Here is a 115,343-nt window from a genome sequence, read left to right as displayed (position 1 = left end):
AGCCATCGTCTTTCCGACAGTACCGAAAGGAACAGGACGTGTCCGCAATATGCCTACCGCGGCACATACGAAGGAAATGCTGGACGATGCTCTGGCAATCTACGAAAAAGTGGGCCGTGAATTAGGCGTAATAAACTAAATTTTTTAGGTGCCAGTCACTAATGCGATTCTTGATTTTAAGAATCGAATTGGTGTTTGGCACCTTTTTTGGGCCTTTTACATACACATAAAGTGAAATAATCAATGGAAGGATGACGTCTTTTTGAGCGCTATAATTACACACTTTTTCGGGCAATCGTTAACCGGTCAGGGAATCAAGAATGTTTACAAAGAAATCATGAACGAAGCGAAATCCATTTATTTATTGGAAGGCGCACAGGGCTTTAAGGTTTCGGAAAAGCTGCTGGAATTGGGAGATTTTTATAGCAAGAAAGGAATAGACGTTGAGTATTACCATGACCCATTTTTCGAAAAGTCGATACAGGCGCTGTTCATTAAGAAACCACACGACATTCTCATCCTCGAAGCAACCAATCTTTCATTAGATCCACTTGAAAATATACAAGTCATTTCTCTGGATGGATGCATGGATCACCAGAAAATCCTCGAACAACAAAAAAACCTTGAGTATTTAAAAACTAGAAAAGAAGAGTATTATCAACAATGCTTTCAGTCTTTATCAAACGCCTTAAAACTTCACGATGAGTGGGAAGTCGAAACGCGCCGTTATATGGACTGGGCTGGGCTTGATGCGAAAATCGATGAACTGATTGGGACGGTATTGGGCAATGAGAACATCAAAAAAAGCGGGGAACATACGCATCGCTTGCTTGGAACATTAACGCCGGCCGGGGCGCGCGATTACGTTCAAAGCATAACGCAAAATCTTGAAAAACGCCTCTTTATTAAAGGATACCCGGGAACCGGCAAGTCTTCCATGATGAAGAAACTGGCAGAAGTGGCGCTTGAGCGTGGATTTGACGTACAAACGATCTGGTGCGGCCTAGACTCCAAATCGGTGGATATGGTCATATTGCCGGAATTAAAATGGTGTATTTTTGACAGTACGGAGCCGCATGAGTATTTTCCGGAACGAGCGGGGGATGAGATTTTCGATATGGCCAGTCTTTGTCACCCAACAGCGGTGGAGGAGGCAAATATTCAAGCAATCGTATCAAACTATCGTGCCACAATGAAGGAAGCCGTTATGAATGCCAATTTATATGCCGAATCGGAAAGAATGGCAAGACAGTTGCTCGATGAAGCAACTAACGGTGAAAAGCTGGATGAAATGACTGCGGGCTTATTCCTGGATTCTGTTTGAGGCTTTTGAAAAAATAGGTACCAGGCACACACACAATTTAGAATTGTTTGTGTGTCTGGTATATTTTTATTTCAAATAAAAATATATGAAAATACAAGTAAAAACAGATGATTTTTATTCTAGTGTAGTTTTAAGGAATTTTCTAAAATTTATTTTAGACGTTCCTTTTACAAGCTTAACATAGTAAATAAAGAATATTTAAATACATAAAAGAAAGTTAGAGCATCAAGAGTTTTTTGAAAGGGGTTTCTAAAACAGGGTAAAACCTATCGTTTACTGAAGGAGGGGATTTCTAACCAAGTCTAATATTGATTCGATAATGAAAAGGTAAAGACGGATTTAAAGATAGGATATTGAAAATCTAAATTACCTAATTGGGAGGGATTTATTTGAATCAAGTACAAGCTATTCAATCGATTGAAAAAAGAACGGTTAAGAAAACAATGAGAAGGATTTTACCTTTTATTTTACTTTTGTATGTCGTCGCTTTCCTGGATCGGGTCAATATTGGGTATGCGGCTTTGAAAATGAATGCAGACTTGTCTCTAACAGCTGAAGTGTTTGGGTTGTTGTCAGGGTTGTTTTTTATCAGTTATTTTCTTTTTGAAGTGCCAAGCAACCTCATTCTCCATAAAGTCGGAGCAAAGTTGTGGATTTCGCGGATTATGGTCACATGGGGCATTATTGTTGTCTTAACTGGCTTTGCCCAGTCTGCTACCCATTTATATATCTTGCGTTTTTTGCTGGGGGCAGCTGAAGCTGGTTTTCTTCCAGGGATTATTCTTTACCTAACATATTGGTTTAGAGCGCGTGAAAGAGGGAAAGCAACGGCACTGTTTTTTGTAGCGTTGCCGTTAAGTGCGTTGATTGGTGCACCCCTTTCTACTTGGATTATTGAGAATATTTCTTGGAATGGCTTAGCTGGATGGCGATGGATGTTTATATTGGAAGGAATCCCGGCTGTGCTTTTAGGGGTTGTTGTTTTATTTTATCTGACTAATAAACCCGAACAGGCAAAATGGTTAACGGATGAGGAAAAATCATGGCTTGAAGGAGAGCTGGAAAAGGAAAGGCAGTTAAGTGCAAAATTAAATAAAACTTCCCATCTTGGGATGTTAAAAGATTCAAAGGTTTGGAAACTATCTTTATTTAACATTGCGGGATTTGTTGCTGTTAATGCACTGTCCTATTGGATGCCGACGATTATTAAATCGTTATCTTCTTCTTCAACCACGATTATGGAGATCGGTTGGCTAGCGATGATTCCATCCATTATTGCTGTTCCATCTATACTCTTTGCCGGCTGGAATGCAGATCGAACAAATACTCATAAATTGCATCTTGGTGTGAGTGTTTCGATTGCATTGGTTGGAATTGTTGGTTGTGCTCTCGTCTCAAGCGCCCCCATGATGGTACTGATGCTTTCCATTACGTCGGCTGGATTGTATAGTATATCGGGCACTTTTTATGCGTTTTTAACTTTCTTCTTTTCAGAATCAACAGCTCCCGCCGGAATTGCGCTTGTCAGCACACTTTCTTCACTCGGTGGTTTCTTGGGGCCCATGATTTTGGGGGTTCTTAATTTAACGCAAGGAATGTTTTTGATTGCTGGTTTCCTGCTTATTAGTTTAATCACACTCTTTACGTTAAAATTAACGCCTAATAATCAAAATGGGGTTGTAGAAGAAATAGCGGAAGTTGTGAATTAAGATTATTAGGCAGTGATGGCTTATTTTATATAAGTATACGGGTACATTTGGATTTATGGGGTCTTAGATTCCGATTTTCAGATATGTTTTTGAATTTATTGTACAGGACACACCATTAAAAGGATTCCCTCAAAGTTTCGAGGGAATCCTTTTATTCATTCCTTGGTTGCATAAACCGCGTTCTCTTCGAATAAGCCTAATTTTTCGATCCGATGCATGGCTTCTTTTAATCGTTCCTCACTAACCAACAGGCCCACGCGGACATATCCCTCGCCGTGTTCCCCGAAACCATTTCCTGCCGCAACCGCAACATGCGACTTTTCCAATAACAAGTCTGCAAAACTTTCGCTTGTATAACCATCCGGCACCTTTAGCCAGGCAAAGAAAGAACCTTTTGGCGCTTTAATCTTCCAGCCGATTCGATGTGCTTCTTCCACCAACACATTTCGTCTGCTTTCATAAATGGCGCGCTGTTCCTCGACGCAATCCTGGTCGCCGTTTAAAGCAGCAGCTGCTGCAACTTGAATGGCAGGGAAGATGCTGCAAAATAGATGGTCCTGAAGCAGGTTGATTGCACGAATAATCTTTGCATTTCCTACCGCAAAGCCAACACGCCATCCGGCCATATTGTAGGTTTTCGATAAGGTATAAAATTCAACACCCACCTCTTTTGCTCCCTCTGCTTGCAGGAAGCTTACAGGGCGTTTGCCGTCAAACCCTAAGGCACCATATGCGAAATCGTGGACCACCGCAATATTATGTTGGTTGGCAAATGCGACGGTTTTTTCGAAAAACTCCAAATTGGCGGTAGCTCCTGTCGGGTTATTTGGATAATTTAAGTACATTAATTTTGCGCGTTTTTTTACCTCTTCCGTCAAAGCGCCATAATCCGGCAAAAAGTCATTTTCTTCTGTTAATGGAAAAGTGTCATACTGCACATCCCCCAGTACGGCACCAGAAAGGTAATCAGGGTAGCCTGGGTCTGGAAGAATCATAAAATCTCCGGGGTTCAAAATTGCCATGGGCAGCTCCACCAAGCCAATTTTCGCCCCGCCAAGAATAGCCACTTCCGTTTCGGGGTCAATGTCCACATTATATTCGCGTTTATAAAAATGGGCCGCTGCTTCTTTTAGCTCTTGAATACCCTGGAAAGGCGAGTATTTGTGAGTCTGTGGATCTTCCGAAGCTTGCTGCAAAGCTTTGATAATATGGGGAGGCGTCGGGCGGTCTGGGTTTCCTTGCCCCAGGTTAATGACATCATGTCCCTGGGCAATGGCTGCATTCACTTTTTGTACAAGCGCCGCAAAAAACTGAGTAGGCAGTTGTTGAAGTTTATTCGAGAATTCCATCTGTATCCCTCTTTTTCTTTAAAGTACGAACTCTAGTATTCAGAATATATTTGCAATTCGAAGTTTCAAAATAATAGTATAATATTTAGGGAACGTCTGCAATATGAATGCAATGAAGCAGGAAAGCGAAGAAGGCGAGCAACAATGGGAGAAACTTCGTCTTATTAAAGAAGTGGCCGATGAAGTTTGGGGTTAAGGCAGGCAGCAAGATTGAATAAGCAATAATTCCATAAGGGCAGGAAAGGGGAGAATATCGAATTCTCTCTTTTTTGCTTTATGCAATACATATTTTTAGTATGGAAGGTATCTGGATTCTTGCCTTTGTTTTTGTTATCGTTTAATTAAGAAGAATGCATGCACTTTAAAACATAGGGGGTTTTAGCAATGAAAATCGGAATGATTCAGATGAACGTTGGATTTGGGAAGGTAGACGAAAATTACGAACGAGCGGAAAGTTTGATTCGTGAAGCAGCAAGTAAAGGGGCGGAAATCGCGGTTTTGCCGGAGATGTGGAATACGGGATTCGCCCTTGAAAAACTGGGGGAATTGGCAGATCCAGAAGGGTCTCGTACACAAGCCTTTCTGCAAAACTTATCCACTGAACTGGGCATACATATTGTCGGAGGTTCTGTCGCTACCGAAAAAGACGGGAAATTTTATAACACGATGTATGTGTACAACAAGGAAGGACAGCAGGTTAGCGAGTATAGCAAAGCTCACCTATTCAGATTAATGGATGAGCATAAATATTTGGAATCGGGCAATGAAATGAATCGTTTCACGCTCGGTGAAGTAGAGGCCGCTGGGGTTATTTGCTATGAGATACGTTTTCCTGAATGGCTTCGCGCGCATGCATTGGCAGGGGCAAACGTCCTGTTTGTCTCGGCTCAGTGGCCAACACCACGCATCGATCACTGGAAAACATTGCTGCAAGCCCGTGCAATTGAAAATCAATGCTTTATCATTGCGGTGAACCGCATTTCGCGAAAAGTTGAAAACTTCAATGGCCAGTCCATGGTAATCGAACCGTGGGGTGAAGTGCTTTGGACAGGTGCCGAAGATGAAGAGCTTGCGATTGTTGACGTGGACTTTTCGAAAGTGGAAGAAGTGCGCGGCCGAATTCCGGTATATGACGACCGTCGCCCGGAATTGTATTCGGGAGTCGTAGAAGAATAAAATCAAATCAAATTAATTCCAAACATATGAACAGTGTTGGGGCAAGGCCTTTCTGGAGGCTTGCGCTAATAAAGTTCGTATGTTTTTTTATTTGTCTAAAAGGCTTGATTGTTTACCATTGCACAGAAAAGGAATAAGAGGATTACCCTTGGAGTACGGGGAATAAAAGAATCTCATCATTAGAATGTGCAAGGCAGGAGGGATACAATTGGAATTATATTTGGGTGTGGCCCTTAAATTTATAGTTGCCTTAATAGGCATCATAATCGTCATTCGAATCATCGGCCAAAAAGAGCTGGCGCAAACGACGCCGGTTGACTTGGTGTTTATGCTGATTTTAGCGGATATTGTGGGTGGAATGATTCATGAAAAGGATTTTAAAATTACGCATATTATCTTTATCATCATTATTTGGGGACTTTGTATGTGGGGTTCCGAAAAACTGACGCGAAAAAATGCGTTTGAGCGCTGGATCGATGGGAAGCCGGAAATTATCATAAAAAACGGCACCGTGAACACCAGGCTGATGGAAAAAGAAAATTTATCGAAACAAGAGCTGGAAACACAGTTAAGGAAGCAGGGCGTTTTTAATGTGAAGGAGGTAAGACTCGGTATCCTTGAGATTGACGGAACCATTTCAGCCAAGTTATACAAGGACACGGACAATCAGGAGAAATAAAAAGGTGTGTGCATGTTGGTAGTTTAAAACAAATTTACAAAATCTTAAACTAAAATCCTGCAACAAATTCAATATTTCACATACAATAAATTCGACTCTCTGGGGCTGCTTGGCTTTGGGGAGTTTTTGCTTTCTTTATCTAATGTTAATTTAAAAGTGAATATACATAGGTTATAAATGAAAGAACGTTTATAATATAGATAAACTTTGGCGGGGAGGATTGAGAATGATGAAAGAAGCGTTAATCATCGTAGATATGAGCAACGACTTTGTTGCGGATGAAGGAAGTTTAACGGCCGGAAAGCCAGCGCAGGAAGTGGTGCCTTATATTATTGAACAAGCGAATGCATTTTTGAATAATGATCAAATCGTTGTGGTGGCCATGGATGCGCATGAAGAGAATGATGCGCACTTTGAATTGTGGCCTTCACATAATGTTGTTGGAACCAAGGGTCAGGAGCTTTACGGAGATTTGTTTACGTGGTTCGGGGAACATGAGTCCAATCCGAATGTCTTCTATCAACCCAAAACCAATTATAATGCTTTCTTTAAAACAGGGTTGGCTGAAAAGTTAAAAGCCTTGGAAGTTGAAAAAGTGCATGTTGTCGGTGCTTGTACAGATATTTGTGATTTTTTAACGATTGCCGGGGCAGATGCCGAAGGATTTAAAACGGCTATCCATAAACGCGGGGTGGCAACTTTCACGGATTTGGGGGATACGTTCATCAATCATATGAAAACGTGTTTCTTTACGGAAATTATTGATTAATTATTAGATATTTTATTTTCGCTTCGCTGCTCTTACAGTAGTGGAGCTTTTTATTTTGCGTGCTATCTTTGTCATTTTTTCTCTCATCCAATCGCTTGATTTCTTCCCATTGTCAAATTTCCAGACAATCCCTCTTGCCGTCTCAGCTGTCTCATTTTAAAATGAATAAAAGAACAAATGTTCGCATATAATAATCATGCAAATGAGGTGTTGAAAATGCATGGCAATGCTCTGTTGACAACTGAATACCGGGATGCAGACGCTTTTAAGATGTACGAACAAGCACCGAATCATTCGATTATTTGTATTGATATGAGATGTTTTTATGCGAGCTGCATGGCAATGCTTGAAAACCTCGATCCGATGGAAGTTCCGATTGCCGTAGTGGGAAACTTTGAGCAAAAGGGAAGCGTGGTGCTTGCTGCATCCCCGCCAATGAAAAGGCGATTCGGCATTAAAACGGGATCCCGGCTTTATGAAATTCCAAAACATCCCGACATTCGTTTATTTGAACCGAAAATGGAGTTTTTCGTAAAAATATCGATGGAAATTACGAAATTAATCAATCAATTTGTTCCAAAGGAAGCAATCCATGTGTACAGCATCGATGAAAGCTTTGTGGACTTGACAGGGACCGAAAAGCTCTGGGGATCTCCGGAAGAAACAGCAAAAGTAATACAGCAAAGCATTTATCGCCAATTTCAAATACCAAGTGCGGTGGGCATGGGGCCGAATATGCTGATGGCCAAACTGGCGCTTGATTTGGAAGCGAAAAAGAAAAATTTTGCCAAGTGGACATATGAAGATGTTCCAACAAAACTATGGTCTGTTTCGCCTCTTTCCGAGATGTGGGGAATTGGGCGAAGAACTGAACGCTCCTTAAACAATATGGGCATTTTTTCAGTGGGCGACTTGGCGCAAAGCGATTTAAAAACATTGGAAGACCGTTTCGGGATTATGGGCAACCAGCTTTACTATCATGCGTGGGGAATTGATTTGTCGCCGCTTGGGGCACCGCTTGCACAAGGGCAGATCAGTTTTGGCAAAGGCCAAATGTTAATGCGTGATTATCGCAATCGTGATGAAATCCTGACCGTCATTCTTGAAATGTGCGAAGATGTGGCAAGAAGAGCCAGGGAGGCGGGGCAAGTCGGAAGGACCATTACACTGGGTGCCAGCTATAGCAAAGACGCGTTTGGCGGCGGATTTAACCGTGCCCGGACAATTGATGAACCAACAAACGATACCATGAAAATATTTAAAGTGTGCAAAGAATTACTGGATGAATATTATGCCGAAAGACCGGTAAGGCAAATCACGCTCAGCATTTCAAAATTGGAATCGGAACGCTCCATGCAGCTGAGTTTGTTTGACCATAGGAAGTGGAAAAAACGAAAGCTTGGCGCAACGATGGATTATTTGCGTGCTAAACATGGCACGACAGCCGTTTTGCGTGCCGTCTCCTATACGGAAGCAGGGACAGCGGTGGCACGTGCCCAGCTTCTCGGCGGACATAAGATGTGAGGTTTGGCCAAACGTGTTGGGAAGAGGTGATAAGAGTGATTCGAGACCGCGGGAATATAAAATGGAACGCTATGATGCTGCCTGAGCATGTCAAATACCTTCGGGAATGGCACGAAAACGATCAGTATGTTGAAAAGCCTGAACTCGATGAATGGGCGCTCCAAGAATTAAGCGAACAATTGCAAAAAGCCTTTGAGAATGGGTTGGAGGTGGAATTAAAGATTTGGGAAGCCAAGCATATTTTTAAGGCCACGGGAATAATCGCCAAACTTGATATCAAAAATAGCGCACTTTATTTGGAAGATGGGCGTAAATTTCCCTTTCCATTCATCGTCGGCGTTACTCGGTATGAGTGAGTTTAAAAGGTATAAATGAAGAGTATAAAATGCAATAGATTTGTAATAATCTGTTGAAAAGCTATGTATTACCGAGATTTTCGCTGTAATATTAACAAGAATTTAGAGAAAAGAATTGAAAGAATGTTTAATCCAATACCTCCTGGGAATATAACGAATAAGCTTATCCCAATAAGCAATAAAATTTTTAGGAGGAATTTAAAATGGCTAACAAACGTAACAATCAGAACAATAATGAGAAAATGACTGTTCAAGAAGCGGGACGCTTAGGTGGAGAAGCTACCTCCAAAAATCATGATCGTGAATTCTACGAAGAAATCGGTCGTAAGGGCGGGGAAACTACTTCAGAAAATCATGGCAAAGAATTCTATCAAGAAATCGGCCGCAAAGGCGGAGAAACTACTGCAGATACTCACGGCAAAGAATTCTATCAAGAAATTGGCCGTAAAGGCGGAGAAACTACTGCAGATAACCATGGTGAAGAGTTCTATGAAGAAATCGGCCGTAAAGGCGGAGAAGCACGAAGCAATAACAACGACAATGACAATAACAACAACAATAACAACAACCGTAAAATGAGCCGCGAGGAAGCTGGCAGAAAAGGCGGCGAAGCCAGCAGTCGCAGCCGTAAAAAAAATAATAAGTAATTTATTTATAAACTAAAAGTTGAACGATTTCCAGTATTTCGTTTCACCTCACAGGAAAAGGGATATTCGGAGCTAGATTATAGCTTCGAATATCCCTTTTTTACTATATTCTCTTTTCTTCTATAATAATATTTTTATATATCACCTAAAATTTTATTAAATAAATGAAAAAAATGGTAACAAGCTTGCTTGAAACTCCTTTTGAAATGAGATATAGTATTCTCGTTTGATGTTAATTTAGCAACGAGATTTTTGGCATCCAAAGAAAAAGGGGAAATGAGAAACTGATGCACAATCACTATACAGAGGATTACCTTTATCAATTGATTTCTTCTACAATTCAAAAAGTCGGGTTGAACAATGAATTGATAATGGAAGAGTCAGGAATCAATATGAGTTATAACTTTATTACCGACAAAGTGGGATTTGATGCAAAGCGGTTAGTGGAAGCGTGGAAAGAAATAGAAGCGGCCATCCCGTTTGAAAAATATGTGCAGGCATTAACAATGCATGAATTGGGCCATGCAATCGATCGTGAGGCTCTGGAGCAATCGTTAGATCGGACGCTGGAAATTATGGAAATGAAAAACGACCATTCCGATATCGAGCTTTATACGAACGAGCATCTTTTGGCCGTTATTATTGAAGAGCATGAGATGAATATTGTATTTGAGGAAACCGCTTGGCGAAATGCGAAAATTCTAAACGCCAAAGCTGGGTTAGTGGATGAAGTAACGTTTGAAATTATAAAAAATCATAGTTTGGCTACATATCAAAGTATCTATACAGAAGATTTAGCGATTTACAATCAAGTAAAAGAAAGAACCGTGCAACCCGTATAATTTGCCAAACTATGAACCCCAAAACGCTGGGGAAATGAAAAGGAAGAAATTCTACTTACTCAACTTTCACTTTTTGAATACCCCTCTTTTATAAGGCTAAACACTATTTAATAAATAAATTAAAATAATTTTCGTAAAGCACTTTAATTGTCGGAGCAAGCTGACAGTTAAAGTGCTTTTGCCATTTATAATCGGGTATATAAAAACAACATTTAAAACGTCGCATATGCTAGAAAGAGCCGGAATGCATAGGGGTATAATTTTGGTATTGTCTTTTAAGAAAAAACGAAGTATAATGAAAAACACTTAAAACGCTGTCTTATCAATGTTCTTATGTATTTTTGGAGAGGACATTTGTTTGCGCAGATAATATTTGGAAAAGGGGCCTTTTAACATCAAGGGAGGGGACGAATATGAAAAAAATAATAGTCACAGGTGCTTTAGGCCAAATTGGTTCAGAGCTTATTGTGAAATTGCGAAATTTATATGGTGAGGACAACGTATTGGCGACAGATATCCGCAAGCCGGAAGAAACTTGTGGGCCATTTGAGCTGTTGGATGTGACAGATGGAAAGAAAATGTTTGAACTTTCCAAGCAGTTTGAGGCGGATACAATGATTCACATGGCGGCACTACTTTCGGCAACTGCGGAGAAAAACCCCCAATTTGCATGGAATTTGAATATGGGTGGGTTAATGAACGCACTCGAAGTAGCCCGCGAATTAAATTTGCAATTTTTCACGCCAAGTTCGATTGGCGCTTTTGGGCCATCTACACCGAAGGACAATACGCCACAGGATACGCTGCAGCGGCCAACCACGATGTATGGTGTGAACAAAGTAGCCGGAGAGCTTTTATGCGACTATTATTTTACGCGTTTTGGCGTGGATACGCGCGGTGTTCGATTCCCGGGCTTAATTTCATATGTAACGCCTCCCGGTGGCGGAACAACGGATTATGCAGTGGAAATTTATTATAAAGCAGTGGAACAAGGCCGTTATACTTCCTATATTGCGGAAGGTACGTATATGGATATGATGTATATGCCCGATGCGCTGCAAGCCATCGTTGATTTAATGGAAGCGGATAGTGCGAAACTGAAACATCGTAATGCTTTCAACATTTCGGCGATGAGCTTTGAGCCTTCCCAGATTGCGGCAGCCATTCAAAAGCATATACCAAGCTTTAAAATAGACTATAAAGTCGATCCAACTCGCCAAGCCATTGCAGACAGCTGGCCTAACGCCATCGACTCTTCGGCAGCCGTGGAAGAATGGGGCTTTAAAGCAGCGTACGATTTAGACAAAATGACAATGGATATGTTGGAGAAATTAAAAAGAAAATTAAGCAAGGTTTCGTAAAAGCGATAAGAGAGTAGCCCGAAAAACAGGCGAACAGAACAGAAAGCGGTTAAAAGCTTCTTTGAAGTGAGTTGTGGGAAAAGATGTAGAATAGGGAGCGTCTAAACGCCTGTTTGAAGTGGATTTGGATAAAACGGTCGAATAGGGAGCTTCTAAACGCCGGTTTGAAATGGATTTTGGGTAAAACGGTCGAATAGGGAGCGTCTAAACGCCGATTTGAAATAGATTTGGTAAAAATGGTTGAATAAAAGGTTTCTAAAGCTGTTTATGAAGGCATTCCGAATCAAAACACTCGATTGGCAAACAGCTAAAGCAATGTTTTAGGCAAACGGGAAGCGAAGCACTCGATTAGAAGGCATCTAAAGTGGAGTTTCTAGAAAGTGTCAATCAGAACACTCGATTAGCGGCCTTCTAAAGCAATGTTTCCAGCGAGCCCGAATCAAAACGCTCGATTAGAAAGCATCTAAGTCGGTGTTTCCAGCAAATCCAAAGCGCAACACTCCATTAGCAAAGTTCTAAAACCAAGTTTCCAAACAACTCCAACAATAACCGCAAGTAAAAAGCACAAAATCCCAAACCAATGGGGGATTTTGTGCTTTTTTAAAAGGAAGCGCATGAATTCGCTTCACTCAATTCACTTATCAAACAACCGCTGTTTTTGCAGCAGCTACTAACTCCTCAATCGTTGTCCAGTCTTCATTCACTAGGCTATCCACGATTTTGCTTCCGACGATTACGCCGCTGCAAAATGCGCCAAAGTTTTTGACTTGGTCAGGAGTAGAGATGCCGAATCCCGCTAAAACAGGCGTGTCCGTATAGGATTGAATTTTCTTGAAATGTTCCTCAAGCTCATTTGCAAAGCTTGAGCGTGCACCGGTAATGCCGTTCACCGTAACCGCATAAATAAATCCTTCACTTGCTTTTGTCAAACGCTCCATCCGTTCCGGTGTACTTGTCAGGGAAACAAGTTGGACAAGGTCAATGCCTGCATCGGAAAGAGTAGGGTGAATAATTTCGCGCTCCTCTAAAGGCATGTCAGGGACAATCACGCCGCGAATGCCCGCTGCTTTTGCCTCAGCGGAAAATGATTCGACTCCGTAAGCCAAGATCGGATTAAGATAGGTCATGGCAACAAGCGGAACAGTAATTTCATCTGCAAAACTATTTAAAGTTTCGACGACTTTTCGCAAAGTTGTGCCATTTGCAAGTGCGCGCTCGCCAGCTCTTTCAATCGTTGGGCCGTCCGCAACGGGATCGGTGAAAGGAATGCCCACTTCAATTGCCGTCACGCCAAGTTGCTGAAGCTTTAAAATGGTCGGCTTTAATTTTTCCAATCCGCCATCTCCGGCCATAATATATGGGATAAACGCTTTATCGCCTTGAGATGTCACGGATAAAATCGCATCTTTCAATAAACTCATGCCAGGTCACCTCCAAGTGCTTCCGAAATGGTATGGACATCTTTATCACCGCGGCCGGATAAACAAATCACGATGATTTCATCCGGCGTCATTGTTTTGGCAAGCTTTGAAGCATAAGAAATGGCGTGGGCACTTTCCAGAGCGGGAAGAATTCCTTCCGTACGGCAAAGCAGTTTTACGCCTTCAATTGCTTCTTCGTCTGTAGCACTAACATACGTTGCGCGACCGATATCGTGAAGGTAGCTATGCTCAGGGCCAACTCCCGGGTAGTCAAGGCCGGCTGAAATCGAATGCGCTTCTTGAACGAAGCCGTTTTCATCTTGTAAAAGATGCATATACGCACCGTGAAGGACGCCGGTTTGCCCGCCGTTTATAGCAGCGGCATGCTTGCCGGTTTCGATTCCTTTGCCGGCAGCCTCAACACCGTACAATGCTACCTCCTTGTCTTCTACAAAAGGATAGAACATGCCGATTGAGTTGCTGCCTCCACCAATACAAGCAACGACTGCGTCGGGAAGTCGTTGTTCTGCTTCTAAAATTTGAGCTTTTGTTTCATCGCCAATGATGCGCTGGAAATCGCGAACAATCGTAGGGAATGGGTGAGGACCCATCGCAGAACCCAGAATATAATGCGTATCATCGACATTTGTCACCCAATGGCGCAATGCCTCGTTCACGGCATCTTTTAATGTAGCAGAGCCTTTATCGACAGCGACCACTTTTGTACCAAGAAGCTCCATGCGGAAAACGTTCAATGCTTGACGTTTTACATCTTCCGCACCCATGTAAACGATGCATTCTAGGTCCAAAAGGGCACAAGCTGTTGCTGTAGCGACACCATGCTGGCCAGCTCCCGTTTCCGCAACGATTCTCTTTTTGCCCATCCGTTTTGCAAGAAGGGCCTGGCCTAGGGCATTATTAATTTTATGGGCGCCTGTATGGTTTAGGTCTTCGCGTTTTAAATAAATTTTCGCACCGCCGAACTCTTTTGTTAAACGTTCCGCAAAATAAAGCGGCGTTTCGCGGCCTACATAGTTTTTAAGATAATAGCGAAGTTCATCTTGAAAGGAAGAATCCTCATTTAATTGATCATAAGCTTCATCCAGTTCTTGCAGTGCTGTCATTAATGTCTCCGGCACAAATTGACCGCCAAAACGGCCAAAACGTCCTTTTACTTCGTTCGTCATCCTTTTTCACTCCTCAAACCGCCTTCTCGCATAAAGGGGTCAATGTCTTATTTCAACGTTTTCTGCAGATGTTGCGGCATGTATAAATTGTCTAATCAACTCGCTATTCTTGCTGCCGTCCTTTTCCACGCCACTGGATACATCCACTCCATAGGGCTCCACTTGAGCTATGGCCTGGGCGACATTTCCGCTATTCAATCCACCAGCCAAGATGACTCTGCTTTTGGAGATGGAAAGCTGCTCCAATAACGACCAATCAAAAGCATGGCCGCTGCCGCCCGCGAATTGCGTGCCGGGTGCATCAAACAGGTAATAATCCACATCATAATGGCTGGCTTTTTCCACATCCTCATAGCTTCGAATTGAAAAAGCTTTGATGGAAGGGAAGCCTAATTGTTTAATAAACGCCGCTTCTTCATTGCCGTGATATTGAACATAATCAAGGCCAACTGTCTCGACCGCCTCTTGAACTTCCTGAGCTGTTGGATTAACGAAAACACCCACTTTTTTAACATGGGAGGGGACTAATTTGGCAAGCTCACTTGCGCGTTCGATGGAAATTTGCCTTTTACTCGGTGCGAACATGAACCCAAGCCAAGCAGCTCCGGCCTCCACAGCTGCTTGCACATGTTGTTCTTCTTTTAGTCCGCAGATTTTGACTTTTGCCATACTAATTCACTTCCTTTAAAAGGGAAGATAGAGGAACTTGCAAGGCTGGAAGCGCCGTTTCCACGTTTCCGCTTCGCATTAAAGATTCTCCGACCAAGATGCCGCTTGCACCGGCATTTGCCACACGCAGGGCATCTTCCCGGTTCCAAATCCCGCTTTCACTAATAAAGGCAATATCTTCGTAAGCCGTGATTTTGGCTGCTAATCTTTCGGTTTGCGCAAGATCCAAGTTGAAAGTTTTTAAATCACGGTTATTCACGCCGATAATTTTGGGGTGAATGGCAAGGGCACGGTCCAATTCTTCTTCGTTATGCACTTCGACCAGAACATCCAATCCCAAAACGCTTGCATACGTGTAAAAGGCTTTTAGCTTTTCATCGGAAAGGGCAGCGACAATTAAAAGAATGACGGACGCACCTGCTGCTTTGGCATAATCAATTTGTACTTCATGAATTATAAAATCTTTATTTAAAATCGGAATATCGACTGTATTTGCAATATCCGCCAAATCCTGAAATGACCCTTTAAAATATTTATCTTCTGTTAAAACCGAAATGCAGGCAGCCCCGGCAGCTTCGTATTTCCGCGCTTGCTCAATCGGATTGGCGCCTTCATTGATAAGCCCTTTTGAAGGCGAAGCACGTTTCATTTCCGAAATAACCTGCAGTGAATCCGCTTTTCGCAGCACCTCGTAAAGAGAAGGACGGGATTTTTGGATGACTTTAAATTTCGGTTCATTTTTTAAAAGAGTAGGAATCAAAGTTTCTTTATAATCTAAGATCGTTTGCAAAATCGTCATTGTAGTGTGCGCTCCTTTAATATGTCTTGACTGTACTGAATCACAGCCTCTAGTTTTGCTAATGCTTTTCCTGACAAAATACTCTCCCTTGCCAAGTCTACACCTTCTTGAATAGACTCTACTTTCCCATAAGCAAACAGGGCTAAACTGCTGTTTAATAAAACCGCATCAAAATAGGCACTGTGTTTTCCGTTTAACAAGTCTCTTAAAATAACGGCATTTTCATCTGGATTTCCACCGCGCAATGCTGTAATAGGGGCAGGGGTTAAACCTAGAGTTTGCATATCAACCGTAAAAGAATGAATATCGCCATTTTCAAGCAGGGCAAGCGTATTCTCCTGATCCAGGGAAGCTTCATCCATGCCCTGTGTCCCTGAAACGACAACAGCCCGTTTACGACCTAAAATATGAAGGACCTCTGCATAATCACGAACAAAATCAGGTCGATTAATGCCAACAAGCTGCGTTGTTAAATTTGCCGGGTTTGTTAATGGACCGACCATATTAAAGATCGTTGGTTTTCCGATCGAGCGGCGCACTTCACCGATACGTTTCAATTTAGGGTGAACATTCGGTGCATACAGGAAAGTAATGCCTTCCTGATTGAACAACTCGATTGAATCGGAAATCGTGAAATTCGTATGAATGCCAAGTGCTTGCAATACATCCGAGCTGCCGGAAGCGCTCGAAATTTTGCGATTTCCATGTTTTACAACCGATACGCCGTTTGCAGCCAACACAAAGGCGGATGTGGTGCTGATGTTGAAGGTTTTCAAACCATCCCCGCCAGTGCCGCAGTTATCAAGGTAATTGCCCTCTGGCAGATCCAGCGGCAATGCATAAGATTTCATCACCGTGGCAAGGGCTGCAACTTCTTCGGCCGTTTCACCTTTAAGTTTTAATGCGATTAAAAAATCAGCTATTTCATCTTTGGGTGTCTCGTCATTAAACATTAATTCCGATGCTTGAAGCATTTGTTCATAAGTCAGATTTTCGTTTTTACTAACACGATTTGCAAAAGTTTGAATTGGCATTTTTTATCCTCCTGAAATTTGTTATTAGCAGGTTAGATTAACTTCGTTTGAAGAAGTATTCTATGGAAGGAGGCAATAAAAAAATCCCCTACAAAAGGAAAATCCCTTTGTAGAGGACGATTAATACCGCGTTGCCACCTCTGTTGAAGTAATGCATACTTCCACCTTGGCGTGTTTCACTTGAGGGTGAAAACACTTCCTTGTAACGTAGGAAAAACGTCAACCAACTCACGCCAGTTGCTCTCATAAGGCCCATTCACGGTCAAGAAGCACTAGTTTCCACCAACCACTAGCTCTCTTAAGCGACTAAAACCGCTACTCTTCTTATTCATCAATTTGTCTCAGCTATACTCATCTAAACTCTGCTTTGCTCAAACGGTGGTCGCGCTCCCGCAACCTGCTACCGTATCCGAACAATTAGTTAAGTAGAATTATAGACGTAATTTTTAATCTTGTCAATGAATTCAGAAAAATTAAAAGAGAGGAGAGACTGCAATCAATGTTTCTACCTATTTTATATAAAAAAACCGAGAAGCATTAAAAAGCTCTCGGTTTGAAAAGATTAGATTAGATCTTTGAAATTTAATCGCTTATTCAACAGTTGCATAATCGGTATCCCAACTGCCAATACAACAAATTCACCAACAGCGCATGTCAGCCACGTCCATAAAAATGGAAGTTCCAATGCCAGGTTCAATTCAAACGCGATGATGAACATAGTAAACGTGAATAAAAAAGTATTGATGATTAAGCGCAGCCAAATGTTTTTCACGAATTTGCAAATCATAATAAAGATTGCAAGCGTGATGATGGAATGGCCGACGCCAAACACAAGATCATAAGGACCAAGCGGCGAGTAAAGGTTGGCAATAAATACCCCAATTACGATTCCCAGCATATAGCGAGGATTGAATGCAACCAGATGATTAAACATCTCGGAAACGCGGAATTGAATTTGCGTGAATCCAAATGGTGCAACTAACATTGTTACAGCTATATAAAGAGCAGCAATAATCGCCGTTGTTGCCATAAATTTTACTTTCATATATACATAACTCCTTAGTTTTTTTTCGTGGGAGGGTTTCGAACCACGGTAAATGAACACAGAAAATTATATTATTATAAATTGCTAGTCATGTCAAATTTCTATTAAAAGAGAAAAGGGAATAAATACTTACCTTTTATGCAGCAGAAATATATGTCGAAAAGTGTTCACAATTAAGTTGAAATATCAATATAATTAAATTTCTCTAAAAAGCCTTTACTTTAGCGGTTTAAAGCGACAAATTACTTTCCTGAAGTTTATAATTTATTTTTGACGATTTCTGAACATTCCAAATGTTGTTGACTATCAAGAAAGCGCCGTGTAATATAATCGACAAACTCAAATTTTTCGAATAGTAAAAATAGATTAGTAGAATTCATAATTTGAGTCTTGGTAGCAGAGAGAACAATAGGGGGAAAAACAATGAAAAACAGTACTAAGAAACTTCCATTCTTGCTGTTGGGAATGAGCTTGTTATTAGCTGCTTGCGGCGGTGGAGAAACATCCACAGATCAAACAGAAGATAAAGGTTCGGATGCAGCACAGGAAGGAACAACTTTTAAAGTAGGAATCACGCAAATCGTTGAGCATCCATCATTGGATGCGGCAACAGATGGATTTAAAACAGCATTAACGGATGCTGGTTTGGAAGTGGAATTTGTTGAAGAAAATGCACAGAATGATCAAAGCATGAATACAACAATCGCACAAAACTTGGTGAATGAAGGCGTCGATTTGATTTTTGCCAATTCAACTCCATCCGCCCAAGCAGTAAAAGGAGCAACATCGGATATTCCAATTATTTTCACTTCTGTAACAGATGCAGTAGGAGCGGAGTTGATTGATTCCATGGAAGCGCCAGGCGGCAATGTGACGGGAACAGTTGACTTGCACCCGGATACTATCGCCAACACGGTGAAATTTTTAAAAGATGAATTAGGTGCGAAAAAAGTTGGTACCGTATATAACACGGGCGAGCAAAACTCTGTTGCCCAAGTGCAGCAAGTAAAGAAATTGGCGGAAGAAGCCGGTCTTGAGTTAGTGGAAGCGGCAGTTTCTACGTCGGCGGAAGTAAAACAGGCAACAGAATCATTGGTTGGCCAAGTGGATTCTTTATATATTATTACGGATAATACGGTTGTATCGGCATTAGAATCTGTAATTGAAGTAGCAAATGCCAACGAACTTCCATTAATGGTAGGAGAGTTGGATTCTGTTAAACGCGGCGGATTGGGCGCTTACGGTTTTGAGTATTATGATATCGGTTATGAAGCTGGCCAAATGGCAGTGAAAATCCTGAAGGGAGAAGGAACACCTTCCGAAATCCCAGCTGCTTACCCGGCAAACTTAAAATTGTTGATCAATAAAGGCGCTGCCGACACTCTAGGTCTTGAGATTAAAGAGTCTTGGAACGCAGAAGTTCACGAATAAATTAGAAGTGATTTAGGAGATGATTCATCATGTTTGCAGCATTGTTCGGTTCGGTTGAGCAAGGAATCATCTATGCAATTATGGCGCTCGGAGTGTATTTGACATTCCGAGTGTTGGATTTTCCGGATTTAACGGTTGATGGAAGCTTTGTAACGGGGGCAGCCACTGCAGCGACGATGATTGCAATGGGCTACCATCCGATACTGGCTACAATGATGGCAATTGTTGCTGGATTTATTGCAGGATGTATGACGGGGCTTTTACACACAAAAGGGAAAATAAATCCACTATTATCGGGGATTTTAATGATGATTGCATTATATTCCATCAATCTTCGCATTATGGGGTTATCTGCAGAAAATGCAATTGTAAAACCAAATATTCCACTGATGAATACTGAAACGATTTTTTCACAGTTTCAAAGTTTCTGGAGCAATTTAGGTGTTGATGATGCGCTGACGAATTTTATTAAAAATACGTTGGGCTTTCAAACCGCTCCACAAACTTGGGGTACCATATTAGTAGTGTTAATCATTACACTCATCATCAAGATTATTGCAGATTGGTTCTTAAAAACGGAAGTGGGCCTTGCAATTCGTGCAACAGGCGACAATAAACGAATGATCCGTAGCTTCTCGGCAAATACGGATGGCTTAATTGTATTAGGGTTGGGTCTTTCAAATGCATTGGTTGCATTTTCTGGAGCTTTAATCGCTCAATATTCGAAATTTGCCGATGCCAATATGGGGATTGGAATGATTGTCATTGGTCTTGCCTCGGTTATTATCGGGGAAGCAATCTTTGGTACAAAAACGATTTTCCGTACAACATTGGCAGTGATTGCAGGGGCAATCATTTATCGTATTATCTATGCAATCGCACTGCGCATTGACTGGCTTGACACATCGGATATGAAGTTGATCACAGCAGTCATCGTTATTTTGGCATTGGTTATTCCACAAATGGTCGACAAACGGCGTGAGAAAAAACGCAAGGAAAAGAGACGTTTGGAACGTCTTGACCAACATCGAGAATTAACGCAAGGAGGGAATCACCTTGCTTAAATTAGAGGGCATTAATAAAATTTTCAATGAAGGTACGCCGGATGAGAAGATTGCGTTGGATAATATCAATCTCCATTTGGCACCCGGCGATTTTGTAACAGTCATCGGAAGTAACGGTGCAGGGAAATCAACGATGATGAATATGATTTCCGGTGCACTGACACCTGATTTCGGCGCTGTTACAATAGAAGGCAAAGAGGTAACAAAACTTGCCGAATACAAACGGTCCCATTTCATTGGCCGTGTTTTCCAGGATCCAATGGCCGGAACTGCACCATCCATGACGATTGAGGAGAATTTGGCCATTGCATATTCCCGCAATGCAAAGCGCGGTTTGCGCAAGGGGGTAAGCAGAGGACGACGCGATTTCTTCCGATCTTCATTGGAGAAATTGGGGCTAGGATTGGAAAACCGCTTCAATGCGAAAGTGGGCATGCTTTCAGGTGGGGAGCGTCAAGCGCTGTCGTTATTGATGGCAACCTTCACAAAACCAGCCATTCTCCTGTTGGATGAACACACAGCTGCTCTTGACCCATCTCGGGCAGAGCTGATCACTAGGTTAACAAAGCAGCTGGTAGAAGAGGGCAACTTAACGACGCTGATGGTCACACACAACATGCAGCAAGCCATTGACCTGGGCAATCGCTTGATCATGATGGATAAAGGGCAAATCATTTTATCGATTGATGAAACGAAAAAACCAACGTTAACCATCCCGGATTTAATGTCAGAGTTCGAAAAAATCCGCGGCGAAAAAATGAACAGCGACCGGGCGTTGCTGGGGTAAAATAAATCTTTGGAGAAGAAACTCGATTGAAAAGTCGGGTTTCTTCTTTTTTTGTGTATGAAAAGTGGAATTTGGCACGGTCGGATTATTTGGTGAATTTGCACCATGAGAGGGAAGGAGGGATAGAGTGGATGGAAATTCTTAAAAGGCGGAAGTCTGGTAAATTACTTAGTCTGGAAGCCTTGATGCGCAGATTACCTGAAAGTGACCGAGAATACGACTATTATAAGGAAATGTATTTTTCCCAGAAGAAAGGCTACGAAGGTGAAAGGTATACCAATCAATTATGGAAAGAAATAGAGATGCCATCGCCTCATTTTTTATTCCACAGCCTCGAACCGATCAACCAGGCCGGAAACTCACACCAAATCGACACACTTCTGTTAACACCCCATTTTATTTGGCTGCTTGAAATAAAAAACATTGGCGGCCGCATCGATATTGATGAATCGAAGCATCAAATGATTCGTACAAAACAGGAAGGCACAATAGAGTCCTTTCGAAATCCGGTCAACCAAATAAAAAGACACGCCCATTTTGTTAATGGCTTAATGCGAGAAATAGGAATATCCATACCAATCGAATATGCAATCGTGATTGTTAGTGATTCAACAATTATTGGATCTGTTCCAAGAGAAGTTTCTATTTTCCATGCAAGCGGTTTGCATGCTGAGGTGAGTAGATTGCTTGGCAAATACAAAGAAAAGCAAATTACTGCGCTGCAATTAAATTATGTAATGAAGGATTTAATGAAGAGGCACTCTCCAAAAAGTTGGAAGCCCAAAATAGACTTCAGTAAATTACGGAGGGGTGTGCTGTGTGAAAAATGCGAGTACAAAAGTGTAATGGTATTTGAACATGGAAGATTTATATGTCCAAAGTGTTCTTTTAAGAGTAATGAAGCGCACCTGCAAGCATTGTTGGATTATCGATACTTGTGTAACGAGTGGATTACGAATAGAGAGTTGAGGGATTATTTGAACATTGACTCAAGAATGCAGTAGTGCGGTTATTAAAGGGATTAAATTGGGAATACCAAGGCAATTATCGAAATAGAAAATATAGGATACCAGATTACATGTAGAAGAGATAGCAAACCTATGAAGAAAAGGAGAAAGCACATAAAGCAGTGGAAACCGCACGTAAATGTGAGCAATTCGCACGTAAGAAAGGCGAACGGACATAAAGTGGTGGAAACTGCACGAAAGGAGTAGAAAAGCGCACGTAAATGTGAGCAATTCGCACGTAAGAAAGGTCAACGCACATAAAGAGGTGGAAATCGCACGAAAGAAGGACAAAAACGCACGTAAATGTGAGCAATTCGCACGTAAGAAAGGCAAACGCACATAAAGCGGTGGAAACCGCAAGAAAGGAGTAGATAAGCGCACGTAAAGGTGAGCAATTCGCACGTAAGAAAGGTCAACGCACATAAAGAGGTGGAAATCGCACGAAAGAAGGACAAAAACGCACGTAAAGGTGAGCAATTCGCACGTAAGAAAGGCGAACGCCCATAAAGTGGTGGAAACCGCACGAAAGGAGTAGAAAAACGCACGTAAAGCTGAGAAACTCGCACGGAAATTCACAAAACAAACAAAAAAAGCACCCGAAACCAATTCGGGTGCTCACCACTACTAAACCAACAAACCGAACAGTTGGCTGTCTTTATTGACTTCGGTGAATTCGAAGCCGTTGACTTGCATGCGATCGATGAGGCCTTGATAGTCCTCTGGGTGGCTGACTTCGATGCCGACCAGGGCAGGGCCGCTTTCTTTGTTGTTTTTCTTTGTATATTCAAACGTTGTGATATCATCGTTTGGACCGAGCACTACCGTTAAGAATTGGCGTAATGCCCCAGCGCGTTGAGGGAAGTCTACGATGAAGTAGTAAAGCAATCCTTCAAACAATAACGACTTTTCTCGAATTTCCTGCATTCGGCTAATATCATTGTTTCCGCCGGTAATTACCGTTACAACCGATTTCCCCTTGATTTCATCGGCATAATAATCCAATGCTGAAACAGGAAGAGCACCGGATGGTTCAGCGACGATGGCATGTTTATTGTATAAGTCTAAAATCGTTGTACTTGCTTTTCCTTCAGGTACAACCACGATATCGTCTAAATACTTTCGGCAGATTTCATAAGTTTGTTGGCCAACGCATTGAACAGCAGTGCCATCACAGAATTTATCGATTTTCTTTAGAGGTATCGGACTGCCATGATCAAATGCCGCCTTCATGCTAGCTGCGCCAGTTGGTTCAACGCCAATTACCTTGGTGTTAGGAGAAATGTTTTTGATGTATGACGAAATACCGGCCATTAAACCGCCGCCGCCAATTCCGCCGAATATGTAGTCAAGAGGCTCTTCAATATCGTTAAGAACTTCGACTGCCACCGTACCTTGCCCAGCGATCACATCCAGATCATCAAACGGATGAATGAAAATCATATTATGCTCTTCGCAATAATCTTGTGCTGCGGCAGCTGAGTTATCGAACGTATCGCCTTCCAAAATAATCTCAACATTATTGCGGCCAAACATGCGGACTTGGTCGATTTTTTGCTTAGGCGTTGTTAAAGGCATGAAAATACGGCCTTTAATGTTCAAGTGTGCACAAGCAAATGCCACACCTTGCGCATGGTTTCCGGCACTGGCGCAAACTACGCCGCTTTTGCGGGCTTCTGCTTCAATTTTTTTGATTTTATAGTAGGCACCGCGTAGCTTGAATGAGCGCACGTGCTGCAGATCTTCACGTTTAATGTAAATATTGGCGCCGTACTTTTCCGATAAATATTCATTTTTTTGAAGTGGAGTATGTAAAACGACATCTTTTAGGTGATGATGAGCGATTAATACGTTTTCCACTGCAATACTTTTTGAATTAGCAACTTCCATCGTTTTATAAACCTCCAATTTTAGAAAAACAAGATTAATCGCCGTTAATGACGAAAATCGATGTCTTTTCTTTTGCGATAAAAACTGATACCAGTCTCCCCGCAAATTAAATCATGTCTCATTTTAACACAAATAACGATGCTTTTTACGAATTATTTTTGAATTCAAAAAATTATCACTCTAAGGAGAAAAAAAAGGACCGGCGACAGCCAGTCCTGAAAAAATTTAAAATAGTAGATGGGCGATTCCGGCAACAATCGGAATCGAAATAAGTGTACGAATCAAGAAGATGGTAAACAAATTCCAGATGTTCAGCGGCAGTTTTGTTCCCAAGATCAATCCGCCAACTTCCGACATGTAAATTAACTGAGTAACCGAAACGGTTGCAATGAAGAAACGCGTCATTTCGGACTCAATCCCAGCGCCTAGAATAGATGGCAGTAGCATATCGGCAAAACCAACAATCATCGTTTGAGCTGCTTCATCGGCAAATGGGATTTGCAACGCGGCCAAAATCGGCTCAAATGGCATTCCCAAAATTTTAAAGAAGCTCGTATACTCGGCAAGGATTAAAGCGATTGTCCCGAATGCCATAATTATTGGGGTAATGGCAAACCACATTTCCAATACATTTTTGAAACCAAATCCTAGTACCTTGCCCAAGTTTTTATTTTCATCCGCTTTGGTTAGTGCATTATTTAAGCCGAATGAGAAGGCATTTAATCCTTCAGGAACTTCTTCGTTTCCTTCCTTTGGAGTGGAGCCGTCAAAATTTGTATCAGGCTTGCCGCGCAATGGGTAAATGCGTGGCATGATGAAGGCCAAAATTAAGGAAACTACAATGACGGAACCATAAAATTGCAAGAAATAGTTGTTTAAGTTGACTGTATCGAGTACAACAAAGCAGAAAGTAATGGATACAACGGAGAAAGTGGTAGCAATTGCAGCTGCTTCTCGGGCCGTGTAATTGCCTTCCTCGTATTGCTTGCTTGTCAATAAAACCCCAATTGTTCCATCTCCGACAAAAGAAGCTAAACAATCGATTGCGGAACGTCCGGGAATTTTAAATAATGGACGCATAATTTTTACCATCATTGAACCAAAGAATTCAAGAAGACCGAAATCGGTTAATAACGGCAGAAATAAACCGGCAAAGAAGAATAATGAGAACATCATCGTTACCAGACCGCCGTCTGGAGTAATTAACAAACCAGCAGTATTATCGCTTGTAAACATTTCCGGTCCGATTTGGAATAAGTACATTGTCGCAAAAATTACAGCCAAAATACGCATAACGGTCCAGAACCAATTAACACGGAATAACGAATCAATCAAGGTTCTTTCTTTTTTCTCAGGAATGAATTGCATAATCACTGCACCAACAGCAGCAATAATGAAGACAATATAGGCAAACCAGTGAATAAAACCTGTTACATTCGCGGAAAGTGTATTAGCCAAAATGGCAATCGGTACTTTCAAGCCTTCTTCCGTGTTCACTGGCGTAATGAATAAGAAAATGCCAATTAAGGAAAGAAAGATAAAAAGAAACCATGTATATGAAGTGAATTTTTTTGTCATGTTGTTTCCCTCTTCTAATATGATATTTGAATATTTATACACTATAAAGGGAGTATATGCATATGTAAATATGTTGTCTTAAAGTTCCGCAATTCTGAAATCAAGCGGTGAATGAAAAATGAATAATGAGGGAATAAAAGGGTTTATTAATTTTAATATGTACGTAATTCGCATAAAAGTCGATGCATAATTATTAAATAAAATGAATGGAAAAGGGGGAGGTAATATCTACCTTCCCCTAAAGTGTGAACATTAATCTTCAATTTGATACAAATAAAACCGTTCATAATGCAGCCAACTATCGCTCATCGGCTGCCCTTCATCCACACGTTTCGAATTTTCTTCAATCATCCATGCCGTTTGGGATGCGTGGGCTTGCAATGCTTTCACTTTATCGAGTTTTACGCTGCTAACATCGATTTCAATCTGGGGTTCTCCGATTTCCGCTACCGTGTTATTCGCAAAACCGACAGCGTAAACAGCAGGGCGCACACTTTTTTCCATGCGGCGTACGGCCTCGATCACGGCGCGGCCAGTAGCCTCATGATCCGGATGAACGGCATACCCTGGATAGAATGTAATAACGAGGGAAGGGTTTAATTCCGAGATTAAATCTCCCACCAATTTCACCATTTTTTCATCATCTTCAAATTCCACTGTTTTATCGCGCAGGCCCATCATGCGCAAATCTTCAATTCCCATAGCTGCACAGGCATCAATTAATTCTTGGCGGCGAATTTGGGGCAAAGATTCACGAGTGGCGAACGGAGGATTTCCAAGATTACGACCCATTTCTCCCAATGTCAGGCAAGCATATGTAACAGGGACGCCCATGTTGCGGTAAAGTCGGATGGTTCCTGCAGAAGAAAAAGCTTCGTCGTCTGGATGAGGAAAGACAACTAAAATATGACGCTGTGGTTGTAAAGTCATTCTCAACACTCCTTAGTAAGAAAATGGTGTTTCACTAATTTGCAGTGCAACAGCAAGTTTCCCTGTAAAGTCTAATCCAGCCATTAACAAACGGCCTTTTTCATCCAACTCAAAATGAGTAATTCCTTGTGCGTACACCCAACCGTGATTCATTTTCAGTCCAACGCGATGTGGGAGATCATCAATGATTTTCGCCAATTCAAAGCGGATTTTGGCATTTCGAATAAAAGCTCCGGCATTAAACATATTCTCATCAAAATGTGTGGCATAAGCACCATTGGTTGTTTCTAGATGAATATAGACGTCTTTGTTCACAAAAGAATTAAGCAACTCTTGGAGCTCGTCAATTTTTACTTCTTTCATCTTAATTCTCCTTTCGCATTCATCTTCTTACTAATTATAGTAAAAGTAGCAACTGAAAGAAAGCGCTTAGCACTCGTTAATTTCTGAAAATTGGGAATCATTGCAGAGCAAAAGAAAAATACCTGGCGCATGTGCCAGGTATTTGGATAATTAAACTTCAGTTACGGTTACTTCCGGGGCACCAAGGCGAGGTTTTGCGCCGTGGTAGACTGGGCCGACATATTGGTTCAGCTTCCAGCCGTGTTGGATGCCGGCAGCAACAAATTCTTTTGCCTCTACAACGGCATCTTTCACTGATAAGCCATTCGCCAAGTTTGCTGTAACACTTGCTGCAAATGTACAGCCGGCACCGTGGTTGTATGTTGTTTCTACTTTTGGTGTTTCAAGCAAGTAGAAATGTTCGCCATCATAGAAAAGATCGACCGCTTTATCAGTAGCCAGCGCGCGTCCACCTTTAATCACGACATTTTTAGCGCCAAGCGCCTTAATTTTTTCGGCAGCTGCTTTCATTTCTTCAATTGTTTTTGGCGTGCCGGTTCCAGCCAATTGACCTGCTTCAAACAGGTTCGGTGTTGTCACAAGTGCGTTTGGCAATAAATATTGAATCATTGCATCAACCGTACCTGGGTTGAGCACTTCATCTTCGCCTTTACATACCATAACAGGGTCGATTACCACTTTTTCGACATCGGATGCTGCAATTGCTTCACCGGTAGTCTGGATTACTTCTTCAGTTGAAAGCATACCTGTTTTTAACGCATCAATTCCAGTTGAGAAAGCAGTTTTTAATTGAGCTTGCAAAACATCGATTGGCAATGTGTGAACACCATGGCTCCAGTTATTGTCAGGATCCATTGTTGCGATTACCGTAACGGCTGCCATACCGTATGTATCATGTTCTTCGAATGCTTTTAAATCCGCTTCCAAGCCTGCGCCGCCTGAAGCATCAGAACCTGCAATGGTTAACGTTTTTTTCAATGCCATTTTACTTATCTCCTTTATTGCTGTAATAAGTTTAATAGTATAAAGTATAATATAAATCTGACTTTATAAGAATGGCCAGTTTCCATGCGTATTATAAGGTCAGTGTTTTGTGAATCATTGATGGGGGAAGGTTCATAATGAGAATCTTGCCTATTTGGTGAATCAATAAAAAAATCATCTCTTGAAACGAATCCCATAATAACTTAGTTTAAAAAGTGAGGTGCAAAACAATGGCAAAAGTATTTGATAATGATTGGCAAGAAGTGCTGCAAGATGAATTCGAAAAACCATACTACATAAAGCTGAAGCAATATGTTGCCGAGCAATACAAGATATCCACAGTATATCCACCAAAAGAAGAAGTCATGAGTGCGTTTTATTCTGTTCCATATCAGGAAGTGAAGGTTGTCATTCTTGGGCAAGACCCCTATCACGGACCAGGGCAAGCCCATGGTATGAGCTTCTCCGTAAAAAAGGGGGTTCCACATCCACCAAGTTTGAGAAATATATTAAAAGAATTGCAAAATGACCTAGGATGTCCCATTCCGAAAGATGGCTACTTAATGAAATGGGCAAAACAGGGTGTATTCTTATTAAATACAGTGTTGACGGTACGAAAAGGTGAAGCCAATTCCCACAAAGGGAAAGGTTGGGAAAAGTTTACGGATGCCGTGATCGAAAAATTGGCTGAACGCCAAGAGCCAATCATTTTCGTTTTATGGGGCAAACCTGCTCAAACGAAACAAACGATTATAGAAAAGGCAGGGGGACACCATGTTATTCTTCAAGCCCCACACCCCAGCCCTTTAAGCGCGCACAGAGGTTTTTTCGGAAGCCAACCATTCTCCAAAATAAATCACCAACTGATCGAGTGGGGGAATGAGCCCATCAATTGGTGTCTGGAGGAAAGGTAAATGGTCTCAAACCTTTTCACCATTTTTGAAATCTGGTAAATTGAATAGAAAGAGGGGAAGCATAGATGACGGTAAATTGCTTTAAGTGCCAATATTTTCATGTAACATGGGATCAGCGCAATCCTCGTGGATGCAAGGCTTATAACTTTAAAACAAAGCAGCTTCCTTCCTTGGTCGTCAAACAATCGTCGGGTCTTGATTGTATGCAGTTTATGCCCAAAAAAACATTGGAGGATCGGTAGAACATGATTTCTTACCAAACATTATTGCAAGAAATTGAGCAGCTTGCAGCAAGTACGAAAAATAGTAAGGATGACCAAAAAATCCGTGAACAATTAAGCGCCATACGTGCACTGTGCAATGTAGGCTTAACCGATGAAACAAAAAATCCAGCTTCACCACGTATTAGTGCAGCTGCCGTCCGGCCAGCTCAAACGATGCAGCCAATCCAATACGCACAACCTCAACAGATTATCCAAAGTACAAGTTCTTTAAATGAACAAAAGCTTGATGAGAAGGATGCAAATGGGGAATCCCTATTCGATTTTTAGATCCGTTCCACATACGTGTTGAACTGGTCAAAAACGTCATACATAAGAAAGAGGTTTAATGATGAAAGGTTCAATTATTTCAGCGGCAATTCACGGCTTTTTAGCTGTAGCCCTCGGTGCGTTTGGTGCACATGCTTTGAAAGAAATTCTTGATGACTATAGTACAGGTATTTGGGATACAGCTGTACAATATCAAATGTTCCACGCTGCAGCATTATTGGGTATTGGAATCTTGCGGAGCCCAAATCTTGCAGGTTCAGCAAAACAACTGAAAATTGCTGCGGTTTGCATGAATTTAGGGATTTTATTCTTTGCAGGAAGCTTATATATCCTGGCTCTTTCGGGAGTGACAATATTGGGAGCCATCACACCAATCGGCGGTGTATTTTTCTTGGCGGGGTGGATTTTGTTGATCGTCGGAATTGCCAAACATAAAAACTAATTCCAGCACAAATAGCGTACCAAATCGCATTGATTTGGTACGCTTATTTTTTGATGCAGCATCACAATAGACGGTTTAACTAATCTATCGTTCCATGGCGATGGTTTACGAGTTATACAGCATTGTTGTCGGCTTCGTTTTCCAAAGTTGCATTTTCCACTGAGTCATCTGTTGGTGTGTTGTCTGCTGCTGGTTCTGCTTCGTTAGGCAATGCAATTTATGTTTTGCTTCCTGCATTGTTATCTCATGATAGGGATTATATGGAAAGTTAGGTTAGAGATATGGAATTTTTAATAAAAATAATAAAAAATCCACTTCATTTGATTTTGAAGTGGATTCTACATTATTGTGGCCCGCGCATAATCGGTTTTTTTAGTTATCTCGGAAGCGAATTTAAATAAGTTAATGCTTCGTCAAATTCTGCATAGTCAAAGTAAATCATAGGGAATAAGAAGCGGTGATCTGTAGCTTCTTCACGGATAATGGCGTGATCTCTTCCGGCTTCTTCAACAAAGCCGCGAACTATTACGGTATTGCTTTGAATATTCGCTCCTGTTGCTTGGGGAACCGTGAAGTAAAAATCAGCAATTTTTCCTCGATTTAATCTTAGAATATTTTCGATATAGGACTCTTCCCGGAAAGTGGGGGCAGTTAAATTTCGAATAGTGGCGCCGCCGCCTCTATCCCCACCGCCGCTAAACGTAGGAGGCATAGTTGGCTGGCCTGTTTGCCCCATTTGCCCCATTTGTCCAGATGGGTTCGTATACTGTCCGCCTTGATATTGCCCTGATGGATACTGTCCGCCTTGATATTGCCCTGATGGATACTGTCCCGTCTGATATTGTGGTTGCCCCATTTGTCCCCAATTCCAATACGTCAAAAAAACATCCTTTCTCTCATGTTAGATTTTAAATTCAAGGCAATTGACCGTTATTCGGCTTTGCCCATTGCCTACTTCCAACAACTCCCGCGACCTATAGCTTCAACGCGTTATCCGGGCGAGTAAGGCAACTCTGGCTGCATTGCTAGGATGACAGCGATAATGGCGTACCTCCTCATTACACTTTATGCCTGTATGATGATTTCAGAATTAAAAACATCAAAAATGATGAGGAATTTTGGAGTGCTAGATGTTGGAAGTTTTACATAACAATGAATGCAAATATAAGTTGATTTGTTACTGATTAAAAAGCGGAAAAGGGGAAATAATTTTTACATTACAAGACTAGGAGTGGGTGCAATGCAAATTGGAATTTGGGTATCCATTATCATCAGCGCGATTGTTTCGTTTGTTATTGCGTCTTTTTACGGGCAGCCTTTGCATTGGTATTTGTTTGTGTTGATGGTGGTTGTGGGGTTTTTTATTCAAATTGTGATCCTCATTTTGAAAGTAAAAGAAGAAAAAAACGAGACATAAAATCGAACAAGGTCGATTCAGTCTCGTTTTTTTTAGTTTATTCTTTAACTGCCAAGAAAGCGGCTAATTTTTCATTGTCCAATAAGTTTCCAACCAGGAACTCGCCGAATTCGCCGTAACGAGCGGAAACTTCATCAAAACGCATTTCATATACAATTTTCTTGAATTGAAGCATATCATCGGAGAATAAAGTGACGCCCCATTCATGGTCATCCAATCCAACAGATCCCGTAATGATTTGTTTGATTTTACCGGCATAGCTGCGGCCGATCAAACCGTGGGAATACATTAACTCACGGCGTTGCTCCATGCTCAGCATATACCAGTTGTCGTTGCCTTCGCGGCGTTTGTCCATCGGGTAGAAGCAAACATATTTGGAGCGCGGAAGTTCCGGATACAAACGAGCACGCACATGCGGGTTTTGATATGGATCTTCATCAGAATCTTTTGATAAGTAGTTTGAAAGCTCCACTACGGACACGTAAGAATAAGTAGGAACCGTGAAATCAGCAATTGCCAATTTATTGAATTCTGCTTCCAATTCTTGAAGTTCTTCCGGTGTTTCACGCAAAATCATGAGCATGAAATCCGCTTTTTGACCGATAATGGAATAAAAAGCATGTGAACCTGTTTTTGCAACATGTGCTTCATTTACTTTTTCGAGATATTGTACGAATTCGTCAACTGCTTTTGAACGTTCTTCAGCAGAAACTAATTTCCAGGAAGCCCAGTCAATCGCACGGAAATCATGTAAACAGTACCAGCCATCTAATGTAATTGCTGCTTCATTCATTTTGACAACACTCCTCAATTGATCATCATTCAAACTTATCTTAGCATAAAACCAAAATAATTCCTTGCAAGAATGACATGATTTGGCTAAGTTCACTAATTTGACATCAGCATGCCAAAATGCTTTCGGAGCTAAGCAGGGCGCTTGCGCATTTCTTATAGCATTGAAGAAGTTCGGTCTTTTCGTGTATGCTTAGCATAAAGAGATTTAATCATTTAAGGAGTAATAACATGCATCCTTTATTACAACAAAAATCATGGCTTTTGATCGATCAATCAATCAGCATGAAATCCAGAACGCCCCTTGAATCCTTTGCGATGGATGATACGCTTTGCCAATTGGTTGGCCAGATGCAGTCGCCTGCAACGGTGCGAACTTGGGTTCACGACAATACCGTGGTTCTTGGCATCCAAGATCATCGTCTGCCATTTGTTCAAGAGGGAATCGGGCTGCTCAATTCAAATAACTATCAAGCAATTGTCCGCAATTCCGGTGGGCTCGCTGTTGTATTGGATAGCGGGATACTGAATATTTCGGTTGTTTTATCCGAACAACAGAACGCGATTTCCATAAATGACGGCTACGATGTGATGGTCGACCTGATCAAGCTTTTATTCCCTGAAGCTGCGGATCGAATCGAAGCTTATGAAATTATCGGTTCCTATTGCCCGGGATCGTATGATTTAAGTATAGATGGAAAGAAATTTGCGGGTATATCCCAGCGCCGCTTAAGGCAGGGAGTTGCCGTCCAAATTTATTTATGTATCGAGGGAAGCGGCAGTGCGCGGGCAGAGTTGATCAAAGAGTTTTATAGCATTAGTTTAAAAGGCGAAAAAACAAAATTTGCCTATCCGAACATTACTCCTCATGTGATGGCCAGTTTAAGTGAATTGCTGTCTCAACCGCTGACTGTACCGGAGACTGTATTGCGGCTGCAAATGATTTTGCAGCAAAATTGCGAAACCATACAACTCCAGCCATTGACCGATGAAGAATTGGAACTGTATGGATTCTACTTAAATCGTGTTCTCGAACGCAATGAGAAAATGCTTCATAAAAAATGAGTTTCCTATGTAAGGGAAAACGCGGATGTGCTTAATTCGGCACATCCATGTTTTCTTTTTCGCCGCCATTGGTAGTATAGTTTGCCACAAGGTTGCCGTTTTTCTCCATTTTGAACACCGGTGCAACACGCGGCTCTTCTTCTTCCAGTGTGACAAGTCTGCGAGCGCGGTTCATAATCTGGACGAATTGTTCATAATCCTCGCGAATCGCTTTATTCTCTTGTTCTAGTCGCTGTAGCTGATTTTCTAATTCTTTTATTTTTTCGGTAGCCGTATTGGCAATATGTCTCCATTTCGTTGCTTCGTTTTCATTGCCGCTTTGGTGCTGCAAACGCAATAGATAAGCAATGACGATATCTAGATTAAGAGCAGATAATGGAATGGATTTAACTTCTTCGTTTATTTGTGTATTTTGCAATAAATAAACACCTTGCGTGCGGCGTCTGCCATTCATGCCCAATACTCTCATTCTTTCTTTTCTTTCTTTTTTCGCTTCTGCCAAATCTTTTTCATATAAACGGCGTACAACGGCATTCCAGCGAAAACCGCATGCGGCAGCTGTCCGATTCAATGCATCACCTGCTTCCTCAAAAGCGTTTAACTGGGTGCTTCCTTCTTTCACATGTCGAATGACTGCCTCTGCCAATAGTTCATCGTTCTCTTTTAGCCATGCATCTTGTCTTACTTTGACCATTTTATTACCTCCTGTAAAGTTCATAGTTTTGTTATTTCTAAAACTATCGTGTCCAAGAAGTCCCAATTTTATTCAAATATTTTCAATATTAATATCAAATTCTCCTTAAAACATAAATTAGAGGCAAAACTAAGATGATGATAGATAATTAAAGTGAGACAAGCATTCAAGCATATAGTCACTTATTTTTCACTTGATATGCACGGTTTTCAGGGCTAAAATAACAGGTAGACTAAAAAACCAAAATGCCTTATCGTAAAAATGAAGCAAACATATAAAACCATCCATAGAAAGGGTTGTTGACAAAATGGCAAACGAATTTAAAGTTTGCGATGAATGTCAGGCCGTTAATTTAAAAACGTTAATTCCGAAATTAAAACAATTAGATCCAGATGCAACGATTGAAATTGGCTGTCATTCATATTGTGGTCCAGGACGCAAAAAGACATTTACCTTCGTAAATGGACGACCTGTAAATGCATTAACAGAAGAAGAGTTAATGGAAAAAGTAAAAGCAAAACTTAAATAATATGAAGGGATATCTTGGAAGCAAGCCTGCAAGATATCCCTTTCTTTTTGGGTGAACAAGGCAATTTGGGCGAGTTTGATGTAATTCTTCGAAAACTCACCTATAATGGACATAAGAGCGTAGGAAATGTGAGTGAGGTGCGGACGATGGAGGATTACGCAAGTGCTAAATTAGTAGAAGAAAAAGTATTCAAAGATCCTGTTCATGGATACGTACATGTGCGTGATCGAGTGATTTGGGATTTGATTGCAACAAAAGAATTTCAAAGGCTACGCAGAATCCGCCAGTTAGGGACTACATTTCTAGTATTTCACGGGGCGGAGCATAGTCGATTTAATCATTCGCTCGGTGTATATGAAATCGTAAGACGCATTGTGGACGATGTATTTGAAGGCCGACCAGAATGGGATCCTAATGAAAGGCTTCTTGCCTTATGTGCAGCACTGTTGCACGATGTGGGCCATGGTCCATTCTCCCATGCCTTTGAAAATGTGTTCGGTACCAACCATGAAGAATATACGAGAAAAGTATTGCTGGGCCATACAGAAATCCATGAAGTATTGATTCGTGTTTCAAGAGAGTTCCCTGAAAGAGTCGCCCAAGTGATTGATAAAAATTATACCAATCAACAGGTCGTAAGTTTAATCTCAAGCCAAATCGACGCAGATCGGATGGATTATTTACAGCGTGATGCTTATTTTACCGGCGTTAGCTACGGACATTTTGACATGGGGCGCATTTTGCGGGTCATGAGGCCGCGCAAGGATCTGATTGTCATTAAATCGAGCGGCATGCATGCAGTGGAAGACTATATCATGTCCCGTTACCAAATGTATTTACAAATCTATTTCCATCCCGTATCCCGGAGTGCAGAGACGATTTTAAATCAAATTTTAAAACGGGCGAAACATTTAAATCAAGAAAGCTATCACTTTAAATTTGAACCATATCATTTCAAACCATTTTTCAACAATAGTGTTTCATTAGAAGAATATTTGGCACTGGATGAAAGCATCATGCTAACCTACTTCCAGTTTTGGATGGAAGAAGAAGATGCGATTCTCAGCGACTTGTGCAGACGTTTCGTCAATCGGGACCTCTTTGAGCATGTGGATTTAAATCCGGAGGAAGAGCCTGAGCGTTATGCATGGCTGATTGAGCAGGTCAAATCGATTGGGCTGGACCCGGAGTATTATGTAAGCCCGGATTCTACATCGGATCTTCCGTACGATATGTACCGGCCGGGCATCTCGACGAAAAGCCCGATTTACCTGGAAATGCCGACAGGGGAAATCCGTGAACTATCCGACCAGTCCCATATTGTCGAAGCAATTGCGACAAAAATTAAAACCGATTATAAAGTTTATTATCCTAAAGAGATTCGATTGTAGAAAATAGTACCTCTTGCCGATTGTTGATTTGGTGAGAGGTGCTTTTTCGCATATTGTTTTATTAGAGAGTACTTGGTAAGTGTGTGAGTGGTTTTATGGTGGGGAAGGTAGAAGTGAATTGATTGGGGATAATTGACGGGAGAAAATATAGCGCGCATTAAATGATAAAGGACGATTCCTCCTAATATCCAAGGAGAAAATCGTCCAAAAGAATAGGATTTTATTTATCGGAAACGCGAACTCCGCCGGTAGCATAATGATTTTTGGCCATTTCTTCAATAACGATTGTAACGGCTTCAGGTTTAGCGTTGACAGTTTCTACGACTGCCTCCGTAACTTTTTCAACCAATGCTTTCTTCTGTTCGTCTGTACGGCCTTCAAGCATTTTTACTGTGACAATTGGCATTTTGCATTCTCCTTAGTAGATAAAATTAGTGTATATTCATTATAACATATACAAGCATTTTCGAAATTATAGTTAATCATGAAAAGTAATTAATTTCAAACTCAAGGTCACATTCATTGGAGTGTGGCTTTTTATTTATAAAAGATAAGAATGACTTACATTAATGAGGCTTTTTTAATAATAAATATACTAATGACATTTTATTCCTACCAAAATATAATAGGCTAGGGGGTGTAATAGGTGATTAAAAAAGAACCTGAAATAGAAGAATTTATCGATACTTTAGAAAATAGTCACATTTATAAAGATATACGTTCTAAGTATGAGGAAATTACTGATGGGGGAAAGAATCGTAAATCTGAACATGATGAAATCGTAATTCGTTACGGTTGCGAAAAGTATAATTTAACTACTGAAGAGCTTGATAGAATATTTATTGATACCAAATTAAAAATCAGTGAGTTTCAGCTTATGCGCAAGAATAAAGTAAAAGAGTAATTTACTTTAAGTCACATTCACATCCATTCGATTGTTATGAGAAAAGAACATAAAAACTTTCAAAAAGAGTGGCTTAGGCCCACTCTTTTACTATCCCATTACTGTACACACGCCGCCTATTTTTAGCCCCAAATTTATCTGTTTTATATACTGTTTTGCAAAGTTCAAAAAGATGATAAAATAATCCAAAGCATTGATATAAAAGGATTTATATCGTTTGAATAGTAGGATAATACAGTGCAGTGATATAATAGGCTTAAACGGAGGGATTGACAATATGGGAAATGGTGAAAAACCAAAGCAAAAGATAGGCTTTACGATTATTAAAGATGATCCAACTGATGGGCATGGCGGCTTTGGCATCGGCTCTTTATCATTGGAAAACGTATCGCCGGTTTTCATAGATATACAGGAAAAAAATGCGTTTATTGATATTGGGGCGATGCACGCAAAAAGCGAGATTGAGCGCGGCATTAAGTTTACAACAAACCGCGAAGATTCCGAAGGCGGAAAACCTTATTGGCTCGTCTGGGTGACAATAGATTTCAAAGAAGAAGGGCCTTATTTTGCAGGGGTCACGGCTTGTGAAATGGTCGTGAACCGCGAAAAGCGCCGCGGCTATAAGATCTTGGCGGACCACGTCAATAAAATGGATAAATCCATGAAACGGAAAATCATCGTGGAGCATATGGATGATTCATCAAAAGAGGTATTGGCCGCATTTTTAAAGGAACATAATCTGGAAATGTGGGAAAGAAGCACCGAGCAGCTTCATCAAGAACTAACCGTTCAGCGTAAATAGAATTAATTGAAAAGATAGTTACCAGTCAATATTTTTTAGTATAAAATTATTCCAAATATGAACAAAAATTGACATTTCAACTTGCTTCCAATCAATTCTTGAAAGTAAGTTGGAAAAAAAGTACACTGAGATTGAGCTTAAATAGTAAGCTAGGACACTAGACAGAACGGACAGTTTGGACTTATGCGGCATTTGAAACATCCCAAGCCAGATGCCCCATGACTCTCAAACTCCCGTTTGTCGAAAACCCCGATTTTCCTTTGAATGGAAAATCGGGGTTTTTTATTGTACGTGGGGTTAGGGGATGAAGTGCTTTTGGGCAAGGATTTCGATTGGATTTGCAGCTCATCGGGGGGTTGAAGTGCATTTGGGGAAGTGTTGCGTTTGGATTTGCAGTCATAAGGTGGATGAAACGCAGTTGGGGAAGAATAACGTTTGGATTTGCAGTTCATAAGATGGATGAAATGCTTTTGGGGAAGAACTTCGTTTGGATTTGCGGTTCATAAGGTGGATGAAGTACTTTAGGGCAAGGATTGTGTGTTTGGATTTGCAGTTCATAAGGGGGATGAAATGCATTTGGGGAAGAATTCCGTTTGGATTTGCAGTTCATAAGGGGGATGAAATGCTTTTGGGCAAGGATTGTGTTTGGATTTGCAGTTCATGAGGGGGATGAAGTGCTTTTGGGGAAGAACTTCGTTTGGATTTGCAGTTCATCACTAAAAGAAACAAATAAAAAACTGGGCAAACAATTATGCCCAGTTTTGTGTCTAGCTGCAAACATCAATTCCTCGAATTATTCAAGCCCACGGCAAAATAACGAGGAACTTTCACTAAACTATATTCTCCGCAAACTTAGTTGAAAAAGTTTTTAAACGTTTCAAAAGGGAATAAATCCAGGAAGTTATCCCAGGATTCTTTATCAAAGAAATCCGATGAACATTTCTCTGTTGGTACATCTTCTGTTTTCAGGTACATCATTCTTTGCTTTGGACAGGCATCGGTCGCCAGTTTTCCTGTTTCGATATCGATCAACACGCCTTCCACACCCTCGGGAGCCTTAAAGGATTCATTTGCCTTTCCTTTATTGACCGTTTCCATAAAATCAATCCAAACATGTTTGGTTGCCGCCATATCTTGTTGAACGGAAAGGGTTTTCCCTTGATCATAGCCATTCCAAACCCCAGCTGTCACACTTGGGGTATAGCCGACAATCCATTGGTCGCTATCGGTTGTTCCGGATTTTGCTGCATACGTGTGCGTCATCCGTGGTCTTAGCGAAACACCTGTAGCAGGTGAATAATCACTAAAGACCGGGTCGAATATTCCCGTCATCATATCCGTCAATAAAAACGCATCTTCTTCGGAAATCACTTGCTTTTCTTCTGGCGGTTTATATTCATAAACCACTTCGCCATTGCCGTTCTTGATCTCCAAAATCGTTGTAGGTTTTGTTTTTTTGCCTTCGTTGGCAATCGTATTATATGCCGAAGTGATATCGAACAAGGAATTTTCCGTTGTACCCAGTGCTGCAGAGGGGTTGTCCGCTCCAGCAACATTCAGATCAAAACGTTCCAAAATATCCTGATAAGGTTTGTAGCCGATTTTTTCCAACGTTTTGACGGCATAGATATTATCTGATATGGCCAAGGCCTGGGCCAGCGACATTTCGCCTTCTGCAAACTGGCCATTTACGTTTTTTGGCTTATACGTTGCGCGTCCGTTATCATAAGTGAAAATGGTTTCGCCTACATCCATATACGTCAGTGGTGTAAATCCGTTCTCCAAAGCTGCCGCGTAAAGCAGCGGCTTAATGGCGGAGCCGGGTTGGCGAACAGCTTGTGTAACGCGATTGAATGAGCTGTCTTCATAATTTCGTCCGCCTACCAAAGCCGTTACATAGCCTGTGCGAACATCCATACTGACAAAGCCGACCTGCAAATCACTTTTTGGCATATTGTCCGCGACCGCTTCTTCAGCAGCTTTCTGGTGGGCCTGGTTTAAAGTAGTTTTAATTGTCCAGCCGCCTTCGCGTATATTGAGATTTTCTTTTTCCAATAGACCGGCCGCTTCCTGCCATGCCACGTCCAGGAAGTAAGGAGCGATGGATTTTGTCGCTGTCCATTGTTCATTTTTTAAGACAATCTCTTCGCTGTTTGCCCGTTCTTTTTCTTCTGTAGAAATATATTGCTGGCTATCCATCAGTGATAGAATCACCTGCTGACGCCCAATCGATTTTTCAAAGTCATTGATCGGCGAGTAAATGCTTGGACCTTTTGGAATGCCTGCAAGCAAGGCTGATTCAGCTAAAGTTAAATCACCGGCCGATTTGCCGAAATAATACCGGCTTGCCGCTTCGACTCCATACATGCCGTGACCGTAGTTGACCGTATTCAAATAGCCTTCCAAGATTTCATCTTTATCATAGAAAACTTCTAATCTGTAAGCATACATAGCTTCCTGGATTTTCCGCGTCCATGTTTTGGCATGAGACAAATAAAGGTTGCGCGCCAATTGCATGGTAAGCGTACTCGCACCCTCCGCCATACTCTGTGTTTTTAAATCTGTTAATAGTGCACTAGCAATACGAGAATAGTCAAAACCACTATGTTCATAAAAGTCTTTGTCTTCCACTGCGATGGTCGCATCGATTAAATATGGAGAAATTTCATCCAATTCAACCCAATAACGTCTTTCGGCAGCAAAATAGTCGCCAATGCGATGGCCATTATTATCTAAAAACACGGATGCTTTGGGCACGGTTAGTGGAGGAGCACCTGCAACCTGCGCATATACACGCAAGGTAATCAGACCGACAATGATGGCACTAAAGGCAGCAACCACAGTGAATGCCGTATACTTCAACCATTTTTTCCGTTTTCTTTGCTTTCGAAAGTTTTGTCTTTTCATCCGTATTTCACCTCAATTCATAAGCTAGGTTCAGTATTGACCCAAATAATGGTATTTAATCGAATATATACATAAAAAATTGTAGTAAATGGTCGGAAAACACTATATTTTATCGACAAAAATCAACAAATTATAAGGCGTTATTAAAAAATGTATGCAATTAACAATACGAAAAAACTCTATTAAAGTTTCAAAGACAGCCATTTTAATAATTTTCATGCAATTTAGGAGTGAAATAAAAGGGAAGGGGAATGATGATTATGAAGAAATTTGTAGAATTGCAAGGTTGATATATCCAATGCAAGATGAAATATGTTAAATTCATTTTTGTGAAGAAACTAAAAAATTGAAGGTGAAATGAAATGAGATTTGATGAAACCTATGCTGGCAATGTTTTTATTAAAAGCCATCCGAATTATGAAGAGTCAAAAGCTGTTCTGTACGGAATGCCAATGGACTGGACAGTAAGCTACCGCCCTGGTTCAAGATTTGGCCCGGCCCGTATTCGCGAAGTGTCGATTGGTTTGGAAGAATACAGTCTTTATCTAGATCGTGAATTAGATGAAGTCAAGTACTTTGATGCAGGGGATATTCCGCTTCCTTTTGGCAACCCGGAGAAATCTTTAAAGGAAATTAAAGAATTTGTCCGCACAGTTCTGGCGGATGGCAAAGTGCCAATCGGGATGGGAGGGGAACATTTAGTTTCATTGCCTGTCATGGAAGCGGTCTACGAAAAGTACAATGATCTGGCGATTATCCATTTTGATGCGCATACCGATTTGCGTACGGATTACGAGGGTGAGCCATATTCCCACGCAACGCCAATCCGCAAAATTGCAGACAGAATCGGACCAAAAAATGTTTATTCATTTGGAATTCGCTCGGGGCTTAAGGAAGAATTCGAATGGGCAAAAGAAAACGGGATGCATATTGCTCCGTTTGAAGTGCTGGAACCTTTAAAAGAAGTACTGCCGACATTAGAAGGAAGAAACGTGTATGTAACGATTGATATCGATGTACTGGACCCTGCCCATGCACCGGGGACAGGAACTGTCGATGCTGGGGGCATTACATCCAAAGAATTATTGGCTTCCATTCATGAAATTGCTCGCAGTGGAGTAAATGTGGTTGGATTTGACTTGGTGGAAGTTGCGCCAATTTACGACCATTCTGAAATGACGGTCAACACAGCGTCAAAACTGATTCGAGAAATGATTCTTGGTTGGGTAAAGTAAGTTAAGAACGTATTAAGGTATGGTTCCTTTTCGGCAACCATACCTTTTTAATTTAAACAGGGAGCTTCTTGTGCCCACGTAATTAAACCCTTGCCTTCAAATGAAGGCAAGGGTGTTGTAGCCTGTAAATATTGAAAGTCTGTTTATCTGTCAGGTGCTGCGGGCTGTGAAACATTCTCCAAGGCAGTATCTGTATTCTCATTGGAACGATCTTTAACGGCAATATCACCTAGTGAAACAATTCCTACCAAACGGTCCTCTTCCACAATCGGCAAACGTCGAATTTGATTTTCAGCCATTAATTCTGCTGCCTCTTCCACAGACATATCCACATTTCCCGTGACAACATCAGGAGATAAGATTTCAGATACTGGATTATTCAACGATACATCCTCGGCAACTCCGCGTACGACAATGTCCCTGTCCGTCACAGTGCCCTTTAAATGTCCATCTTCGACAATAGGAATCGAGCCGACATCAAGGTCTTTCATAATCGCCGCAACTTCTACAATAGCTGTATCAGGTGAACAAGTTTCGACTTCAGAAGTCATTATTTCGGTAATCCTCATAATCTTTTGCCTCCCTCACTTTTTCAAATTGTATTACTTTTATTGTTTAGCCGTTTTTTTCTGTTGATAAACTATTGGTTTTTGAAGCCAATTTTCCTTCCCAGGATTCTTATGTTTAAATCCTTTTTATCTAGTGAATGGAATAAATAGAAACAAAATAAAAGCCCCAAAAGGAGAGATTAGATCATGGTAGAAGTAAATGAATATGAAACGATTACGGAAGCGGTTCAGGCAGCGAACGGCCTGTTTACAAGAGGAGTAGCAAATGATGAAGTATTTGTGCTTGCCCATGACAATGGTGTGACGGACGAAGTAGCCGATAGTTCGAAAGCAGAGAAAATTGGCGTAGGTGAAACAGGGGTAGGAACAGCTGTGAAAAATCTATTCCAAGGCAAAGGCGACAAACTCCGTTCCAAAATGGAAGAGATTGGCCTAAGTTCCGTCGAAGCTGAAGTATATGAAAAGAAATTGGATGAAGGTAAAATCTTATTGTTTTCTAAAAATGAAAATAACCTTATGTAGAGAATTCAACGAAAAACAAGCGTCTTCCTTTGCATTGCATGGGAGGGCGCTTTTTAATTGGGTGAACAATCATAGATTCATCGGAAACCCTCTGGCGCATTTATTATTGTTTCGAGCGTCAAGTATCCAGCTTTTTACATAACAGATTCCGCTCAACGCACCATCAATTTTTTTTACCCTCCAACTGCATAATTTTCATCCTTATTTTTATAAAAGAATGTTGATTCTATTAGGTTTAGGGCAGTATAAGGTTGTACTTTCGAATGGTCCTAATGTATAATAATAAGGTTATATTTAGTAATGGAAGCCAAGGAGCTGACTCAGCAATGAGTATAGATGAAACAAAAGTAAAGATTAAGTTGAATTCAACGATTGTACCAACAGACGGTGAAGAGGAAACTTATGAAATGTGGCTGGACGGGTCGCTCATTAAAAAAACCGGCAAGATGTATTTGCGGTATGAAGAGCAGCAAAGTGAAGGCACGATTAACACAACGGTTAAAATGGACAATCACCAGGCATTAATCTTGCGAAGCGGCGGTGTGAAAATGCGGCTTCCATTTGATCGAATGCAAGAACAGCAAGGACACTATGAAACACATTTCGGCACGATGCCGATTGTGACTAAAACCCATCATTTATCCCATGAAAATGGGGATGAAAGCAAAGTGAATGGCACTTTTAAAATTCAGTATGATCTCCTTGTAAGTGATCAAGCTGTTGGAAAATATACGTTGGAAATTCAATATGTGGAGGGACAAAAATGAACGCAGTAGAACAGTTGCAACAGTCCATAAAGAACGCATTGCAAGCGGCTGTTGAAAAATCGGGACTAGTAGAAGCAGGAACGCAATTCAACATTCATCTTGAGACGCCAAAAGACAAGGCAAATGGTGACTTTGCCACAAACTTGGCGATGCAATTAACAAAATTGGCTAAAAAACCGCCTCGTGCAATCGCGGAAAGCATTTTGGAAAACATGGATACAGCAGGGACAGAAATCGAGAAGTTGGATATTGCAGGTCCGGGCTTCATTAATATTACGGTTCGCAAAAGCTTCCTTGCAGATGTTGTCAAAGCGGTAAAAGAACAAGGTGAAAACTACGGCCGTTCAACTGCTGGCAACGGGGAAAAAATCCAGGTGGAGTTTGTTTCCGCCAACCCAACAGGGGATCTTCACTTGGGCCATGCGCGTGGTGCTGCATTCGGGGATTCATTGTGCAACGTGTTGGATTTTGCCGGGTTTGAAGTTTCGCGCGAGTATTATATTAATGACGCAGGAAACCAAATAAACAATTTGGCCTATTCACTGGAAGCTCGCTACAAACAGGCGTTGGGCTTGGATGCTGCAATGCCGGAAGATGGCTACCATGGCCAGGATATTATTAATATTGCCGGCAAATTGGCACAGGAATTTGGGCAAGCCATTCTTGAAAAATCCGATGAAGAACGTTTCGAATTTTTCCGTGAACATGGCCTGAAACTGGAACTTGCAAAATTAAAAAATGATTTGGCAAACTTCCGCGTTAACTTTGACGTTTGGTACTCTGAGTCGTCTCTTTATCAAAACGGCAAAATTGACGTGGCACTTAATAAATTAAAAGAAAATGGCCATGTTTTTGAAGAAGAGGGCGCGACTTGGTTCCGTTCCACAACATTCGGCGACGATAAAGATCGTGTATTGGTAAAATCGGACGGTTCCTTCACATATTTGACACCGGACATTGCTTACCACGAGGACAAAATTCAGCGTGGATTTGATAAATTAATCAACATCTGGGGAGCTGACCATCATGGCTATATCCCTCGTATGAAAGCAGCCATTCAAGCTTTGGGTTATGACCGTGAAAAACTGGAAGTTGAAGTTATCCAGATGGTTCAGCTCTATAAAAACGGCGAAAAATATAAAATGAGCAAACGGACGGGGAACGCAGTAACAATGCGTGAATTGGTTGAAGAAGTCGGACTGGATGCAGTACGCTACTACTTTGTCAAAACGGCTTGCGATTCTCATATGGATTTTGATCTGGACCTTGCCGTATCTCAATCCAATGAAAACCCGGTGTATTATGCACAATATGCACATGCACGTATTTGTTCGATTCTTCGTTCAGCTAATGAACAAGGGTTTAAAGCATCATTGGAAAATTTAAATCTGTTAACAGCGGAAAAAGAAGAAGATGTACTGAAAAAAGTGGGGGCATTCCCTCAAACTGTAGCGGAAGCGGCAAAACACCGCACACCTCATCGCGTTGCAAACTATATTCAAGATTTGGCAGCTGCATTCCACAGCTTCTATAATGCGGAGAAAGTGTTGAATCCAGATAATAAAGAACTAACGGAAGCACGTCTTTCACTAATTAACGCTGTACGTGTCACATTGGCTAATGCGTTGCGTTTAATCGGTGTAGCAGCACCTGAGAAAATGTAATTGTTTTTACGAGATGATCCAAACCGGACTTTACTGGTTTGGGTCTTTTTTTGTGGAGAAAGGAGGGTATGCCCATTGAAACATCAACTCAATGACAGCAATCGAACCATAACCCCAAAACATTTCCATGAAAAATCACCCTAAGTAGTTTTCTAAACTATGAAAAAGGTTATAAAACCTATAACCGCCTTTTCACCCAATATGTACCTAGTTTCATCAAAAAGGGTGTGATAAGGTTTTAATAGACTACTAAGGAGTTGAAACAAATGAATAAACGTTACGCAGCCTATTTAGCCGCTCTGTCGGCAACCGCAGTGATTGCAATCCCGCTTGCCAGTGCGGAAACGATGAATTTCTCGGATTTGGATACCTCAAATGCCCATTATCCAGCGATTAAGCAGCTTGTTGACCGAGGCGTGCTGAACGGCTTTCCTGATGGAACTTTTAAACCTTCCCAATCATTGACTCGTGGACAAGCGGCTGTTATTTTGGCGAAAGCTTTAAATCTGGAAACATCCAACTATACAAAGCAAGTATTCAACGATGTCCCTTCCTCATCCCCATACTTTAAGCAAATCAATGCATTATATGCAAACAATATTATTGGTGGCTTCGACGATCAAAGCTTTAGGCCGGGCGACTCATTAACGAGAGCGCAAATGGCAATCATTCTTGTAAAGGCATATAATCTTCGGCTGCCGGAAGCGGTAACGCTGCCTTTTAGAGATGTTAGCATGACATCAGGTTATCAACATTATATCCAAGCTATTTACAATGCTGGAATTACAAAAGGGACTACTGCTAACACATTTTCACCGAATGCGCCCGTGTTGCGTGGACAAATGGCCTCTTTTGTGGTGAGAGCGGAAGCATATGAACCTGGTCAAACGCCTAAGCAAGTAAAAACAGAATACAGCAGCAGTTTTGAGATGGAAGTGGTAGAATATACGAATAGTCAAAGAAAAAAATATGGACTGAGCCCACTGAAAGTTCATGAAGAAGTTATGAATTCTGCCCAAATAAAATCAGATGATATGTCGAAGAATAATTACTTTGAGCACAAAAGTCCAACTTACGGAAGTCCGTTTGATTTGATGAATAGTTTGGGCATTTCCTATCAAGCGGCTGGTGAAAATATCGCCATGGGCCAAACGACGCCTAAAGAGGTCGTTCAGGCATGGATGGACTCAGAAGGACATCGTGCAAATATATTAAACCCGGCCTATACGCATATCGGTGTGGGCTATGCAGCGGAAGGAAACTACTGGACACAACATTTCATCCGGCCTTAATCCACGAAAAAAGCCTGAATCTCCAAGCTCCGTCTGAAGATTCAGGCTTTTTATATTAAAGAAACGTTTTAAGTGCCGTCAAAAACTTGTAGAAGAAGTATCCCGCAAAACCGATTAAAATAAACCCGGCAACAATCGATGCCCATTTAATCATTGTTTGATTCATGACTTTCCGTGTCAAGGCGACAATGGAAAGAAGCCCAACATCATGCACTAGAATGCCGGCTAAAATCCCCGCGGCAACAATTAAAAACTTGGCAGGTTGTTCGATATCATAGGAATCAGTTAGAACTGCTCCGAAAACGGATATCCAAAACACCAGATTTCCTGGCGAAAATGCGACAAGCAAACCATTTCGGTAGGAGCTGAGAAAGGATTTGTTGACAGGCTCGCCAGCAAGTTGAATATCCTGGTTTGCGTTTTTAATCGAATCAAAACCTAAAAAGGCCAGGAAACAAGCACCAATCAGCCACATCGGTATTTGAATATAAGGTAAAGAAAGAATGGATGCCAACCCCAAATAGAGCGCCATTATCAATAAGAGATCGACCGTCATTCCACCCAATCCGACAGCCCAGCCATGCAAAAAACCCTTTTTTAAACCTTGCTTCATCATTTCGACACTGATTGCCCCCACAGGCATGGCAATTGAAAGACCAGCTAAAAGATAGGTAAAGAATAAACTCAAAAAAACACTTCTTTCAAATGTGATTGCTTCATACGTCCGTTTAAATTTTAGTTTAGCATAATAATACACCATGCTGATTAATGATTCATAAAAAGTATATGCTTCAAGAACCATTAATATGGGAAGCATTGAATGCAAAGCTATACAAACTTTTGAAATAAAGTATAATAGAGACTAACAATAGAAACATAAAGGTCTTTTTGCAAACTATTTTGCTAAAAAGAGTAAAAGGGAAGCCAGTGAAAGACCGGCGCTGTCCCGCAACTGTAAATGGGAGTGAATCATAGAGCCACTATTGCGTACTTTGTAATGGGAAGGATGATTTCACGAAGAACATAAGCCAGGAGACCTGCCTTTATGCAGAAGATTCTAACCTTACGAGGAATAAGGGGAGGGCTAATGATCGCTATATTTTTAGATTGTTGAAGTCTCTCGCTCATGCCGGGAGACTTTTTATTTTGGAAAAATATTAATCCTTATGTAAGTGGACTAGGAAAATCGGGAGCAGAAAGAAATGACAAAGTATATTAAAAAACAATTAATAGCAAAAGATAGACGCGAGGAAACAAGTGAAAAAGAAAATAATGCTTGCTTATAGTTCCTCTCTTGTAATTTTAATGATCAGCATTTGGCTGGGCGTATCAATTGGTACCGCCGATGTCCCTTTTTCAACCTTGTGGGATCAAGAAACCAATCCAGGTGCTTATAACATTTTATGGAGTATTCGCATGCCCCGAGTCATTTTGGCCGGTTTGGTAGGCGCATCTTTAGCTATCGCGGGTGCGGCTTTTCAGGGATTGCTTAAAAACCCGCTGGCTGACCCATATACGCTGGGCGTCTCTTCCGGTGCCTCGCTTGGAGCGGTGGCGACCATTTTCTTTACCTTTTCCATTCCTCTAATCGGGACATATACGTTGCCGCTATTTGGAATGACGGGTGCATTTATCACAATGATTCTTGTTCTAAGCTTTGCACGCCTCATCGATCGGTCGATGAAAATGGAAACACTCATCCTGACGGGGGTCATTTTCAGTTCTTTCTTGGGGTCTTGCATTTCTTTGATGATTGCGCTCAGCAATAATCAGTTAAGAGAAATCATGAGCTGGCTTTTGGGGAGTGTTTCCATGCGCGGCTGGCCGTATGTTCAAATGATTCTGCCATTTGTACTCATTGGATTCACCATCCTATGGTTTAATCGACGCGAATTAAATGCCATGATGTATGGCGATGAACGTGCCCAATCGTTGGGAGTGAATGTGAAGAGGCGAAAGTATGCGCTTTTGGCCGGTGGTTCCATGCTTACCGGCGCGGCGGTGGCTGTTTCGGGGGCAATTGGGTTTGTCGGGCTGGTCGTTCCCCATATGACAAGGATGCTTTGGGGAACTGATCATCGGCACCTGTTAACTTTATCGTTTATCAATGGAGCCAGTTTACTCATCATCTGCGATTTGGTGTCGCGCACCATCATTTCGCCGGCTGAATTGCCGATTGGGGTTATTACGGCCTTTATCGGGGCGCCCGTTTTTTCATATATCTTCTTTAAACAACGCAGAGCTAGGAGGTGAGGAAATGCTTGAAGTACATAATTTGTCGGGTAGTTATGGATCAAAAAACATCTTCTCCGATATTTCATTCAAGGTGGAAAAAGGAAAGATTTTGGGGATTCTTGGTCCAAATGGTTGCGGAAAATCCACCTTATTAAAAGTAATCAGCGGCATTATGCCGCCTTCTGGGGGAAAGGTAATTATCGATGGAGCCGATTTAAACGAATATTCTCCTCGCCAGCTGGCAAAAAAGATGACGATTTTACCGCAATTGAGTGCCTCGTCATTTTCGAATACGGTTCGCGAAACCGTATCGATTGGCCGCTATCCGCATCAATCGGGTTTTTTCTCTAGTTGGCAAGAAGAAGATGAAAAAGCCGTAAAAAAAGCAATGCGGCAAACCGGCGTGGAAAAATATGAAGAACATACTATCGATCATTTATCCGGTGGCGAACAGCAAAGAGTTTTTATTGCACAGGCTTTGGCTCAAGCTTCCAATCTCCTTTTGCTGGATGAGCCAACAAATCACCTAGATATTGCCCATCAAAAGCAAATTTTGGATATGATTCGAAAAGAAGTTATGCAAAACGGTTTAACCGTGGTTTCTGTATTTCATGATATCAATCTCGCTGCATTATATTGCGACGAATTGCTGTTAATGGAAAATGGAAGAGTGAAGGCATTCGGGGCTCCTCACGAAGTTTTGCTAACCGAACAGATTATGGATGTTTATCATGCGCGCATTTCATTGCAGGCGCATCCGGAACAGCCAAAACCCCAAATGACCATCTTGCCGGATTTGCAAGAACAACAGGAAAAAATGATTACAGACAACTCTTTTAGCATACAACAAGAGTATGTAGCGTTTCGTTCCGCTTTTCCCTTGAGAGTGCTATCGTCGGCTGTTCATAATGCAGGGCTTGGTTGGTATTCGACCTTCATCAATCGGACGGTGGAACCGCAATATGATATTGAAAATGTAAAGGAAGAGTTTTGGCAATATATAATCGAACAAGGCTTTTCCCCAACAAACACCATTGGGATGATGACGGCCGTTGATACGGGAAACGCTGTGCTGAAAAAATACGAGACGGACTTTGGGGAAGTTTTCGTTGTCGTTACGGCTGGAGTCGGCAGTGCCGTTGATGTATCGCAAAGTTATAAGCGCAAAAATGTGTTTAAGGTCGGAACCATTAATACATGGGTCGTAATCAATGGAAAACTATCGGATGAAGCTTTTGTGCAGGCCATGATGACGGCAACGGAGGCAAAGTCAAAGGCACTCGCCCATGAAGAAGTGATTGATCGCATTTCGAATACAATCGCAACGGGTACACCGACAGATAGTTTGTTGATCGCAGCAACACAGCAAGGGCAATATTTCCAATATGGCGGCCCGATTACGGAAGTCGGGCAAATCATAGGCAGGGGCGTTTTTGAAGCAACCGTGGAAGCAATCCAAATATATAAAAAAGGGGATTCTTAAAATGAAACTTTACACAAAAACAGGGGATCAAGGCAAAACAAGTTTAATGGGTGGCCGTGTTCGTAAGGACGATTTAAGAGTAGAGGCATATGGCACGATTGATGAGTTGAACTCATTTGTTGGCAAGGCGATCACTGAACTGGATTCAACGGTATTTCAAGATATGCTGCAAGACCTTGAAACCATCCAGCACGAGCTGTTTGATTGCGGCGGTGATTTGGCAAATGTCATGAAGGAGCGTCGCTATAAACTGCAAGAAAGCTCGATTGAGGCATTGGAAAAAAGAATCGATGTCCTTTCGGAGGAAGCGCCCCCTTTAAAAAGATTTATCCTGCCGGGCGGAACACCTGCTGCAGCAACCCTCCATATCGCACGTACAGTGACACGCCGAGCGGAACGCCGAGTTGTCACATTAACAAACGAAGTGGAGGATGTTCCGGTTATTGTCCAAAAATATTTGAATCGACTATCCGATTATTTCTTTGCAGCAGCACGAGTAGTAAATTTCCGTTTGCAAGTAAAGGATGTAGAGTATATTCGCAGCGGGGATGTTTTTAAATAAGTACACAAAAGGAGAGCTAAATTATATTTGGCTGCTCCTCTTTTTTTTGTCTTACTGCAATTATTTGCGGTTTTTTCCGAGAAAAAAGAATAATGATTGTCGAAGAAATAAACAAAAAGGCAGCGTATAATAAACTGTGGATTCAATTGTCCGATTTTTATAAATTTTCCAACAATAGGTTGACTGAATAATCATTCATATTTTACACTAGAATCATAAATTGGAACCTATTAACTATTCAGCACTGTAAATTCAAAGGGGAAAAAGGGATAAGGGGGAGAAGGAATGAATGGTTTGCTGATCGCGAACTGGGTGCTATTCATCGCGGTGGTATTGTACGCATTGGGCCTATTTTTTTATTTATTAAAAACCCGCTATGATTTTATTAAACTCGGAAGAAAAGAAGATTTCGACCTAAAGCTGAAAGAACGCATCGAAGATTTAGCAGAAAAAGTTTTTGGACAATCCAAGCTTTTGAAAGATAAAAAAATGGGCTTGGTGCACGTAGCCTTTTTCTATGGCTTTTTATTAGTGCAATTAGGGGCGATTGATTTGATTTGGAAAGGACTAGCCCCGGATTCCCACTTGCCGCTTGGCGGGTTATACCCGGTTTTCACTTTTACACAAGAAATCATTGTGTTAGTTATCTTGGTCGCAGTTGCCGTTGCATTTTACCGACGTTACATGGAAAAGCTTGCACGACTGAAACGCGGCTTCAAAAATGGTCTTGTTTATTTATTTTTAGGGGTTCTGATGTTTGCCACTTTGATTGCCAATGGAATGGCGCTCATTTGGCATCAGCATGAATTAACGTTGGCCGAGCCGGTAGCATCAAGCATTGCCTGGGCCTTCCAATGGATGCCGCCAACTGCAGCGGCGGTTGTGTTCTTTGTAATGTGGTGGGCACACTTAGCTGCATTGCTGGCATTCCTTGTCTATATTCCACAAGGGAAGCACTTCCACTTGATCACAGGAACTTTAAATGCTGTCGTGAATAGACAAGATCGTATTGGCACGCTTCGCCCAATCGACTTCGCAGCGATGGAAGAGGCGGAAGACGAGGACGAGATGCCGGTACTTGGCGTTGGGAAAATAACCGATTTTACGCAAAAGCAAATGCTTGATTTATATGCCTGCGTGGAATGCGGACGCTGTACCAATATGTGTCCTGCGACAGGAACGGGGAAAATGCTTTCACCGATGGATTTGATCGTGAAATTACGCGACCATCTCACATTGACAGGGTCAGTTGCAACAAAACAAAAGCCTTGGGTACCGTATTCATTTTTCAAAAATACGCAGGGCAATCAATTGGCAATGGCTGCCGGCGCTGAAGGTGCGGTGATTGAAGATATTTATAGTCCGTCATTGATTGGCGACGTGATTACCGAAGAGGAAATCTGGGCTTGTACAACTTGCCGCAACTGTGAAGATCAATGTCCGGTAATGAATGAGCATGTGGATAAAATCATTGACTTGCGCCGTTATTTAACGATGACGGAGGGAAAAGTAAATTCGGATGCACAGCGCGCGATGAACAACATCGAACGGCAGGGCAATCCTTGGGGGCTGAATCGAAAAGAAAAAGAGAACTGGCGCGACCTTGACCCGCAAGTGAACATCCCGACAGTCAAAGAAGCAAAAAAATCCGGTGAAGGTTTCGAGTATTTATTCTGGGTTGGGTCCATGGGGTCATTTGATAGCCGTTCCCAAAAAATCGCTTTATCCTTTGCTCGTTTAATGAATGAAGCGGGCGTGAAATTTGCCATTTTAGGCAACAAGGAAAAAAATTCAGGCGATACGCCGCGCCGTTTGGGGAATGAGTTTTTATTCCAGGAACTGGCGACAGCCAATATCGAAGAATTCGAGAAAAATGAAGTGAAGAAAATCGTCACGATCGACCCTCATGCATACAATATCTTTAAAAATGAATATAAAGATTTTGGTTGGGAAGGCGAGGTAGTTCACCATACGGAACTGCTTTTTGACTTAATCAACCAAGGAAAGCTAACGCTGAACTATCGCGTGGATGAAACAATCGTGTTCCATGACTCTTGCTATTTAGGTCGATACAATGATGTCTACGATGCACCTCGTGAAATTCTGAAAGCAATCCCTGGCGTCAACCTTGTGGAAATGGAGCGCAACCGGGAAGAAGCCATGTGCTGCGGCGCTGGCGGCGGTTTGATGTGGATGGAAGAGCATGTGGGCAATCGCATAAATGTCGCTCGTACGGAACAAGCGTTGGCAACAAGTGCATCGATAATTTCGTCAGGCTGTCCATTCTGTTTAACCATGCTTTCGGATGGCACAAAAGCAAAAGAAGTCGAGGATACGGTAAGTACATTTGATATTGCCGAGCTGCTGGAACGCTCTGTTTTCGGAGAGAAGACTGCAATTGCAGTTGAGGAAGAAGAGGAAACAGCTCCTGCCGCGACAGCTGCAATCGTAGAGTAGTTATTTGAATGAAATGAAAATGACGTTTTTTGGTCAAATATTGAGACGTGAAAGAGAATAAATTTAAATTTTTGAAAAATCAAAATTGATTATCAGTTTAGTATTTTATAAAATGATAGTGAAAGTTGAAAAAGGGAGTTCTAATTGGCTCTCTTTTTTATTAAACATATGTCGAGCGAGCGTTCAGTCAATGGGGAAATCAAACAAAGGGGATGAAAATATGAATAGAACAGTCATTTTAGAAGGGGCAAGAACACCGTTTGGAAAGTTTGGGGGAGGTCTTTCAACATTATCGGCAAGCGATCTGGGGGGAAATGCCATTAAAGAGGCATTAAGAAGAGCCGAAATTCAACCGCAAGACGTAAATGAAGTAATCATGGGAACTGTTCTTCAAGCAGGGCAGGGACAGATTCCATCGCGTCAAGCGGCAACAAAAGCCGGCATTCCTTACTCAGTAAAAACAGAAACAATCAACAAAGTTTGTGCCTCCGGTATGAGAAGCGTGACGTTGGCAGACCAATTGATCCGTCTGGGAGATGAGGAAGTAATCGTTGCAGGCGGAATGGAATCGATGTCGAATGCACCTTATTATCTGCCAAATGGTCGATGGGGACTTCGTATGGGTGATGCAAAGTTAATCGATGGAATGGTTTACGATGGCCTTTCCTGTGCTTTTCATCCGCAAAATGTCCATATGGGGACTTACGGCAACGAAACGGCCAATACGTTTAATCTTACAAGAGAAGCACAAGATGAATGGTCAGTAAGAAGCCATCAATTAGCCTATAGAGCGATAGAAGAAGGAAAATTCGCTGAAGAAATCACCGCTATTGAAATAAAAGGACGTAAAGGGGAAGTTTCCACGGTTTCGCAAGATGAAGCACCACGCAAAAATACATCACTGGAAGCGTTATCAAAACTAAAGCCGGCCTTTGATGCCGAGGGAACAATCACGGCTGGAAATGCGCCTGGAGTGAATGATGGCGCTTGTGCACTCGTTTTGATGAATGAAGAAAAAGCAAAGAGAGAAGGCCGCCGTCCGCTTGCCACTATTTTGGGGCATGCAGAAGTAGGCGTTGAGCCAAAGGATTTCCCGCAAACGCCCGGAATTGTCATCAAGGAATTGCTGAACAAGACTCAAAGATCGATAGAGGACATCGACTTGATTGAAATCAATGAAGCATTCGCTGCAGTTGCTCTGGTAAGCAGTCAAATTGCAGGCTTGGATGCAGAAAAAGTCAATGTAAATGGCGGAGCGGTCGCATTGGGTCACCCAATTGGGGCATCGGGAGCGCGCATTATCCTCACATTGTCATACGAATTAAGAAGACGAGGCGGCGGGATTGGCATCGCAGCGATTTGTTCCGGTGGCGGCCAAGGGGATGCCATCATGATTGAAGTGCCAAAAAATTAGTGTGTACCACATACCTTAGGGGGATGAAAGGGATGGCCATTCAAAAAGTAATGATTGTCGGTGCCGGACAAATGGGATCGGGAATCGCGCAAGTTTGTGCACAAGCCGGCTTTGATGTAAAGCTGAACGATATGCAGGAGGAATTTTTCCAACGGGGAATCGGCGTGATCACTAAAAACCTCCAAAGAGATGTGGAGAAAGGCAGAAAGTCAGAGGCGGAAAAAGAAGAGATTTTACAGAGAATCTCAATGTCACTGGATTTAAAAGATGCAACGGATGCAGATCTCGTCATTGAGGCAGCAACCGAAAACATGGACATTAAGCAGTCGATTTTCAAAGAGCTTGATCGGATTGCACCAAGTCATGCTATCCTGGCCACAAATACATCCTCGCTTCCAATCACTGAAATTGCAGCTGTCACAAAACGGCCGGAAAAAGTGATTGGCATGCATTTCATGAATCCTGTGCCGGTCATGAAACTGGTAGAAATCATTCGGGGACTTGCGACAACCGATGAAGTGTATGAAACGGTGGAAAACATGACGCACAAACTGTCCAAAACACCGGTTGAAGTAAATGATTTTCCCGGTTTTATTTCAAACCGCATCTTGCTGCCGATGATCAATGAGGCTATTTATGCCTTGTATGAAGGGGTTGCGTCAAAAGAAGCGATCGACGATGTTATGAAGCTTGGTATGAACCATCCAATGGGTCCCTTGACGCTTGCAGATTTCATTGGACTGGATACTTGCCTTTCTATCATGGAAATTTTGCATGATGGATTGGGAGATAGTAAGTATCGCCCGTGTCCACTGCTACGCAAATACGTTGCAGCAGGCTGGCTGGGAAGAAAAACGGGCCGTGGTTTCTACATCTACGAAGAATAGGGGGCTTTTCATGAACCTGGCATTTACGGAAGAGCAAGTGATGATGCGGGAGATGGTCCGTCAATTTGCCGAAAAAGAAATCACGCCGTTCATCGAAAAGATGGAACAAGGAGAATTTCCCCGTGAAATCCTTAAAAAGATGGGCGAACTTGGGCTCATGGGGATTACGGTGCCGGAAAATTACGGCGGCGCGGGGATGGATTTTACTACCTATATCCTGGCAATCAATGAAATCTCAAAAATCAGTGCTGTGGTTGGCGTTATTCTATCGGTTCATACTTCTGTTGGAACAAATCCGATCCTGTATTTCGGGTCGGAAGAACAAAAGAAAAAGTATGTAACGAAACTAGCTAGCGGAGAATATTTGGGGGCTTTTTGCCTGACGGAGCCCGAAGCCGGTTCGGATGCATCGGCCTTGAAAACGAAAGCGGTGAAACAAGGTGAAAGCTATATTCTGAATGGTTCCAAGGTGTTTATCACAAATGGGGGAGAGGCGGATGTTTATCTTATATTCGCTTCAACCAATCCCGAAAAGAAATCGCGTGGAATTTCGGCTTTTATCGTTGAGAAAGACACACCTGGTTTAATCGTCGGGAAGAATGAGCAGAAGATGGGGCTTCATGGTTCAAAAACGGTGCAGCTAACCTTTGAAAATATGAAAATTCCCGCGAAAAATAGGTTGGGCGCCGAAAATGAAGGCTACAAAATTGCGATGGCCAACTTGAACGCCGGTCGAATTGGCATTGCTGCACAAAGCTTGGGGATTGCAGAAGCGGCATTAGGGGCTGCAGCAAATTATGCAAAGCAAAGAATTCAATTTGGAAAACCGATTGTCGAAAATCAGGGAATCGGTTTTAAATTGGCGGATATGGCGACCAGAGTAGAAGCAGCCAGATTACTGGTTTATCGCGCTGCAAATCTTCAGGGGCTTGGCTTGCCTTGCAATAAAGAAGCGTCTATGGCCAAACTATTCGCTTCAAAAACAGCCGTTGCAGTGACAACGGATGCGATTCAAGTTTTCGGCGGCTATGGTTATACAAAGGACTATCCAGTTGAGCGGTATTTCAGGGATGCGAAAGTAACGGAAATTTATGAGGGCACCAGTGAAATCCAAAAGATTATCATAGGTGCCAAGTAAATGTGTTGTTCTAGTTGAATGTGAAACGAGAAGGGGATGGGGAAATGAACTTTCAATTATCAGAAGAGCATCAACAGCTGCGCGAGATGATTCGGGAGTTTGCGCTAAACGAAGTGGCTCCGACAGCGGCTGAACGTGATGAAGAAGAACGCTTCGACCGAGGCATATGGGAGAAGATGGCCGAACTTGGGTTAACGGGCATTCCGTGGTCGGAAGAGTATGGTGGAGCCGGTTTTGATTATGTTGCCTATGCCATCGCGGTTGAAGAATTATCGCGCGTTTGTGCTTCCACGGGTGTAACACTTTCTGCGCATACTTCTCTGGCAGGCTGGCCGATTTACCAGTTTGGTACGGAAGAGCAAAAACAAAAATATCTTCGACCGATGGCAGAAGGCAAAAAAATCGGCGCTTACTGCCTGACGGAGGCGGGTTCTGGAAGCGATGCAGGCGGAATGAAAACAACCGCGAAACGAGAAGGCGACGAGTACGTTTTAAATGGCTCGAAAATTTTCATCACCAATGGGGGAATTGCGGATATTTATATCGTCTTTGCAGTAACCGATCCACAGTCAAAGCATAAAGGAACAAGTGCTTTTATCGTGGAATCCAATTACCCAGGCTTCGGTGTCGGCAAAAAAGAAAAGAAAATGGGCATCCGTTCATCGCCAACGACAGAAATTATCTTCGACCAATGCCGTGTTCCGAAAGAAAATATGCTTGGGAATGAAGGAGAAGGTTTTATCGTTGCGATGAAAACATTGGATGGCGGCAGAAACGGAATTGCCGCGCAGGCTGTGGGAATTGCTCAAGGGGCACTGGATGCGGCAACAGAGTATGCAAAAGAACGGATTCAATTCGGTAAACCGATTGTTGCAAATCAAGGCATCTCTTTTAAGCTGGCAGATATGGCAACCGCAGTAGAGGCTTCCAGATTGTTGACCTACCAGGCAGCGTGGCTGGAGTCGAACAACCTGCCATACGGCAAAGCTTCCGCCATGGCGAAACTCATGGCAGGGGATACGGCGATGTCTGTGACAACGGATGCAGTTCAAGTATTCGGCGGCTACGGCTATACAAAAGACTATCCGGTGGAGCGTTATATGCGTGACGCCAAAATTACGCAAATCTACGAAGGAACGCAAGAGATTCAGCGTCTTGTCATCTCTCGTATGCTGACGAAGTAACATGGCTGGAGAAAATGAAAAAATATTAGTCAAGACCTCCGTGAAAGATGAAAGTTTAATCGAAATCCGAAGAAAACAAATTGTCGAAGGTGCACTGAAATTATTTAAAGAGAAAGGCTTTCACCGGGCAACAACGAGAGAAATAGCGAAGGCGGCCGGTTTCAGCATCGGCACTTTGTATGAATATATTCGTACAAAAGAAGATGTCCTCTATTTGGTGTGCGACAATATTTATGCTGGAGTGATGCAGCAGCTTTCTCACATCTCCACGAGCTCTGGCACAATTGAAGAACTGCAAGAGGCGATCCGGCAATATTTTTTGATCATTGATCGGATGGTAGACGAATTTACGATCATGTATCAAGAAACTAAATCTTTGCCCAAAAATCTGCAAAGCTATGTATTGAATAAAGAGTTCGAGATGGTTGCGATTTTTGAAGAGATCTTAAAAGCATGTGTCCAATCTGGAAGTTTAAAAGTGTCGGATCACGAAATTTATCTAGCGGCAAATTTGATTGTAGTACAGGGGCAAGCGTGGGCGTTCCGCAAGTGGGCTCTTCAAAAGCGTTTTACCATTCAGGAGTACACAAACGCGCAAATAAAAATGTGCCTGTCCGGGATTTTAAAAGAGAAATGATCACACCGCCAAAAGCATACGTGGGCACGTTGTGAAAAAGCGGTGTTTTTTTGTTGGAGCGAAGATTGCATTAAGGAATGCACTTTATTATTTACGTTCTTGAAAGGGGAAGTGAAAAATGGTCAATGTGAAGCAAGTGGGTGAAATAGACCAAAAAGGTGTTTATCGGCCGCATCATCATGTGCGATTTGTAACCGCTTCGAGTTTATTTGACGGCCATGATGTGTCCATTAATATTATGAGACGCATTTTACAGGCCAGTGGGGCGGAAGTGATTCACCTGGGACATAATCGTTCCGTAGAAGAAGTAGTCAATGCAGCGATTCAAGAGGATGCACAAGCAATTGCAATTTCGTCTTACCAGGGCGGGCATATGGAATATTTTAAATATATGCATGATCTTTTGCAGGAAAAAGGAGCTCCGCATATTAAGGTTTATGGCGGGGGCGGGGGCGTTATTTTGCCTAAGGAAATTCGGGAGCTGCATGAATATGGGATTGCTGGCATCTTCTCGCCTGAAGAGGGCATGAAGCTCGGTCTGCAAGGTATGATTAACAAACAATTGGAAGGGGCCGATTTTTCAACGAGAAAAGGAAATCTAGTCGAACTGTTGGAGAAACTTTCAACAGAAACGCCCGAAGTCTTGGCAAACTTGATTACGGCAGCGGAAATTGGAAAAGATGATGAAACAATCAAGCTTTTGAATGAAGCAAAGAAGAAGTCAAAGAAAACACCTGTATTAGGAGTAACAGGAACTGGGGGAGCGGGTAAATCGTCTTTGACGGATGAACTCATTCGCCGATTTTTGCGTGAATTTCCCGATAAAAAATTGGCTATTCTTTCGGTGGATCCAACAAAGCAAAAAACAGGCGGTGCTTTGTTGGGCGACCGGATTCGCATGAATGCCATTTTCGATAAACGGGTTTACATGCGCAGCCTTGCCACACGAGGTTCCAGGACGGAACTTTCGGCTTCAATCGGCGATGTGCTGGATATCGTGAAAGCTGCTGGTTTTGACTTAATCATTGTTGAAACAAGCGGGATCGGCCAAGGCGATGCCGAAATTACGAAATACACCGACGTGAGCATGTATGTGATGACGAGTGAGTTCGGAGCGCCATCGCAGCTGGAAAAAATCGATATGATTGATTATGCGGATTTAATCGCCATCAATAAATTTGAACGGAAAGGTTCGGAAGACGCCCTTCGGCAAGTACAAAAACAATATCAGCGTTCCCATGAATTATGGTCGGAGGACTTGGACAAAATGCCCATCTACGGAACAATTGCAAGCCAGTTCAATGATAAGGGGACAAACGCCTTATTTGCGGCACTGGTAAAGGTGATCAATGAAAAGTGCGGCTATGATTGGAAAACTTCCTATGAACTTTTTGCAAAAACACAAAAACAGGATATTATCATTCCAAATAATCGGCGATATTATTTAAGAGAAATTGTGGAAGCCGTTCGCAACTATCATAAAAACGCAGCACATCAAGTGGAGCTTGCCCGAAAACTTTTCCAGCTTGAAGGCACGATTGAGCAAGTCCGGGAAAACGCATCAAATGATGTGTTAATCTCCGCGCTTCAGTCTTTGGCAGATGCAGTAAAAGAAGAACTATCACCAGAGTCAAAACGCATTCTACAAAATTGGGAGAAGCTTAAAGAATCTTATTCCGGTGATCAATTGATCACTAAAGTAAGAGATAGAGAAATCAGGACAGTGCTGAAAACTGCTTCATTATCCGGCACGAAAATTCCCAAAATTGCATTGCCAAAGTTCAAAGATTATGGTGAAATCCTGCGATGGGTTTATCAAGAAAATGTTCCGGGCGAATTCCCCTATACAGCAGGCGTTTTCCCGTTTAAAAGGGAAGGGGAAGACCCGAAACGTCAATTTGCCGGAGAGGGCACGCCTGAACGTACCAATAAACGGTTTCATTACTTATCAAAAGATGATGATGCAAAACGACTATCCACGGCGTTTGATTCGGTAACATTGTATGGAGAGGATCCGGATTACCGCCCGGATATTTACGGAAAAGTCGGAGAGTCCGGCGTGAATGTCTGTACATTGGACGATATGAAGAAGTTGTATGCAGGTTTTGATTTGTGTGCGCCTTCTACGTCCGTTTCCATGACCATCAACGGTCCTGCACCAATAATTCTGGCCATGTTCATGAATACGGCGATTGACCAGCAGGTTCGAAAAAAAGAAGAAGAATTGGGGCGACGTTTAACAGTCGAGGAATTTGCGGATGTGCGCGGAAAAACCTTGCAAGTTGTGCGCGGGACGGTACAAGCCGATATCCTAAAAGAAGATCAAGGGCAAAATACTTGTATTTTTTCTACCGAATTCGCTTTAAGGATGATGGGCGATATTCAGGCCTACTTTATTGACCATAAAGTACGGAATTATTATTCTGTTTCCATTTCCGGCTATCATATTGCAGAAGCCGGAGCGAACCCTATTTCACAATTAGCGTTTACATTAGCAAATGGTTTTACGTATGTGGAGTATTATTTAAGCCGCGGAATGAAGATTGATGATTTCGCACCGAACCTTTCATTTTTCTTCTCCAATGGCCTTGATCCCGAATATACGGTAATCGGCCGTGTGGCACGCCGCATTTGGGCCATTGTGATGCGCGATTTGTATGGCGCCAATGAACGGTCCCAAAAATTAAAGTATCATGTTCAAACATCCGGACGTTCCTTGCATGCCCAGGAAATTGACTTTAATGATATCCGGACAACATTGCAGGCGCTGATGGCCTTGCAGGATAACTGCAATTCGCTTCATACGAATGCCTATGATGAGGCGATCACAACGCCGACAGAAGAATCCGTTCGACGGGCAATGGCCATTCAAATGATTATTACAAAAGAACTTGGATTATCGAAAAATGAAAATCCGCTGCAAGGTGCATTCATTATAGAAGAATTGACGGATTTGGTGGAGAATGCAGTACTGGAAGAGTTTGAACGAATTAATGATCGGGGCGGCGTTTTGGGGGCGATGGAAACGCAATATCAGCGCGGCAAGATCCAGGAGGAGTCCATGCTGTATGAGCATCTGAAACATTCAGGCCAGTTGCCGATTGTTGGGGTAAATACTTATTTAAACCCGAATCCTCCATCGGCCGAAAGCATCAACAATATGGAAATAGCTCGTGCTTCCAAAGAAGAGAAGGAACTTCAAATTCGAAATTTGCATATTTTCCAAGATAAGCACCAGCCGGAATGTGAAGCATCCTTAACGAAATTGAAGGAAGCGGCACTTTCAGGCGGCAACATTTTTGAACAGCTGATGGAAACGGTCCAAGTAGCAAGCCTTGGCCAAATTACAAAAGCCTTGTACGAAGTAGGCGGACAATATCGAAGAAATATGTAATAGTTAGGCGCTTGCTTTTGTCTAATCAACAGCAAGCGCCCGTTTTTGAGGCAGTTCAAAAAAAAATTTATGTTAAAATTAGTAAAACGCTCACAATTTTGGCTATAATAGATGGGACAGAAGGGAAGGAATGCCGTTGTTTAAACAATATAGTCATTACATATTCATATTGGCCTGCCTGATTGCAACCTTCTTTTTTTACAACAAGCAATTGGGAGCTGTCCCACTATTGGCGTTGTCCTTTTTTTTCTTTTATTTAGGGTTTAAAGAAATCTATAACTTAAAAAAAAGTAAATGAAACTAGCATACTGTATAGCACTTTGTATATAATGGTTATTATGTTCAAGATATGTATATCTTTGTTCAAGATCGGAAAGTATACAACGCTTCCTCATCGGAACGAAAAAAAACTTGGCGAGAGGCCAAGTTTTCTTATCCTGTCATGGGGAAATTTCGTTAATATGAACAAAGATTTGCCACTTACTGTATTGATAGAAAGGACGTGCACGAGTTGAATATTCGTGAAATGACAAAAGAACAATTAGCAGAAGAATCGTTAATTGACTTAGCTTATGCAATTTTGGAAGAAAAGAAATCACCGATTGCATTCCTGGATCTTTTAAAAGAAATTCAAAATTTAAATGGACTTCCCGAAGAAGAAATCCAAGATAGACTGGTACAATTTTATACAGATATGAATATTGATGGCCGATTCCTTCTAAATCAAGAAAATGCCTGGGGACTTCGTGAGTGGTACAAAATCGAAACGATTGAAGAAGAAACTGCGCCGACAGTTAAATCCCGTAAACGCAAATCGAAAGCGGCTGTTGACGATGAAGAGGAAGATTTAATCGTTGACGAAGATGATTTAGTATTTGAAGAAGACTTCGATGAATTTGTTGATGAAGAAGAAGTCGATGACGAGGAAGAAGATCTGGACTTCGTTGAAGAAGAAATCGATGCCATTGATGATGTAGATGCTGACATCGATGATGAGATCATTGAAGAAGAAGACGAAGGATTTATCATTGATGAAGAGGAAGACGAAGAAGCCGATGAAGATGAATTTGACGAAGAGGAAGAAAAGTAAGCCGGGATTATAACCCTCTAACACATCGTTAAATTTCGACAAATTCTCTGTTTTATCGGAAAGGACTTGACATCTTTTCCTATTCCATATAATCTTTTACTTGGGCTCCATTAGAACTGGAGATTGACCGTGAATGATCACGCTCCCCCTGCAAAATAATGCAGGAGGAGCGTTTTTTTGTTTTTTTTTGGAGAAGAAGATGAAAACTCTTAGTGCGTTAATTAATACATCAATCGTAGAAAGTTAAAGTTTCGTTTTGAATTTTTGAAAATGGAAATGAATGATTGGGTAAATACTGAATAGAGTTCTCAAGCTTTTCTAATTGATTATAGAAGTGGTAGAAATGAGGAGGAATTTGCAAATGACAAAATATATATTTGTAACAGGTGGGGTTGTTTCCTCGCTGGGTAAAGGAATCGTGGCATCATCATTGGGACGACTATTAAAAAATCGTGGATTGCAAGTAACGATCCAAAAATTCGACCCTTATTTAAATATTGACCCAGGTACGATGAGTCCATATCAACATGGTGAAGTATTCGTAACAGATGATGGTGCAGAAGCCGACCTGGACTTGGGACACTATGAGCGTTTCATTGACATTAACTTAGGGAAACACTCTACGGTAACTTCCGGCCGTGTTTATCAATCCGTATTGAAAAAAGAACGCCGCGGCGACTATAACGGCAAAACAGTTCAAGTTATTCCTCATGTTACAAATGAAATAAAAGATCGTATTCAACGTGCTGGACGTGAAACAAATGCCGACATCGTGATTACGGAAGTTGGCGGAACAGTAGGGGACATTGAATCATTACCGTTCCTTGAAGCCATTCGCCAAATGAAATCAGACCTTGGCCACCACAATGTAATGTATGTTCACTGTACGTTAATTCCGTACATTGCTGCTGCAGGTGAGTTGAAAACAAAACCAACGCAGCACTCCGTGAAAGAATTGCGTTCACTGGGAATTCAGCCAAATATTATTGTCGTTCGCACGGAACAACCGGTGTCCGACGAAATGAAAGATAAATTAGCTCTATTCTGTGACGTGAATGCGCGTGATATCATCGAGTCGCGTGATGCAGAAAGCTTGTATGATATCCCATTAAACTTGCATGCACAAGATTTTGATGATATCGTTCTTGAACATTTCGGCATTGACGCACCAGAGGCGGACATGGAAGATTGGAGAGAATTCGTAACAAAAGTGAAAAATCTTTCAAGCAAAACGCGTATTGCTCTTGTCGGAAAATACGTTGAACTGCAAGATGCGTACATTTCGGTAGTAGAAGCATTAAAACATGCTGGTTATGTGTATGATTCGGATATTGAAGTGGATTGGATTAACGCTGAAGATGTCAACGAAGAAAATGTAAATGAACTGTTAAAAGAGGCAGATGGAATTTTAGTGCCAGGCGGCTTCGGCGATCGCGGAATTGAAGGGAAAATCTCTGCCATTAAATATGCACGTGAAAATGATGTTCCTTTCCTTGGTATTTGCCTGGGTATGCAACTGGCAACAGTTGAATTTGCACGTAATGTTTTAGGACTGGAAGGGGCGCATTCATCAGAGCTTGATAAAGAAACGCCATATCCAATTATCGACTTCCTGCCGGACCAAAGCGACGACGTTGATCTTGGCGGTACATTGCGTTTAGGTTTATATCCATGTAAATTGGTGGAAGGTTCTCGTGCGGCACAAGCGTATAACGATGAATTGGTTTATGAGCGCCACCGTCACCGCTACGAATTCAATAACGAATTCCGTGAAGCGATGGAAGCGGAAGGTCTTGTATTCTCAGGGACAAGCCCTGATAACCGATTAGTGGAAATCATTGAATTGCCGGAGAAAAAATTCTTTGTGGCATGTCAATTCCACCCAGAATTCATCTCACGCCCGCAGCGTCCACAACCATTATTCCGTGAGTTCGTTGGCGCGTCGTTTAATAATCGTTAATTTCTTAAAATAGGCTGGTTCCATAGGTCGTAAGTTACTCGACTTTTTGGATCCGGCTCTTTTTTTATTTAGGAAATCGGTTAAATAGAAAAGTTTATGGGACACGAATTGGATAGATAATAGAATTTTGTCTCATATCTAATGTTTATGGGACAAGAATAGAGGAGCTTTGTGGAGAGTTGTCCCAAAACAAACAGTTTATGAAAAAGATTAGCTTAGCTATAGAGTTAGTAAATAAAACCCACTTTTCAAACGGAGAAAAGTGGGCTTGGATTTGAATCATTATAAATCTATATCATCGAATAACATTTCCTCATAATTGAGTTTTATTGCTTCATAGATGAATAAAGCAGCCATTAGATAAGGGATGACAACACGTTCGCCCAAGTTTGTTGGGTGAGGTAAAATGCCGCCCCGGATTTTCATGGAAATATACGTGTAAGCTAATTCACTCAACTTATTTTCATCGGATGGCGGTTCAGTTGCCACCGCAGCGAAAGGGATAAATTCATCGTATAATTTTTTTGCCAGATCCACTGCTTCCGAATTGTTGGAGCTTGGTGTGAAAATGCAAACGCGATCAGAGTCGCTTAGCTCAATATCAGCAGACCAGGGATGAAGGTTTTTAAACGGTTCCGCACCATTTAAAGCGTTAAATTCAATTGGCTGCAATTCCCCGAAGCATGCAAAATAGACTTTTCCTTGACCCACGCTGGCTTGAGCAAGTAAACGAGAAGTTTCTTCTATCGCTTCTTCTTCACTTTGAATAATTCTTTGAAATAATCCACTCATTTGAGTAGAAAGTATTTTAGACATAAGTTCACCTCATCCTGTATTATAAATTTTTATCTGTTAAAAAGGAAATTATGAAGTTTTTGTGAGGAATTAAAGGGATTTATGACAAGAATCGCGAAATTAAACTTAATTGGTGTATGATTGGAAGGGAAATTAAATATATCACGTTAAGGGGAGTTTGCTGTGAAAAATATTCTGATTGTGGATGACCAAAAGGGAATACGCCTATTGTTAAACGAAGTATTCACTAAAGAAGGATACAACGTTTATCAAGCAGCAAACGGATTGGAAGCGCTTAAAATTATTGATTGCCATAAGGTGGATTGCATGATGCTGGATATGAAAATCCCCGGAATGAATGGCTTGGAAATATTGAAAAGCGTTGGTGAAAGAAATGTGAAAATCCCTGTATTTATGATGACTGCTTTTGAAGAGGAAGAATTAATCGAAGAAGCCAGACGGTTGGGGATGACGAAATATTTTAGAAAGCCTTTTAATATTTTCGAAATCCGGGATGAGGTTAATGTTTTATTGAAAGAGCAGGAGTAATTGGTCATTTTATTGTGTAGGAAAATTAGTTTGGTGTAACTGGAATGACTCCTTGAATTTATTTTAATTTAAAGAGAAATTTTATGAGTTTTATGCGTCTGACAGAGGTTTGGCGCAGAAAACAAGTTCCTTTTTTTAGAAACGGAATAGGTAAGTAGAATGCCTTTCGGAAGTTTAAGGCATTTCAATTAAATATAAATAAATATTGGTGCTTCTAAAAATTAAATTTTAGGGCACTGAGAAGTATGACGGCTTTCTGTAGAGCCGGTAATTTTTGATTTAAAGCTTTTCGAAAAGATTTATAGTACTTCAAGAAAAAGAGTTTATGCCATCGTAGCACTTTCAGAAAGGGTGGCGGGTCTTTAGAACGGCATTTGAAAGACTTTCTGATTTTGAAGCTTTTCGAAAGGGTTTATATTACTTCGAGAAGAAGAGTTTGTATTTGTTGTTGTAGTTTTGAGGCGGGAGGGGTGGCGGCTCTCTTGAGAGCCGGTAGTTGAAGAATATTTTAATTTTGAAACTTTGAAACTTTTCAAAAAGATTTTGTTCTTCATGAAAAAGAGTTTTGCGCTTGTCGTTGCACTTTCGTAGCAGAGAAGCACGATGGCTTGCACTTGAGGGCTGGTTGAATCTTCTGAATTTTGAAGCTTCTCAAAAAGGTTTGGTACTCCTGGTAATAGGGAATTGCGCCTGCCGTTGCACTTTCGGCGCTAAAAGCACGACGGCTCTTACTTGAGAACCGGTGGTATAAACTTTCTTAAATTTGAATCTTTTCAAAAAGCTTTTGTTCTCCATGAGAAGGAGTTTTGCGCCTGTCGTTGCACTTTCGGCGCAGAAAAGCACGACGGCTCTTACTTGAGAGCCGGTGGGATAAACTTTCTTAAATTTGAAGCTTTTCAATAAGCTTTTGTTCTCCATGCAAAGGAGTTTTGCGCCTGTCGTTGCACTTTCGGCGCAGAAAAGCACGACGGCTCTCACTTGAGAGCCGTCGTGCTTTTTGCTATGATTAATCTGGAATAATTATCTTGTCTATTATCGTCCAAGGAGGATTTTCTAATGCCATTAGTATCAATGAAAGAAATGTTAAATAAAGCGAAAAACGAGGGTTATGCTGTAGGGCAATTCAACATTAATAACCTGGAATTCACTCAAGCGATTTTACTTGCTGCTGAAGAAGAGAAATCACCGGTTATCCTTGGCGTTTCTGAAGGTGCTGGAAAATATATGGGCGGATTTATTGCTGTAGTTCATATGGTTAAAGGGTTAATGGAAAGCTATAAAATTACGGTACCTGTAGCGATTCATTTGGACCATGGTTCAAGTTTTGAAAAATGTAAGGAAGCGGTTGATGCAGGGTTTACATCGGTTATGATTGATGCTTCTCATCATCCAGTTGACGAAAATATTAAAATTACGTCTGAAGTAGTTGAATATGCGCATGCAAAAGGCGTTTCTGTTGAAGCGGAGTTAGGTTCTGTTGGCGGGGACGAAGATGGTGTCACTGGCGGTATTATTTATGCCGACCCATCAGAATGTAAAGCGCTTGTGGATGCAACAAGCATCGATTGCTTAGCACCTGCTTTGGGATCAGTGCATGGACCGTATAAAGGCGAACCAAAACTGGGCTTCGATGAAATGAAACAAATCGGGGAAGAAACAAATATGCCTTTAGTTCTGCATGGCGGAACGGGTATTCCTGATGAACAAATTAAACGTGCCATTTCTTTAGGTACAGCTAAAATTAACGTAAACACTGAAAACCAAATTGCCTCTACAAAAGTAATTCGCGAAATCCTGGACACAAACAAAACAGTTTATGATCCACGTAAATACTTAGGCCCGGCACGTGACGCTATCAAAGAAACGGTTATTGGGAAAATGCGCGTATTTGGCAGTTCCCAAAAAGCTTAATGTCGCGAGTAATATAAATAAGGAAGCAGCATAATTTCAATCACATAGCAATAGGTTTACGATGAAGTAACCAATAGGATAACTGCTTTTCTATCTATCATCTTTTACAAAGATAAATCTGGAGGCCACTAGCTCCAGTTAACATGTAGATAATAATGATTTGCAGAGAAGTGTCTGGTTGTTTTCAATCGGCCTTCTCTTCGTTTTTTAAGAGAGACTAAATATGAATGGCGGAGGAATACTAATGAAATTTTTTATCGATACAGCAAACTTTGAAGAGATTAAAGAAGCGCATGCTTGGGGAATTTTATCCGGCGTGACGACAAACCCATCATTGGTAGCGAAAGAGGAGAACGTTTCTTTCCATGATCGCTTGCGTGAAATTGCCGAGTTAGTACCTGGTTCGGTGAGCGGTGAAGTAATTTCACTGGAAGCTGAAGGGATGATTAAAGAAGGATTGGAATTGGCGGCAATTGCCCCAAACATTACGGTGAAATTACCGATGACACCGGAAGGCTTGAAAGCTTGTAAATTCTTCTCGGAAAAAGGCATCAAAACAAATGTTACGTTGATTTTCAGTGCCAACCAAGCGTTAATGGCAGCTCGTGCAGGCGCAACATATGTATCGCCATTCCTTGGCCGTCTAGATGATATCGGCCATAATGGTGTTGAATTAATTGCCACAATTTCCGACTTGTTTGCGATTCACGGAATTGAAACGGAAATTATTGCTGCTTCGATTCGCCATCCGCAACATATCACGGATGCAGCACTTGCGGGAGCGGATATTGCAACAACGCCATTTAAAGTATTGAAGCAATTATTCCACCATCCTTTAACAGATAAAGGAATTGAAGGATTCTTGAAAGACTGGGAAAACCGCAAAAGCAAATAATTGAAAAAGCAAAAGCGGATGGTCAAGTCCGAATAATCAACATAAATCGAAAAGTGAAATATGATATAAGGAAAAGAAAAAAATATTTACTTCATTGGCTTTAAATTGTGAAAAAGGTAAATAATAAGCAGTAATACAAAATTAATCATACTTTCATTCATTGCATGCTTAAGTTTTAAATAAACTGTCAAAGTGCAATAAACTGAAACTTTTTGCCAAGGAACCGCGGTTGGAACAGTGTTTCCAGCCGTTTGGCGGAAAGTTTCCCATGGAAATATGCTACTTCTTTTCCTTATTGAATTCCTTGCGTAACTTTACGCAAAAACGGTTGATGAAAGTGAACGATCACATAATGCGTTGGACCAGAGTTAGTGAAACTTTCCAATCATAAGGGAGAACGGATATGGATGTTTATAAAATCAGAGGCGGACATCGTCTAAAAGGTACAGTAAAAGTCAGCGGAGCAAAAAATAGTGCGGTTGCATTAATCCCGGCTTCCATCTTAGCGAACTCATCAGTAACCATTGGCGGTATTCCGGAAATTTCCGATGCTTGGACGCTAAAAGCCTTGCTGGAGGAAATTGGGGGAGAAGTTGCGTTTAAAGATGGACAGATGATCATCGACCCGTCCCAAATGCAAGCGATTCCGTTGCCTAACGGAAATGTAAAGAAACTCCGGGCGTCTTATTATTTGATGGGCGCGATGTTGGGACGATTTAAAAAAGCGGTTATTGGACTGCCTGGCGGATGCTTTTTGGGCCCTCGTCCAATTGACCAGCATATCAAGGGCTTTGAGGCGCTTGGCGCAAAAGTGACAAATGAACATGGCGCGATTTACCTTCGGGCAGATGAGTTGATTGGCGCCAAAATTTATCTGGATGTTGCGAGTGTTGGGGCTACCATCAATATTATGCTGGCAGCAGTAAGGGCAAAAGGCAGAACTGTTATTGAAAATGCAGCCAAAGAACCTGAGATTATTGATGTGGCGACATTGCTAACCAATATGGGAGCAAATATTAAAGGTGCCGGTACGAGTGTCATCCGTATAGATGGCGTTGAAGAGCTCTACGGCACAAAACATACAATTATACCGGATCGTATTGAAGCGGCAACCTTCATGATTATGGCTGCGGCAATTGGCGATGGTGTAACCGTGGATAATATTATTCCTTTCCACCTTGAAGCCATTACAGCAAAATTGCGTGAAATGGGGGTAAAAGTGGAAGAAGGGGAAGAGAGCATGTTCATTCCAAGAACGGACATTCTTCAAGCAGTAGATGTAAAAACCCTCGTATACCCTGGTTTTCCTACGGATGTTCAACAACCTCTCTCTGTATTGATGACACAAGCATCGGGTGCATCGAAGGTAACTGAAACCATTTATTCCGCTCGTTTCAAGCATATTGATGAACTGCGCCGCATGAATGCAAACGTGCGGGTAGAAGGCAATTCCGCCATTATTCAAGGACCCGCAAAGCTGCATGGTTCCAAGGTAACGGCTACGGATTTGCGGGCAGGTGCCGCGTTGGTATTAGCGGGATTAGTAGCTGAAGGCGAGACTGAAATCCAGGAAATTTACCATATAGAGCGCGGATACAGTTCGCTAATAGAGAAACTTTGTGCGCTGGGTGCAGACATTCGCCGTGAAACAGTCTCCGATAGTGCAATAAAAAAAGCCAAATAATCGATCCAGAATTAAACCAAAAAATGCTAGCAGAATATGTTACAATAAATTGAACAAAAAAACTTTAGTGTTTTAGTGATAGAGCGGGAGGCAATTGAAGAATGGAACGTAGTTTAACGATGGAAGTAGTACGCGTAACAGAAGCAGCAGCAATCGCTTCGGCAAAATGGATGGGGCGCGGCCTGAAAGATGAAGCGGATGATGCAGCGACAACTGCCATGCGCGCCTTATTCGATACAATCCCGATGCACGGAAAAGTTGTCATTGGGGAAGGTGAAATGGATGAAGCCCCAATGCTGTATATCGGCGAAGAGCTGGGCCTCCGAAACGGCGGTCCTCATGTAGACATTGCCGTTGACCCTCTTGAAGGTACAAACATCGTTGCAAAAGGGACAAATGGGGCGATGACAGTATTGGCCATTGCAGATCGCGGGAATCTATTAAATGCTCCGGATATGTATATGGATAAACTGGCGGTTGGTCCGGAAGCGGCGGGTAAAGTAGACATTACCGCATCCGTTACCGAGAACTTGCACGCGGTTGCAAAAGCAAAAAACAAAGAAATTTCCGATGTGGTAGCAGTCCTGTTAGACCGCCCGCGCCACCAAAAAATTGTCGATGAAATCCGCGCTGCTGGTGCTCGCATTAAATTTATCCAGGATGGAGATGTCAGTGCAGCCATCAACACGGCTTTCGATGAAACAGGTATCGACATTATGTTCGGTTCCGGGGGTGCTCCAGAGGGAGTCATTTCTGCTGTTGCATTAAAATGCTTAGGCGGCGATTTCCAGGCACGATTAATTCCGGAAGACGAAGAGCAAGCCGATCGATGCAAAAAAATGGGCATCGATGTGAATCGTGTGTTATACATGGAAGATTTGGTAAAAGGCGATGATGCCATTTTTGCGGCTACAGCTGTTACAGATAGCGAGCTTTTAAAAGGTGTTCAATATAAAGGTGCATACTGTTTAACCAATTCTCTAGTTATGCGTGCGAAAACAGGAACTGTACGTTTTGTTGAAGGCCGTCATAACATCGAGAAAAAACCAAGATATGTAAAATAACTTCAATCTTAATAGATGCCTGAAAAAACGAAGGATTTCAAATGGATAACCACACATCTTATCCCATATTAAATCTCCACCATACTCAAATCAGGCATCTTCCTGCATTTACCGTATTAAATTACCCTACAATGACATTATTAAATTGCATATAAAAACGATTTTAGCAACACTAAAATCGTTTATTTTCTAAACCTTTTATATACAAAATTTGTTTTTTCAAATAGTATAAAGGGAGAAAATATTATTTTTTAAGACTGGAGATATGCTATGTCTGCATTTACAATCGCTCAATTAGAGAATATGACGTTAAAAGAGTTATATGCTCTCGCACGTGATTATAAGATTTCATATTATAGTAAGTTGACAAAAAAAGAATTAATCTTCGCTATTTTAAAATCCCGTTCGGAACAGGAAGGGTACTTCTTTATGGAAGGTGTACTTGAAATCGTTAACCAAGAAGGTTTTGGTTTCTTGCGTCCGATTAACTACTCTCCTTCCAAGGAAGATATTTATATATCCGCGTCTCAAATTCGCCGTTTTGATCTTCGAAATGGGGACAAGGTTTCAGGAAAAGTACGCCCTCCAAAAGAAAACGAACGCTATTTTGGCTTGCTGCAAGTAGATGCAGTCAATGGCGAAGACCCGGAAGTCGCGAAAGAACGAGTTCACTTCCCAGCATTAACACCGCTTTATCCAGATCGACAAATAAAGTTGGAAACTGAACCCAATAAACTGTCTACCCGCATCATGGATTTGATCGCTCCAGTTGGATTTGGCCAACGTGGTTTAATTGTGGCGCCGCCTAAAGCCGGGAAAACTTCCCTTTTAAAAGAAATTGCGAATGCCATCACAACAAACTATCCCGAAGCTGAGTTAATTGTATTATTGATTGATGAACGCCCTGAGGAAGTAACGGATATCGAACGTTCCGTCAAAGCCGATGTGGTAAGTTCTACCTTTGATGAAGTACCGGAAAATCACGTGAAAGTGGCGGAGCTTGTACTGGAACGTGCTCGTCGTTTAGTGGAACATAAACGGGACGTTATTATTTTGATGGACTCCATTACACGTTTGGCGCGTGCCTATAACTTAGTCATTCCGCCAAGTGGACGAACATTATCCGGCGGTATTGACCCGGCTGCCTTCCACCGTCCAAAACGCTTCTTCGGTTCTGCGCGAAATATTGAAGAAGGCGGAAGCCTAACAATTTTGGCAACCGCTTTAGTCGATACAGGGTCTCGTATGGACGAAGTCATCTATGAAGAATTTAAAGGAACAGGGAACTTGGAGCTTCATTTGGATCGACACCTTGCAGAACGCCGTATCTTCCCAGCTCTTGATATTCGCCGTTCCGGTACGCGTAAAGAAGAATTGCTCATTCCTTCAGATCAGTTGGAAAAACTATGGGCCATTCGCAAAACATTTTCCGATGCTCCCGATTTTGCAGAGCGCTTCCTGAGAAAGCTGCGCGCTTCCAAAACCAACGAAGAGTTCTTCGAAAAGCTCAATAGCGACATGAAAAAAGCGACAAAGGGAAAAGGCTTGATTTAATTTAATCTCAAGTTGCATTCTTTTGGCTGCGACGAAAGTGAAAGCGGCAGTCGCGTATGGTTTCATGGGGATGAAGGCAGAGTGAAGTAAAATTTGATTGCACCAACTTAGCGATTAGTTGTTGCAAATAATATTAATTCTTGCTATACTTCTTTAAGTATGAAACAGTGCATATGTAACTGGCATATTCGGGTTATGTAAGGCACTTGATCGAATAACAACTCTGTTCCAGATGGTTCAGGGCGAGAGGAGAAACGAATATGAAACAAGGAATTCATCCAGATTACAAAACGGCAACAGTAACTTGCTCATGCGGTAACACATTCGAAACAGGATCAGTAAAAGAAAAAATTACTGTAGAGTTCTGCAACGAATGCCACCCATTCTATACTGGCCGTCAAAAATTCGCGTCTGCTGACGGACGTGTGGATCGTTTCAACAAAAAATACGGTCTTAAATAAGAATGTACACAAATGCCTGCCAAGCCAAGACTTGCAGGCATTTTTTTCTTTTAGAGGAAGGGCGGGCCGACTCTTCTATTGTCCTGCTCCGGCGGCTAGCTTCTCGACAACTGGAGGAACTGAACGAGCGTTCTCCGCTTTTCCTGATGTCCAGCTCCAGCGGCTAGCTCCTCGGAAACTTCGACTTCCTCCTACGCATGCAAGGCATGCTTGTCGGAAGTCTCCAGTTTCTGTCGGAGCTGGCGAGCCGCCTGCGCTTTTCTGTATAAAATAAAAAATTATCTGACTTTCGGGGAATAATTGTAGAAGCTGATGCTTATGCGTTATACTATAATTTAAGGATAGTGCAAAATGTGGTGCCTTGGGAATCCTCAAGGCTTTTTCATGTGGAAATGAAAGAACAACTTAGAAAGAGGTTTGTTGGAATGGCGCAATTATTTTTTAAACACGGAGCAATGAACAGCGGAAAATCTATTGAGATTATAAAAGTTGCACATAACTATGAAGAGCAAGATAAACCGGTATTGATTTTTACTTCCGGAATTGATACACGTGACGAAGTTGGATATGTGTCAAGCCGGATTGGGCTGCGTCGAAAAGCAATCCCTGTGTTTGATGACACGGATCTTTTTGAATATGTCCAAAACTATCCACAGAAATTGTATTGTATTTTAGTTGATGAAGTGCAATTTTTAACAAAAGAGCATGTTCTGCAATTAGCGAAAATTGTCGATCGTTTAAATATCCCTGTTATGGGCTTCGGATTAAAGAATGATTTCCAAAACGAACTTTTTGAAGGCAGCCGCTATATGCTCATTTACGCAGACAAAATCGAAGAAATGAAAACCATTTGCTGGTTCTGTCATAAAAAGGCGACGATGAATCTACGCGTGGATGAAAACAAAAAGCCCGTCTACACGGGGGAGCAAATTCAAATCGGCGGCAATGATGATTATTATCCGGTATGCCGAAAATGCCACAGCAATCCGCCGCTTTAAGTTTTGAACAATGTACCAGTGGCGGCAAACACATAATTTCTTTATACTAATAGTGGAATTTTCTTTAAATACAGTGATGCTTAGTACAAAACTCTGCCAACTGGGTAGAGAATGAATAATGATATTATTAAACTTTTGAGGTGAACCTATGTTCGATCGATTACAAGCGGTTGAAGACCGTTACGAAAGATTAAATGAATTGCTTAGCGATCCGGATATCGTTAGCGACAGCAAAAAACTTCGCGATTATTCCAAAGAACAATCCGATATTCAAGAGATGGTTGAAGTGTATCGTGAATATAAAGACGTCAAACAACAATTGGCCGATACAAAAGAAATGCTGGAAAATGAAAAAGACCCGGATATGCATGAAATGGTAAAAGAAGAGTTTAACGAATTAAACGGCCGTATTCCTGAATTGGAAGAACGCTTAAGAATTCTCTTGATTCCAAAAGACCCGAACGACGATAAAAACGTAATTATGGAGATTCGCGGCGCTGCAGGCGGGGACGAAGCCAATATTTTCGCGGGTGATCTTTTCCGTATGTATTCCCGTTATGCAGAGACACAAGGGTGGAAGATTGACATTATGGAAGCTACGCCAAACGAAATGGGCGGCTATAAAGAAGTCATCTTCATGATTAATGGACAAGGCGCTTATTCAAAATTTAAATATGAAAACGGTGCACACCGTGTTCAGCGTGTACCGAAAACGGAATCGCAAGGCCGTATCCACACATCTACGGCTACGGTTGCATGTCTTCCTGAAGTAGAAGAAGTAGATGTGGAAATCCATGAAAAAGATATTCGTGTAGATACGTTTGCTTCAAGTGGTGCAGGGGGACAATCGGTTAATACAACGATGTCCGCTGTTCGTATGACCCACCTTCCAACAGGCGTGGTCGTATCTATGCAAGATGAACGCTCGCAAATTAAAAACCGTGAAAAAGCGTTGAAAATCCTTCGTGCCCGTGTTGCTGATAAATATATGCAAGAAGCGCAAAAAGAAGTGGACGCAACGCGTAAATCTGCCGTTGGTACGGGAGATCGCTCTGAACGTATTCGCACATACAACTATCCGCAAAATCGTGTCACAGACCACCGCATCGGTTTGACAATCCAGAAATTGGATATCATCATGGAAGGGAAGCTTGATGAAATTATCGATGCGTTAATGCTGGAAGAGCAAGCTTCCAAACTTGCACACTTGAACGATGAAGCATAATACCATTTTTGAGGCCCTTAATTGGGCTTCTTCTTTTTTAGTAGAAAAAGGTCGTGACGAGAATGCAGCAAGGTTGCTGATGCAGCATATTCTTCAAACGAATTACTCCGGATTGATGATGCGAATGCACGAGAAAATAAGCGAAGAACAGAGTACCGAATTTGAACATTATGTCCTGGAACACGGGAATGGGCGTCCTGTTCAGTATATTACGGGTACAGAAGAGTTTTATGGCCGAACATTTCAAGTAGATGAATCGGTCCTGATTCCCCGTCCGGAAACGGAAGAGCTGATCTTGGGGGCGCTGAATCGAATGGATAAACTTTTTGGAAAAGGTACCGATCTTCAGCTTGCGGATATTGGAACAGGCAGCGGAGCCATCGCGATCACGATGAAAAAGGAGTTTCCTTCAGCCCGGGTAGTGGCCACTGATATTTCCTTGGATGCCATTCAAACGGCAAAAAGAAATGCCGAAAATCTGGACGCCAGCATTGAGTTTCGAATGGGCGATTTAACAGCACCCCTCCAAAATGAAAAATGGGATGTCATTTTATCGAATCCCCCCTATATTGCATTCGACGAAGCAAAGCAAATGTCTGAAGTGGTATTGGACCATGAACCGCACACAGCACTTTTTGCGGAAGAGGATGGTTTGGTTCTCTATCGAAAGCTTGCCGAGCAGTTGCCCGGCATCGTTAAAAACCGCGCTTTAATTGGGGTGGAGATAGGGTACACACAGGGTGAGGCGGTTGCCGGTTTCTTTCAATCTAGTTTTCCAAAAGCAAAAATTGAAATCGTAAAAGATATTAATCAAAAAAATCGTTTTGTTTTTTGTGAAATAAATGTATAAAAAATTCTCTTCCTGCCAATTATGATGTCAGGGAGGGATATTACTATGTTAAATGATTACGAGATTTCAACTATCGAAAAAAACCAAGAGCTTCATCCAGTTTTAAGTAGTTTAAGATTAGTGGCTTTCGCAGTAGCCATTGTTTGTTCGATTATTTTGGTACCGGATGCTATGGAGAAAATCAACGAAACGAGAGCAGATTTAGTAGATGATAGTTTGAAAATTCGAGTGGTGGCAAATAGTAATACGGATGCCGATCAGCAGCTTAAAAAGGAAATGGTTCAAAACTTAACGCCGTTTTTTACGGCAATCCAACAGAACGAAAGTGCCAACCTTGCGAATGATGATGTGTATGCCGAACTATCAAATTATGTGGACAAATACTATAGAAATGAAAATGTGAAAATACACATTGGGGATAACTTAATGCCCCCGAAACTTCAAGCGGCAATGTTTTATCCACAATCTACTTACCAATCCCTGGTTTTAACGATTGGGGAAGGACGCGGAGATAATTGGTGGTGCAGTATTTTCCAAAATGTTTGTGAAGCGTCGGCCAAAAAGGATCAAGACGAGGAAAAAGCAAAAGATGAGGAAAAAGAAGAACCAAAAGTAACGTTTATTGTTTGGGAATGGTTTAAAAAATGGCTTGGATAACAAGCTGTGAATAAGTTTTTAGAAAAATTATAAAATTCATGCACATATCCACAATTAAACAATAAGCGCATAAAAACTGTGCAAAAGGAGGGGTTCTGATGGAAACGAAACGATTCATTGTGGATAATAATTCGAATTGTGAAAAAAGTTATACACAAGCTGTGGATTTATTGAATAATGGAGAAGTCGTCGCTTTTCCAACTGAAACCGTCTATGGGTTAGGAGCCGTTGCAACGAATGACGAAGCCGTTAAGAAAATATTTGAAGCAAAAGGGCGTCCGTCTGATAACCCATTAATCGTACATATTGGAACAATGGAAGAAGTGCCTCTTTATATAGAAGAAATTCCCGAAAAGGCATTGCTTCTTATGAAAGCGTTTTGGCCTGGCCCATTGACGCTTATTATGAAAGCAAAAAATGGCTGCCTTGCAGAGAGTGTAACAGCCGGATTGCCGACTGTTGGCTTGCGTATGCCAGACCATGAAGTAGCTTTGACATTATTGAAAATGCTAAAAAAACCGGTTGCTGCTCCGAGTGCCAATCGAAGCGGAAAACCCAGTCCTACAAAAGCGGTTCACGTTGAAGAAGATTTGCAAGGAAGAATCCCGCTGATCTTGGATGGGGGGGCGACGGGAATCGGAATTGAATCCACTGTACTGGATGTAACGGTAAACCCACCGGTCATCCTTCGCCCTGGCGGTGTAACAAAAGAAATGCTTGAAGAAGTGGCTGGGGAAGTTATCCAGCCAACAAAATCGCAAGCTTCCCAAGCATCTACGCCAAAAGCACCCGGAATGAAATACACGCATTATGCTCCCGAAGCCCCTGTTTATTTAATAGAAAGCAATATTCCAAAAGTTCGCCATGCTGTGGCGTCTTTAAAGGAACAAGGGCATAGTGTCGCATTGTTGGCTCCATCCTCTTTTGAAAAGATAGGGGCCGATTATTTTTTTCCGTTTGGCGATGAGGGAGACCTTGAACAAATGAGCGCGAATCTTTATGATGATTTGCGTGCATGCGATAAAACGGCAGCAACCATTATTTTGGCAACAACGACCAACAATGATGGGGTAGGCGCAGCCATTATGAACCGACTCGAAAAAGCGGCCGGAGAAAAATGGTATAAAGAATAAAAATGATTAACTTTACTTTCGTCCGGTTGGAAAGTAAAGTTTTTTTATACATAAATCAATAACGGATAAGAATCAATGATAAAGGAAAAGGACGAGGCATAAGATAGTAAAAACTAATAAAGGAAAGAGGACTATTTTTTGCAGGAGATATTGACTGGACTTATTGTAGCATTGGATGTTGTAGCGCTTTATTTATTATTGCCCGATGTAAAGCAACGTTTCATCCTTTCAGCATGGACAGCTATTTTACATATGGTTTTTCCAATCATAGGTTTCTCGTTAGGTACTTGGATGCTTAATATCCTATTGCAATGGTCCAACTTAATTTCAAGTATTTTGCTTTTTGCTATTGGTTTGCAATTAATACTTTCGTCAAAAAATCGTCAAACAATCACGATTCCACTGGCAATTTTAGCGCTTACTGCAAGTTTAGACACCTTTTCAGTAAGCATATCTTTTGGTATGCTAAACTTACAGAAATATTTATTTATTGTTAGTGCAGGTTTATGGACTTTTGTTCTATCTTACATATCTTTGTATGTTGCAAAAAGCAGTCTCAAGATCAAAGGCGACCCGTTGAAATGGTTGGCGGGCATTGCACTAATCGCTATCAGCATCTATACATTTATTCAAAGCATTGATTATCCTTAAACAGAAAGAGTGGACTACATGAACATTTATTTCATATGTACCGGTAATACATGCAGAAGCCCTATGGCGGAAGCGATACTCAAAAGCAAGAATTTGGATGGAATTCAAGTGAAGTCAGCTGGGATTTATGCAATGGAAGGCGGGGAAATTTCCTCGAATGCAAGGGCTGTACTGGAACAGGATCAAATTGCGTTTGATCACAATACCTCTTCAGTTAAACCGGAAGAAATCGATTGGGCCGATCTTGTCCTAACGATGACATTGGCGCATAAAAATATGATTTTGAATGCCTTTCCCGATGCCCAAAACAAAACGTTTACTTTAAAAGAGTATGTTATCCCCTACAGTTCAAAAGATGTGTCAGATCCTTTCGGCGGGGACATCAATATTTATAAACAGACGTATCAAGAATTAAACCAATTAATCGACGCATTACTTTTAAAAATTTCTGGGGGTAGCAAACAATAATGGAGAAAAATACGTTCGGTCTGCGCAAAAAGCTCGTTCTATTCGTCGGAATTTTGGCATTCATCACTTATTCTACTAGTTTTGTATTTATTCATTATCTGCATCCGCTGTTTTTTGTGGACATAATCGAGAACCAAATTATCTTTGAGATTATTACATATGTATTGGGCATCACTTGGTCTTGCATTTTGGCTGCAGTATTCAGCGGCCTACTGGTAAAGCCGTTGCTGCAGCTTGAAAAAACGGCAACTCGGGTAGCGGAAGGGAAAATCGGCCAAGATGTAGAGATTCCGAAAACGCGAGACGAAATTGCTTCGGTGGCAGAAGCATTTCAGTTAATGTTAACCAATCTTCGGCAAATGGTCGAGAGCATTGAAGGAAACTTTATAAATACTAACGAAGCCATCATTCATCTATCGGAGCAAACTTCCGCAGCTTCACGAAAAGCAGAAGGAATCGCTTCGACAGTGAGCCAAATTTCACAAGGGGCGGAAAGTTCCGCGGTGGCTGTTCAAGATACGGTAGAGGCAATCGAGGATGTGCGCAGATTGGCGTCTGAAGTAAATACGCGTGCACTTGATTCTGCCAATCAATCGAAGCAAATTATCGTCAATTTGCAAACGACAACAGATTCAATTCAAGGGCTCGTAACAAGTATTCAACAAATTGCACAAGGAAATGAAAAAGCACTCGAAAACATTCACCAGCTCGAAAAAAATGCCGAGCAAATCGAACGAATTATCGGATTGGTAGGGGATATTGCAGCGCAAACCAATCTGTTGGCCTTGAATGCATCCATTGAAGCGGCGCGTGCGGGCGAACATGGAAAAGGGTTTGCAGTGGTTGCTGAAGAAGTGCGAAGTTTGGCGGACGAGAGCGCGAAAGCGGTACAAGGCATTACAAGCTTGATTCAAACAATGCAGGAGAACGTTAATATTGTTGTAAAACAAATGAATGAACAAGTAACGTTTGCAGTGAAAGAATCATCAAAAGTATCCGAAACTACGGAAACTGTAGAGGGGATGGCTTCCAGCGTTCGTGAAATGGCGGATGCAGTCGTCACGATTTCTCAATTGGTCGAAAAGCAAATGCAAAATATCGAAACAACAGCTCACCAATCGCAGGAAGTGGCAGCAATCGCTGAGCAAACTTCGGCGGGCGCCCAGGAAGTGCGCGGCTCTACGGAAGAACAAGCATATGCGATTGAACAAGTTGAAAAGCTATCAAAAGATTTAAAGCAGCAATCAGAACAACTATACAAATTAATTCAGCAATTCGACCGTTCGAACTAATCAATTTTAATAAGTCATCATCCCCATGTGTATAAAGCATGGGGATTTTTTGCATTTGGTGTATTGCGTATTTACTAATCTTTCAAAGTTAAAAAAACCACTAAATTAACCCTTATTCACGAACGATAGAATTTTAATTCTGTTGTAATAACATCTAATGGTGAACATTCTCCAATTATAATTGCAGAATATTCGTCATTTATTGAGGCGATTATATGTATCTTTACAAAATGCGTGTGAATATAACGGAAAAATGGTACACTGTTCATAAACAACATGAGGGGGTTACATCGTGAAAATTGCAATTTCTTCAGACCACGGTGGCAATAACTTACGCAAAGAAATTATGTCATTATTGGACGAACTCAACATCAGTTATCAAGATTTCGGACCACAATCCGATGATTCTGTCGATTATCCTGATTTTGCTAAACCAGTTGCGGATGGAGTGAGCAACGGTGAATTTGATCGAGGAATCTTAATTTGCGGCACTGGCATCGGCATGTCCATCGCAGCAAACAAGGTAAAAGGAGTTCGCTGTGCACTTGTTCATGATGTATTCAGCGCTAAAGCCACGCGTTGCCACAACGACTCGAACGTTTTAGCGATGGGCGAGCGTGTGATAGGGCCAGGTCTTGCTGCGGAAATCGTAAAAACTTGGTTGGGTACTGAATTTGAAGGTGGCCGTCATGCACGCCGGATCGAAAAAATCACTGAGCTAGAAGGGTGAATCGCACAATGACTTCATTAGAACAAATACAATCGCAACTATCTCAGTTGTTGAATGAATTGGAAGAACATATAGAATTTCAGCCCAAACAGCTTTTTGTCATTGGCTGTTCTACATCAGAAATTGCGGGTGCACGAATTGGCACTTCGGGGGCAATGGAAATTGCCGAAGTATTGTATAAAGAGTTTTCGCAATTTGCCAAAAAACATGATATCTATCTAGCTTTCCAGGGTTGCGAGCATATAAACCGTGCCATAACAATGGAATATGAGGCAGCGTTAACTTACTCATTAGAACCGGTATCCGTTGTTCCAGTAAAGCAAGCAGGCGGTTCAATGGCTGCCCATGCCTATACTCAATTGGAACGGCCGGTTGTGGTGGAACATGCAAGAGCTCATGCGGGCATTGATATAGGCCAAACCATCATCGGGATGCATCTAAAAGAAGTAGTAATTCCAGTTCGAACTTCCATTCGCCAAATTGGGGAAGCAATTGTAACGGTTGCCAGAACCCGTCCAAAATTGATTGGCGGCGAGCGTGCTGTTTATAAATAGCATGCTTGTTTCTATAATTATCAGAGAAGTTTGACAAAGAGGGTAAAGATCCATATATTGGATTTTTTATAAATAATTATTTTAGGGGGATATAAAAATGGCTTATGAAAAGTTAGCAGCACAGGACAAAGCAGTACTTGAAGGAATTTTAGCCGAAAAAAAGCGCCAACAACTAAACATCGAATTAATCGCATCAGAAAATATTGTATCTGAAGCTGTAATGGAAGCGCAAGGTTCCGTATTAACAAACAAATACGCTGAAGGTTACCCTGGCAAACGTTATTATGGCGGCTGCGAACATGTAGACGTTGTGGAAGATATTGCACGCGATCGCGCAAAACAAATTTTCGGCGCGGAATATGCCAACGTTCAGCCTCACTCCGGTGCGCAAGCTAACATGGCGGTCTATTACACGATTCTAGAACCGGGCGATACAGTACTTGGTATGAATCTTTCACATGGCGGTCACTTAACACATGGTTCGCCTGTAAACTTCTCCGGTGTTCAATACAACTTCGTCGAATATGGTGTAACAAAAGATACAAATGTAATCGATTATGAAGATGTGCGTGCCAAAGCTTTAGAACATAAACCAAAATTAATCGTTGCGGGTGCTTCTGCTTACCCTCGTGAAATCGACTTCAAAAAATTCCGTGAAATTGCCGATGAAATTGGTGCATACTTCATGGTGGACATGGCGCATATTGCGGGTCTTGTTGCTGCGGGTGAACACCAATCGCCGGTGCCTTATGCAGATTTCGTTACTTCAACGACTCACAAAACATTGCGTGGTCCGCGCGGCGGGTTAATTTTAGCTTCAAAAGAATGGGAAGCAAAATTAAACAAATCCGTATTCCCTGGAATCCAAGGTGGTCCATTAATGCACGTAATCGCAGCAAAAGCGGTTGCATTTGGCGAGGCATTGCAACCGGAATTCAAAGAATACGCAAAACAAGTAAAAGCCAATGCAAAAGCGCTTGCTGAAACGTTGCTTTCTGAAGGCGTAGAATTAGTTTCCGGCGGTACAGATAACCACATCGTATTAGTCAACACAAAATCGGTGGGCTTAACAGGAAAAGTAGCTGAAAAAGTGCTTGATGAAGTAGGCATCACGGTGAATAAAAATACAATCCCTTATGATGAGGAAAAACCATTCACAACTTCAGGAGTCCGTCTTGGTACGGCTGCTGTTACAAGCCGCGGCTTCAAAGAAGAAGATTTAAAAGAAGTAGGATTGATCATTGCCAAACTTCTTAAAAATCCAGAAGACGAAGCAGTGAAACAAGAAGCAGCTGACCGTGCAAAAGCACTGACAGACCGCTACCCAATCTATGAAGACTTGGTAACAAATATTTAATTGAACACGGCTAGTGAGCACTTTGCTCGCTGGCTTTTTCGTTTCTGTGTGGGGAGGTTACGAGCGGGCATCATACCCTTTCCATCCATCAACCTTCTCCCACCAACCTCCGCCTTTCTCCATCCCCCAAAAGATTTAGCAACAATCTATGAAGCAATTCGACATAATGTTTTATGTTCTGACTTTTTTTGTTATACTATGCTAGATAAAGTGTAGCTGCATTTTAGTTGAGAACACACACTAAATGCGGGGAACGCAGAAAAGTTAGGAGCCGATTCAATTGAGCAAAGTATATGTATTTGACCACCCATTAATTCAACATAAGTTAACGTACATTCGCGATAAAAATACGGGAACAAAAGAGTTTCGCGAACTTGTGGATGAAGTTGCCACATTAATGGCTTTTGAGATTACACGCGACATGCCGGTAGAAGATATTGAAATTGAAACACCGGTTACAAAAGCAACAACCAAAGTCCTTTCCGGCAAGAAATTAGCCATTGTGCCAATTTTGCGTGCAGGGATTGGAATGGTTGATGGCGTTTTAAAGTTAATACCTGCTGCAAAAGTGGGACATGTAGGGTTATATCGTGATCCGGAAACATTAAAACCGGTTGAGTATTATGTGAAGCTGCCGGCTGATGTAGAAGAGCGCGAATTTATCGTAGTCGATCCTATGTTGGCAACAGGCGGTTCTGCTGTAGAAGCCATTAACTCGCTGAAAACGCGTGGTGCAAAAAACATTAAATTTATGTGCTTAATTGCAGCTCCGGAAGGGGTCGAAGCAATTCAGCAATCACATCCTGATGTAGATATCTATATTGCTGCCCTAGACGAAAGATTGAACGACCACGGCTATATCATTCCTGGTCTTGGAGATGCTGGGGACCGTTTATTCGGTACGAAGTAATAATCGTTAAATTAAAGCAGAAGTGAAAATAACTTCGTTCTAACAAAATGCGTTCCTTCTTCACCAGGAGGACGCATCCTATAGAAAGGACGGTGCTTTTCTAGTGAGCAAGAAATGGAAAGTAATGACAATATTTGGAACAAGGCCCGAAGCAATCAAGATGGCGCCTCTTGTTTTAGAACTGCAAAAATATCCTGAAAAGATCGAATCCATTGTTACAGTGACTGCGCAGCATCGCCAAATGCTGGACCAAGTATTGGAAACGTTTGAAATCAAGCCGGACTATGATTTGAATATCATGAAAGATCGTCAAACGCTGATTGATGTGACGACGAATGCGCTACAAGGACTAGACAAAGTAATGAAAGAAGCACAACCGGATATCGTCTTGGTGCATGGAGATACATCCACTACTTTTGTTGGAAGCTTGGCGGCTTTTTATAATCAAATCGCGATTGGACATGTGGAAGCAGGACTTCGTACAGGAAATAAATATTCGCCTTACCCCGAAGAAATGAACCGTCAATTGACGGGTGTCATGGCAGATTTGCACTTTGCCCCTACAGAAAATTCCAAAAACAATCTTTTGAAGGAAAATAAAGACGAAAACTTTATTTTTGTTACGGGAAATACAGCGATTGATGCATTAAAAACAACGGTTCGAGAAAACTACAGCCATCCTGTTTTGGAAAAGCTAGGCAATGATCGAATGATTCTTTTAACAGCGCATCGCAGGGAAAACCTTGGCCAGCCTATGCGCAACATGTTCAAAGCCATCACAAGACTTTTGGCAGAATTCCCGGACGTACAAGTTGTTTACCCGGTGCATTTAAATCCCGCTGTAAGGGAAATTGCAGATGAAATTTTGGGAAATGATCCGCGCATCCACTTAATAGAGCCTTTGGAAGTGCTCGATTTCCATAATTTTGCCGCGAAATCATACATGATTTTAACAGATTCGGGCGGTGTTCAAGAAGAAGCGCCTTCACTCGGAAAACCAGTTCTTGTTTTAAGAGATACAACCGAACGTCCGGAAGGGATCGATGCAGGAACATTAAAATTGGCAGGGACCGAGGAAGAAACAATCTATGTACTGGCGAAAGAATTGCTGAAAGACCAAACGGCTTATGAAAAAATGGCCCATGCTTCCAATCCATATGGCGATGGTTATGCATCCAAACGTATTGTGGAAGCGTTGATTAGTTTTCTGGAAAAAGGTGAATAATGTTTCTCAATAGAATATGTAAAAACAAGATATTTTCCGCAAATTTCGAGGAAATTAAAACATTATTTTTTGTTTCGACTAAAAAAAGTTTTTAATTTGATCACAGATTTGTCAATAATTTGACAAATCTGTGGTTGATGGGAAGTTTTTCACTTGAAGCAATTGACAGCAAAATTTACCTATTGTATGCTTACAAAGGGTAAGAATGATAAGGGTTTCTTGGCAGTGTAACAGCCCGGAACGCTTGTTATATCAAGTTTCTACTAGATTGACAGTTGGAATTTTGCCACGTCAATTTGCAACGTTTACCAGCGCTGAAATTTTATGTGTTTACAAAGGAGAAGAAAATAGTATATAAGAGAAAATTCCTATTTAAAAGAGAGTTTCTTGTTACTTTTCTTTTTTCGACAAAATGTCGAAAATTTTGTAAGCATTTGCAAACGCTTGATTCCTTGCAGTAGAGAACGATTTAAACTTTACTCGAAAAAGATTTGGGAGATAAATTGCCAATGCTAGATTTGCATCACATTTTCACTATGCAGAAGAAAGCGTTATTTTTTTTGCTTGCTCTTTGTGCATTAGGATGGGGATTTACTTCGATTCCTGCCGTCTTTGCTGGTATCGCTGTCGGTGCTTGCTTTGGTACATATAACTTTTGGATTCTTGTTCGAAGGATGGACAAGTTTGATCGTTCCATAAGTGAAGGGAAGAAAACGGTATCACTTGGTTCGGCTTTGCGGTTTGGATCAGGGATTGCAGCAGTCGCTATCGCAATTACGTTGCCACAATATTTTCACCTAATTAGCACAGTGATAGGGCTAATGATTCCATACGGGTTCCTATTTATAGGAGTTCTCGTAGCTTCAGTAAGAAACAAATAACGTATTTAGAAAGTGAGGTGAATGCAAGAATGGAACATGGTTCTCCAGAATGGACGTTACAAATTGGCTCTTTTGGCCTTACGTTCAACCTATCTACACTCCTGATGTTAGTTATTTCAGCGGCCATTGTATTTTTAATCGCCTTTTTTGCCACGCGCAACCTGAAACTTAAACCTACGGGCATGCAAAACTTCATGGAGTGGGTGATGGATTTCGTAAAAGGAATCATCCAAAGCAACATGGACTGGAAAACTGGCGGAAGATTCCACATTTTAGGGATTACCCTGATTATGTTTATCGCCGTGTCAAACTTAATTGGTTTACCGCTCGGAGGTATTATAATCGATGGCAACCTTTGGTGGAAATCACCAACGGCCGATCCGACTGTAACATTAACATTAGCGACATTAATCACCGTTTTAGCAACTTACTACGGTATCAAAATGCGAGGTACGAAACATTACTTCGGCACTTTTGTACAACCAATGTCATTCCTGCTACCGCTTAAGATTATCGAGGAGTTTGCCAACACCTTGACGTTGGGTCTTCGTCTCTACGGTAACATTTATGCAGGTGAGATTTTACTTGGTTTACTTGCTGGTCTAGCAGGTTCAGGTATTTTAGGGTTTGTTGGCGCAATTATCCCAACAATGGCATGGCAAGGTTTCTCTATCTTCATCGGCTTTATCCAAGCCTTCATCTTCACAATGTTAACAATGGTTTACTTATCACATAAAGTGAGCAAAGACCATTAATATAAAGCTTTTAGTGGGAACATTAGAGGCTTGAAACAAAAACAAAAACACACAATTCCAAGGAGGAAATTTTAAAATGGGTTTATTAGCAGCAGCAATCGCAATCGGTTTAGGTGCACTTGGTGCAGGGATCGGTAACGGTCTTATCGTTTCACGTACAGTAGAAGGTATCGCTCGTCAACCAGAGGCACGTGGTGTTCTTCAAACTACAATGTTCATCGGGGTAGCGTTAGTAGAGGCCCTACCGATCATCGCAGTAGTAGTAGCTTTCATCGTAATGAACCGATAATTGTCGGCTCGAAATGTTAAGTGGCGAAGATGATTCCCAAGAAGAAACTTCGCCATTCCTTTTGTATGAAGATTGAAATTATATCACCAACAGTAACGAATTACAATTTATAGATCCTATATAAATGCATGTTTGCGTTTGCGCAAACCAATGCGAAACTCGATAATTTTTGAAAGCTCTTGAAGGGAGTGAAACAATCGTGAATTTGAATTACCTAGTACTAGGTGCTAGTGCAGGCCACTTCAATGGCGGAGATGTATTGGCGACACTTATCATCTTCTTGATCTTGATGGCACTTCTAAAGAAATTCGCGTGGGGTCCATTAATGGGCGTTATGCAACAACGTGAAGAATTAGTTGCTAATGAAATCGAAGCGGCTGAAAACGCTCGCAAAGAAACAGCTAAAGCTCTAGAAGAACAGAAAGCACTTTTAAAAGAAGCACGTACAGAAGCACAAGCTATTATCGAAAATGCTAAAAAACAAGGCGATATTCAACGTGATGAAATCGTCACTGCGGCTCGTACAGAAGCTAATCGTTTGAAAGAATCGGCTGTTCGTGATATCGAAACCGAAAAAGAAAAAGCAATCGCTGCAGTTCGTGATGAAGTCGTTTCATTATCAGTTCTTGCTGCTTCTAAAGTTCTTGGGAAAGAAATTTCTGAAGAGGACAATAGCGCATTAATTAAAGAAACGATTGCGAAGGCAGGCGAGGCGAAATGAGTCAATTGACTATAGCTAATCGTTATGCCACAGCATTATTCCAGTTAGCATTGGAAAAACAAGCTGTAACGGAAATTAACGCAGACTTGGATGAAGTGGTGAAAGTATTTGAAACAACTCCAGAGTTTGTCTCTCTGCTTGCTTCTCCAAAGTTCTCAAACGCACGCAAAAAACAAATCGTAGCTGAAACTTTTGCAGGTGCACATCCACTTCTAGTAAACACGCTTGAACTTCTTATTGATAAAAAGCGTATCGACGAAGTAAGCAACCTGGCTATCCGATTTAAGGCGCTTGCAGCAGAAGCACAAGGCTATGCTGAAGCCACTGTTTTCTCGACTCGCGCACTAACAGACCAAGAAAAAGACGAAATCTCTGCTTCTTTCGGAAAATTAGTGGGCAAAGAAAAACTTTCTATTACAAATGTAATCGAACCATCTATTCTTGGTGGAGTTCGTGTTCAAATCGGCAACTACATTTTCGACAACACGATAGCGAGCAAGCTACAAGGTCTAAAACGTACGTTGGCTGTTTAATTAAAAGAAATGTGAGAGGTGACAATCATGGGCATCAAAGCTGAAGAAATCAGCGTTCTGATAAAAAAGCAGATTGAAAACTACCAATCTGATTTACAAGTAAACGAAGTTGGTACAGTAATCACAGTTGGTGACGGTATCGCTCGTGCTCATGGCCTCGACAACTGCATGGCTGGAGAATTATTGGAATTCTCTAATGGTGTTATGGGTATGGCTCAAAACCTTGAAGAAGGTAACGTTGGGATCGTTATCTTAGGTAACTACCTAGGCATTAAAGAAGGCGATGAAGTACGTCGAACTGGCCGTATTATGCAAGTACCAGTTGGTGAAGAACTAATTGGTCGCGTTGTTAACCCACTTGGTCAACCAGTGGATGGACAAGGCCCAATCAATACTACAAAAACTCGTCCGATCGAAAGCCCAGCTTTCGGTGTAATGGCTCGTAAATCAGTACATGAACCATTACAAACAGGAATCAAGGCGATCGACGCTCTTGTACCGATCGGCCGTGGTCAACGTGAGTTAATCATCGGAGACCGTCAAGTTGGTAAAACTTCGGTTGCAATCGATACAATCCTTAACCAAGCAGACCAAGATATGATCTGTATCTACGTTGCGATTGGTCAAAAAGAATCAACAGTACGTGGGGTAGTTGAAACGCTTCGTAAACACGGTGCATTGGATTACTCTATCGTTGTAACAGCATCGGCTTCACAGCCAGCTCCATTATTATACCTAGCTCCTTATGCTGGTGTATCGATGGCAGAAGAGTTCATGTTGCAAGGTAAACACGTATTAATCGTATATGATGATTTATCTAAACAAGCAGCAGCTTACCGTGAGCTTTCATTATTATTACGTCGTCCTCCAGGTCGTGAAGCTTACCCTGGTGACGTATTCTACTTACACAGCCGTTTATTGGAACGTGCTGCAAAATTAAACGAAACATACAACAATGGTTCGATTACTGCTCTTCCATTTGTTGAGACACAAGCTGGGGATATCTCTGCATACATCCCAACTAACGTTATCTCAATCACTGATGGACAAATCTTCTTGCAATCTGACTTATTCCACTCAGGTGTACGTCCAGCGATTAACGCCGGTTTATCTGTATCCCGTGTAGGTGGATCTGCTCAAATCAAAGCAATGAAAAAAGTTGCGGGTACACTTCGTCTAGACTTGGCTGCATACCGTGAACTTGAATCATTCGCACAATTTGGTTCAGATTTAGATAAAGCAACACTTGCTAAACTTGAGCGTGGTAAACGTACAGTTGAAGTGTTAAAACAAGATTTAAACAAACCAATCAAAGTTGAAAAACAAGTTACGATTCTTTATGCTCTAACTCGTGGTTTCTTGGATGATATCCCAGTACAAGATATCGTTCGTTTCGAAGCTGAGTTATACAGCTGGTTGGATGTTAACCACACGAATGTTTTAGATCATATCCGTACGACTAAAGAACTTCCATCTGATGAAGAAATGGCACAAGCTTTAAATGAATTCAAAAAAACTTTTGCAAAATCAGAGTAATTCTTTAGTCCATGATTTGTGATTAAAAACAAAAAGGTGGTGAAATACCAGTGGCAAACTTACGTGACATAAAAAAACGTATTGGTTCTACTAAGAAAACGAGTGCAATGACAAAAGCCATGCAAATGGTTTCCGCTTCAAAGAAAAATCGCGCTGAACAAAACGCTCGAAAATATGTTCCTTATATGGAAAAAGTACAAGATGTGGTTGCTGCAATTGCATCCGGTACGTCTGATGCTTCTCATCCAATGTTAGTATCCCGTCCAGTTAAGAAAACAGCTTATTTGGTGATTGGTTCTGACCGAGGCCTTGCAGGTGCTTATAACTCAAGTATCTTACGTCAGTTAACCCGTACATTGAACGAACGCCATAAGTCAAAAGACGAGTATGTAATTATGGCAATAGGGCGTGTTCCACGCGATTACTTTGTAAAACGTGGTTACAACGTAATTGATAGTGTAGTTGGTTTACCTGACCAACCAACTTTCTCTGACGTGAAACAAATCGCTCGTAAAGCTGTTGGTATGTTCGCTGATGGTACATATGATGAACTTTACATGTACTATAACCACTTTGTCAGTGTTATTTCACAAGAAGTTACTGAGAAAAAGGTATTGCCAATTACTGATCTAGCTCCAGCAAGTGAAGGCGTTCATGCATCTTATGAATTCGAGCCATCAGGCGAAGCAATTCTGGAAGTTCTGCTTCCTCAATATGCAGAAAGCTTAATTTATGGTGCTTTATTAGATGGTAAAGCGAGTGAACATGCTTCTCGTATGACAGCAATGAAAGCGGCAACGGATAATGCGAAAGAGCTTATCAATTCATTGTCTCTTGAGTACAACCGTGCACGACAAGCAGCAATTACACAAGAAATTACAGAAATCGTTGGCGGAGCGGCAGCCTTAGAATAGGCTTTTTGCTTCCCGATATCGGTATTAATATAAAAAAGCCATCAAACGTCCACGATGCTGCGGCACTCTGGTTGAATTAAATTCGATTTGAAGTTGTCGAGCATTTGGCGTTTGCAGCTAAACAAGGGAGAAAAACGGGCTGCTCTTATACATAGGTGTGAGATCATGCATCCCGCTTTCGACACCAAACTAAGGTAGGAGGGTACACAGGAATGAACTTAGGACACGTTATCCAAGTAATGGGTCCGGTTGTTGACGTAAAATTCAGCAACGGTCAATTACCAGCAATCTATAACGCTTTAACTGTTAAGATTGAACGTCCCAATTCAGAAGCAGAAACTTTAACGCTAGAAGTTGCGCTTCATTTAGGTGACGATTCTGTTCGTACAATTGCCATGTCATCAACTGATGGCCTACAACGTGGAGCAGAAGTAACAGATACAGGAAAAGCAATCTCTGTACCAGTTGGTGACGTAACATTAGGACGTGTATTTAACGTATTAGGTGACGTTATCGACTTAGGAGAAGAAATCCCGGCAGAAGCTCGCCGTGATGCAATTCACCGCGAAGCGCCAAAATTTGATGAATTAACTACAGAAGTTCAAATCCTTGAAACTGGCATTAAAGTAGTTGACTTATTAGCGCCTTATATCAAAGGTGGTAAAGTAGGTTTATTCGGTGGTGCCGGTGTAGGTAAAACTGTATTAATCCAAGAATTGATCAACAACATCGCTCAAGGACACGGCGGTATCTCTGTATTCGCTGGTGTAGGTGAACGTACTCGTGAAGGTAACGACTTATTCTTCGAGATGAGCGATTCAGGTGTTATTAAGAAAACAGCGATGGTATTCGGACAAATGAATGAGCCGCCAGGTGCACGTATGCGTGTAGCTTTAACTGGTCTTACAATGGCTGAATACTTCCGTGATGAACAAGGTCAAGACGTACTATTATTCATCGACAACATCTTCCGTTTCACTCAAGCAGGTTCCGAGGTTTCTGCCCTTTTAGGCCGTATGCCATCTGCGGTAGGTTACCAACCAACACTTGCTACTGAAATGGGTAACTTGCAAGAGCGTATCACTTCAACAAACAAAGGTTCTGTTACATCAATCCAAGCGATCTATGTACCAGCCGATGACTATACTGACCCGGCTCCGGCAACAACTTTCGCTCACTTGGATGCAACAACTAACCTAGAGCGTAAATTATCCGAGATGGGTATCTACCCTGCGGTGGATCCACTTGCTTCAACATCACGTGCCCTATCACCTGAAATTGTTGGGGAAGAACACTATGCAGTTGCTCGTGGCGTTCAAATGACTTTACAACGCTATAACGAATTGCAGGATATCATTGCAATCCTAGGTATGGACGAATTATCGGATGACGACAAGCAAACGGTAGAACGTGCTCGTCGCATTCAATTCTTCTTATCTCAAAACTTCCACGTAGCGGAACAATTCACTGGTCAAAAAGGTTCTTTTGTACACGTAAAAGATACAGTTCGTTCATTCAAGGAAATCCTTGATGGCAAATACGACCACTTGCCAGAAGATGCTTTCCGTTTAGTCGGCAGCATTGAAGATGTAGTAGAAAAAGCGAAAAGCATGGGCGTAGAGGTATAATTGCGGACGAAAGGAGAATAAATATGAAGACAGTTCAAGTCAATATTGTCACTCCCGACGGCCCTGTGTACGATTCACAAGTCGCAATGGTTATCGCGAAAACAGTTTCTGGTGAAATTGGGGTTCTAGCCGGACATATTCCCATGGTTGCTCCTCTTTCAATTGGTGCTGTAACACTTAAAAAAGAAAACGGTTCGCAAGAAGTTGTAGCCGTTGGCGGTGGATTCATTGAAGTTCGCCCAGATCAAATTTCGATTTTAGCTCCTTCCGCGGAAGTTGCTGCGGATATTGATCTTGCACGTGCCAAAGAAGCAGCTGCCCGTGCAGAGCAACGTCTTCAAAAGAAACAAGATGACATCGATTTCAAACGTGCTCAACTAGCATTACAACGTGCGATTAATCGTATCAACGTTCATGAGGGTAATATATAATAATAAATAAAAGCGGACGGGCAACTGTCCGCTTTTTTTACTGAATCCTATTATGATCTATTGGTAAGGGAGAATGAGTGATGGATGTTTATCAATCGTTAGGGTTTCAAGCCGTGATTGGCCTGGTGTCGCATATATTTTTTATTGCGGTTACATTTTATGGGCTTCAAGTTCTTCGGTTGGAGCAGTTATTTAAAAAGGGAAAAACATTTCAGATTCAATTAATCTATATTTTATTAAGCATTGCGATCGGTTCAAGCGTGTCTAATTTCTTCATTGACTTTACATCCTGGTCTCGACAATTGCCATATATATTTTCCTAATTCGAGACCATTTGCATAAGACATTTTATATGTCTTGTAAGGACAAATGACACTTCGTTTGCCGTTACATAATATATAAGGACCTTTATTTTTAACGGAAAATCGTCCTGCACCTTGCAAGTCAAGGGTAATTCAATTAATTCTTTACAAAAGTTTTAATTTAGAATTTCCTGGGTAATATTGTAGAAGAATGTAGGACTTTTTTTTTGCGAAGCAAGCAAGTTAGAAATCATTTTTTATCCTAAAGTTATGTAAAAAATTCACAAATAAGTTTAATTGAGCGTAATATAAAATGTAGAATATTATTTACATTTAGGGTAAAATAGTGATTTGGACGCTTGTTAAACAATTTATTAAGCGTTACTATGTTCATAGTTTGTGTTTTTTATAACAGAACTATTCAACACATTTAGACAGTTTGTGACAATTGAATTCGGAGGGACGAATTGTGGAGAAAATTATTGTTACGGGAGGCCAAAAGTTACGCGGAGTCGTAAAAGTAGAAGGAGCCAAAAATGCCGTACTACCAATCTTAGCAGCATCATTGCTAGCTTCTAAGAATCAAAATATTATTAAAGATATTCCGAATTTAGCGGATGTTCATACTATAAACGAAGTATTAAAAAGCCTGAATGCGAACGTACAATACAAAATCGAAGAAAATGAAATCATTATAAATGCAGAATCCCGTTTATCGAGTGAAGCACAATTTGAATTTGTAAGCAAAATGCGCGCTTCCATTTTGGTAATGGGATCGTTATTGGCGAGAAATGGCTACGCACGTGTTGCTTTGCCTGGTGGATGTGCAATCGGCTCTCGTCCGATTGAACTGCACTTAAAAGGTTTTGAGGCAATGGGTGCAAAAATTTCATTTGGCCATGGCTATGTTGAAGCTAAAACAGCCGATGGTTTAAAAGGTGCTGAAATCTATTTGGATTTCCCGAGTGTAGGAGCTACAGAGAATATTATGACTGCCGCTGCCCTGGCTGATGGAACGACAATCATCGAAAATGCAGCGAAAGAACCTGAGATTGTGGACTTGGCTAACTTTATCAATAGTATGGGTGGCCGTGTAATCGGAGCAGGAACAGATACAATTCGTGTTGAAGGAGTAAAAGAGTTGCATGGTACAACTCATCATATCATTCCCGATCGTATCGAAGCAGGTACATTTATGGTAGCTGCTGCCATTACCCGTGGCGATGTTTTTATCGAAAATGCCGTACCTGAACATATGTCCGCATTAATCGCGAAGTTGCGCGAAATGGGCGTAGAAGTAATTGAAGAAGAAGAAGGATTACGTGTTCGCGCAAACAATCCTCTAAAAGCCGTAGATCTGAAAACGATGCCTCACCCTGGTTTCCCTACAGATATGCAAGCACAAATGATGGCGTTATTACTAACAGCTGAAGGCACAAGCATTATTACCGAGACTGTATTTGAAAATCGGTTTATGCATGTGGAAGAATTCCGTCGTATGAATGCCCAAGCAAAAATTGAAGGTCGTACGGTATTTATCGATGGTCCTGTCAAATTGCAAGGCGCTGAAGTGGCGGCGACTGACTTGCGCGCTGCAGCAGCCCTTATTCTTGCTGGCTTGGTTTCTGAAGGAGTTACGCGTGTGACGAAACTTACTCACCTAGATCGTGGTTATGTTGATTTCCATAAGAAATTGGCTACCTTAGGGGCGATAATTGAACGTGTAGATGAAGAAGTGCTTCCAGAAACGGAAACAGCTGACTCAAAAGTGGAAGTAGTGGAAATTTAACGTTATCTCGCTTATTCTTCATCAGTTAAAAAAACATATGTTGAGGAAATGAATAGTAGAACCAAAAATAATTAAATTTACGACAAAATTCTCGCTTCACAGGATTTTGTCGTTTTTTATTTCCCGTATTTCCTTCTGAAAACAGATATATTTTTACCCCTCCCATCATAAGTAATATGTATGAAAAAAATAAAAAACGCTAAGCACCCAATAATGTTTTTATCAATGATGGTTCTTGTGGCTGCCCTATTTTTCTTTCCTTTTCTTTTCAAGAAGACTGAAAAAGAACCTGAAGCAGCGGTACCGCAAAGCCAAACACCAATTGCCAAAGCATGCAAGGTCACCATCCATGTGAGCGGCAGTGAGGTGCCAATCGATCTCGAGGACTATGTCGTGGGGGTTGTGGCGGCGGAAATGCCGGTAAGCTTTCACGAAGAAGCTTTGAAAGCGCAAGCGATTGCGGCGAGGACCTACGTATTAAAGAGTACGAACTATGGACAAACCCCCATTGAACCGACCGTGGCCAGACAAGTATTTTATGATGAGGATATAAGGAAGGAAAATTGGCAGAACGCTTACGAAGATAATGAAAGCAAAGTACGGCAAGCAGTGGAGGGCACAAAAGGAGAGGTCATTGAATATGACGGGGAATTGATTACGGCCATGTTTCATTCGATGAGCAATGGCATGACGGAAAGTTCCGCGAATTATAGCGGAACCGAGCTCCCTTATTTGCAATCTGTTTCCAGTACGGATTTCCAATATGCCAATAATTATGAAACTACGTCGACCTTTACAATTGAAGAGTGGAATCGATTATTAAATACCTCTAATCGTCTCGCTGACATCCACCAAATTCGCTTGCAAAAGAATAATACAGGAAGGGTAGATAAAGTTGCGTTAAAAGGAAAAGAATGGACTGGGCGGGATTTCCGTACGATCCTCGGATTGCGTTCCACCGATTTTGAAATCGATGTGGTGGATAAAAAAATCGCCGTGACCACGGAGGGCTATGGCCATGGGGTCGGAATGAGCCAGTATGGTGCCGATGCGATGGCAGATCAAGGGTCTACCGCACATGAAATCCTGCAGCACTACTATAAAAATACAAGCATTGAAAAAATTAATTGCAAAAATTAATAAATTTTTCCAAAAAGTGAATATAAATGTAAAAATCTGTTCACACTTCGACTAGAGGTGATGAACATGAGAGAGGAAAAACAAATTAAACCTTCTCCCAACAAAAACAATTGGCAAAAGAAGCCATGGTTTTGGCCGGCAATTTATGCAGCGATCGCTGTAGCATTAATCGGTCTGATTTTCAGTTATAATGCACTTATTGGTGACGAAGAAAAGCAAGAGGTCGTTCAAGGTGAACCGGCTTCTGAAGAAACAGTCATTGAAACCAACGCTCGCGCAGAAAACTTGAAATATCCATTCAACGAAGAGCAACTAGACAGCGTAGAAGTGCTGCAAGATTATTATGATGTAACAGCTGATGCGGAAACAAGAGAAAATGCACTGATGGTGTTTAACCAAACATTCTCTACTTCATCAGGAGTGTCCCTGTCTGTGAACAACGAACCTTTTGAAGTGCTTGCTGCAATGAGCGGCGAGATCACAAAAGTAACGCTGGATGCTTTCACTGGAAATGAAATTGTCATTTCACATCCTAATGGCATGGAGACGCGTTATAGTTCTGTAACGGACATCCTTGTCAAAGAAGGCGATGCAGTCGTACAAGGCCAACCATTAGGAACGACAACTGAAAATGAATGGAATCCAACTGCTGGAATTCACCTTCATTTTGAAGTATTGCAAGATGGAACACATGTAAACCCTAGAAGCTTCCTTGCATTCTAATTTAGCGGACGCAGTCAAAGTTTAACCAATTTGTTTTGTACAAGCACACATGATGAAAAAACGCCCATTTCTTCAATAAACGTTGAAACCGACGAGCTGATTCCTTGGAACGGCCAGAGTTTACGCTCGCTATACCGAGGAAAAGTATTCAACGTCCAAAAGGAGAATTTGGGTGTTTTTTTGCTTTTTTCTCATGTCCTTGGGAAATATGGTTCTGAAATTCCAAAAAACGTCATATTGTGAATAAACGTTAAATCGCTAGTTGTAAAAATTTCAATGAAACACTCACAATATGAACATGCTGAAAAACACGCCTCTCGTTAGCAAAACGGCACATTCTTATATCCGATAGAAAGGAAGAGAACGTGCACGAGCACATTCGGCAACGCTGCGTTCGGCTTGGAGAGCTGCTTATTGAAACAGGTGAAACGGTTCGTGTCCTCGCGAAAATGACGGGTTATTCCAAAAGTACTGTCCATAAAGACTTAACTGAACGACTATTTCTGGTTAATGAACAATTAGCAAATGAAGTGAAAGAAATCCTAGCATATCACAAATCAATTCGTCATTTACGAGGAGGCGAGGCGACACGGAAGAAATGGCAGTCCCGACAAATTCATTAAAAAAGCATTTAGATTGGCTTATAAAAGTCAACTAAGTGCTTTTTTACTATATGCAAAAAAATCGACACAATTATAATATTTTTAATAAAGTTAAAATTGACAAGAATGTAATCCGAAAGTATGATTTTATACGGAATGTACGTTGTAAATAAAGATGTAATCTATGGTTGAATATGATAAAATAGTCTAGATTAGGATAGAAAACTGAACGTGTTTAACTATATTCAGCACATATCGGCAGAAAGTAGTTAAAGCCTCCGGCGAATGTAACAGATTTTTAAGTGAAAATGGAGAAGAAGTAAGCCTATGATTGTCGTGTTGTGCGATAACGGCTAACTGACCTGCATCCTGCAGGCCTCAAGCTTGATAAAAAATCTGGATATAAATACGCCAAGGCGCATTTGAGGTTGGGATTGGCAGGAAGGAGAAAAAATGAATGTTTTCTAAAGATATTGGGATCGATTTAGGAACTGCAAATGTGCTCATTTATGTAAAAGGAAAGGGAATCGTGCTGAATGAGCCGGCAGTAGTGGCAATCGAAAAAAATTCGAAAAAAGTATTGGCTGTTGGAGAAGAAGCACGTCAAATGGTTGGCCGTACACCTGGGAATATAGTTGCAATTCGTCCATTAAAAGATGGGGTAATTGCGGATTTCGATGTGACGGAAGCTATGTTAAAATATTTTATGAATAAGTTAGACGTGAAAGGATTCTTCTCGAAACCGCGAATACTGATTTGCTGTCCAACAAACATTACAAGCGTTGAGCAAAAAGCCATCCGTGAAGCAGCTGAGAAATCAGGCGGCAAAAAGGTTTACTTGGAAGAAGAGCCAAAAGTAGCCGCGATTGGAGCTGGCATGGATATTTTCCAACCTAGCGGAAATATGGTCGTAGATATCGGAGGCGGTACGACGGATGTGGCAGTTCTTTCAATGGGCGATATTGTCACAAGCGAATCCATCAAAGTCGCTGGAGATGTGTTTGACAATGATATTTTGCAATACATAAAAAGAGAATATAAGCTGTTGATCGGGGAACGTACGGCAGAAGCGATTAAAATGACGGTTGGTACGGTCTATCCTGGCAGCCGCGAGGAGTCAATGGATATCCGTGGACGTGATATGGTGTCGGGACTGCCAAGAACGATCACGATCCATTCGGCAGAAATCGAAAAAGCTTTGCACGAGTCGGTTTCTTTAATCGTTCATGCGGCAAGAAATGTGCTGGAAAAAACACCCCCTGAATTATCGGCGGATATCATTGACCGCGGTGTTTGCATTACAGGCGGCGGAGCTTTGCTGCATGGCATGGACCAATTATTGACGCAGGAGCTGAAAGTGCCTGTATTTGTAGCGGAAAACCCGATGGATTGTGTGGCAATCGGTACAGGGTTAATGCTGGATAATATTGATCGTTCACCGGGTTCACGGCTTTAATTATATTCAAGAAAAATTGATTGGTTGATGGTCTGATTTAATAAAAAAAGTTCAAGAGGTGAAAGCATTGTTTAAAGGATTTTATACTGTAGCAACGGGCATGGTGGCGCAACAACGAAAAACAGAGATATTAACAAACAATATGGCAAATGCCAATACACCTGGTTTTAAGTCAGATCAGTCAACGATTCGATCTTTTCCTGATATGTTGTTGTCTGCAGTCGGAAATACGAATATTCCGACAAAAAACTCTTTAAGTTTTTCTCAAATCAACCCAATCGGTTCATTGAATACGGGGGTATATTTGCAGGAAACGTTGGCAAATTATGTGCAAGGAACAATTTATGAAACGAATCAAAATACGGATGTGGCCTTGATTAATGGTGCAATGCCAGCAGATGAGGAATCCGGGGAAGCTGGAACCATCTTCTTCCGCTTGGAACATCCCGAAGGCGGAGAAGCTTACACACGCAACGGAAGCTTTACATTGGACGGGCAGGGCTATTTAGTCAACAATCAAGGGCTGTATGTTCTGTCGGATGATGGAGAGCGCATCCAGCTGCAAAACGACGATTTCAGCATAACCGAAGAAGGCAATATTCTTGTCGATAATCAGCTTGCTGACACACTGGGAGTTTCTTTTGCAGCGAATCCCAATGAGTTGGTCAAGCAAGATAATGGTGTGTACCGTACAATTGATGAAGAGAACCTTCCAAGTGCTTATGGACAGCAAGGTGTGACATTTTCTACACAGCAATCTTTCCTTGAAGGATCGAATGTTGATTCTGCGCAAGCCATGACGGACTTGTTAACATCTTATCGCGCATTTGAAGCCAATCAAAAAGTACTGCAAGCGTATGATAAGAGCATGGACAAGGCAGTAAATGAAATCGGAAGAGTGTAGAAGGGGGATGAATAAATGCTGCGTACAATGATTACAGCAACAAACACATTAGGCCAGCTGCAAAACCAGATTGATACAATCAGCAACAACATTGCGAACAGCAATACAGCAGGATACAAAACAAAAAATGCAACGTTTTCCGAACTGCTTTATCAACAATACAATAATGATCAGCTCGATAAAACCGTTCGAAACTCTCCAGTGGGCATTCGCTATGGTGTAGGAGCTCACCTTGGGCAAATTTCAACGAATTTCTCGCAAGGCAGCTTCCAAAAAACAGATCGTGATCTGGACTTGGCTTTCACAAAAGAAAAACAATATTTCAATATTTTAATGCCTGACGGCGAAAACGGAACGCGCACAGTTTATTCGCGCCAAGGGGATTTTTACGTATCACCGGTTGAAAATGGAAGAGTAATGCTTGTGAATGGCGATGGCTATGCGGTAGCCGATTCGAATGGAAACGCCATTACCTTCCCGGATAATGTCGAGAATTTCAACTTATCAAGTGAAGGTTCACTGTTGGTCAATTATCCCGATGGCCAGACTTCAACGTTTGAGTTGGGCATAACACAGCTGGAAAAGCCTCAAGTAATGGAACATGTTTCAAATACATATATCGCATTGCCGGATAACTTCAATGGAATGGGGTACAATCAGGCAGATATTTTGGTGGATTTGCAAGGAGCAGCCCGGACGGAAGTTGGAATGATGAACCGCGCATTGGAATCATCCAACGTCGACATTTCGAAGGAAATGACAAGTTTAATGCAAGCGCAGCGCAGTTATCAATTTAGTTCCAGAGCAATTTCCATTGGCGATCAAATGCTGGGGCTCATCAATGGGATACGATAATCTTGCGTAAGTATAGTAAATTTTTGATTAAGGGAGACCGGCCATGTTAAACGAAGCAAAAAGTGAATCCATCAAGCCGAAAGTTCCTGAAGAGAAAGAAAAACGAAGCAATCATGTTGATGAAAAGCCGATTCGTTGGTATAATTTTCGACTCATTCCGATTTGGATGCGAATACTTCTCGTTGTCCTATTATTCGTCATTGCAGGAGCTGCCGGATTAATGATTGGATATGGGGTCATTGGAAGCGGCCAACCGTTGAACGCACTAAAATGGGAAACTTGGCAACATATGTTAGATATAATTAACGGAAAAGAATAGAATAATTACAATACATAAGAAGTAATAAGTTGTAGTCTATTGCTATTCAGCTACTTTACAGTAGTATAGCGCAGGGGATAAAACTGCCCCAACGCTGTTATAACGCATGAATTTAATCGCTTTTAGCTAGATAGAGTTAAGGCAATCAAGGGGGAATAGGAAATGTTAACAGCAGAACAAATTCAAGAAATCTTACCGCACCGCTATCCATTTTTATTGGTGGATCGCATTCTGGAGTTGGAAAACGGCAAACGTGCAGTAGGTATTAAAAATGTTTCCATTAACGAAGATTTCTTCAACGGTCATTTTCCAGGCTATCCGGTTATGCCGGGTGTGTTAATCGTGGAAGCATTGGCACAAGTGGGTGGCGTTGCCTTATTAAACTCGGAGGAGTTCAAAGGACGTCTTGCTTTTTTAACGGGCATTGATAACTGCCGCTTTAAACGCCAAGTGGTGCCTGGCGATCAGCTGAAATTGGAAGTTGAATTTGTCAAGCTGCGCGGCTCTATGGGTAAAGGACATGCCGTGGCAACAGTAGATGGGGAACTGGCATGTGAAGCTGATATTTTATTTGCCATCGGACCTGTTCAACCGAAGTAGAAAAAAATGGTATATTTATTGCGTGTTATGGGGTAATATGTAGAAAAAAAGTTGAATTTTTGCGTTTATCTTCCAAAAGGGTTAAAGTTAACCAAAAGGATGTGCAGCAACATCCAGAGTTGGGCTTTTAAACGTAGGAGGTTTTAAATTAAATGTATAAACAGTTGTCTTCAGGCGTAAAGATCAGCATTACCCGGTCTATTTCGACGTCTTTTGAATCATATTTAGCAAGTATTGGTTGGGATGATGACAAATTTTCAATGGAAGATTTCGTTAAGATTTGGCAAAAGTATTTTACGGAAAATGCGGCTTGGTTTGACAAGGTGCCACAAGAAGTATTGCTTAGCCATGAATTCCATGAAGAATTGGCAAAGAAAATTGATGAAGTCATTGCCAAGATTTTAAATGAAAAACCAACAACGAAACAAATTGAATCGATTGAAAAAATGCAGAAGCAACTTGGGACAAACTTTACATATGAATGCAAAGCAGAAGCTGCGTATATTGAGCAAAAGCTGAAAGAACAGCTAAAAGACGCAGAATAAAGCTTGCTTGTTTGCTTGTAAAGATTTTGTAGAATAACTAAAATTCATTCCGCTATTTTTTCGGATAGTTCCTTTCTTTCTCGGGCAATCTATGATTACTCACATTTGAAATGTGAAGAAAATCATCTGGGAAAAGGAGGGGACTTTTTTTATGTGGAAAAAATCGATCTGGATCGCCATTTTTGGTTCAATGTTATTAGTCGGATGTGGAAATAATGATAACAATGGGAACAATGCTGCTCAGGATGTACAAGATGTAGGCAATGACGCAGTCCGCGGCGTAGAAGATTTAGGAGAAGACGTTCGTGAAGGCGTTAACGATGTCATTGACAACGATAACGACAATAATGTAAACAATGATGCCTACAATAACGGAGTAAACAATGACTTGAACAATGGCGTTGATAATAATGACAACGACCGCGATGGTATAGACGAGAACGGAATCCAAAACAGCAACGGTGCCGGACAAAATGCCAATGGCAATGTTCATAACAACGATGAACGCATTGATAATAATCGATAATAACGAAAACGCCCCATTTTGGAATGGGGCGTTTTTGGGTGTGCAGGAGGGGGAGAAGTGAATGATGAGAATTCACCCGTAAGTTAGTTAAACTCGCTCGGAAATGCCGATAACTCGCTAAATAAACTTACATAAATCATTATGATTCCTTCAAATGAGGTCTTTCACGCATTCCCTTCTTAAATCGGGAAAGCAATTCATCGTTGGATAGATTTTCATTCAATAAATAAGTTAATAAAGCCTCTGAATACTTGCTTCTATGGGTTTTGATTGTCCCCTTCAGTAATACAGAAATTTTTTCCCCGATGACTTCAATGTTGTTTACCTTTACTATAAATGGAGCGGGTTCATTTTCCGGAAATGAAATGATCACTTGTACTTCGAATACGTTATTGTCCGTTTTAAGTTTTTCAAATGTGGATTGGTGCTCTTTAGGGAGGAATAATTCCAGAATCCATGATTTATGGCTGTTTTCTTGGTTGATGACGATGCCATCGACAATGGGGAGGTTTAGGTAGCCATCTTCCTTTATCAAATCGAACGAAAGCAATTTAAAAGTCTTCATATATAATTCCCCCGAATGATTTTTAGTAATTTCAGTATATCATATAAAATTTGCAAAATTTAATATTTGGCATACCCATCCTCCACGTTGTTATACCTAGAGCCGCAACGTTTCTAGTAGAAATACTAAAATTTTGACGTGCTCAAAAATCAATTTTGTTATCAAGAAATAAAGGGAATCTGATTTTTCGCATTTTGTCAATTTTTGACCTTCCCGTTTATGATAAGAGCGTAAACGAAAGGAGGTGAATCCATGAACCAAGTCGGACTGGTAGGAAGATTAACGAAAGATCCGAATCTCAGAACATTTTCGGAGGATCGGGTACAAGCCAGCTTTATGATTGCCATTAATCGAAACTTCAAGAACTATCAAGGAAATATAGATGCCAATTTCGTTCCTTGCATTGCATGGGGAAGGCTTGCAGAACGAATCGCGAACTATTGTGGGAAAGGTTCTTTGGTTGGCATTAGTGGAAGACTGCAATCCAGGTCCTATACGAATAAGGAAAATACAAAAGTTTACACAATTGAAGTATTAGCAGAAGATGTCCGATTTTATGTGTTAAAAACGCCTGAAGGAAAAACGCAGCAAAACTCAGGAAACGTTGAAGTGCCAAAGGATTTTGTGCTTCCTGAACAAGCAAGTGCTGTTCCGGTTCTTTAGGCAAGCAATGGAATTGTTGTGGATAATGTAATGTTGTAGAGGGTAAATATTTGATTCAATAAATGTTAAATGTATTTGTCTGAACGTCTCGGTATTAAACTTGTGTTTGTGTTGGAAATTTGAACTTACTATATCAGAAAAATCCTTCAATTAATTTTTATATCACTAAATACTGCCTCGCTTTAAAAATATGCCTAAAGAAGGTGATAAAAAGCACACTACTGCCTGACCGCACAGCAGTGTAACCATTTCCTCCAGCTCTACATACAAACTCGTAGAGAAATACAACTGAATATGGAAACCGTAATGGAAAACGAGAGACTGTAAAAAAAACAGAGTCCGAAAAGTGCGGACTCTGTTTCTTATCTTAATGCATGCGTATCCAACATGAGTAAATCCATTAACTCTTCTTCTTTTAATTCCGTTAACCAATTGCTTGATTGGATTAACTCCTCGGACAAAGCAGACTTCATTTCAATCATCTTATCAATTTTTTCTTCGATCGTTCCAATGGTAATGAATTTATGAACTTGCACAAATTGCGTTTGGCCGATTCGATAAGCCCGGTCAGTTGCTTGATTTTCCACTGCCGGGTTCCACCATCGATCAGCATGAAGGACATGGTTGGCAGCAGTTAAATTTAGTCCCGTACCGCCAGCTTTTAAGGAAAGCAAGAATATCGGAAACTCTCCTGCCTGGAAGCGATCGACGAAATGATCGCGCTGCTGCTTTGGCATGCTTCCTGTAAGGAAAGGGATATCCAAATTGTATAATTCGGAGAAGCAATGTTGCAGCAAATGCCCCATGCCGATATATTGGGTGAAAATCAGGCATTGTTCGCCGTTATCCACAATTTCGGCGGCCAGCTCCACAATCCGTTTCAGTTTAATGGAACGATTTAGCATCGTTTTCGCCTCGTCAAAAGGTTCTTTCGAGTAAAGCGCAGGATGGTTGCACAATTGCTTCAATTTGCTAAGCATTTGGAGGATGCGTCCTTTTTTCTCAAAGGCCGTCATCATGTCAAGCTGAGCCATAGTATCTTCAATATAACCTTCATAAAGCGCGGCTTGTTCGCTTGTTAAAGAACAAAACTCCTTGGTTTCTTGCTTTTCAGGAAGATTCAACATTAAATCCGGATCTTTTTTCGTGCGGCGCAATAAGAAGGGACGAATTTTTGTCCGCAGAATTTCTTTATGCCGATCGGATTCTTCCCGTTCAATCGGTACGATGAATTGTTCCTGAAACTTACCAAAGCTCCCAAGATAGCCTTTATGGATAAAATCAAAAATAGCCCACAACTCAGAAAGCCTGTTTTCAATCGGTGTACCAGTCAGGGCAATATGGTGTTTGCCACTTAGCTTACGGATGGCCCGAGATTGCAATGTTTGCATATTTTTAATATTTTGCGCTTCATCTAGTGTGACCGTTGACCAATCAATGAACTGCAAAAATTCAATATCCTGTGTAATGGTTCCATACGTTGTCAAAATAACATGGGGCTGTTCAGTATCCACCATATGTCGAAACGCCTCGTCCTTCAAGCGAGAAGAGCTATAATGCGTTACAATCTTAAGGGAAGGAGCAAAACGATCCAGTTCCTTTTGCCAGTTTCCTAAAACGGATGTTGGACAGATAATGAGCGATGGACGAGTCTCATTCAACGTTTCAACCGTATATAAAAGATAGCTAATCATTTGAACGGTTTTCCCAAGACCCATATCATCGGCCAACACTGCACCAAATTCCTGGTCTCGCATAAATGTCAGCCATTCAAAGCCTTCTTGCTGATATGGACGCAACTCAGCATGCAACCCTATCGGCTGTGGAATAGGAGGGAGATTCTTTTTCGTTGTAAGTTGATCCAAGTAATCCTGCAACGAACGCTGCATTTCAAATGCAAATAATGGATCATCCCGCTCCTCATCGTCTTCATCCATATCCAACGGTGCGACAAGCTCCTCTGGCAATTCGCGGAATAGCAATTCCTTTACTGTCCAGTTTTCATCTTCAGCCTGATCCATTAGCTGTCGGATTTCATTCATCCAGTTCACATCCATACGGAACCAATCAGTACCAATACGGATAAATTCACGTTTTTCATCGACAATCTTGCGGAATTCTTCGGCAGATATTACTTCACCGTTCACGGAAAGCTGCCATTTAAATGATAAGATATCATCCAGGCCTGCGACGGATTTCTGCGATTGGTTGCCGGCATTAACACGCACGCGCATTTTCGTATGCTTTAGTTCTTTTAGCCATGCCGGCAAGATGACCTCAAATCCAACAGCGCCGAGTTTTGCAAAATCATCCCGCAGCAATTTACGTACATCCCGATCTTCCAGCGGTGTATGTATAAATGTCTCCGGAGCAACGTGATAACCGCTTAAATCAATGAGTTCCAGCATTTGTGCTTGCTGGCTTGCAATCTCTTCTGCCAAAGGCGCCCATTTTTCAGGAAGTGTTTTCTCAATCGGCAAGTGCCGTTTGCGAATGGCAGGCGTCCATAGCTTGGAAGTTTTCGTAGAACTCAGAACCGTTTCCAAAAGCCAATCGGAAGAACCTTCCTCCGGTTCGCTTAATCGCAAGGCTACTTTTACATTGCCGATGGAGCGGTCTTTATTTAACGGCCAACCGCCATTTGCAAAAAACGGCAGCAAAGCGGGAACATTGCTTGCAGTCAATCCGGCAAAGGCCAATTTTTGATGCGCCGCAGTTGTCAGCATATCCTCACACTCAGCTAAGGAGATGCTGTGATGCCCAATCGCTTTTTTAACAAATTCATCTTGCAGGAAATTTTCAGGCAACTCGAATCGAAAAGCTGCTTCGCCATTTTCCCTTTCTTCTGTTACCGCATAATCCCACAAAACGCTATTGTTCCATAAAAGCTGAACTGCTCTTATAGTGGAAAGAAGTTGTTCGCTATTCGCATCTGCGCCCACTAATGACACAAAGGGATGCTTATAGAAAGGCGAAAACAAGTCAACCAACTCAGCGGTTGCAAGCTGAATCTCATTGTCGCTCTGATTAGCGGTGAGCCCATAAAAATTGGGTTCATAACGGAAAAATAACGGTCGTGTCCAACTATTAGCAGGAATCACTTCGTCCGCTTCGTTGTATGCGGTGATTGAAAAGAAAGCTGGCTGCAGTTCTTCCAGGGATATTCGGATGATTTTTGTAAAAGGCGTTTCTGTCATACCAGTAAATTTCCTTTCTCTAATTCTTCTTGTAATGCACGCAATCGTTTAAATTGTTCGCGAACAGTATGAATGTAATCTTCCCAAAAGTTCGTTTTTCCTGATTTTTTTGCGGCTGATTTCATCATTTTCCATATGCGCACCGCTTGTTTATAGTTCATTCTCGATTTTTGATTGACCTCTTCCAATGCATAGTAATGGTAAAGCGGCAAAGTTAATGATGGGGCTTCTTCCAGAACAACCTTGAGGCCACAGCTATCCAAGTAGGAAATCGACGACGGATATAATTGGTGCAGTGCCACCCACTCCTCATAGCGCTTTTGCTTTAAGAGATAGCCGGAAAAGGGAGCTACACCATAAACGCCAAAAGCAGAATATAACAATAGTTCCTCTGGTTCGGTCAATGAAACATTCTCGTAAAGCGCATGAATTCTTCTTACATACATTTGACGTTGAGAAGGAGTCAAATGATGTTGGATATAGTCGTTCAACAGGGGCAGCATTGCTTTTAACATATACTCGCTCGCTTCATCGTCATGGCGAGAATGCGAAAACTTCGCCAGGCCAAAGTAAATATTCATCTGTTCAGGGGTAATGGATGCTACATTCAGTTTTAATGCCTCATAATTTTTCAATAAGATATGAAAGATGTTCAAAATTGTGGGAAGTAGGACCTCGCTGCTTAGAGGATTTTCCTCTTGCATTAAGTAATTTTGCAGAATTTCAAGTTCTTCTTCCGCTCGGCTTTTTTCGATAAAAACGTTATCCCAAAATAATAAATAAACATTTAACCTTCTGCCAATATGCGCTTTGCGCTCTAGCAAGAGCTCACGAACAAGCACTTGAAGTGCATCAAAAAAGGGATCGGTGGCAAATAGACGGGATTTCACCGATAGTTCATGAATCGTATTTTGGATTTTTTCAAAGCGGCGATTAAAGAAGTATTCAAAATAATCGCTGTGAATCGTGTTGCCGAATAGATTCAGGTGTTGCCAGATTTTATTTAGAATAGAAATTTGCATAAACAATTCATAAAGAGGCTGCCATTCGCGTTCAAAGGGAAGATGTCTCTTTAATTTACTATCGGCATTCTCGGCAACCGTGGAAATTTGGAATTTTTCAATCGGCCGTCCCTCAGGCAGTAGATGGCTCATTACTTCGTCCACCATAGCAAGCCAGCTTTCAGGTGTACGTTCGGTAGCCAAAAGATGCAAATTCACGCTTTTCTTCGAGCGCCATTTCGCTGTCCAATCTTGCACTGAATCAATATATTGATATAGCGATAAAATAACGCTCACTTTATGCCGGCACCATTCTCCGTGCGGGCAGTCGCAATGGACGATTTCATCGCGGAAATTAATCAAAACTTGTGTTGGCCGTACATCTTGGACGGCTGCATAAAGGTTTGTCGTCGATGGTATATAACGATCGAAAATAACCGACTTGTTCCGAACCGCAAACAATGCGCGGCGAACCAGCTCTTCATCTTCGGTAACAGATGGATGCAATGCATGCTCAATCTGGTCAAGCTGGGTTTTAATGAAGAGAGTTTGCTCTCTTGCTAATGATGCAATGGATAATGCCATAATCTTTCGCTCCTTAAAAACAGCATTTTATTAAATACTGTTTCATTGACCAAAAAAGAACATCTCTTCCTTAGTCAAAAAAGTCCTTCCCTCCATTATAACTTGAAACAAGATGTAAAACAAAAAGTATGAAAAAATTTAAAAAAGGACCAACATGAATCATTATTTTCGTAATTTAGATGTTTTAATCCCTAGAAATGGGTAGATAAATAATAAATAAACAAATTTACAATACGAAATAGTTAAATCACTTCGCTAGTTTGAAAAAAGAAAAGTATGGGAATCCTAGCATTAACTAAATCTTCAATTCGTATGATGAGATACAGCAGGAATTCTTGAAAAGCGCTTCCTTACATATGTAAATGAGCCAACATCAAAGAAAAAGTGAAATCGCTTTCATAGTATAGTTGAGAAAAATCTTAAATTGAGGAAACAATCTAAATAGGAGGGGATAAAAAATGATTCAAGTGCAGTATATGAAGCCTTTTTATACAAAAGTTAATGGAAATACGCTGCGATTAGTATTTGCTTATCAATATTTTTCACTGATGAAGGATGATGAGCTTTATCATTTTGTACCGGTTGAGGGCAAGGAAATGATAGTGGACCTGGAAACAAAGCAAATTGAAAATCTTTCGGAGATTTTTGTATTTCAACGCGGAAATCGATTTATTCGTTTACCTCTCTACCAATTACTCTTAATATCAAATGTACATGAACATTTAACTCCGATTTTAGACCAAGCCGAAACAGAAGATAAAACCAAACCAGGAAAAATTGAAGAAGGCAACTCGGAAATGCATGAAATCATTCGAGATTTGGAAAAACAAAATCTAGAACGTCTGATTGATGAGGCATTGGAAGATCGAGATGAAAAACGTTTTTACGAGTTAGCAACAGAAAAAGCAAAATTATATGGGCCACAATAATGGTTCGTGAGGGAAAAATCAATAAAATTTAACGAGCACCTTGATTGGAAAATCGAAGGTGCTTTATTTATTGTAAGCGAGGTTTTATGTATAAAAGGGGAAGCACAGAAATGAAGAAACGTTTAATATAAAAATTGAAGAATCAAGACGACGATGGAAGAACCAATGATGCCGAATAACCAGTCTTCTTTTGTTAAATTATATCGTTGTTGTTTTTTCATGATTTTCGCGCTCCTTTGCTTGCTTTATACCCGCTATGAATCAGCGTAAACCTATTTTTTAGAAAAAACTTTACTGTAGAAGGTTTTTTTGTTTTATGGGACATTTTTATAATTCTATGGCACACTTTTACGATTCTATGGGATAAAATTTTCGTTCTATGGGACACTAGAATTTTACCGGACACTTCCAGCAATTTTACCAGACAAATTCGCAAATTTACCGGACACATCAACTTTTTTATCAACCAAATTTCCCATTCACCGAACACCTCTAAATTAATGCGAAACCAAAAAAGAAAGGACCCCACAGGATCCTTTCCTAAATTACTTCTTCGCTTGTCCAAAAAGCTCCAATGCCATTTTTGCAGTATTGAGCGTTTTGGCTTGCAACGGCTGCACTTTCTTTTGCAGTTGTTCTTTTGCATCTTCACTAGCCAGAATGTCTTTCGCTTTTTGAGTTAGCACCGCTGCATCCCAGTTATCCTTTTCCACATGGCCGATGACCGGCTGCGCCACGATATTGGCGAATGCATCGATTTTCGGATCATACGATAAGGCGATAAACGGTGTATAAAAGATGCTGGAGAAAATTAACGAATGCAGTCTCATGCCTATCAGTAATTTCGAATAGCCGATCACCGCAATTTTCTCCTCAATCGATAAATCAGAAGGGGCAATGACGCTTTCCGCCTTCATCATCTTAGCGAGCTCTTCCGACGTTTTATAATCATGTTCACCGTGCATCGGAATAAAGACGATTTTTTCGCCACTGCTTGCTAGCTGGTCCAAGCTTTCGGCAATTTTCTTCTTAAAATCAATAGGAGATGGCCAGTCGCGAACACTCACGGTGATATAGCCGCCAGTAGTTAAAGAGCTACTCTCAAGCCATTTGCTCTGAAACGTTGAGCCATCTAGTCCCAAAACGGGATCAGGCACGATGTCAATTGACTTTCGAACGCCCAAGTTTTGAAGCAACGCTCTCGAATCCTCATCGCGAACCGTAATTCTGTCAACTTTTTTCATTGTGTTTCTAACGATGAACTTGCTGATGCCTTTATTGATTGGCCCCATACCTTGTGCATAAACAAACACTGGTATGTTATGCATTTTGGCGATTCTCATAATCCCCGAGTAGTAAGGGATTGATTTGATGCCGGTTTGGTCCTGCAGCAAGCTTCCGCCGCCGCTGATTAAGCCGTCCGCTTGCTTCAACACATTGCTGATGTTTTTTAATTTCCAGCGGTTCACGGCGCGCACGCCATATGTTTTTTCGGTAGCTTCCGGATTATTGGAGAGTACCGTGATGTCGATACCATCATGCAGCTTTCTTAAGGCATGAATAATCGAAAAGAGAATGGCCTCGTCTCCAACATTGTCGAATCCGTAATATCCAGATAACACTACATGCATTAAGACCACCTCATTTTTACTTTCATCATCCATTTCACCAACAGATTAAAGATGAAGATGAACACTAATCCAATCAAGAATCCAAGTACGGTACTATAAAGTGTCCGCAATAACGAAACTGATACCGGGATATGCAAGTGCGTGAAGGTATTCATGATCGATAAAAATCCGATAACGCCTGGAATCAGTAAAATCGTGCCCCATTTTTTATTGATGCCCATTACATACAGAGCCAACACGAAGAATGGGAAGCCGATCAAGAATTCTTTTGTTCGAGGTCGAACATACAACACGTTTTCCAACCATTGTCTGAACATCAACTCGAATTCACTTACCGTACCTGCGTTGCCAGTTCGGCCGATATAGAACATGCCGATTGCCGCAACGATTGCCAGTACCAGCAAATGCCAATACTTCACTTCTTTATTCAACAATTTCACAGAAGTATTAAGTGAACCTTTGAAACCATTTTTCGTAATATCGTAAATTTGGAATAAAGCGAACAACACGATACCGGCTATCGGAATCACATAAACAAGCTTAACGCCTCTGAACACTTCAAATCCTGTGACAAAGCCGTTTCCATTCAATAAGCCAATCACGATGAAAATACCGATCAAGCTAATCGCAATCGCTTTAACATATTGAACCAAAATATCGCGGATGCGCGTAGAACCATGTGCCGATTTGACAACGGCATAAATCGGCGTGAGCACAGCAATGATCAAAGCGAATGCTTGCAAGAACAGCACTTTGTCTAACACAAAGTAAGCAATCGCTATCAACGCCATGAATCCTGCTGCAGCGAGACGCACCTTTTGATTTTTGATCGTTTCCGTCATTAAGTACGTAAATAAAATGCCTGCCAATAAAACCAGTGCTGTCACCCATGCAGGAACGGAAATAGAGTTAAAGAATTTTGGCGTTCCCAACGTAAAGTGTTCGGGCATTTTCTCTTGCACACCCGTCAAGTAGCTGACGGCTTCGTCGATATTCTCTTGTGCATTTCCAGTTGTTCTCAAATGATAGAAGATTGACTTGATATTCCGTTCTTTCACGGCACGTGTGGAGCGGTCGATACTCTCGGAAACCGTTAAATCAGTCTCTTTATTTACATTGATGCTAATCAATCGAACTACATTATATTGGTTGCTTTTGGCAAACTCATATTCACCCTTCAGCGGGCTTCCTTCAATGGTATAGAAGAAATAGCCGGCTTCCTGCAGCTTTTTTTTCAAGTCTTTCATATTTTCGTTTTCGTCGCCAAAGCCGATCATTTCTGTACCAGCGCCAAGCAATACCGGGGAAACTTCATTCTTCAACGAAACGAGTTGCTCCACGAGCATCTCATTCACAATTTCACTGTCATCGTTTACTGTTCTAAGCACAACATTTAACCCTAGCTCTTTGAGTTGGTTAATGGTTGCGCCATTATAACCAAAAGGCGTATCCAGTTCGAAAAGATCATCCGAGCTTGCAAGGAAATAAAAAGGCTTTCCAGCAATCGTGACATTTTCCACAGTCAAGTTGGACGTGATGAACTCTTGGTAAATGCGTTCTTCCGGCACGGAAATATAAAAGCCGGTTTTTTCCGTATCCACCGCGCCTTCATAATCCGTGAACAATAAAGCATCGGCCAGTTCTCTTTCTTCATATAGGGAGACGATATTTTCATCTGCCAAGTCTTCCAGTGAACTTGGCTCAAGACTTACCGAAATTAAACCGGATTGTTTCAAAATCGATAAAAGCTCATCGATTGTATAATCGCTTTCCTTGGAAACCGTCAGAATTTCATTAAACGGAATCATCACTTCATAGCGGTCATTTGCACTTTCCGCTTGCCACCTATTGATGATGCCGGGTGAAGATAATAGTAAAACCAGGAGCAAAATACCCCACAGCCATTTTGATTTCAACATTAAAATGTTCTTCCTCTCATTTTATCGAATACGCCTTGGTTTATTGGAGCCCAGAATTTTTAGAGTAAACTCGAAAAGTCTCCTCTAAAAATCAGTGGCATCCACCGCAGGCTATTAATTTAATTCACTCGAATTTCTTGATAGCTGAATAAAGTTAAAATTTCTTCCCAATCACGGGCAGTTGTTTCAAATCTTGTTTATTGATCGCTTTTGACACCCACAGCAACGCAAAATAAATCACAGCGGCGACAACGATGCTAATAAGGATATAGCCCATTGCCAACGCTCTCGACCAAGAGGCGATATCCCACCAAAGGGTAGGCAATCCAACGACAGCACCCATAATAATCGAAGAGATGATCATTTTTACAATCTTGCCATTAAGAATGGTAAAGCGGATATGTTTAAAGATAAAGTAAGTATTCACGATAAAGATTAATAAATAAACAAACAAGGTAGAATAGGCGGCGCCATCTAATCCATAAATACGGATGAAGGAAATGTTGGAAAACACTTTGACAACCACTCCGGCAAGAATGATGAAGGCCCCTGTTCGCGCATAGTTCATCCCCTGAAGAATGCCTGTCCCCAAAATGGTAAGGGACGTAAAGACGGCACTTAAGTTAATAATCGCGAGCATCGTGCTGCCCTCTAGGTTTGTAAAGAGCGCCAGGTTTAATGGCAAAGTCAATGCCAATAAACCCATTGCAGTCGGCCACGAAATCAGATGTGTCAAGTTGTGCGTTCGCTCAATAATTTCTCTTGTCCCACTTATATTATTCTCCGCTAATTTCGATGTAATTAAAGGAACAAGCGGGAGGATGATGGAGGAAGAGAAGACAGTTGCAATTTGCACGAGTGTCAGCCCGCGACCATATATCCCGTATAAAGAATTAATTTCATCGGCTTGTGCACCCGCACTTCTAAGGCCGTATGTAACGGTAAAAGAATCCACAAAGTTGAACAAAGCCATGGTCACCGAGCCAATGGCAATCGGAATCGATATCTTTAGGATAACTTTACTCCACGATTTAAAGTTTTCGAATGTATATTTGTTCGATGTAGCCACCTTGAGCGACGAACGTGTGTATTGAAAACGCAAATAGAGCAGGGAAGCAAGAGCACCAATAACAGAACCGACCATGACCCCGCCGGCCACGATTTCATTCGAATAGTTCATCGAAACCAAAATATACGAAATCACCAAGATTAACACCACACGAACAAGCTGCTCGATTACTTGGGAAACCGCAGTTGGCTGCATATTGCCAAAACCTTGGAAGAACCCTCGATAAACGGCCATATAGGGAGCAACGAGTAAAGTGAGTGCCACCACGATTAAGGCAATTTCGGTAGAAGGTCCGCCCAAGGCATTCGCAATTTGCGATGAAAACCCAAAGATAATCGCAAAGCTTAGAACACCAAAGCATAAAGCGAGAATGCTTGCGGTAAAGTAAATTTCCTTGATTTTATGTGGTTCATTTTTTGTGCGAACTTCCGCAATGAGCTTCGAGATGGCAAGCGGAATGCCCGCTACTGATAGGTAAAGCGCCACCATATAAACCGGATAAACGAGCGAGAAGATCCCAAGAACTTCATCTCCCGCGATGTTTTGCAGGGG

At 41.5% G+C, this 115,343-nt stretch carries 111 protein-coding genes, 2 riboswitches and 1 other annotated feature (2 of these 114 cut by a window edge); of the genes, 85 read left to right on the top strand and 26 right to left on the bottom strand.

The window, feature by feature from the left end; translation table 11 throughout:
- The 3 genes from D1B33_RS04340 to D1B33_RS04330 all read left to right on the top strand — a co-directional run.
- Positions 1-139, top strand: the 3' portion of a protein-coding gene (locus tag D1B33_RS04340) for a glycine C-acetyltransferase (protein ID WP_118875090.1). 1,052 nt of this gene lie to the left of the window's left edge; the window shows 139 of its 1,191 coding nt (coding positions 1,053-1,191); its start codon lies off the left edge, out of view; the stop codon is at positions 137-139.
- A gap of 123 nt (positions 140-262) precedes the next feature.
- Positions 263-1,324: a nucleotide kinase gene (locus D1B33_RS04335; RefSeq protein WP_233549377.1), complete on the top strand. Its 1,062-nt coding sequence runs from the start codon at positions 263-265 to the stop codon at positions 1,322-1,324.
- A gap of 389 nt (positions 1,325-1,713) precedes the next feature.
- The gene (locus tag D1B33_RS04330) at positions 1,714-3,033 is read left to right on the top strand and encodes an MFS transporter (RefSeq protein WP_118875089.1); all 1,320 of its coding nucleotides are present in this window, start codon (positions 1,714-1,716) and stop codon (positions 3,031-3,033) included.
- A gap of 155 nt (positions 3,034-3,188) precedes the next feature.
- On the opposite strand, the gene D1B33_RS04325 is transcribed toward D1B33_RS04330, so the two are convergent.
- Entirely contained in the window at positions 3,189-4,382 is a 1,194-nt protein-coding gene (locus D1B33_RS04325; protein ID WP_118875088.1) for a pyridoxal phosphate-dependent aminotransferase, read from the bottom strand.
- Positions 4,383-4,766: 384 nt separating this feature from the next.
- Here D1B33_RS04325 and D1B33_RS04320 point away from each other — a divergent pair, with 384 nt between their 5' ends.
- The 8 genes from D1B33_RS04320 (at position 4,767) to D1B33_RS04285 (ending at position 11,736) form a co-directional block, all read left to right on the top strand.
- Complete coding sequence (locus D1B33_RS04320; RefSeq protein ID WP_118875087.1) at positions 4,767-5,558, top strand: carbon-nitrogen family hydrolase; 792 nt, start codon at positions 4,767-4,769, stop codon at positions 5,556-5,558.
- A 208-nt stretch (positions 5,559-5,766) separates the two neighbouring features.
- A complete protein-coding gene (locus tag D1B33_RS04315) occupies positions 5,767-6,237 on the top strand; it encodes a DUF421 domain-containing protein (protein WP_158582910.1) in 471 nt (156 codons plus the stop codon).
- 226 nt (positions 6,238-6,463) lie between these two features.
- Positions 6,464-7,006 (top strand): cysteine hydrolase family protein, encoded by a 543-nt coding sequence (locus D1B33_RS04310; protein WP_199677342.1) that lies wholly within the window; start codon positions 6,464-6,466, stop codon positions 7,004-7,006.
- Between the two features lie 270 nt (positions 7,007-7,276).
- Positions 7,277-8,530, top strand: coding sequence for a Y-family DNA polymerase (locus D1B33_RS04305; protein WP_118875219.1), 1,254 nt, complete (start codon positions 7,277-7,279; stop codon positions 8,528-8,530).
- A gap of 35 nt (positions 8,531-8,565) precedes the next feature.
- Positions 8,566-8,886, top strand: a complete 321-nt coding sequence (locus D1B33_RS04300; RefSeq protein WP_118875085.1) for a YolD-like family protein — start codon at positions 8,566-8,568, stop codon at positions 8,884-8,886.
- Between the two features lie 203 nt (positions 8,887-9,089).
- Positions 9,090-9,533 (top strand): general stress protein, encoded by a 444-nt coding sequence (locus D1B33_RS04295; protein ID WP_118875084.1) that lies wholly within the window; start codon positions 9,090-9,092, stop codon positions 9,531-9,533.
- A 287-nt stretch (positions 9,534-9,820) separates the two neighbouring features.
- A complete protein-coding gene (locus tag D1B33_RS04290; RefSeq protein ID WP_118875083.1) occupies positions 9,821-10,375 on the top strand; it encodes an integrase in 555 nt (184 codons plus the stop codon).
- 413 nt (positions 10,376-10,788) lie between these two features.
- On the top strand, positions 10,789-11,736 hold the full coding sequence (locus tag D1B33_RS04285) for an L-threonine 3-dehydrogenase (RefSeq protein ID WP_118875082.1): 948 nt from the start codon (positions 10,789-10,791) through the stop codon (positions 11,734-11,736).
- A 641-nt stretch (positions 11,737-12,377) separates the two neighbouring features.
- Here the strand turns inward: D1B33_RS04285 and trpA are convergent.
- From trpA to D1B33_RS04255, 6 genes are all read right to left on the bottom strand, one after another.
- Complete coding sequence (gene trpA / locus D1B33_RS04280) at positions 12,378-13,157, bottom strand: tryptophan synthase subunit alpha (protein ID WP_118875081.1); 780 nt, start codon at positions 13,155-13,157, stop codon at positions 12,378-12,380.
- Entirely contained in the window at positions 13,154-14,344 is a 1,191-nt protein-coding gene (trpB, locus tag D1B33_RS04275; protein ID WP_118875080.1) for a tryptophan synthase subunit beta, read from the bottom strand. Before trpB ends, trpA begins: the two co-directional genes overlap by 4 nt.
- A gap of 39 nt (positions 14,345-14,383) precedes the next feature.
- On the bottom strand, positions 14,384-15,013 hold the full coding sequence (locus D1B33_RS04270; RefSeq protein WP_118875079.1) for a phosphoribosylanthranilate isomerase: 630 nt from the start codon (positions 15,011-15,013) through the stop codon (positions 14,384-14,386).
- A gap of 1 nt (position 15,014) precedes the next feature.
- Complete coding sequence (gene trpC, locus D1B33_RS04265) at positions 15,015-15,812, bottom strand: indole-3-glycerol phosphate synthase TrpC (RefSeq protein WP_118875078.1); 798 nt, start codon at positions 15,810-15,812, stop codon at positions 15,015-15,017.
- Positions 15,809-16,846 carry an anthranilate phosphoribosyltransferase gene (gene trpD / locus D1B33_RS04260; protein WP_118875077.1) on the bottom strand — a complete coding sequence of 346 codons (1,038 nt, stop codon included), beginning with the start codon at positions 16,844-16,846 and terminating at the stop codon, positions 15,809-15,811. The genes trpC and trpD overlap by 4 nt, the downstream gene beginning before the upstream one ends.
- 109 nt (positions 16,847-16,955) lie before the next feature.
- Positions 16,956-17,187, bottom strand: a binding site (T-box leader).
- 221 nt (positions 17,188-17,408) lie between these two features.
- The gene (locus D1B33_RS04255; RefSeq protein ID WP_118875076.1) at positions 17,409-17,891 is read right to left on the bottom strand and encodes a QueT transporter family protein; all 483 of its coding nucleotides are present in this window, start codon (positions 17,889-17,891) and stop codon (positions 17,409-17,411) included.
- Between the two features lie 8 nt (positions 17,892-17,899).
- Positions 17,900-17,944, bottom strand: a riboswitch (PreQ1 riboswitch).
- A 370-nt stretch (positions 17,945-18,314) separates the two neighbouring features.
- Between D1B33_RS04255 and D1B33_RS04250 the strand changes: the two genes are divergently transcribed.
- The 4 genes from D1B33_RS04250 (at position 18,315) to D1B33_RS04235 (ending at position 22,177) form a co-directional block, all read left to right on the top strand.
- Positions 18,315-19,322, top strand: coding sequence for an ABC transporter substrate-binding protein (locus D1B33_RS04250; RefSeq protein WP_118875075.1), 1,008 nt, complete (start codon positions 18,315-18,317; stop codon positions 19,320-19,322).
- Positions 19,323-19,351: 29 nt separating this feature from the next.
- On the top strand, positions 19,352-20,386 hold the full coding sequence (locus D1B33_RS04245; protein ID WP_118875074.1) for an ABC transporter permease: 1,035 nt from the start codon (positions 19,352-19,354) through the stop codon (positions 20,384-20,386).
- Complete coding sequence (locus D1B33_RS04240) at positions 20,379-21,173, top strand: ABC transporter ATP-binding protein (RefSeq protein WP_118875073.1); 795 nt, start codon at positions 20,379-20,381, stop codon at positions 21,171-21,173. The genes D1B33_RS04245 and D1B33_RS04240 overlap by 8 nt, the downstream gene beginning before the upstream one ends.
- Before the next feature lie 131 nt (positions 21,174-21,304).
- Entirely contained in the window at positions 21,305-22,177 is an 873-nt protein-coding gene (locus D1B33_RS04235) for a nuclease-related domain-containing protein (protein WP_118875072.1), read from the top strand.
- A 627-nt stretch (positions 22,178-22,804) separates the two neighbouring features.
- Here the strand turns inward: D1B33_RS04235 and ilvA are convergent.
- The 5 genes from ilvA to thiD all read right to left on the bottom strand — a co-directional run bounded on the left by ilvA (position 22,805) and on the right by thiD (position 27,922).
- The gene (gene ilvA, locus D1B33_RS04230; RefSeq protein ID WP_118875071.1) at positions 22,805-24,067 is read right to left on the bottom strand and encodes a threonine ammonia-lyase IlvA; all 1,263 of its coding nucleotides are present in this window, start codon (positions 24,065-24,067) and stop codon (positions 22,805-22,807) included.
- Between the two features lie 225 nt (positions 24,068-24,292).
- Positions 24,293-25,645, bottom strand: coding sequence for a YjiH family protein (locus tag D1B33_RS04225; RefSeq protein ID WP_118875070.1), 1,353 nt, complete (start codon positions 25,643-25,645; stop codon positions 24,293-24,295).
- A 252-nt stretch (positions 25,646-25,897) separates the two neighbouring features.
- Complete coding sequence (gene bshB2 / locus D1B33_RS04220) at positions 25,898-26,575, bottom strand: bacillithiol biosynthesis deacetylase BshB2 (protein ID WP_118875069.1); 678 nt, start codon at positions 26,573-26,575, stop codon at positions 25,898-25,900.
- 12 nt (positions 26,576-26,587) lie between these two features.
- Positions 26,588-26,938: a YojF family protein gene (locus tag D1B33_RS04215; protein WP_118875068.1), complete on the bottom strand. Its 351-nt coding sequence runs from the start codon at positions 26,936-26,938 to the stop codon at positions 26,588-26,590.
- Positions 26,939-27,088: 150 nt separating this feature from the next.
- Entirely contained in the window at positions 27,089-27,922 is an 834-nt protein-coding gene (thiD, locus tag D1B33_RS04210) for a bifunctional hydroxymethylpyrimidine kinase/phosphomethylpyrimidine kinase (protein ID WP_118875067.1), read from the bottom strand.
- Between the two features lie 230 nt (positions 27,923-28,152).
- Between thiD and D1B33_RS04205 the strand changes: the two genes are divergently transcribed.
- The 4 genes from D1B33_RS04205 to D1B33_RS04190 all read left to right on the top strand — a co-directional run bounded on the left by D1B33_RS04205 (position 28,153) and on the right by D1B33_RS04190 (position 29,829).
- On the top strand, positions 28,153-28,836 hold the full coding sequence (locus tag D1B33_RS04205; protein WP_118875066.1) for a uracil-DNA glycosylase: 684 nt from the start codon (positions 28,153-28,155) through the stop codon (positions 28,834-28,836).
- Positions 28,837-28,901: 65 nt separating this feature from the next.
- Complete coding sequence (locus tag D1B33_RS04200; protein WP_118875065.1) at positions 28,902-29,078, top strand: uracil-DNA glycosylase; 177 nt, start codon at positions 28,902-28,904, stop codon at positions 29,076-29,078.
- A 3-nt stretch (positions 29,079-29,081) separates the two neighbouring features.
- Positions 29,082-29,387: a YwdI family protein gene (locus D1B33_RS04195; protein ID WP_118875064.1), complete on the top strand. Its 306-nt coding sequence runs from the start codon at positions 29,082-29,084 to the stop codon at positions 29,385-29,387.
- 61 nt (positions 29,388-29,448) lie between these two features.
- Positions 29,449-29,829, top strand: coding sequence for a DUF423 domain-containing protein (locus D1B33_RS04190; protein ID WP_118875063.1), 381 nt, complete (start codon positions 29,449-29,451; stop codon positions 29,827-29,829).
- A 376-nt stretch (positions 29,830-30,205) separates the two neighbouring features.
- On the opposite strand, the gene D1B33_RS04185 is transcribed toward D1B33_RS04190, so the two are convergent.
- Positions 30,206-30,709, bottom strand: coding sequence for a spore coat protein GerQ (locus D1B33_RS04185; protein ID WP_233549376.1), 504 nt, complete (start codon positions 30,707-30,709; stop codon positions 30,206-30,208).
- Positions 30,710-31,069: 360 nt separating this feature from the next.
- Here D1B33_RS04185 and D1B33_RS18545 point away from each other — a divergent pair, with 360 nt between their 5' ends.
- Entirely contained in the window at positions 31,070-31,246 is a 177-nt protein-coding gene (locus D1B33_RS18545) for a hypothetical protein (protein ID WP_199677341.1), read from the top strand.
- Between the two features lie 37 nt (positions 31,247-31,283).
- Here D1B33_RS18545 and hemQ read toward each other — a convergent pair whose 3' ends face one another.
- Positions 31,284-32,039 (bottom strand): hydrogen peroxide-dependent heme synthase, encoded by a 756-nt coding sequence (gene hemQ, locus D1B33_RS04180; protein ID WP_118875062.1) that lies wholly within the window; start codon positions 32,037-32,039, stop codon positions 31,284-31,286.
- A gap of 230 nt (positions 32,040-32,269) precedes the next feature.
- Between hemQ and lipL the strand changes: the two genes are divergently transcribed.
- Complete coding sequence (lipL, locus tag D1B33_RS04175) at positions 32,270-33,103, top strand: octanoyl-[GcvH]:protein N-octanoyltransferase (RefSeq protein WP_118875061.1); 834 nt, start codon at positions 32,270-32,272, stop codon at positions 33,101-33,103.
- A 31-nt stretch (positions 33,104-33,134) separates the two neighbouring features.
- Here the strand turns inward: lipL and D1B33_RS04170 are convergent, their stop codons facing one another.
- On the bottom strand, positions 33,135-33,797 hold the full coding sequence (locus D1B33_RS04170; protein WP_118875060.1) for an RsfA family transcriptional regulator: 663 nt from the start codon (positions 33,795-33,797) through the stop codon (positions 33,135-33,137).
- A 307-nt stretch (positions 33,798-34,104) separates the two neighbouring features.
- Between D1B33_RS04170 and D1B33_RS04165 the strand changes: the two genes are divergently transcribed.
- Positions 34,105-34,326 carry a YuzB family protein gene (locus D1B33_RS04165; RefSeq protein ID WP_118875059.1) on the top strand — a complete coding sequence of 74 codons (222 nt, stop codon included), beginning with the start codon at positions 34,105-34,107 and terminating at the stop codon, positions 34,324-34,326.
- Between the two features lie 146 nt (positions 34,327-34,472).
- Positions 34,473-35,717: an HD domain-containing protein gene (locus D1B33_RS04160; RefSeq protein ID WP_118875217.1), complete on the top strand. Its 1,245-nt coding sequence runs from the start codon at positions 34,473-34,475 to the stop codon at positions 35,715-35,717.
- A 220-nt stretch (positions 35,718-35,937) separates the two neighbouring features.
- On the opposite strand, the gene D1B33_RS04155 is transcribed toward D1B33_RS04160, so the two are convergent.
- Positions 35,938-36,123, bottom strand: a complete 186-nt coding sequence (locus tag D1B33_RS04155) for a 2-hydroxymuconate tautomerase (protein ID WP_118875058.1) — start codon at positions 36,121-36,123, stop codon at positions 35,938-35,940.
- Between the two features lie 240 nt (positions 36,124-36,363).
- Between D1B33_RS04155 and D1B33_RS04150 the strand changes: the two genes are divergently transcribed.
- Together D1B33_RS04150 and D1B33_RS04145 are read left to right on the top strand one after the other, a co-directional pair.
- Positions 36,364-36,621 carry a hypothetical protein gene (locus tag D1B33_RS04150; protein WP_118875057.1) on the top strand — a complete coding sequence of 86 codons (258 nt, stop codon included), beginning with the start codon at positions 36,364-36,366 and terminating at the stop codon, positions 36,619-36,621.
- 277 nt (positions 36,622-36,898) lie between these two features.
- Positions 36,899-37,423: a YwhD family protein gene (locus D1B33_RS04145; RefSeq protein ID WP_118875056.1), complete on the top strand. Its 525-nt coding sequence runs from the start codon at positions 36,899-36,901 to the stop codon at positions 37,421-37,423.
- A gap of 852 nt (positions 37,424-38,275) precedes the next feature.
- Here D1B33_RS04145 and D1B33_RS04135 read toward each other — a convergent pair.
- Positions 38,276-40,330: a transglycosylase domain-containing protein gene (locus D1B33_RS04135; protein WP_118875054.1), complete on the bottom strand. Its 2,055-nt coding sequence runs from the start codon at positions 40,328-40,330 to the stop codon at positions 38,276-38,278.
- A gap of 362 nt (positions 40,331-40,692) precedes the next feature.
- Between D1B33_RS04135 and speB the strand changes: the two genes are divergently transcribed.
- Positions 40,693-41,565, top strand: coding sequence for an agmatinase (gene speB, locus D1B33_RS04130; RefSeq protein ID WP_118875053.1), 873 nt, complete (start codon positions 40,693-40,695; stop codon positions 41,563-41,565).
- A gap of 143 nt (positions 41,566-41,708) precedes the next feature.
- Here speB and D1B33_RS04125 read toward each other — a convergent pair whose 3' ends face one another.
- Positions 41,709-42,134, bottom strand: coding sequence for a CBS domain-containing protein (locus tag D1B33_RS04125; RefSeq protein WP_118875052.1), 426 nt, complete (start codon positions 42,132-42,134; stop codon positions 41,709-41,711).
- A 186-nt stretch (positions 42,135-42,320) separates the two neighbouring features.
- Here D1B33_RS04125 and D1B33_RS04120 point away from each other — a divergent pair, with 186 nt between their 5' ends.
- The 4 genes from D1B33_RS04120 to D1B33_RS04105 all read left to right on the top strand — a co-directional run bounded on the left by D1B33_RS04120 (position 42,321) and on the right by D1B33_RS04105 (position 46,379).
- A complete protein-coding gene (locus D1B33_RS04120) occupies positions 42,321-42,656 on the top strand; it encodes a YflT domain-containing protein (protein ID WP_118875051.1) in 336 nt (111 codons plus the stop codon).
- A gap of 326 nt (positions 42,657-42,982) precedes the next feature.
- A complete protein-coding gene (locus D1B33_RS04115; RefSeq protein WP_118875050.1) occupies positions 42,983-43,423 on the top strand; it encodes a YwiB family protein in 441 nt (146 codons plus the stop codon).
- A complete protein-coding gene (gene argS, locus D1B33_RS04110; protein ID WP_118875049.1) occupies positions 43,420-45,087 on the top strand; it encodes an arginine--tRNA ligase in 1,668 nt (555 codons plus the stop codon). The genes D1B33_RS04115 and argS overlap by 4 nt, the downstream gene beginning before the upstream one ends.
- Positions 45,088-45,353: 266 nt before the next feature.
- Positions 45,354-46,379 carry an S-layer homology domain-containing protein gene (locus D1B33_RS04105; protein ID WP_118875048.1) on the top strand — a complete coding sequence of 342 codons (1,026 nt, stop codon included), beginning with the start codon at positions 45,354-45,356 and terminating at the stop codon, positions 46,377-46,379.
- Positions 46,380-46,434: 55 nt separating this feature from the next.
- On the opposite strand, the gene D1B33_RS04100 is transcribed toward D1B33_RS04105, so the two are convergent.
- Positions 46,435-47,067 carry a LysE family transporter gene (locus tag D1B33_RS04100; protein ID WP_118875216.1) on the bottom strand — a complete coding sequence of 211 codons (633 nt, stop codon included), beginning with the start codon at positions 47,065-47,067 and terminating at the stop codon, positions 46,435-46,437.
- 175 nt (positions 47,068-47,242) lie between these two features.
- Positions 47,243-47,438: riboswitch (cobalamin riboswitch) on the top strand.
- A 213-nt stretch (positions 47,439-47,651) separates the two neighbouring features.
- Between D1B33_RS04100 and D1B33_RS04095 the strand changes: the two genes are divergently transcribed.
- The 12 genes from D1B33_RS04095 to D1B33_RS04040 all read left to right on the top strand — a co-directional run bounded on the left by D1B33_RS04095 (position 47,652) and on the right by D1B33_RS04040 (position 64,820).
- Positions 47,652-48,632, top strand: a complete 981-nt coding sequence (locus D1B33_RS04095; RefSeq protein ID WP_118875047.1) for a FecCD family ABC transporter permease — start codon at positions 47,652-47,654, stop codon at positions 48,630-48,632.
- A 4-nt stretch (positions 48,633-48,636) separates the two neighbouring features.
- On the top strand, positions 48,637-50,097 hold the full coding sequence (locus tag D1B33_RS04090) for a heme ABC transporter ATP-binding protein (protein ID WP_118875046.1): 1,461 nt from the start codon (positions 48,637-48,639) through the stop codon (positions 50,095-50,097).
- Between the two features lies 1 nt (position 50,098).
- The gene (locus tag D1B33_RS04085; RefSeq protein WP_118875045.1) at positions 50,099-50,659 is read left to right on the top strand and encodes a cob(I)yrinic acid a,c-diamide adenosyltransferase; all 561 of its coding nucleotides are present in this window, start codon (positions 50,099-50,101) and stop codon (positions 50,657-50,659) included.
- 285 nt (positions 50,660-50,944) lie between these two features.
- Positions 50,945-53,116 carry a (Fe-S)-binding protein gene (locus tag D1B33_RS04080; RefSeq protein ID WP_118875044.1) on the top strand — a complete coding sequence of 724 codons (2,172 nt, stop codon included), beginning with the start codon at positions 50,945-50,947 and terminating at the stop codon, positions 53,114-53,116.
- Positions 53,117-53,336: 220 nt separating this feature from the next.
- On the top strand, positions 53,337-54,530 hold the full coding sequence (locus D1B33_RS04075; protein ID WP_118875043.1) for an acetyl-CoA C-acetyltransferase: 1,194 nt from the start codon (positions 53,337-53,339) through the stop codon (positions 54,528-54,530).
- A 32-nt stretch (positions 54,531-54,562) separates the two neighbouring features.
- Positions 54,563-55,417, top strand: a complete 855-nt coding sequence (locus D1B33_RS04070) for a 3-hydroxybutyryl-CoA dehydrogenase (protein ID WP_118875042.1) — start codon at positions 54,563-54,565, stop codon at positions 55,415-55,417.
- Positions 55,418-55,427: 10 nt separating this feature from the next.
- Positions 55,428-56,555 carry an acyl-CoA dehydrogenase gene (locus D1B33_RS04065; RefSeq protein ID WP_118875041.1) on the top strand — a complete coding sequence of 376 codons (1,128 nt, stop codon included), beginning with the start codon at positions 55,428-55,430 and terminating at the stop codon, positions 56,553-56,555.
- Positions 56,556-56,599: 44 nt separating this feature from the next.
- Complete coding sequence (locus D1B33_RS04060) at positions 56,600-57,739, top strand: acyl-CoA dehydrogenase (RefSeq protein ID WP_118875040.1); 1,140 nt, start codon at positions 56,600-56,602, stop codon at positions 57,737-57,739.
- 1 nt (position 57,740) lies between these two features.
- Complete coding sequence (locus tag D1B33_RS04055; RefSeq protein WP_118875039.1) at positions 57,741-58,376, top strand: TetR/AcrR family transcriptional regulator; 636 nt, start codon at positions 57,741-57,743, stop codon at positions 58,374-58,376.
- 118 nt (positions 58,377-58,494) lie between these two features.
- Positions 58,495-61,770: a fused isobutyryl-CoA mutase/GTPase IcmF gene (gene icmF, locus D1B33_RS04050; RefSeq protein WP_118875038.1), complete on the top strand. Its 3,276-nt coding sequence runs from the start codon at positions 58,495-58,497 to the stop codon at positions 61,768-61,770.
- A gap of 511 nt (positions 61,771-62,281) precedes the next feature.
- A complete protein-coding gene (gene rpoE / locus D1B33_RS04045; RefSeq protein WP_199677340.1) occupies positions 62,282-62,860 on the top strand; it encodes a DNA-directed RNA polymerase subunit delta in 579 nt (192 codons plus the stop codon).
- 361 nt (positions 62,861-63,221) lie between these two features.
- Positions 63,222-64,820: a CTP synthase gene (locus tag D1B33_RS04040; RefSeq protein WP_118875036.1), complete on the top strand. Its 1,599-nt coding sequence runs from the start codon at positions 63,222-63,224 to the stop codon at positions 64,818-64,820.
- Between the two features lie 282 nt (positions 64,821-65,102).
- Here D1B33_RS04040 and D1B33_RS04035 read toward each other — a convergent pair whose 3' ends face one another.
- Positions 65,103-65,636 (bottom strand): DUF2529 family protein, encoded by a 534-nt coding sequence (locus D1B33_RS04035; protein ID WP_118875035.1) that lies wholly within the window; start codon positions 65,634-65,636, stop codon positions 65,103-65,105.
- Between the two features lie 162 nt (positions 65,637-65,798).
- Here D1B33_RS04035 and D1B33_RS04030 point away from each other — a divergent pair, with 162 nt between their 5' ends.
- The 41 genes from D1B33_RS04030 (at position 65,799) to D1B33_RS03825 (ending at position 103,232) form a co-directional block, all read left to right on the top strand.
- Complete coding sequence (locus D1B33_RS04030; RefSeq protein ID WP_118875034.1) at positions 65,799-66,164, top strand: response regulator; 366 nt, start codon at positions 65,799-65,801, stop codon at positions 66,162-66,164.
- Positions 66,165-67,220: 1,056 nt separating this feature from the next.
- Complete coding sequence (locus tag D1B33_RS04020; protein ID WP_118875032.1) at positions 67,221-68,075, top strand: class II fructose-bisphosphate aldolase; 855 nt, start codon at positions 67,221-67,223, stop codon at positions 68,073-68,075.
- 244 nt (positions 68,076-68,319) lie between these two features.
- Positions 68,320-68,970, top strand: coding sequence for a fructose-6-phosphate aldolase (gene fsa, locus D1B33_RS04015; protein WP_118875031.1), 651 nt, complete (start codon positions 68,320-68,322; stop codon positions 68,968-68,970).
- Between the two features lie 403 nt (positions 68,971-69,373).
- The gene (locus tag D1B33_RS04010) at positions 69,374-70,654 is read left to right on the top strand and encodes a UDP-N-acetylglucosamine 1-carboxyvinyltransferase (protein ID WP_118875030.1); all 1,281 of its coding nucleotides are present in this window, start codon (positions 69,374-69,376) and stop codon (positions 70,652-70,654) included.
- A 101-nt stretch (positions 70,655-70,755) separates the two neighbouring features.
- Complete coding sequence (gene glpX, locus D1B33_RS04005) at positions 70,756-71,718, top strand: class II fructose-bisphosphatase (protein ID WP_118875029.1); 963 nt, start codon at positions 70,756-70,758, stop codon at positions 71,716-71,718.
- Positions 71,719-71,988: 270 nt separating this feature from the next.
- Positions 71,989-73,272, top strand: a complete 1,284-nt coding sequence (rho, locus tag D1B33_RS04000) for a transcription termination factor Rho (protein ID WP_118875028.1) — start codon at positions 71,989-71,991, stop codon at positions 73,270-73,272.
- 260 nt (positions 73,273-73,532) lie between these two features.
- Positions 73,533-73,733 carry a 50S ribosomal protein L31 gene (rpmE, locus tag D1B33_RS03995; protein ID WP_097071668.1) on the top strand — a complete coding sequence of 67 codons (201 nt, stop codon included), beginning with the start codon at positions 73,533-73,535 and terminating at the stop codon, positions 73,731-73,733.
- 425 nt (positions 73,734-74,158) lie between these two features.
- Positions 74,159-74,731, top strand: a complete 573-nt coding sequence (locus D1B33_RS03990; RefSeq protein WP_118875027.1) for a thymidine kinase — start codon at positions 74,159-74,161, stop codon at positions 74,729-74,731.
- Positions 74,732-74,879: 148 nt separating this feature from the next.
- Positions 74,880-75,956 (top strand): peptide chain release factor 1, encoded by a 1,077-nt coding sequence (gene prfA, locus D1B33_RS03985; protein ID WP_118875026.1) that lies wholly within the window; start codon positions 74,880-74,882, stop codon positions 75,954-75,956.
- Positions 75,946-76,806, top strand: a complete 861-nt coding sequence (gene prmC, locus D1B33_RS03980; RefSeq protein WP_118875025.1) for a peptide chain release factor N(5)-glutamine methyltransferase — start codon at positions 75,946-75,948, stop codon at positions 76,804-76,806. The genes prfA and prmC overlap by 11 nt, the downstream gene beginning before the upstream one ends.
- Positions 76,807-76,851: 45 nt before the next feature.
- On the top strand, positions 76,852-77,463 hold the full coding sequence (locus D1B33_RS03975; RefSeq protein WP_158582909.1) for a stage II sporulation protein R: 612 nt from the start codon (positions 76,852-76,854) through the stop codon (positions 77,461-77,463).
- 98 nt (positions 77,464-77,561) lie between these two features.
- Positions 77,562-78,596 carry an L-threonylcarbamoyladenylate synthase gene (locus D1B33_RS03970; protein WP_118875023.1) on the top strand — a complete coding sequence of 345 codons (1,035 nt, stop codon included), beginning with the start codon at positions 77,562-77,564 and terminating at the stop codon, positions 78,594-78,596.
- A gap of 138 nt (positions 78,597-78,734) precedes the next feature.
- Positions 78,735-79,247: a manganese efflux pump MntP gene (locus tag D1B33_RS03965; RefSeq protein WP_118875022.1), complete on the top strand. Its 513-nt coding sequence runs from the start codon at positions 78,735-78,737 to the stop codon at positions 79,245-79,247.
- Between the two features lie 18 nt (positions 79,248-79,265).
- Positions 79,266-79,715: a low molecular weight protein arginine phosphatase gene (locus tag D1B33_RS03960; protein ID WP_118875021.1), complete on the top strand. Its 450-nt coding sequence runs from the start codon at positions 79,266-79,268 to the stop codon at positions 79,713-79,715.
- Positions 79,715-81,007 (top strand): methyl-accepting chemotaxis protein, encoded by a 1,293-nt coding sequence (locus D1B33_RS03955; RefSeq protein WP_118875020.1) that lies wholly within the window; start codon positions 79,715-79,717, stop codon positions 81,005-81,007. Before D1B33_RS03960 ends, D1B33_RS03955 begins: the two co-directional genes overlap by 1 nt.
- A gap of 292 nt (positions 81,008-81,299) precedes the next feature.
- Positions 81,300-81,737, top strand: coding sequence for a ribose 5-phosphate isomerase B (gene rpiB / locus D1B33_RS03950; protein ID WP_118875019.1), 438 nt, complete (start codon positions 81,300-81,302; stop codon positions 81,735-81,737).
- Positions 81,738-81,745: 8 nt separating this feature from the next.
- Entirely contained in the window at positions 81,746-82,291 is a 546-nt protein-coding gene (locus D1B33_RS03945; protein WP_118875018.1) for a TIGR01440 family protein, read from the top strand.
- Between the two features lie 97 nt (positions 82,292-82,388).
- Positions 82,389-83,648: a serine hydroxymethyltransferase gene (gene glyA, locus D1B33_RS03940; RefSeq protein ID WP_118875017.1), complete on the top strand. Its 1,260-nt coding sequence runs from the start codon at positions 82,389-82,391 to the stop codon at positions 83,646-83,648.
- A 280-nt stretch (positions 83,649-83,928) separates the two neighbouring features.
- Positions 83,929-84,558: a uracil phosphoribosyltransferase gene (gene upp, locus D1B33_RS03935; protein WP_118875016.1), complete on the top strand. Its 630-nt coding sequence runs from the start codon at positions 83,929-83,931 to the stop codon at positions 84,556-84,558.
- 103 nt (positions 84,559-84,661) lie between these two features.
- Positions 84,662-85,783 (top strand): non-hydrolyzing UDP-N-acetylglucosamine 2-epimerase, encoded by a 1,122-nt coding sequence (gene wecB / locus D1B33_RS03930; protein WP_118875015.1) that lies wholly within the window; start codon positions 84,662-84,664, stop codon positions 85,781-85,783.
- A gap of 509 nt (positions 85,784-86,292) precedes the next feature.
- Positions 86,293-86,664 carry an ATP synthase subunit I gene (locus tag D1B33_RS03925; RefSeq protein WP_118875014.1) on the top strand — a complete coding sequence of 124 codons (372 nt, stop codon included), beginning with the start codon at positions 86,293-86,295 and terminating at the stop codon, positions 86,662-86,664.
- Positions 86,665-86,693: 29 nt separating this feature from the next.
- A complete protein-coding gene (gene atpB, locus D1B33_RS03920; protein ID WP_118875013.1) occupies positions 86,694-87,419 on the top strand; it encodes a F0F1 ATP synthase subunit A in 726 nt (241 codons plus the stop codon).
- A 76-nt stretch (positions 87,420-87,495) separates the two neighbouring features.
- Positions 87,496-87,708, top strand: a complete 213-nt coding sequence (gene atpE / locus D1B33_RS03915) for a F0F1 ATP synthase subunit C (protein WP_036200106.1) — start codon at positions 87,496-87,498, stop codon at positions 87,706-87,708.
- A gap of 199 nt (positions 87,709-87,907) precedes the next feature.
- Positions 87,908-88,429: a F0F1 ATP synthase subunit B gene (gene atpF, locus D1B33_RS03910; RefSeq protein ID WP_118875012.1), complete on the top strand. Its 522-nt coding sequence runs from the start codon at positions 87,908-87,910 to the stop codon at positions 88,427-88,429.
- Positions 88,426-88,962 carry a F0F1 ATP synthase subunit delta gene (locus tag D1B33_RS03905; RefSeq protein WP_118875011.1) on the top strand — a complete coding sequence of 179 codons (537 nt, stop codon included), beginning with the start codon at positions 88,426-88,428 and terminating at the stop codon, positions 88,960-88,962. The genes atpF and D1B33_RS03905 overlap by 4 nt, the downstream gene beginning before the upstream one ends.
- 27 nt (positions 88,963-88,989) lie before the next feature.
- Complete coding sequence (gene atpA, locus D1B33_RS03900; protein WP_118875010.1) at positions 88,990-90,498, top strand: F0F1 ATP synthase subunit alpha; 1,509 nt, start codon at positions 88,990-88,992, stop codon at positions 90,496-90,498.
- A 50-nt stretch (positions 90,499-90,548) separates the two neighbouring features.
- Positions 90,549-91,412: an ATP synthase F1 subunit gamma gene (gene atpG / locus D1B33_RS03895; RefSeq protein ID WP_118875009.1), complete on the top strand. Its 864-nt coding sequence runs from the start codon at positions 90,549-90,551 to the stop codon at positions 91,410-91,412.
- A gap of 212 nt (positions 91,413-91,624) precedes the next feature.
- Positions 91,625-93,040 carry a F0F1 ATP synthase subunit beta gene (gene atpD, locus D1B33_RS03890; RefSeq protein ID WP_118875008.1) on the top strand — a complete coding sequence of 472 codons (1,416 nt, stop codon included), beginning with the start codon at positions 91,625-91,627 and terminating at the stop codon, positions 93,038-93,040.
- A 23-nt stretch (positions 93,041-93,063) separates the two neighbouring features.
- On the top strand, positions 93,064-93,471 hold the full coding sequence (locus D1B33_RS03885; protein WP_118875007.1) for a F0F1 ATP synthase subunit epsilon: 408 nt from the start codon (positions 93,064-93,066) through the stop codon (positions 93,469-93,471).
- A gap of 80 nt (positions 93,472-93,551) precedes the next feature.
- Positions 93,552-93,794: a DUF1146 family protein gene (locus D1B33_RS03880; protein WP_118875006.1), complete on the top strand. Its 243-nt coding sequence runs from the start codon at positions 93,552-93,554 to the stop codon at positions 93,792-93,794.
- A 448-nt stretch (positions 93,795-94,242) separates the two neighbouring features.
- Positions 94,243-95,562 carry a UDP-N-acetylglucosamine 1-carboxyvinyltransferase gene (gene murA / locus D1B33_RS03875; RefSeq protein WP_118875005.1) on the top strand — a complete coding sequence of 440 codons (1,320 nt, stop codon included), beginning with the start codon at positions 94,243-94,245 and terminating at the stop codon, positions 95,560-95,562.
- Between the two features lie 180 nt (positions 95,563-95,742).
- Positions 95,743-96,702 (top strand): stage II sporulation protein D, encoded by a 960-nt coding sequence (spoIID, locus tag D1B33_RS03870; RefSeq protein WP_118875004.1) that lies wholly within the window; start codon positions 95,743-95,745, stop codon positions 96,700-96,702.
- A gap of 66 nt (positions 96,703-96,768) precedes the next feature.
- On the top strand, positions 96,769-97,425 hold the full coding sequence (locus D1B33_RS03865) for a M23 family metallopeptidase (protein WP_118875003.1): 657 nt from the start codon (positions 96,769-96,771) through the stop codon (positions 97,423-97,425).
- Between the two features lie 365 nt (positions 97,426-97,790).
- The gene (locus D1B33_RS03860; protein WP_118875002.1) at positions 97,791-98,048 is read left to right on the top strand and encodes a sporulation transcriptional regulator SpoIIID; all 258 of its coding nucleotides are present in this window, start codon (positions 97,791-97,793) and stop codon (positions 98,046-98,048) included.
- Between the two features lie 436 nt (positions 98,049-98,484).
- Positions 98,485-99,483, top strand: coding sequence for a rod shape-determining protein (mreB, locus tag D1B33_RS03855; protein ID WP_118875001.1), 999 nt, complete (start codon positions 98,485-98,487; stop codon positions 99,481-99,483).
- A gap of 67 nt (positions 99,484-99,550) precedes the next feature.
- Positions 99,551-100,387, top strand: coding sequence for a flagellar hook-basal body protein (locus tag D1B33_RS03850; protein ID WP_118875000.1), 837 nt, complete (start codon positions 99,551-99,553; stop codon positions 100,385-100,387).
- A gap of 15 nt (positions 100,388-100,402) precedes the next feature.
- Positions 100,403-101,242: a flagellar hook-basal body protein gene (locus tag D1B33_RS03845; RefSeq protein ID WP_118874999.1), complete on the top strand. Its 840-nt coding sequence runs from the start codon at positions 100,403-100,405 to the stop codon at positions 101,240-101,242.
- Between the two features lie 43 nt (positions 101,243-101,285).
- Positions 101,286-101,561 carry a DNA-directed RNA polymerase subunit beta gene (locus tag D1B33_RS03840; protein ID WP_118874998.1) on the top strand — a complete coding sequence of 92 codons (276 nt, stop codon included), beginning with the start codon at positions 101,286-101,288 and terminating at the stop codon, positions 101,559-101,561.
- A 162-nt stretch (positions 101,562-101,723) separates the two neighbouring features.
- Positions 101,724-102,161: a 3-hydroxyacyl-ACP dehydratase FabZ gene (gene fabZ, locus D1B33_RS03835; protein WP_118874997.1), complete on the top strand. Its 438-nt coding sequence runs from the start codon at positions 101,724-101,726 to the stop codon at positions 102,159-102,161.
- A gap of 152 nt (positions 102,162-102,313) precedes the next feature.
- Entirely contained in the window at positions 102,314-102,706 is a 393-nt protein-coding gene (locus D1B33_RS03830) for a thioredoxin domain-containing protein (protein ID WP_118874996.1), read from the top strand.
- A gap of 151 nt (positions 102,707-102,857) precedes the next feature.
- Entirely contained in the window at positions 102,858-103,232 is a 375-nt protein-coding gene (locus tag D1B33_RS03825) for a hypothetical protein (RefSeq protein WP_118874995.1), read from the top strand.
- Between the two features lie 139 nt (positions 103,233-103,371).
- Here D1B33_RS03825 and D1B33_RS03820 read toward each other — a convergent pair whose 3' ends face one another.
- The gene (locus D1B33_RS03820; protein WP_118874994.1) at positions 103,372-103,797 is read right to left on the bottom strand and encodes a YwpF family protein; all 426 of its coding nucleotides are present in this window, start codon (positions 103,795-103,797) and stop codon (positions 103,372-103,374) included.
- 252 nt (positions 103,798-104,049) lie between these two features.
- Here D1B33_RS03820 and D1B33_RS03815 point away from each other — a divergent pair, with 252 nt between their 5' ends.
- Entirely contained in the window at positions 104,050-104,460 is a 411-nt protein-coding gene (locus D1B33_RS03815; protein ID WP_118874993.1) for a single-stranded DNA-binding protein, read from the top strand.
- Positions 104,461-104,822: 362 nt separating this feature from the next.
- Here D1B33_RS03815 and D1B33_RS03810 read toward each other — a convergent pair whose 3' ends face one another.
- Together D1B33_RS03810 and D1B33_RS03805 are read right to left on the bottom strand one after the other, a co-directional pair.
- Positions 104,823-107,657: a DEAD/DEAH box helicase gene (locus tag D1B33_RS03810; RefSeq protein WP_118874992.1), complete on the bottom strand. Its 2,835-nt coding sequence runs from the start codon at positions 107,655-107,657 to the stop codon at positions 104,823-104,825.
- Positions 107,654-109,243: a hypothetical protein gene (locus tag D1B33_RS03805; RefSeq protein WP_118874991.1), complete on the bottom strand. Its 1,590-nt coding sequence runs from the start codon at positions 109,241-109,243 to the stop codon at positions 107,654-107,656. The genes D1B33_RS03810 and D1B33_RS03805 overlap by 4 nt, the downstream gene beginning before the upstream one ends.
- A gap of 458 nt (positions 109,244-109,701) precedes the next feature.
- Between D1B33_RS03805 and D1B33_RS03800 the strand changes: the two genes are divergently transcribed.
- Positions 109,702-110,172: an IDEAL domain-containing protein gene (locus tag D1B33_RS03800; RefSeq protein WP_118874990.1), complete on the top strand. Its 471-nt coding sequence runs from the start codon at positions 109,702-109,704 to the stop codon at positions 110,170-110,172.
- Between the two features lie 545 nt (positions 110,173-110,717).
- On the opposite strand, the gene csaB is transcribed toward D1B33_RS03800, so the two are convergent.
- The 3 genes from csaB to D1B33_RS03780 form a co-directional block, all read right to left on the bottom strand.
- Positions 110,718-111,803, bottom strand: coding sequence for a polysaccharide pyruvyl transferase CsaB (csaB, locus tag D1B33_RS03790; protein WP_118874988.1), 1,086 nt, complete (start codon positions 111,801-111,803; stop codon positions 110,718-110,720).
- Positions 111,803-113,722 (bottom strand): DUF5693 family protein, encoded by a 1,920-nt coding sequence (locus tag D1B33_RS03785; RefSeq protein WP_118874987.1) that lies wholly within the window; start codon positions 113,720-113,722, stop codon positions 111,803-111,805. Before D1B33_RS03785 ends, csaB begins: the two co-directional genes overlap by 1 nt.
- Before the next feature lie 154 nt (positions 113,723-113,876).
- A protein-coding gene (locus D1B33_RS03780; RefSeq protein ID WP_118874986.1) for a putative polysaccharide biosynthesis protein crosses the window boundary here: on the bottom strand, positions 113,877-115,343 show its 3' portion. Its footprint extends 87 nt past the window's final position; only the last 1,467 of its 1,554 coding nucleotides appear in the window; its start codon lies beyond the right edge, outside the window; the stop codon is at positions 113,877-113,879.

The organism is Ureibacillus yapensis (assembly GCF_003515775.1).
GTDB classification, from domain to species: domain Bacteria; phylum Bacillota; class Bacilli; order Bacillales_A; family Planococcaceae; genus Ureibacillus; species Ureibacillus yapensis.
Note: the sequence above shows the minus strand (reverse complement) of the source record. Positions and strands in the feature narration are given on the sequence as shown.

Bases quoted from the DNA above. Each gene is read 5' to 3' on its own strand.
- D1B33_RS04325 (WP_118875088.1), bottom strand. From the start codon at position 4,382: ATGGAATTCTCGAATAAACTTCAACAACTGCCTACTCAGTTTTTTGCG.
- D1B33_RS04320 (WP_118875087.1), top strand. From the start codon at position 4,767: ATGAAAATCGGAATGATTCAGATGAACGTTGGATTTGGGAAGGTAGAC.
- D1B33_RS04310 (WP_199677342.1), top strand. From the start codon at position 6,464: ATGATGAAAGAAGCGTTAATCATCGTAGATATGAGCAACGACTTTGTT.
- D1B33_RS04305 (WP_118875219.1), top strand. From the start codon at position 7,277: ATGTACGAACAAGCACCGAATCATTCGATTATTTGTATTGATATGAGA.
- D1B33_RS04295 (WP_118875084.1), top strand. From the start codon at position 9,090: ATGGCTAACAAACGTAACAATCAGAACAATAATGAGAAAATGACTGTT.
- D1B33_RS04290 (WP_118875083.1), top strand. From the start codon at position 9,821: ATGCACAATCACTATACAGAGGATTACCTTTATCAATTGATTTCTTCT.
- D1B33_RS04285 (WP_118875082.1), top strand. From the start codon at position 10,789: ATGAAAAAAATAATAGTCACAGGTGCTTTAGGCCAAATTGGTTCAGAG.
- trpA (WP_118875081.1), bottom strand. From the start codon at position 13,157: ATGAGTTTATTGAAAGATGCGATTTTATCCGTGACATCTCAAGGCGAT.
- trpB (WP_118875080.1), bottom strand. From the start codon at position 14,344: ATGACGAACGAAGTAAAAGGACGTTTTGGCCGTTTTGGCGGTCAATTT.
- D1B33_RS04270 (WP_118875079.1), bottom strand. From the start codon at position 15,013: ATGGCAAAAGTCAAAATCTGCGGACTAAAAGAAGAACAACATGTGCAA.
- trpC (WP_118875078.1), bottom strand. From the start codon at position 15,812: ATGACGATTTTGCAAACGATCTTAGATTATAAAGAAACTTTGATTCCT.
- trpD (WP_118875077.1), bottom strand. From the start codon at position 16,846: ATGCCAATTCAAACTTTTGCAAATCGTGTTAGTAAAAACGAAAATCTG.
- D1B33_RS04255 (WP_118875076.1), bottom strand. From the start codon at position 17,891: ATGAAAGTAAAATTTATGGCAACAACGGCGATTATTGCTGCTCTTTAT.
- D1B33_RS04250 (WP_118875075.1), top strand. From the start codon at position 18,315: ATGAAAAACAGTACTAAGAAACTTCCATTCTTGCTGTTGGGAATGAGC.
- D1B33_RS04245 (WP_118875074.1), top strand. From the start codon at position 19,352: ATGTTTGCAGCATTGTTCGGTTCGGTTGAGCAAGGAATCATCTATGCA.
- D1B33_RS04235 (WP_118875072.1), top strand. From the start codon at position 21,305: ATGGAAATTCTTAAAAGGCGGAAGTCTGGTAAATTACTTAGTCTGGAA.
- ilvA (WP_118875071.1), bottom strand. From the start codon at position 24,067: ATGGAAGTTGCTAATTCAAAAAGTATTGCAGTGGAAAACGTATTAATC.
- D1B33_RS04225 (WP_118875070.1), bottom strand. From the start codon at position 25,645: ATGACAAAAAAATTCACTTCATATACATGGTTTCTTTTTATCTTTCTT.
- bshB2 (WP_118875069.1), bottom strand. From the start codon at position 26,575: ATGACTTTACAACCACAGCGTCATATTTTAGTTGTCTTTCCTCATCCA.
- D1B33_RS04215 (WP_118875068.1), bottom strand. From the start codon at position 26,938: ATGAAAGAAGTAAAAATTGACGAGCTCCAAGAGTTGCTTAATTCTTTT.
- thiD (WP_118875067.1), bottom strand. From the start codon at position 27,922: ATGGCATTGAAAAAAACGTTAACCATTGCAGGTTCTGATGCTTCAGGC.
- D1B33_RS04205 (WP_118875066.1), top strand. From the start codon at position 28,153: ATGGCAAAAGTATTTGATAATGATTGGCAAGAAGTGCTGCAAGATGAA.
- D1B33_RS04200 (WP_118875065.1), top strand. From the start codon at position 28,902: ATGACGGTAAATTGCTTTAAGTGCCAATATTTTCATGTAACATGGGAT.
- D1B33_RS04195 (WP_118875064.1), top strand. From the start codon at position 29,082: ATGATTTCTTACCAAACATTATTGCAAGAAATTGAGCAGCTTGCAGCA.
- D1B33_RS04190 (WP_118875063.1), top strand. From the start codon at position 29,449: ATGAAAGGTTCAATTATTTCAGCGGCAATTCACGGCTTTTTAGCTGTA.
- D1B33_RS18545 (WP_199677341.1), top strand. From the start codon at position 31,070: ATGCAAATTGGAATTTGGGTATCCATTATCATCAGCGCGATTGTTTCG.
- hemQ (WP_118875062.1), bottom strand. From the start codon at position 32,039: ATGAATGAAGCAGCAATTACATTAGATGGCTGGTACTGTTTACATGAT.
- lipL (WP_118875061.1), top strand. From the start codon at position 32,270: ATGCATCCTTTATTACAACAAAAATCATGGCTTTTGATCGATCAATCA.
- D1B33_RS04170 (WP_118875060.1), bottom strand. From the start codon at position 33,797: ATGGTCAAAGTAAGACAAGATGCATGGCTAAAAGAGAACGATGAACTA.
- D1B33_RS04165 (WP_118875059.1), top strand. From the start codon at position 34,105: ATGGCAAACGAATTTAAAGTTTGCGATGAATGTCAGGCCGTTAATTTA.
- D1B33_RS04160 (WP_118875217.1), top strand. From the start codon at position 34,473: ATGGAGGATTACGCAAGTGCTAAATTAGTAGAAGAAAAAGTATTCAAA.
- D1B33_RS04155 (WP_118875058.1), bottom strand. From the start codon at position 36,123: ATGCCAATTGTCACAGTAAAAATGCTTGAAGGCCGTACAGACGAACAG.
- D1B33_RS04145 (WP_118875056.1), top strand. From the start codon at position 36,899: ATGGGAAATGGTGAAAAACCAAAGCAAAAGATAGGCTTTACGATTATT.
- D1B33_RS04135 (WP_118875054.1), bottom strand. From the start codon at position 40,330: ATGAAAAGACAAAACTTTCGAAAGCAAAGAAAACGGAAAAAATGGTTG.
- speB (WP_118875053.1), top strand. From the start codon at position 40,693: ATGAGATTTGATGAAACCTATGCTGGCAATGTTTTTATTAAAAGCCAT.
- D1B33_RS04125 (WP_118875052.1), bottom strand. From the start codon at position 42,134: ATGAGGATTACCGAAATAATGACTTCTGAAGTCGAAACTTGTTCACCT.
- D1B33_RS04120 (WP_118875051.1), top strand. From the start codon at position 42,321: ATGGTAGAAGTAAATGAATATGAAACGATTACGGAAGCGGTTCAGGCA.
- D1B33_RS04115 (WP_118875050.1), top strand. From the start codon at position 42,983: ATGAGTATAGATGAAACAAAAGTAAAGATTAAGTTGAATTCAACGATT.
- argS (WP_118875049.1), top strand. From the start codon at position 43,420: ATGAACGCAGTAGAACAGTTGCAACAGTCCATAAAGAACGCATTGCAA.
- D1B33_RS04105 (WP_118875048.1), top strand. From the start codon at position 45,354: ATGAATAAACGTTACGCAGCCTATTTAGCCGCTCTGTCGGCAACCGCA.
- D1B33_RS04095 (WP_118875047.1), top strand. From the start codon at position 47,652: ATGCTTGCTTATAGTTCCTCTCTTGTAATTTTAATGATCAGCATTTGG.
- D1B33_RS04090 (WP_118875046.1), top strand. From the start codon at position 48,637: ATGCTTGAAGTACATAATTTGTCGGGTAGTTATGGATCAAAAAACATC.
- D1B33_RS04085 (WP_118875045.1), top strand. From the start codon at position 50,099: ATGAAACTTTACACAAAAACAGGGGATCAAGGCAAAACAAGTTTAATG.
- D1B33_RS04080 (WP_118875044.1), top strand. From the start codon at position 50,945: ATGAATGGTTTGCTGATCGCGAACTGGGTGCTATTCATCGCGGTGGTA.
- D1B33_RS04075 (WP_118875043.1), top strand. From the start codon at position 53,337: ATGAATAGAACAGTCATTTTAGAAGGGGCAAGAACACCGTTTGGAAAG.
- D1B33_RS04070 (WP_118875042.1), top strand. From the start codon at position 54,563: ATGGCCATTCAAAAAGTAATGATTGTCGGTGCCGGACAAATGGGATCG.
- D1B33_RS04065 (WP_118875041.1), top strand. From the start codon at position 55,428: ATGAACCTGGCATTTACGGAAGAGCAAGTGATGATGCGGGAGATGGTC.
- D1B33_RS04060 (WP_118875040.1), top strand. From the start codon at position 56,600: ATGAACTTTCAATTATCAGAAGAGCATCAACAGCTGCGCGAGATGATT.
- D1B33_RS04055 (WP_118875039.1), top strand. From the start codon at position 57,741: ATGGCTGGAGAAAATGAAAAAATATTAGTCAAGACCTCCGTGAAAGAT.
- icmF (WP_118875038.1), top strand. From the start codon at position 58,495: ATGGTCAATGTGAAGCAAGTGGGTGAAATAGACCAAAAAGGTGTTTAT.
- D1B33_RS04040 (WP_118875036.1), top strand. From the start codon at position 63,222: ATGACAAAATATATATTTGTAACAGGTGGGGTTGTTTCCTCGCTGGGT.
- D1B33_RS04035 (WP_118875035.1), bottom strand. From the start codon at position 65,636: ATGTCTAAAATACTTTCTACTCAAATGAGTGGATTATTTCAAAGAATT.
- D1B33_RS04020 (WP_118875032.1), top strand. From the start codon at position 67,221: ATGCCATTAGTATCAATGAAAGAAATGTTAAATAAAGCGAAAAACGAG.
- fsa (WP_118875031.1), top strand. From the start codon at position 68,320: ATGAAATTTTTTATCGATACAGCAAACTTTGAAGAGATTAAAGAAGCG.
- D1B33_RS04010 (WP_118875030.1), top strand. From the start codon at position 69,374: ATGGATGTTTATAAAATCAGAGGCGGACATCGTCTAAAAGGTACAGTA.
- glpX (WP_118875029.1), top strand. From the start codon at position 70,756: ATGGAACGTAGTTTAACGATGGAAGTAGTACGCGTAACAGAAGCAGCA.
- rho (WP_118875028.1), top strand. From the start codon at position 71,989: ATGTCTGCATTTACAATCGCTCAATTAGAGAATATGACGTTAAAAGAG.
- rpmE (WP_097071668.1), top strand. From the start codon at position 73,533: ATGAAACAAGGAATTCATCCAGATTACAAAACGGCAACAGTAACTTGC.
- D1B33_RS03990 (WP_118875027.1), top strand. From the start codon at position 74,159: ATGGCGCAATTATTTTTTAAACACGGAGCAATGAACAGCGGAAAATCT.
- prfA (WP_118875026.1), top strand. From the start codon at position 74,880: ATGTTCGATCGATTACAAGCGGTTGAAGACCGTTACGAAAGATTAAAT.
- prmC (WP_118875025.1), top strand. From the start codon at position 75,946: ATGAAGCATAATACCATTTTTGAGGCCCTTAATTGGGCTTCTTCTTTT.
- D1B33_RS03975 (WP_158582909.1), top strand. From the start codon at position 76,852: ATGTTAAATGATTACGAGATTTCAACTATCGAAAAAAACCAAGAGCTT.
- D1B33_RS03970 (WP_118875023.1), top strand. From the start codon at position 77,562: ATGGAAACGAAACGATTCATTGTGGATAATAATTCGAATTGTGAAAAA.
- D1B33_RS03960 (WP_118875021.1), top strand. From the start codon at position 79,266: ATGAACATTTATTTCATATGTACCGGTAATACATGCAGAAGCCCTATG.
- D1B33_RS03955 (WP_118875020.1), top strand. From the start codon at position 79,715: ATGGAGAAAAATACGTTCGGTCTGCGCAAAAAGCTCGTTCTATTCGTC.
- D1B33_RS03945 (WP_118875018.1), top strand. From the start codon at position 81,746: ATGACTTCATTAGAACAAATACAATCGCAACTATCTCAGTTGTTGAAT.
- glyA (WP_118875017.1), top strand. From the start codon at position 82,389: ATGGCTTATGAAAAGTTAGCAGCACAGGACAAAGCAGTACTTGAAGGA.
- D1B33_RS03925 (WP_118875014.1), top strand. From the start codon at position 86,293: ATGCTAGATTTGCATCACATTTTCACTATGCAGAAGAAAGCGTTATTT.
- atpB (WP_118875013.1), top strand. From the start codon at position 86,694: ATGGAACATGGTTCTCCAGAATGGACGTTACAAATTGGCTCTTTTGGC.
- atpE (WP_036200106.1), top strand. From the start codon at position 87,496: ATGGGTTTATTAGCAGCAGCAATCGCAATCGGTTTAGGTGCACTTGGT.
- D1B33_RS03905 (WP_118875011.1), top strand. From the start codon at position 88,426: ATGAGTCAATTGACTATAGCTAATCGTTATGCCACAGCATTATTCCAG.
- atpA (WP_118875010.1), top strand. From the start codon at position 88,990: ATGGGCATCAAAGCTGAAGAAATCAGCGTTCTGATAAAAAAGCAGATT.
- atpD (WP_118875008.1), top strand. From the start codon at position 91,625: ATGAACTTAGGACACGTTATCCAAGTAATGGGTCCGGTTGTTGACGTA.
- D1B33_RS03885 (WP_118875007.1), top strand. From the start codon at position 93,064: ATGAAGACAGTTCAAGTCAATATTGTCACTCCCGACGGCCCTGTGTAC.
- D1B33_RS03880 (WP_118875006.1), top strand. From the start codon at position 93,552: ATGGATGTTTATCAATCGTTAGGGTTTCAAGCCGTGATTGGCCTGGTG.
- spoIID (WP_118875004.1), top strand. From the start codon at position 95,743: ATGAAAAAAATAAAAAACGCTAAGCACCCAATAATGTTTTTATCAATG.
- D1B33_RS03865 (WP_118875003.1), top strand. From the start codon at position 96,769: ATGAGAGAGGAAAAACAAATTAAACCTTCTCCCAACAAAAACAATTGG.
- mreB (WP_118875001.1), top strand. From the start codon at position 98,485: ATGTTTTCTAAAGATATTGGGATCGATTTAGGAACTGCAAATGTGCTC.
- D1B33_RS03845 (WP_118874999.1), top strand. From the start codon at position 100,403: ATGCTGCGTACAATGATTACAGCAACAAACACATTAGGCCAGCTGCAA.
- D1B33_RS03840 (WP_118874998.1), top strand. From the start codon at position 101,286: ATGTTAAACGAAGCAAAAAGTGAATCCATCAAGCCGAAAGTTCCTGAA.
- fabZ (WP_118874997.1), top strand. From the start codon at position 101,724: ATGTTAACAGCAGAACAAATTCAAGAAATCTTACCGCACCGCTATCCA.
- D1B33_RS03830 (WP_118874996.1), top strand. From the start codon at position 102,314: ATGTATAAACAGTTGTCTTCAGGCGTAAAGATCAGCATTACCCGGTCT.
- D1B33_RS03825 (WP_118874995.1), top strand. From the start codon at position 102,858: ATGTGGAAAAAATCGATCTGGATCGCCATTTTTGGTTCAATGTTATTA.
- D1B33_RS03820 (WP_118874994.1), bottom strand. From the start codon at position 103,797: ATGAAGACTTTTAAATTGCTTTCGTTCGATTTGATAAAGGAAGATGGC.
- D1B33_RS03815 (WP_118874993.1), top strand. From the start codon at position 104,050: ATGAACCAAGTCGGACTGGTAGGAAGATTAACGAAAGATCCGAATCTC.
- D1B33_RS03810 (WP_118874992.1), bottom strand. From the start codon at position 107,657: ATGACAGAAACGCCTTTTACAAAAATCATCCGAATATCCCTGGAAGAA.
- D1B33_RS03805 (WP_118874991.1), bottom strand. From the start codon at position 109,243: ATGGCATTATCCATTGCATCATTAGCAAGAGAGCAAACTCTCTTCATT.
- D1B33_RS03800 (WP_118874990.1), top strand. From the start codon at position 109,702: ATGATTCAAGTGCAGTATATGAAGCCTTTTTATACAAAAGTTAATGGA.
- csaB (WP_118874988.1), bottom strand. From the start codon at position 111,803: ATGCATGTAGTGTTATCTGGATATTACGGATTCGACAATGTTGGAGAC.
- D1B33_RS03785 (WP_118874987.1), bottom strand. From the start codon at position 113,722: ATGTTGAAATCAAAATGGCTGTGGGGTATTTTGCTCCTGGTTTTACTA.